This window comes from Streptomyces sp. NPDC044719, assembly GCF_056433405.1.
On sequence record NZ_JBWKHE010000002.1, the window covers coordinates 393513 to 506599 of the forward strand.

Consider the following 113087-nt stretch of genomic DNA (forward strand, 5'->3'; position numbering starts at 1 on the left):
CGTCCAGAGTGCCGGCGCCCAGCGCGAGCAGGGTGCGCGCCCAGTCGATGGTCTCGGCGACCGACGGCACCTTGTGCAGGTCCATCGCCCGCAGCGCACCCACCACCCGGACCACCGAACGGGCCAGCGCCTCGTCGAGCCCCGGCACCTTCAGCCGTACGATCCGGCGCTCCAACTCCTCGTCCGGGAAGCCGATGTGGAGGAAGAGGCAGCGACGGCGCAGCGCCTCGGACAGCTCCCGGCTCGCGTTGGAGGTCAGGACGACGAAGGGGCGGCGCGTCGCCGAGATGGTGCCCAGCTCGGGCACGGTCACCTGGAAGTCGCTGAGCACCTCCAGGAGCAGACCCTCCACCTCGACGTCGGCCTTGTCGGTCTCGTCGATCAGCAGCACCTTCGGGTCGTTTCCCCGGATGGCGGTCAGCAGCGGCCGGGTGAGCAGGAACTCCTCGCCGAAGATGTCCGTGCGCGTCTCGTCCCACGACTCGTCGCGGCCCGCGCTGATGCGCAGGAGCTGCTTGGCGTGGTTCCACTCGTACAGCGCCCGGGACTCGTCGACCCCCTCGTAGCACTGGAGGCGCACGAGCCGCGCGCCCGCGACCTCGGCGACGGCCTTGGCGAGCTCCGTCTTGCCGACCCCGGCCGGGCCCTCGACCAGCAGCGGCTTGCCCAGCCGGTCGGCGAGGAAGACGGTCGTGGCGACGGCGGGCGAGGCGAGATACCCGGTCCCGGCCAGACGTGCGGAGACGTCGTCGACGGATGTGAACAACGGGGCCTCCAGGTCAGCGGCGAGGATCAGAGCACTATCTAAGCGCTTGTTCAGCCAGGATGTCACGGGGTTCCGGGTGCCGGAAGGCGGTAGACCGATCGGTACCGCGAGGGCGTCTCCGTCGGAGTGGAGGCGCTGTGCGAGACCGGCACTCCGCGCGAGCGGGATTCTGGATGTCTTCGAACGACTGGAGAAGGCTGCGGCCGAAGCCGCCTACCAGGATCTGCCCCTGTCTCGTCGCGAGTGCGATCGAGACCCTGGACGGTCTGACCACGGCGACCGTGACCGCGTTGCTGAACGCGTCCGGCACGCGGGTGAGGGGGCGGCCGCCGAAGCACCCGGAAAAGGGGCGGCCGCCGAAGCGACCGCCCCTCTCGGCCGTCCTGTTCGTCACGCCACCGCGACCGCCCCGACGGCCGGTGTGCGCAGCGTCCGCCGGGCCGTGGCCAGGCTCGTGCCCAGCGTCACCACCGCCGCGACCGCGACGACCGCCGTGCCGATGCCGAAGAACTCGCCCGGCACCACCTCGTCGGTGCGCACCACGGTGAAGGGGACGACCCCCGCCAGCGCCGCCAGCGTGCCGAAGAACACGCCCGTGACCATCAGGATCAGCCCCTCAGCCCCCACCAGCCCGAGCACCTGCCCCGGAGTGGCCCCCGCGAGGCGCTGCTGCCCGAACTCCCGGAGCCGGTAACTGGTCGCCGCGTAGAGCGAGTTGACCAGCATGACGCACACGAAGACCACGATGATCCCGACGACCGTGAGGTTGAGCGTCTCGAGGTTCTTCGCGTCGACCGACTTGACCGTTCCCGAAGCCTCGACGGCGTCGCTCTCCACCGCCTGCATGGTCAGCGTCGCGGAGGCGACCGCCGTGAACAGGATCAGCGACATCAGGATCCCGGCGAGCTGCCCGGCCCGCTCGCGCAGATTGCGCACCGCCAGCCAGCCGCTCGCGCCGCCGAGCGGCAGCCGGTCCAGCACGACCGCCAGCAGCCGCGGCGCCCGCAGCGCGCACCCGACGGACAGCAGGATCGCCCCGTACGCCGGCGGCGCCATCAGCGCGGAGTCCGTCGCCGAGAACACGAACGTCGAGGTCGCCGAGACGGCACCGGCCACCAGAGCCGCGTAGGCGAGGACCGTCCGCGCCCGGCCGCCCCGCTGCCGGCTCCCGCCCGTCGCACGCCGCACGGCGAGGAACGCGGCCCCCACGGCGGCGAGCAGCGTGATGCCGACACCCGACGCCGAAGCCACCGGACCGAAGGAGTACTCGACGGACCGCGCGACCTGACCGCTGTCCTGGAACACCTCCAGCAACGCCCGGCCGCCGAGCAGCGCCGGGCCGATCGCCAGCGCCGCGCCCACCAGGGCCACGGCCAGCGCCTCACCCACGACCATCCGCTTGAGCTGCGCCGGAGTCGCCCCCGAGCAGCGCAACAGCTCCATCTCCGCGGCCCGCTGACGCACGTTCACCGTCAGCGTCGAGGCGATCGCGAAGAACACCAGCAGGGTGCCGTAACCGCCGACCACGCCCGCCGCGGTGGACAGGGTCTCCTTGCTCACCGGGTCCACGCCCGGCTGCCCGGCCGTGTCGTGCATCGAGTTGAACGTCATGACGATCGCCGCGCCGAGGAACGCGGACAGCAGGGTCGCGAGAAACCGCCCGGGCCGCTGCCGTATCGACCGCATCGCGAGGACGAACACGGCTCACACCCCCGCCCGCACGTCGTCGCCCAGGTGCGCCAGCCGCTCCGCGACGGCGTCCGCCGTCGGCGCGTCCATCCGGCCCGCGAGCCGGCCGTCCGCCAGGAACAGCACGGAGTCGGCGTAGGAGGCGGCGACCGGGTCGTGCGTCACCATCACCACGGTCCGCCCGTGCACCCGCACCGCCTGCCGGAGCAGTTCCAGCACGTCCCGCGCGCTGCGTGTGTCCAGCGCGCCCGTTGGCTCGTCCGCGAAGATCACCCGCGGTTCGGTGACGAGCGCCCGGGCGATCGCGACCCGCTGGCGCTGACCGCCCGACAACTGATCGGGCCGGTGCCCCAGCCGGTCACCCAGTCCCACCGCCGTCAGCACCTCGCGGACCCGCCGCCGGTCCACCCGCCGCCCGGCCAGCTTCAGCGGCAGCACAGTGTTCTGAGCGACCGTCAGCGTCTCCAGCAGGTTGTACTGCTGGAACACGAACCCGATCCGGCCGCGGCGGAACCTCGTCAGCTCGGCCTCCCCGCCGCCCGTCAGCTCCGTGCCGTCGACCTGCACGATCCCGCTGTCGGGCCGGTCCAGCCCCGCCGCGCACTGCAGCAGCGTCGACTTGCCGGAACCGGACGGCCCCATCACCGCCGTGAACGTGCCACGCCCCAGACCGAGCGTCACACCGTCCAGGGCGGTCACGGCGCTGTCGGCGCTCCCGTACGTCTTGGTGACCTTGACCAGCCGCAGCGCCTCGGCCGCGGGCCTCGGGCCCTGGTCCTGTCGTGGACCGGTACGCACCATCGTCGTCCCCCTTCGTCCGACACGCCCTGTGTCTCGTCCTCGACGCTACGCAGAAGGCGACGTGACCACACTGGCCGCAGAGCCCGTATCGGGGGGTGTACTCAGCGACACCCCGGGGGCACCCGATCACACCAGCACCGAACGTCTGCCTCGCATCCGACCAGGCCTCGGCGACCACGGGTGGCGCCCTGCGCGTCGACGGCGGCTACGTCGACTCGGTCCTGCCCTGACCGACCAGCACCACCTCCAGCGTGCGCGGCCCGTGCACCCCCTCGACCCGGTCCAGCTCGATGTCACTGGTCGCCGACGGCCCTGAGATCCACGTCAACGGGCGTGCCGGGTCGAGGCGTTCGAGGCCCTGCGGCACCGACGACACGACCTGCCCGGGGACGCGGACCACGCAGATGTGGTGGTCCGGGACGAGGGTGATCCGGCGCCGCCCTTGGTCGGGCGAGCCGTCGAGGACGATCGTGCCGGTCTCGGCGATGGCGACGGCACACCCGGTGACGACACTGTCGACCCGGTCGAGTTCGTGCGGCGTGCTCACGGCCCGGTCGTGGACGCGTGTCACGTCGACCGCCTTGAGCCAGTGCGGCGGCAGTTCGGGAGGCACCAGCACGGATCGCGCGCCCCGTTCCGCCAGGAGCCGCATGAGCACGTCCGGCAACTCGTCGTCCGTGCAGCGATGCACGACCGCCCGGTAGTCCGCCAGGTTCTCGGCGAGCAGATCCACCGTCTCCCCGACGGTCCGCTGCCCGTGCTCGCGCAGATAGTCCCGCGCGATCGGCGCCTCGTCGGCCGGCACGTCCGCCAGCGCGCGCCGCACCCGGCCCAGGATCCGCTCCCTGCTGTTCACTTGACCCCGTCCTTCCCACCACGTGTGCGCTGCCACCAGTCCCGGAACGGCTCGGCCGGCACCGGCGGCAGATCCCGGGTCCCGCTCCAGGCCCGGCCGGGCCCCGGCAGCGTACGGGGATGGAAACGGCGGGTCCGGGACGCGGCGCGCTGGCCGCCGCGCAGCACGCCCGGATGCGTGAACGCCCAGCGGGCCGCCCGCATCGCCGCCCGCTCGGCGGCATGCCCCTTCGCGGGCCGCAGCACCACCTTGTTGCCCTCGCGGGTGACCTCCCCGCCCTCCACGACCCGCTCCCGCAGATGCACCAGCACCTCAGGGATGTCGATGGCGACCGGGCACACCTCGTAGCACGCCCCGCACAGCGAGGACGCGTACGGCAGCGAGGCGTCGATCTCGCTGGCCGTACCCCGGAGTTGAGGGCTGAGGATCGCGCCGATCGGACCCGGGTACACCGAGCCGTAGGCGTGGCCGCCGGCTCGCTCGTACACCGGGCAGACGTTGAGGCACGCCGAGCAGCGGATGCAGCGCAGCGCCTGCCGGCCGACCTCGTCGGCGAGGGTGTCGGTGCGGCCGTTGTCCAGCAGCACGAGATGGAACGTGCCGGGCCCGTCCTGGTCCGTCGTGCCGGTCCACGTCGAGGTGTAGGGGTTCATGCGCTCGGCTGTCGACGAGCGGGGGAGAGTCTGGAGGAACACCTCCAGGTCCCGCCACGTGGGCACGATCTTCTCGATGCCGACGACCGAGATCAGCGTCTCCGGCAGGGTCAGGCACATCCGGCCGTTGCCCTCCGACTCCACGACCACCAGGGTGCCCGTCTCGGCGACCATGAAGTTGGCGCCGGAGATGCCGACCTTGGCGCGCAGGAACTTCTCCCGCAGGTGCAGCCGGGCCGCCTCGGCGAGTTCGGCGGGCGTGTCGGTGAGGCCCTCGGGGGCCGGGCGGCCCCACTCGCTCATCTCGGAGCGGAAGATGTCCCGGATCTCGCCCCGGTTGCGGTGGATGGCCGGGACGAGGATGTGCGAGGGCCGGTCCTTGCCCAACTGCACGATCAGCTCGGCGAGATCGGTCTCGTAGGCGTGGATGCCCTCGGCCTCCAGCGCCTCGTTGAGCCCGATCTCCTGCGTGGCCATCGACTTGACCTTGACGACCTCCGACTCGCCGGTCATCTTCACGAGCTGCGTGACGATCTCGTTGGCCTCGTCCGCGTCGGCGGCCCAGTGGACGACGCCGCCCGCCGCCGTGACCGACTCCTCCAACTGCTCCAGGTACCGGTCGAGATGGCGCAGCGTGTGGTCCTTGATCCGCTTGCCCGCCTCGCGCAGCTCGGCCCAGTCGGACACCTCCGTCACGGCCTTCGCCCGCTTGGCGCGGATGGTGTGCGTGGCATGCCGCAGATTGCCGCGCAGGGTCTCGTCGCCCAGGGCCTCCCGCGCGGCCTCGGGAAACGCCGGCATGCCGAGATACGTCCCGCTCATACGGCCGGTTCCTCCTCCGTGCTCGCCAGGATCTCCGCGATGTGCACCGGCCGCATGCCGGTCCGCAGCCGGGTCATCGTGCCGCCGATGTGCATCAGACAGGAGTTGTCGGCCGCGCACAGCACCTCGGCGCCCGTCGACTCGGCGTTGCGCACCTTGTCGGTGCCCATCGCCGCCGAGACATCGGAGTTCTTCAGCGCGAAGGTGCCGCCGAACCCGCAGCACTCGTCGGCCCCCGGTAGCTCGGCGAGCTCCAGTCCCTTCACGGCCTGGAGCAGCCGCCGCGGCCGGTCGCCGAGCCCGAGTCCGCGCAGCCCGTGACAGGTCGGGTGGTACGTCACCTTGTGCGGGTAGTACGCCCCGACGTCCGTCACGCCCAGCACGTCCACCAGGAACTCCGTGAGCTCGTACGTCTTCGGCACCACCGGCGCCAGCGTGGCCGCGAGGGTGTCCCCGCGCCCCTCGGCCCGGGCCCGCTCACCCATCCGCGGATACAGCTCCCGCACCATCGCCCCGCACGACCCGGACGGCGTCACGATCGCCTCGTACTCACCGAAGACATCGGAGAAATGCCGGGCGAGCGGCTCGGCCTCGTGACGGTATCCGGTGTTGTAGTGCGCCTGCCCGCAGCAGGTCTGCGCCATCGGGAAGTCGACGTCGACGCCCAGTCTGGTCAGCAGTTTCACCACGGCGCGACCGGTGTCCGGATACAGCGTGTCGTTGACGCAGGTCAGGAACAGGGCGACACGCATCGCGGCTCCTTGTGGTCGATCATCGGATGAGTGAAGCGTAGTGGGGGGACAAGATCCGGGGGAGACCCCGTCAGTCCCCGGCGAGCCGGTCCTGCGCGGCGCGCCACCGCTCGGTCCCGCCGTGCGGCTCGTACCGGGTGAGCGGCTGCGTACGGACGAGCAGCCGCCGCATCCCTTCGAGGTCACCGACCAGACCGTGCGCCCGCGCCTGCACGAGCACGTTCCCCAGGGCGGCGGCCTCGGTCGGCCCTGCGACCACCGGCAGCCCGCAGGCGTCGGCGGTCAGCTGGCACAGCAGCGCGTTGCGCGTACCCCCGCCCACCACGTGCACCACGTCGACCGGATGCCCGGCGAGCCGCTGCGCGTCCTGGACGGCCTTGCGGTGGGCGAGGGCGAGGGAGTCGAGGATGCAGCGCGTCACCTCGGCCGGTGACTCGGGCACCGGCTGCCCCGAGGCGCGGCACGCCTCGGCGATCCGCCCGGGCATCCGCCCCGGCGCGAGAAACGCGGCGTCACCGGCATCGACGACCGACCGCAGCGCCGGCACCTTGGAGGCGTCCAGCAGCAGCGCGCCCAGATCCGTCTCGCCCCAGGCCCGCACGCACTCCTGGAGCAGCCACAGCCCCATGATGTTGCGCAGGTAGCGGACCGTGCCGTCCAGCCCGAGCTCGTTGGTGAAGTTGGCCGCCCGGCTCTCCTCGGTCAGCACCGGAGCGTCCAGCTCCAGACCGGAGAGGGACCAGGTGCCGGTGCAGATGTACGCGAACCGTTCGCCCGATGCCGGTACGGCGGCGACCGCCGACGCGGTGTCGTGCGACCCGACGGCCGTCACCGGCACGGGACCGGTCAGCCCGGTCTCCTCCAGCACCTCCGGCCGCAGCACACCGGCAGCGTCCCCGGGCTGCCGCAGCGGCGCGAACAGCGCGAGATCGATGCCCAGCCGCTCCGCGACCCCATGCGCCCAGTCCCGGGTGCGCGGATCGATCAGCTGGGTCGTCGAGGCGTTGGTCAGCTCCGTGCCCTGCTCACCGGTCAGCCAGTACGTCAGCAGGTCCGGCATCAGCAACAGCCGCCGGGCCCGGCCGAGCTGGGCCGTGGAACGGGCGGCGGTCAGCTGGTACAGAGTGTTGAAGGGCGCGTACTGGAGCCCCGTCGCCGCGTACAGCTCCTCGGCGGGCACGGTAGCCCACACCTTCTCCGCGACGCCCTCGGTACGGCTGTCGCGGTAGTGCACCGGGTTGCCGAGCAGCGCCCCGTCGGCGTCCAGCAGGCCGTAGTCGACGGCCCAGCTGTCGATGCCGACCGAGTCGACCCGTCCGGCCGCCTTCAGCCCGTCCAGCACCCCCGCGTAGAGCCCCAGCACGTCCCAGCGCAGCCCCTCGGGCACCCGCACCGGCCGGTTGGGGAAGCGGTGGGCCTCGCTGAGCTCCAGCGCGTCCGGGCCGACACGGCCGACCATGACGCGCCCGCTGGACGCGCCGAGGTCGACCGCGGCGTACGACTTCACGGCCGCGCTCATCGCAGGAAGGCGGCCGCGACGCCGGCGTCGACCGGGATGTGCAGTCCGGTGGTGTGGGTCAGGTCGCCGCCGGTGAGGGCGAAGACCGCGTTCGCGACATGCTCGGGGAGCACCTCCCGCTTGAGGATGGTCCGCTGCGCGTAGAACTCACCCAGCTTGTCCTCCTCGACCCCGTACACGGCGGCCCGCTTGGCCCCCCACCCCCCGGCGAAGATCCCGGACCCGCGCACCACACCGTCGGGGTTGATCCCGTTGACCCGGACCCCGTGCTCGCCGAGCTCGGCGGCGAGCAGCCGCACCTGGTGGGCCTGGTCCGCCTTGGTGGCCGAGTAGGCGATGTTGTTGGGCCCGGCGAACACGGCGTTCTTCGAGGCGATGTAGACGATGTCGCCCCCGAGCCCCTGCGCGATCATCACCCGCGCCGCTTCCCGCGACACCAGGAAGGAACCGCGCGCCATGATGTCGTGCTGCAGATCCCAGTCCTTGGCGGAGGTCTCCAGCAGCGGCTTGGAGATCGAGATCCCCGCGTTGTTGACGACGAGATCGACTCCGCCGAAGGCCAGCACGGCCGCCCGGAACGCCTCGGCGATCTGCTCCTCGGACGTGACGTCGACCGTCACCGCGACGGCCTTGTCGGCTCCGCCCAGCTCCTCGGCGACGGCCTGGGCGTTCTCGCCGTTGAGGTCCGCGACGACGACACACGCCCCCTCGGCCACGAGCCGGTGCGCGATGGCCTTCCCGATCCCGCTGCCGGCACCGGTGACGAGCGCGACCCGCGTCGCGAGCGCCTTGGGCTTGGGCATCCGCTGGAGCTTGGCCTCCTCCAGCGCCCAGTACTCGATACGGAACTTCTCCGACTCCTCGATGGGCGCGTATGTGGAGACAGCCTCCGCCCCGCGCATCACATTGATGGCGTTGACGTAGAACTCCCCGGCCACCCGGGCGGTCTGCTTGTCCTTGCCGAAGCTGAACATGCCCACGCCCGGGATCAGCACGATCGCCGGGTCGGCGCCCCGCATGGCGGGGGAGTCGGGCAGGGCGTGCCGCTGGTAGTAGGCGGCGTACTCCTCGCGGTACTCGGCGTGCAGCTCCTTGAGCCGGGCGACGGCCTCGTCGAGCGGGGTGCTCGGCGGCAGGTCCAGTACCAGCGGCCGGACCTTGGTCCGCAGGAAGTGGTCCGGGCAGGAGGTGCCCAGCGCGGCCAGCCGCGGATGCTCGGCGCTCGCGAGGAAGTCGAGGACGGCCTCGGAGTCGTTGAAGTGCCCGACCTGAGGGCGGTCCTGGGAGGCGAGGGCGCGCACGTACGGCGCGAGCGCGGCGGCCCGCTCCCGGCGCTCACCGGCACTCAGCGCGGCATACCCCTCGATCACCGGCCCGAACGGCTCGGCCTTCCCGCGCTCGGCGAGGAACTTCTCGGCGGTCCGGATGATGTGCAGCGAGTTCCGCTCGCACTCCTCGGACGTGTCACCCCAGGCCGTGATCCCGTGCCCGCCGAGAACGCACCCGACGGCCTGCGGATTGGCCTCCTTCACGGCGGCGATGTCCAGCCCCAGCTGGAACCCGGGCCGTCGCCACGGCACCCACACCACACTGTCCCCGAAACACTCGGCGGTCAGCTTTTCGCCGTCGGCGGCACAGGCGAGCGCGATGCCGGAGTCCGGGTGCAGATGATCGACATGAGCGGCCTCGACCAGCCCGTGCATGGCGGTGTCGATGGAGGGAGCCGCCCCGCCCTTCCCGTGCAGGCAGTAGTCGAACGCGGCGACCATCTCGTCCTCGCGCTCCACCCCCGGATACACATCGACGAGCGCCCGCATCCGATCCAGCCGCAGCACGGCCAGCCCTGCCTCGGTGAGTGTCCCGAGGTCTCCGCCGGACCCCTTGACCCACATCAGCTCCACATCACCCCCTGTGACGGGATCGATCTCGGTGCCCTTGGCGGAGGCGTTGCCCCCGGCGTAGTTGGTGTTGCGCGGATCGGCCCCGAGCCGATGCGAACGAGCGAGCAGAGCGGCAGCTTCGGGATGGGTTGCCATGCCAGTTCCTTTTCAGAAGAGAGTGAGGTGATGCCCTCAGGGGCGCGGGGAACTGCGCGACCAGCCACTACCGGCCCGCAGCCCGAGTCAGACAGAACCCGGCAGACGCTCACGCACCCCAGCCGGCCTGCTCCCCCCCAACCCGCTCGGCAACGATCTTCTCGGCCCACCCCGAACGCCGGTACGCCGAAACAGGGTCGGGGTCCAGCCCCAGTTCCTCCCGCACCTCGCGCAGCAACGGCCGCACATCCGTGTTGTACGCGTCCATCACCACGGCATTGGCCTCGAGAACATCCCCGGCCGCCTGCGCCGCACCCAGCGCATCCCCGTCGACCAGCAACGCCTTCGCCGTGGCCTCCTGCACATTCATCACCGACCGAATGATCGCCGGGATCTTCGCCTCGATGTTGTGACACTGATCGAGCATGAACGCGACCTCAGGAGCGAACCCCCCACCCCGAATCACCTCGTACATGATCCGGAACAGCTGGAACGGATCCGCCGCCCCCACCATCAGGTCGTCGTCCGCGTAGAACCGCGAGTTGAAGTCGAACCCTCCGAGCTTCCCCTCACGCAACAGCGTCGCCACGATGAACTCGATATTGGTCCCCGGCGCGTGATGCCCCGTGTCGACCACGACCTGCGCCTTCGGCCCGAGCTTCAGACAGTGGGCGTACGCCGTCCCCCAGTCCGGCACATCCGTCGTGTAGAACGCCGGCTCGAAGAACTTGTACTCCAGCAGCATCCGCTGCCCCTCGCCCAGCCGCTCGTAGACCTCCGCGAGCCCCTCGGCCAGCCGGTCCTGCCGCCCCCGGATGTCGTCCTGCCCGGGATAGTTCGTCCCGTCGGCGAACCACAGCTTCAGGTCCGTCGACCCGGTCGCGTCCATGATGTCGACGCACTCCAGCAGATGATCCACGGCCTTCCGGCGCACCGCCGCGTCCGGATGGCAGATGCTCCCGAGCTTGTAGTCGTCGTCCTGGAAGGTGTTGGAGTTGATCGCGCCGAGCCGCACACCACGCCGCTCCGCGTGCTTCGCCAGTGCCGCGTAGTCGTCGACCTTGTCCCACGGAATGTGCAGGGCCACCGTCGGGGCGACCCCGGTGAACTCGTGCACCTTCGCCGCGTCGTCCAGCTTCTCGTACGGATCACGCGGCACGCCCGCCTGCGCGAACACCTTGAACCGGGTGCCCGAGTTCCCGTACGCCCACGACGGCGTCTCGACGGCCTGGGTCTTGAGAGCGGTCTTCGCCGCGGCGAGCTCGGTCACGTCAGGGCTCCTGTGGCATCGGGTCGTAGCGACCACCGAATGAAACGATTCAGGACGCGAAGCTATGGGCCCCCCGAAGGGGTGTCAACCCCTCTGGCTCACACGGTTTCCCGTGACCGGTGCGTGACCTTCTGTCCTCGAAATATTTTCGACCGGTACCCATTGACGTGACATGCGCGGCCCGCCTAACGTCCCGGCAACCCAGTTGAAACCTTTCACGACGCCGAGAGGGCCTACCGTCGGCGTCGTCGAGGAGCCCTCATGACCCACCCGTCCACCACGGGTCCGGCCCCGGTTCTGGCACTGAGGGACGTGTCCAAGTCCTTCGGCGCGGTCCGCGCGCTGCGGGACGTCTCCCTGGAGCTGTTCCCCGGGGAGGTGCACGCCCTCGCCGGCGAGAACGGCGCCGGCAAGTCCACCCTCATCAAGGCACTCGCCGGAGTGCACCGGCCGGACTCCGGCCAGGTGCTGCTCGACGGTGCGCCCGTCGTCTTCAACGGCCCCGGTGACGCCCGCGACGCCGGCATCGCCGTGATCTACCAGGAGCCCACGCTCTTCCCCGACCTGTCGATCGCCGAGAACATCTACATGGGCCGCAGGCCCAAGCGCGCCTTCGGCCGGATCGACCACAAGGCCACGCACAACGCGACGGCCGCCCTCATGGACCGCCTCGGCGTCGAACTCGACCCCGACCGGCCCGCCCGCGGTCTGTCCATCGCCGACCAGCAGATCGTCGAGATCGCCAAGGCCCTCTCCTTCGACGCCCGCGTCCTCATCATGGACGAGCCGACCGCCGCCCTCACCGGCAGCGAGGTCGCCCGCCTCTTCGGCGTCGTACGCACCCTGCGAGACCAGGGCGCCGCCGTGCTGTTCATCTCCCACCGGCTGGAGGAGATCTTCGAGATCTGCCGGCGGGTCACCACCCTGCGCGACGGCGCCTGGATCGCCAGCGAGCCCCTGGACGGCATGACCGAGGACGACCTCGTGCGCCGCATGGTCGGCCGCGACCTCGAGGAGCTGTACCCCAAGCAGGACGTGACACCGGGCGAAGTCGCCCTGAGCGTGCGCCGCCTGACCCGTGAGGGCGTGTTCACCGACGTCTCCTTCGAGGTGCGGCACGGCGAGATCGTCGGCCTCGCCGGGCTCGTCGGCGCCGGGCGTACGGAGGTCGCCCGGGCCGTGTTCGGCATCGACCGCTGGGACGCGGGCGAGGTCTCCGTACAGGGCAAGGCACTCGTCAACGGCGCCCCCTCCACCGCGATGTCCGCCGGGCTCGCCCTGGTCCCCGAGGACCGGCGCGCCCAGGGCCTGGTGATGGACATGTCCATCGAGCGGAACATCGGCCTCACCGGGCTCCGTACGACCGTCAGGGCGGGTCTGATGGACCGCGGCGCCGAGCGCAGCCGGTCCCTCGACTGGGCCGTCAAACTCCAGGTGAAGTACGCCCGGATCGCCGACACCGTCAACACCCTGTCCGGCGGCAACCAGCAGAAGGTCGTGCTCGCCAAGTGGCTGGCCACCGGCCCCAAGGTGCTGATCGTCGACGAGCCGACCCGGGGCATCGACGTCGGCACCAAGGCCGAGGTGCACCGGCTGCTGTCCCAGCTGGCCGCCGACGGCGTGGCCGTCCTGATGATCTCCTCCGACCTGCCCGAGATCCTCGGTATGGCCGACCGCGTGCTGGTGATGCACGAGGGCCGCCTCACCGCCGAGATCCCGCGCTCCGACGCCACCGAGGAAACCGTGATGGCCGCAGCCACCGGGAGGGCCGCCGCATGACGGTCGTCACTCCACGAGAGGCCCCCGTGGCCGACGTGCCCAAGTCGAGCGGCACGCGGCTGGTCGACCGGGTCTTCAAGATGCGCGAACTCGCCATCCTGGTCGTGTTCCTGGTGATGATCGCCGTCACCCAGGCCGGCAACAGCGAGTTCCTGTCCGAGCAGGGCATCAAGGACCTGCTGCTGAACGCGACGATCCTGGTACTGGTCGCCACGGGCCAGTCCCTGGTGGTCATCACGAGGAACGTCGACCTGTCCGTCGGATCCACGCTCGGCATCAGCGCCTTCGCCGCCGGAACGTATCTCCAGGGCGGCGGCAACCCGGTCGTGGCGATCGCGCTGGCCGTCCTGCTCGGCATCGGCTTCGGACTGCTCAACGGGCTGCTCGTCAGCCTGGGCCAGGTGCCCGCACTCGTCGTCACCCTCGGCACGCTCTACATCATCCGCGGCATCGACTCCATCTGGGTCGGCTCCCGCCAGATCACCGCGGCCGATCTGCCCGGCGGGTTCGTCGACTTCGGCTCCGGCGGCATCTGGGCGGTGCCCTACCTGGCGCTGATCGCCCTGGCGGTGCTGGTGGCGACGGCGTACTACCTCAAGCACTACGGCAGCGGCCGCGAGCTGTACGCCCTCGGCTCCAACCCGGAGGCCGCCCGGCTCGCCGGCATCCCCGTCCGCAAGCGGATCCTCGCCGCGTACACCTTCTGCGGCGCCCTCGCCGGACTCGCCGGCGCGATGTACCTCGCCCGGTTCGGCAACGTCGACTCCGGCACCGGCAACGGCTACGAACTGACCGTCGTCAGCGCGGTCGTGGTCGGCGGCGTCGTCTTCACCGGCGGCTCCGGCAGCGTCTATGGCGCGGCCCTCGGCGCGCTGCTGCTGACCTCCATCAACAGCGTGCTGCCCGCCCTCGGCGTCAGCTCGGTCTGGGTGCTCGCCATCAACGGCATCCTGCTCATCCTCGCGATCGCGGTCGACCGGGTCGTCGCGCTGCGCGTGGCCTCCGCCCTGAAGAAGAGGAACGCCCGCCATGGCTGACATCTCCCTGAGCCGAGCGGTCCGCTGGTCCGCCTTGAAAAGGTGGGATTCCGCCGTAGGCGCCCTGCTGGTGGTCGTCCTGTTGTTCTCCTTCGGGTTCGTCGACGGCTTCGGCAACGCGCTCAACCTGTCGTTCCTGATCGGCAACACGCTTCCCATCGCGCTGATCGCCCTGCCGATGACGCTGCTGGTGGTGTCCGGGGAGATCGACCTCTCGGTGGCGTCCACCGCCGGTCTGTCCGGTGCGGTGATGGGTGCCCTGTGGAACCAGGGCATGGCCATCGAGACGATCATCCCGATCTGCCTGCTGCTGGGTGTGGTGTGCGGGCTGATCAACGGTCTGCTGGTGACCAGGCTCGGCCTGCCGTCCCTCGCCGTCACCATCGGCACGCTCGCCGCCTACCGGGGCATCGCGCAGATCGTGCTCGGGTCCGACGCGGTGACCGACTTCCCCACGCAGTACCTCGACTTCGCGGCCGGGCGTCTCGGTGACACGTTCATCCCGTACGCCTTCCTGCCGTTCCTCGTCCTGCTGGCCATCGCCGTGGTCGCGCTGCACGCCACGCCGTTCGGGCGGTCGTTGTTCGCGATCGGGGCGAGTGAGGAGGCGGCGCGGTTCGCCGGTATCCGCGTCAAGCGACAGAAGCTGCTGCTCTTCACGCTGACCGGGTTGATGGCCTCGCTGACCGGCGTCTTCTGGGCGCTGCACTATGCGAGTGCGCGGTATGACAACGCGACGGGGCTCGAACTGTCCGTTGTCGCCGCGGTGTTGCTCGGCGGGATCGACTTCGACGGTGGCAAGGGCACGTTGGGTGGTGCGATCGCCGGGGTGTTTCTGCTCGGCGCGTTGCAGAACGTGATGAGCCTTCAGGATGTCTCGGCGCAGTCGCAGATCGTCGTGACCGGTGTGTTGCTGGTGCTTTCCGTACTCGGGCCCCGGGTGGCTCGGCAGATCGCCGTTGTGCGTGCTCAATCGTCCGGCTGATCCGCCCATGTGGCTGGTCGCGCAGTTCCCCGCGCCCCCAAGAAAAGCAGGCGCGTCTCACTCAACTTCGTCAAAGGAAACCGTCATGCGTAAGTCAACCCTCCGCCGCAGCTGTGCGGTCCTTGCCATCGCCACCTCTCTCGCGCTCGCGCTCACCGCCTGCGGCGGCGGCACCACCAAGAAGGACGTGGCGAACGAAGGCGGGTCCGCCGCCACCGCCGGCAAGGCCGACCCGAACGCGGCCACCAAGAAGGGCCTCACCGTCGGGTTCCTCCCCAAGCAGGTCAACAACCCGTACTTCACCAGCGCCGACAAGGGCGGCGAGAAGGCGCTCAAGGCGCTTGGCTCCAGCTACAAGGAGGTCGGCCCGTCCAGCGCGACCGACACCGCCGGGCAGGTCTCCTACGTCAACACGCTCACCCAGCAGCAGGTCGACGCCATGGCCGTCTCCGCACAGGACCCCGGTGCGCTGTGCACCGCCCTCAAGCAGGCCATGAAGAACGACATCAAGGTCGTCACCTACGACTCCGACACCACGCCCGACTGCCGCAACGCCTTCGTCTCCCAGGCCTCCGCCGAGGATCTGGGCCGCACCGAGGTGCAGCTGCTCGCCAAGCAGCTCGACTACAAGGGCGAGATCGCGATCCTGTCCGCCGCGCAGACCGCGACGAACCAGAACACCTGGATCGACTTCATGAAGGACGAGCTGAAGAAGCCCGAGTACAAGAACATGAAGCTGGTGAAGACCGCGTACGGCAACGACGACGCCCAGCAGTCCTTCCAGCAGACCCAGGGCCTGCTCCAGGAGTACCCGAACCTGAAGGGGATCATCTCCCCGACCACCGTCGGCATCAAGGCCGCCGCCCAGTACCTCTCGGGCTCCAAGTACAAGGGCAAGGTCAAGCTGACCGGTCTCGGCACCCCCAACGACATGCGCAAGTACGTCAAGAACGGCACCGTCGAGGCGTTCGAGCTGTGGGACCCGGCCAAGCTCGGCGAGCTGGCCGCCCGTACCGCCGTCGCCCTGTCCTCCGGGCAGATCACCGGCAAGGAGGGCGAGACCTTCAAGGCCGGCTCCATGGGCGAGTACACCATCGGCAAGGACGGCGTGATCAGCCTCGGCAAGCCGACCGTGTTCGACGCCGAGAACATCGACCAATTCAACTTCTAGTCCCCGGAGGTCTGTTGATGCAGCGCGTGTGCTTCCTGCTGAAGGTCAGGGCGGACCGTCTCGACGAGTACCGCGAGCGGCACGCCACCGTGTGGCCCGAGATGCGCCAGGCGCTCTCGGACACCGGCTGGCACAACTACTCGTTGTTCCTTCGCGAGGACGGACTGCTCGTCGGCTACCTGGAGACCGAGGACTTCGCGGCCGCCCAGGCCGCCATGGAAGCCACCGACGTCAACGCCCGCTGGCAGGCGGAGATGGCGCCGTTCTTCGAGTCGCTGGACGGCGCCCGGCCCGACGAGGCCATGAAACCGCTCACCGAAGTGTTCCACCTCGCATGACGATGGAGTCCACGAGATGCACAGACGTACGTTGCTGGCCGCCGCCCTCGCGGGAGCAGTGGTGACCCCCGCCCTCGCCTCCGGCACGGCCCGGGCCGCCGACCCCGGCCCCTCGGTCACCCGGACCGGCACCACCACGCTCGACGGCCGGGCCATCTTCTTCGTCTCCTACGACGGGCTGGTCAACAACAACGCGTTCCAGAAGAACGGCCTGCTGACCTACAAGGGCTACCAGTACGCCGTCTGGTACACCGCCGACCGCAACGCCGTCGTCGGCCGCCGCGCCCTCGGTTCGAGCACCTGGTCCACCGTGAAGGTCGGGCACACCCTGCGGTACAACGACTCGCACAACGTCATCTCCATGGGCGTCTCCAAGGTCGACGGCCGCCTGCACCTCAACATGGACTCCCACAGCGACGGCTTCACCTACGTCAAGTCGGTCGCCGGGCTGATGGACAACCCCGGTGGACTGAGCTGGACCGCCGCCCGTTTCGGGGCGCCGCAGTCCACCCTCGACGGGCTGGCGCTGACCTCGCAGTTCACCTACCCGCAGTTCGTCGCCACGCCGGACGGCAAGCTCCAGCTCAGCTACCGCGTCGCCGTCTCCGGCAACGGCCGCAACGCCCTCGCCGAGTACGACGGCACCAAGTGGACCAACCTCGGCGAGTGGTCCAGCTCCACGGGGACCTACACCAGCGAGCACGGCTCCTCGACCGCCCGGAACATGTACCTGCACGGCATCGACTACGACCGGAACGGGCGGCTGCACTCCTTCTTCACCTGGCGCGAGCAGAACGGCGCCGTGATGTGCGACGGCGGCGGCATCAGCAACCACGACACCGGCTACGTCTACTCCGACGACCGGGGCCGCACCTGGCGCAACAACGCCGGCGCCGTCGTCGGCACCACCGGAGGCTTTGACAAGGTGTCCGTGAACGACACCGGCCTGGTCGTCGACCCGCTGAACCCGGACCACTCCCTGATGAACCAGGAGAGCCAGTTCACCGACTCCGCCGGCCGGCCGCACGCGATCATCTCCTACGTCCCCGGCCGCTTCGGGCAGTGCACCACGAACTACGTCGCGAACCGGACGGCCAACGGCCGCGCCTTCCACGTCCGCAAGAACGCCTCCGGCAGCTGGCAGAAGACCGAGATCCCGGTCCCGCTCAACTCCAGCCAGCGCACCAAGCTGATCCTGGACAAGTACGACAACGCCTACGCGGTCTTCCCCTTCGGCCGGATCGCCGGAGCCTCCGCGGCCTCCGGGTACACCGACTGGAGGATCCTGTTCGACGGCAGCGGCCTCAACGCCTTCGGCGAGGTCGTCATCGACGAGACACGCGTCGGGCAGGACGGGGTGCTGTCCTTCATGTACCAGGAGAAATCCAGCGGTACGACGCCCTCGGCGCTGCACGTCACCGACTTCCGTCTGCCCGCCTGACCGGACCCGGTCGCCGGGGCGGCATGCCGGTAATGTGAAGCCGCTCCGGCCCCCGCCCCCTCGTTTTCCTCCTGGAGGTCCCTGTCCGATGTCCCAGTCGGTGGGTATCAAGGACGTCGCCCGCGCCGCCGGAGTCTCCGTCGGCACGGTGTCGAACGTGATCAACCGCCCGGACACGGTCGCGACCGAGACCCGGGCCCGCGTGCAGTCCGCGATAGACCGGCTCGGCTACGTCCGCAGCGAGTCCGCGCGTCAGCTGCGCGCGGGCCGCAGCCGGATCATGGGGCTGCTCGTCCTCGACATGGGCAACCCCTTCTTCGTCGACGTGGCACGCGGCGCCGAGCGTGCCGCCCGTCAGGCCGGACTCGGCGTGATGGTCTGCAACAGCGCCCAGAACCCGGGCGAGGAGGCCGACTATCTGTCGCTCTTCGCCGAGCAGCGGGTGCGCGGCGTGCTGCTCACCCCCGCCGACGCGACCGGGCGCAACATCGAGGCCTTCCGCCGGCACGGCATCCCGTTCGTCCTGGTCGACCGGGTCGCCGAGGGCACCACGGAGTGCTCGGTCTCCGTCGACGACGTCGCGGGCGGCGCCCTGGCCGTACGCCATCTCGTCGACGCCGGGCACCGCTCGATCGCGTACGTCAGCGGCCCGCCCGGCCTCAATCAGGTCCGCGACCGGCGTACGGGCGCCCTCGAAGCGCTCGCCGAGGCGGGGCTCGGCCCCGAGGCGCTGCGCGAGCTGCCAACCGAGCGGCTGGACGTCGCCGCGGGCCGCGACGCCGGGGCCCGGCTGCTCGGCCTCGCCGACCGGCCGACCGCCGTGTTCTGCGCCAACGACCTGCTAGCCCTCGGCGTTCTGCAGGCCATGTACGCGGCGGGCGTGGGCGTCCCCGACGACCTCGCCATCGTCGGCTACGACGACATCGAGTTCGCGGCCGCGGCGGCCGTCCCGCTCACCTCCGTACGGCAGCCCGCCGTCACCATGGGCGCCATGGCGGCCGACCTGCTGCTGGAGGAGACGGAGGAGGAGGGCCCGGCGCGGCCGCACGAGCACCGACGCGTCGTCCTCCAGCCCGAGCTGGTGGTCCGCCGCTCCAGTCTGTCCGCCCGCTGAGCCCTGAACGGCCGTTCAGCAAGGTTTCATGATCGAAGGGCTCACCCGCGGACGTTCCCTGTGATGAACTGGGACGCGGCCCGAATTCCGTCCGTCCCGGGAGCCCTGTTGACCGTCAGCTACCGCCAGCCCGGAGTCGTCCTCACCGACCGCCGCTTCACCGTCCCCCTCGACCACGACCGCCCCGAGGGCGAGACGATCGAGCTGTACGCCCGCGAGGTCGTCGCGAGCGACAAGGCGCATCAGGACCTGCCCTGGCTGCTCTACCTCCAGGGTGGCCCCGGCTTCGGCGCGGACCGCTCCGTCGGCAGGCCCGGCTGGCTGGGCAGGGCCCTCAAGGAGTTCCGCGTCCTGCTCCTCGACCAGCGCGGCACCGGCCACTCCACCCCCGCCAACCGGCAGACGCTCCCGCTGCGCGGCGGCCCCGCCGAGCAGGCCGACTACCTCACCCACTTCCGTGCCGACTCGATCGTCCGCGACTGCGAGGCCATCCGCCCACTGGTCACGGGCGGCGCGCCCTGGACCGTCCTCGGCCAGAGCTTCGGCGGCTTCTGCGCGACCAGCTACCTCTCCCTCGCCCCCGAGGGCCTGGCCACCGCGGTGATCACCGGCGGGCTGCCCGCCCTGGACGCCCACGCCGACGACGTCTACCGGGCCGCCTTCCCGCGCGTGGAACGCAAGGTCGCCGCCCACTACGCCCGCTACCCGCAGGACGCCGAACGCGCCCGCCGGATCGCCGACCACCTGCTGACCCACGACGTGGTCCTGCCGAACGGCTACCGGCTCACCGTGGAGGCGTTCCAGTCCCTCGGCATCCTCCTCGGCACCGGCGACGGCACCCACCGCCTCCACTACCTCCTGGAGGACGCCTTCGTCCGCACCCCGCAGGGCTCCACCCTGTCCGACGCGTTCCAGGAGCAGGCGCAGGGCATGCTGTCCTACGCCCGCCATCCGCTGTACGCGCTCGTCCACGAGTCGATCTACGGCCAGGACGGCCGGCCCACCGCCTGGTCGGCCGAGCGGGTCCGCGCCGAGTTCCCGCAGTTCGACGCCGCCAAGGCACTCGCGGGTGACGAGCCGCTGCTGTTCACCGGCGAGTCGATCCACCCCTGGATGTTCGACTGCGACCCTGCCCTGCGCCCCCTGCGCGAGACCGCCGATCTGCTCGCCGCCCGCACCGACTGGACACCCCTGTACGACGGGGCCCGTCTGGCCGCCAACAAGGTGCCGGTCGCCGCGGCCGTGTACCACGACGACATGTACGTCGACACCGCCCACTCCCTGCGGACCGCCCGCACCATCCGCGGCCTGCGCACCTGGATCACGGACGAGTTCGAGCACGACGGCGTACGCACCGGCGGCACGCGTGTCCTCGACCGGCTGCTGGCCATGGCGCGTGACGAGGCCTGAGACCACAGGCCCGGACTAGTCTGCCGACATGACGACCACTCAACTGCAGCCCATGCCCGGCGACTGGCGGCGTGCCCTCGCGGTCGTGGCCCACCCGGACGACCTCGAGTACGGCTGTTCGGCGGCGATCGCCGCCTGGACCGACGGCGGCCGCGAGGTCGCCTATGTGCTGGCGACCCGGGGCGAGGCGGGCATCGACACCCTGGAGCCGGAGAAGTGCGGCCCCCTGAGGGAGCGCGAGCAGCGGGCGAGCGCGGCGGTGGTCGGTGTCTCGGCCGTGGAGTTCCTCGACCACAAGGACGGCGTCATCGAGTACGGCACCGCCCTGCGCCGTGACATCGCCGCCGCGATCCGCCGGCACCGGCCCGAGCTGGTCATCACGCTCAACCACCGGGACACCTGGGGCGGCGTCGCCTGGAACACCCCGGACCACGTCGCCGTCGGCCGCGCCACGCTCGACGCGGCCGGCGACGCCGGCAACCGGTGGATCTTCCAGGAACTCGTCGAGCAGGGCCTCGAGCCGTGGGACGGAGTGCGCTGGGTCGCCGTCGCCGGTTCCAGCACACCCACGCACGCCGTCGACGCGACGTCCGGCCTGGAGCGCGCGGTGGCCTCGCTGCTCGAACACCGCAGTTACATCGAGGCGCTGACCGACCAGGACCCGGAGACCTACGTCCGCGGCTTCCTGACCCAGCACGCCGAGGCCACGGGCGAGCGCTTCGGGGGCAGGCCCGCCGTGGCGTTCGAACTGTTCAGCAGATGACGCGCCGGACGACCGGCGAGGGACGACGGGGGAGACCATGACGGGCAGCGCGGAACTGGCAGACCGGTTCGAGGAGAACCGCGGGCACCTCAGAGCGGTCGCGTACCGCATGCTGGGGTCGCTGACCGAGGCGGAGGACGCCGTCCAGGAGGCCTGGCTGCGGCTGAGCCGCACCGACCCGGACGACATCCAGAACCTCGGCGGCTGGCTCACCACGGTGACCGGCCGCGTCTGCCTCGACCTCCTGCGCTCGCGCACCGCACGCCGCGAGGAGCCGATGGACGACGTCTTCGTCCCGGACCCGGTGCTCAGGCCCCTGTCGCACATCGACCCGGCGGAGGAGGTGCTCCAGGCCGACTCGGTGGGCCTGGCCCTGCTGGTCGTCCTGGAGAACCTGGAGCCCGCCGAACGGCTCGCGTTCGTGCTGCACGACATGTTCGCCGTGCCGTTCGACGACATCGCGCCGGTCGTGGAGCGCAGCCCGGCCGCGACCCGGCAGCTGGCGAGCCGCGCCCGGCGCCGGGTGCGCGGCGCCACACCCTCGGCCGAGCCGGACCTCGGCCGGCAGAAGGAGGTGCTCGACGCCTTCCTGGCCGCCTCGCGCGGCGGCGACTTCGAGGCGTTGCTCGCGCTGCTGCACCCGGAGGTGGTGCTGCGGGCCGACTCGGGCGCCCTCGTGCGGGGCGCGGCCGCGTCCAAGGTCGTCCAGGGTGCGAAGACGGTGGCGGAGCAGGCGCTCATGTTCGCCCGGTACGCGACGTCCGCGCGGCTGGTGCTGGTCAACGGCTCTGTCGGCCTCGTCGACGCGCTCGAGGGCCGCGTGCGGTCGGTCATGGGGGTCACGATCGCCGACGGCCGGATCACCGGCATGTACATCCTGGCCGACCCGGAGCGTCTGGAACGTCTGGAGGTTCGCGGACTCACGGACTGACCGGCGTTCTTCGTTTTGTACGCTGAACGTCATGCGAGATCACCAAGCCGCGCGAGCGGAACTGCGCGGCGACTGCGAGCGGTGCTTCGGGCTGTGCTGTGTCGCCCTGCCCTTCGCGCGGTCGGCCGACTTCGCGGTCGACAAGGACGCCGGAACGCCCTGCCGCAACCTCCAGGCCGACCACCGTTGCGGCATCCACGCCAGGCTGCGGCAGAAGGGGTTCACCGGCTGCACCGTCTACGACTGCTTCGGCGCCGGACAGCAGGTCTCGCAGATCACCTTCGGCGGCCTGGACTGGAGGTCCGGGCCGCCCGAGGACGCCCGCCGCATGTTCGACGTGTTCCCGGTCGTCCGGCAGTTGCACGAGCTGCTGTGGTACCTGACCGAGGCGCTCGCCCTGCCCGCGGCCCGCCCGGTCCACGCCGAGCTGCGCCAGGCGCTGGAGAAGACCAAGGGACTCACCGACGGGAGCCCCGAGGAACTCGCCGGCCTGGACGTGGCGGCGCACCGTCAGGAGATCAACGTCCTGCTGCTGAGGACGAGCGAACTGGCCAGGGCCGGCACCCGGGGCCGCAAGAAGGACCGCCGGGGCGCGGACCTCATGGGCGCCCGCCTCAAGGGCGCCGACCTGCGCGGGGCCAGCCTCCGCGGCGCCTACCTCATCGCCGCCGACCTGACCGGCGCGGACCTCAGGGGCGCCGACCTGATCGGCGCCGACCTGCGCGACGCGGATCTCACCGACGCCGACCTGACCGGCGCGTTCTTCCTCACCCAGCCGCAACTGAACGCGGCCCGGGGGAGTGCCGGGACCCGGCTGCCGGAGTCAGTCACCCGCCCCGGGCACTGGACAGCGCAGCTCTGACGCCGGTTGGCGCACCGGGGTCCGCCGCTCCGGGTGCAGCCGCAGACCCTCCGGCATCAGCGTCAGCCGTTCCGTGACGCGCAGTCGGTAGGCCGGGTCGGACCGCAGTTCGTAGCGGCGCAGCAGCAGACCGAGGACCAACGTCGCCTCGTGCAGCGCGAACTGGCGCCCGATGCACGCCCGCGCCCCGGTCCCGAACGGCTTGAAGGTGTGCGGCGCGCGGGACCGTACGGCCTGTGCGTCGAAGCGGTCGGGGTCGAACCGCTCGGCGTCCGGGCCCCACACCTCCGGGTCCCGGTGCAGCATCGGCGTCAGCACCAGCGCCCAGGCCCCGGGACGCATGGGATGCTCCCCGGCCAGCACCGTGTCCTGACGTGCCTCCCGGGCGAAGGCGGGCGCGGTGGGCCACAGCCGCAGCGACTCGTCCAGCACCCGGCGGACGTAGCGCAGCCTGGCCACCTGCTCATAGGCCGGCTCCGCCGTGTCGCCCCACACCCGGTCCACCTCGGCGCGGGCCCTGGCCGCCGCCTCGGGGTGCCGGGAGAGGTAGTGCAGGGCGAAGGAGAGCGCGCCCGAGGTGGTCTCGTGGCCCGCGACGAGGAAGGTGATCACCTGACGGCGGACGTTCTCCGGCGAGAGCCGCTCCCCGGTCTCCGGGTGGGCCGTCTCCAGCATTCTGTCCAGCAGGTCGCCCTCGCCGCCGCCGTTCGCGCGCCGGGCCCGGACCAGCGCGTCGACCGTGCTGTCGAGGTGGGCGATGTCGGCCGCGTTGCGGCGGCTCGCGCTCCGCAGCAGCAGCGGGGCCAGCGGGAAGGGCACGGTGTTGAGCCGCTGCGCGTACGTCAGCGTCCCGACCATCGCGGTCACGAAGGGATGCGGCCGGGAGCGCTCGAACGACCCGAAGTCGTGCCCGAAACCGGTGCGGGCGATCGTCTCCAGCGTCAGCTTGGTCATGTCGCCGGGCACGTCCACCGACCGGCCGGTCGCCGCCGCCCGGTCCCAGTGCTCCGTCAGCCGCCGCGCGACATCCAGCATCATGGGGTGGTAGCCGGCCATGGCCTCGCGGCTGAACCCCGGGGCGAGCACGTCGTGCGCCAGCTGCCAGTTCGGCTCGTGGTTGTACGCCGTGAACAGGCCGTCCCCGGCGACCGGCCGGAGGTTGGCGATGCCGAGCCCCACGTGCTTGGCGAACCTCGACTCGTCCGCGAGATCGGCCGTGTGCCGGGCGCCCCACACGAACACGAACTCCTTGCCGAAGGCCTTCCGCCGGAAGACCGGCCCCAGCTGCCGGGCGTACCGCAGCGAGTCCTGCAGGGGAGTGCGCCGGTTCACGCCCACCACGTCACCGAGCAGCGGGATCCGGCGCGGCGGATGCGGAATGCGGTCCAGCTCGGGCCAGCCCAGCTCGGCACTCCGGAATCCCTTGGGCCCTGATGCCCGTATCGGCGCCTCCGTCATGACGCGATCTCCCTTGATCCGGCGGCGGGTTCGCACGTGTTGTATGTGAGTTCAATAGCGCAGCCAGTCTGGTCCGGTTGTTGAACCGGCGTCAAGTAAAGTGCCGGTATGGCCGCGAACCAGAGCGGGCGCACACGCCGCCGGCTCAGCACCGAGGAGCGCCGGGAGCAGCTCCTGTCGGTCGGGGCACGGCTGTTCTCGGAGAGTCCGTACGACGACGTGTGGATCGAGCAGGTCGCCGAGATCGCCGGGGTGTCGCGCGGGCTGCTGTACCACTACTTCCCGACCAAGCGTGACTTCTTCGCGGCGGTCGTGGAGCGCGAGAGCGAGCGGATGCTGCGCATGACGGCGGCGGTTCCGGGCGTCCCGGTGCGCGAACAACTCGCGGCCGGTCTCGACACGTTCCTGGAGTACGTCCGGACCCACGCGCACGGCTATCGCGCCTTCCACCGCGCCGACGCGGCCGGGGACCAGGCGGTGCGGCGGGTCTACCAGCGGGCCCTGGCCGCGCAGGAGCGGCAGATCCTCGCGGCGCTCGCCGCTGACCCCGAGTTCGCCCCGGCCTTCGAGGAGCGGCCGGAGGTGCGGCTCGCCGTGCGCGGCTGGCTGGCGTTCACCACGGCCGTCTGCCTGGAGTGGCTGCGCGACGCGGAGTTGGGCCGGGAGCAGGTGCGCGAGCTGTGCGCTCGTGCCCTGCTGGGTGTGCTCACTCCCTGAAACGTCTCGTAAAGATCACGTGACGTGGTTGGCTCACACCCCGATCTTCGGTAAGTTAGGCAAGGCTTACCTAAGGAGGTTCGGGATGGGTGACGACAGCCAAAGCTGGACGGCGGCCCCTGCCGCGGCGGAGCGGGCGCGCTCGGTGCTCGCCGCCGCCTGGTCTTGCTCGGTGACCGCGGAGGGCACGCGGGAGGAGCTGGTCGGCGCGCACACGGTGACCGAGGACGGCAGGGTGCTCGTGACCGTGCCGGAGGACAGCGCCCTGCTCGCGGCCGCGATCTGCGCGCCCCGCGGCGAGCCGTCCGCGGTGCTGGAGTTCGCCGATGTCGCGCCCGTCCCCGTGCGGGGCCGGATCCGCGCCCGGCTGTGGCTCGCGGGCTGGTTCGCCGTCGAGGAGGGGCAACTGGCCTTCACGCCCACCCGTGTGGTGCTGCGGCAGCCGTCCGGTGCCGTGGTCGTGGACCTCGACGAGTTCACCGCCGCCGTGCCCGACCCGCTCACCACGGCCGAGGCCCGGCTGCTGACGCACCTCGCCGACTGCCACGCCGACGCGGTCGAGCGGCTCACCCGGCTCGTGGAGCACGACAGCCTGCACGGCGCGGTCCGCGTCCAGCCGCTCGCCGTGGACCGGCACGGACTGACGCTGCGCATCGAACGGGCCCGCGCCCACGGCGACGTACGCCTGGCGTTCCACGCGCCCGCCGACGACGTCGCGCAACTCACCGAGCGCATGCACGTCCTGCTCACGCAGGCGAGCGCCGCGTCCTGCCCCAAAGCCCTACAGCGGCAGCGCACAGACGGCGACCGGTGAGGGAAACGGTTCTCCGGCGCGCCGCAGCGCACCGCTCTTCTCGTCCACGTGGAAGACGGTGACGGTGCCGGACTTCTGGTTCGCCGCGAACAGCAGGGTGCCCTCAGGCGAGAGGGCGATCTGGCGGGGGAAGTCCCCGTCCACCGGCACGGTGTCCAGCAGTCTGAGCCGGGCACCGTCCGCCTCGATCGCATAACGCGTGAGGCTGTTGGCGCCGCGGTTGGCGAGAAAGGCGTACCGGCCGTTCGCGGTCACCAGGATCTGCGCCGGATAGTTCGTGCCCGAGCCCGTGCCCGTGGACTGCGCCTCACCGACGGTCACACGGCCGGAGGCCGGATCGTACGAGCAGACGGCCACGGTGTTGTCGACCTCGTCGGCGAGGTAGGCGTACCGGCCGCCGGGGTGGAACGTGAGGTGACGCGGTCCCGCGCCCGGCCGGGTCCGCGCCCGCGACACCTCGGTGAGCGTGCCGGCCTTCTCGTCGAGCCGGTACGTATAGACGGTGTCCGTACCGAGGTCGACGGCGAGCACGTACCGCCCGTCGGGGCTGGTGAAGATCTGGTGGGCGTGCGGCCCGTCCTGGCCCGGACCGGGCGGCGGAGCGGAATGCCGGACGAGGCCGGTGCGCTCGCCGAGGGCTCCCGAGGAGCCGATCGGGTGCACGGCCACGCTGCCCGAGCCGTAGTTCGCGCTGAGCAGCCAGCGCCCGCCCGGATGCACCGACAGATGGCAGGGGGCCGCGCCCCCGGTGCTCCGGCTGCCCAGGACCTTCCGGTCGGCCAGCCGGACGGCGGTCACGGCGCCGTCCTCGCGTTCGTCCACCGCGTACAGCGTGCGGCGGTCCGGGTGGATCGCGAGATACGACGGGTCACCGACGCCGGTGATCGTGCCGGTGCCGGTGATCCGGCCCGTCGCCGCATCGTAGGTGGCCAGGCCGATACCCTTGCCGCCGCCCTCGATGGAGGTGTAGGTGCCGAGGTAGAGGGCGCGGGGGCCAGAAGGCCGCCGGGCCTGTCCGGACGGACTCGACTCGGGGGCCGGCGGGGTTGTCGAGGCCGAGGGCGCGGGCGCCTTGTCACAGGCCGGGAGCGCCGCCGCGGCGGATCCTCCTGCCAGTGCGCCGACGAACCGGCGCCTGCTCCAGCCACCACTGCCCATGTCGCCCCTCAGGTCGTCACTCGTCCCCGTCGCGACAGCCACCTTGGCGTGGATCACCCACCGGGTGCAACAACGGCACCGCGCGTTGCGCGAGATGCAACGCGCCTCGGCCGCCTACCAGTCCCCGTCCTCCACCGGCCGGCCCGGCGCGTCCTTGAGCTGCCGCACCTGCCCGGGCTCCGGCGCGTGCCAGGGCTCGTGGTCGTCCCCGAGCCAGTCGCCGGCCGGCTTGACGGCCCTGAGCGTCTCCGTGGGGGCGAGATCCTCCGCGTCCTGGTCGTAGTAGTCGAACCAGGGCAGGCCCGCCCGGGTGTACGCGGCCCGGTCCACCGGAGAAGGCGGCGCCGCCTCGCCGGTGATGCGGCGCCACTCCGGGGGCGTCACGAGGTGCACGAAGACCCGGCCCGCGGGCTGCTCCGCCCAGTCCGACAGCGGCCGGTCGTCCTGGAAGACCTCCTGCCGCATGGATCCGCCGACCCCGAGCCCCATCGCCGCGGGCGCACGGGAGGGAGCCGGGGGAGCGGCTCCGGGGGCGGGCGCGGGCGCGGGGGCCGCGCCGTACGCGGGAGGCGCCGGGACGGAACCGGGCGCGGCCGGTGCCGGGGGCGCACCGGTCGTGGGCGGCGCCGCCATCGGCAACGCGCCACCGAATCCGCCCGGCCCGTCGGCCCCGAATCCGCCCGGCCCGCCGGCCCCGTAGCCGCCCGGCGGGGCCGACCCCCGGGGCCGCTCCGCCCTCCGGCGCTCTTCGGCACGCCAGAGCGCCAGTTCCCGGTCGTTCAGCGGGAAGGACTGCAGCTGTACGCCGCCCCAGACCTCCTCGCCCGTGACCTGGCCCTCGACCGTGGCGCCCAGACCGAGCGGGACGGCCACGAACTGACGGACCGTGCCCGTGCCGGAGTTGATGCCGTCCAGCCAGGGCTGCCGGGGGAGCACCACGTAGTTCTGCGGGTCGCGTGCCGGGCGGTCGCTCCAGGGCCGGCCCGAGACCGCGCACACCTTGCCGACGCCGACCTGCAGCGCGGCCGGCTCCGAGGTGCCCGCGAAGCTCAGCCACATCGCCTCGCGCAGACACACCGGCAGCATCACGCCGCCGCGCGCCCGCCACGCCTCGGGCACCCGGTCCCCGTAGTCCGCGATCCGCCGCACCGGGAACTCGCCCAGGCCGGGTGGCAACGGATGGGTGCCCGTCTCCGGAAGCCGCAGGGTGCGGATGAACCGCACGGTCACACCGCCCGGCAGCCGCAGGGTGTTCCCGTCGATCCGTACGGTCGTGTCGGCCATCGGCCCGCTCCCTCGCATCGGCATCCCACGCCGGCCCCTTCCCGGCGCTCCCTCAGCGAGAACGCGCGTCGAACCCGGCGCGGTTCCGCCACAGCTCTTCCGTGACGCCCAGCCGCTCACGCAGTCGCGTCAGCCGGGGCATCCGCGCGCGCTGCTCGCGCGACACCCGGTCCAGTTCCTCGAACAGGCGCCGGGAGCGGTGCTCGGTGTCGAGCTCGTCGAGGATGCGGTTGACCTCCGTCAGGACGGCGCCCGGAAGCTGCCAGTGCCCGGGGTCGCGCTCGGCCTCCTCGTGCAGCAGCAGGGCCAGCTTGTCGCGGGTGCCCGAAGCGGTGCGCAGTTCCGCGGCGAGACGTTCCTCGGCCGACTCGGCGCTCGCGCTGAGGTGGGTGGTGACCAGCACCGCGAAGCTCACCACGGCATCGGCGATCTCGGACAGCAACTGCTCCAGGGCGGCCCCCGTCTCGGCCTCGAACAGCGGCTTGGGTTCGCGCACCTTCGCGAGGTCGGTGAGGGAGCGCGCGAGCACGCGCAGGACGACCGTGCAGATCTCCAGCGTGTCCAGGCCGGTGCGCATCACGACCCGGTGCAGCACGCTGTCCTGCACACGCGGGTTGAGGCGCAGGCTGTCCTCGGCCTGCCTCAGGGCGGCATCCACCTCGACGATGTCGTGGTCCAGGCGCCGCGCCTCGTGCAGCTGCTTCTCCGCGCGGTCCACGGGCGTGCCGCCCGCCGCCTCCTCGCCCATGAGCAGCATCAGCTGCCGCAGCCGGCGCGCCAGACCCTCGATCGACTCGCCCGCCTCCTCCACCCACACCGGCGGCGCCAGCAGCAGATTGCAGGCGAGCCCGACCGTCGCGCCGATCAGTGTCTCCACCACCCGGGCCCAGGCGGTGTTCCCGACGGTGGTGACCCCGAGGACCAGCATCGCGCTGATCGCCACCTCGGGGACGTACTCCTCCACCTTGACCAGCCGCCCCACGGCCAGCGCGGCCACGAGGAGCAGTGCCAGGCTCCACCAGGTCAGGCCCACCAGCAGGCTGAACGCGATGGCGACGAGGACTCCCGTGACCACGGCGTTCACCCTGCGGAAGCCGTTGGTGAGCGTGGTATACAGCGTCACCTGGGTGACCAGCAGCGCGGTCAGGGGAGCGGTGAGAGGTGCGGCCGCCGGCTCGGGGCTCAGCCGGAGCGCGATGACGTACGCGATCGTCGCCGCGGTCGCGGACCGGAACGTCTGGACGACCACGGGATCCCGGCGCTTGTGCATGATCCGAGTGGCGTGCGCCGTCCACTCACGTACCTCTCGCATCCTCGGGCTGTTCCCCTTCCCCTGGCGCATCGAACGCATCCATGAAGGACGTTAGCGCCGCGGGAAAACAGGGGCGACCGTGGACGCTCAGGCGTACACCTTGTCGAGGAAGGCGGCCAGCCCGTCCCTGGTCCGGTCGATCTGCTCCGCCAGGGTGAGGCTCTCCTCGAGGCGGGACCCGCTCTCCGGCACCTTCTTCCCGCGTACGTAGAGGGAACAGGCGAGGTCGGTGCACATGTACACACCGACGGAATTCCCCTCACGCCCGGCCGCCCCGGCCTTCCGCGCGGTCATCAGCGAGACCCCGCCCCGCGGGTGCGTCGTCAGGCACAGCGAGCACATGCTGCGCTGCAGGGGCCCGCGCTGCGCGGGCTGGAACCGCATCGTCACCCCGACGAGCCGGCCTTCCCGCTCGGTCACCAGATAGCTCCGATCGGGCGCCCCCGGATCCCGCCACCCGAGAAAGTCGAGATCGTCCCAGGGCCGTTCCCCGAGATCCCGGGGGACGGCCAGACGCTTGGCTTCTCCCTTCGAGCAGTTGATGAACGAGGTGCGGATGTCCTGCTCGGTGAGCGGCTTCATGGAAGGCCTCCTGGTTGTCGTCAGGCCAAACCTAGAGGTCCTAGGTTTTGCGGGCCAGGTCAGGTTAGACAGGCGTGGCGAAGGGGGCGAGCGGTTTTACGGAGGCGTCTCAGTCCGGCTCCGCCGCCGACACCTCCGGCGGCCACACCCCGGGGGCCAGTACCCCCAGTGCGTAGGCGCGGGCCACCAGTTCCGTGCGGTTGGCCGCCTGCCAGCGGGAGGACAGGCGGCGGAGGTGGTACGTCACGCCGTCGGTGGTGAGGCCGGTTTCGCGGGCGGCCCGGGCCGTGGTGGCGCCCGCGGCCAGAAGGGCCAGGATGCGTGCCTCCGCCGGGGTGACCCGTTCGGCCGGCGGGGCGCCGGCCTCGTGCTCGCCGTCCACCCGCAGCATCACCAGCAGGGCGGGCGTCTCCTCCACCGAGTCGCTCACCGGGTCCGCCGTCAGCTCTCCGCACCGCTCCGCCCCGCCGGGCGCCCGCCAGCGCACGGACACCTGGTACCGCGAGCGGTGCCGCAGCCGCAGCGCCTCGGCGATCCGCTCCACCTGCGTCGCCTCCCGCGGGCTGAACAGCTCCAGCACGTCACGGCCGCGCAGCCGCCCCGGAGTCGTACCGCACTCCGCCGCCATCGCCGGGTTCGCGAGCAGCACCGCGCCGTACACGTCGCACACCGCGACCGGCATCGCGACCCGGTCGAAGAGGAGCAGGGCGCGATTGCGCCAGATCACGGCCTCCTGCCGGGCCAGGTCCACGAGCCTCTCCTGCCACGCCGGGTCGCTCCCGCGCAAGAGCGACGCATCTCCTTGTACTACACAATCATGTAGGGGCGGGGTGTTGCCCGCCGGGCCCCGTGGATCACGCTGGATCGCAGTACTTCCGTACCGCGAAAGGCAGTTGCCGCGTCATGCCCCCCACCGGACAGACCTCCCGCCCCGCAGACACCCGCGACGACATCCCCGTCGCCGACATCACCGCCACCGGCCCCGGCCCCGCGCCCATCCAGCAGGCCATGGACCTGATGCGCGCGCACGGGCCCGCGTTCGTCCGGCGGCTCCACGGGCGGGACACCCTGTTCGTGGGCGACCTGGACCTGGTCGCCGACCTCGCGGACGAGCAGCGGTTCGCCAAGCACATCGGGCCCGGTCTGGAGAACGTCCGCGAATTCGCCGCCGACGGCCTGTTCACCGCCTACAACGACGAGCCCAACTGGGCCAAGGCGCACGACATCCTGATGCCCGCCTTCGCGCTCGGCTCGATGCGGACGTACCACCCTGTCATGCTGCGGGTCGCCCAGCGGCTCATCGCGTCCTGGGACCGCGACGCCGGCGGGGGGAAGCCCGTCGACGTGCCCGGCGACATGACCCGCATGACGCTCGACACCATCGGACTCGCCGGCTTCGGATACGACTTCGGCTCTTTCGAACGGGCCGAGCCGCACCCCTTCGTCGAGTCGATGGTCCGCTGCCTGGAATGGAGCATGACCCGCCTCGCCCGCGTCCCGGGCCAGGACTACTCGGCGCAGGACGCGGCCTTCCGCGACGACTCCGCCTACCTCGCCCAGGTCGTCGACGAGGTCATCGCCGCCCGCACCGGCACCGACCAGAGCCAGGCCGACGACCTCCTCGGCCTGATGCTCACCGCCGAGCACCCGGCCGACGGCACCACCCTCGACACGGCCAACATCCGCAACCAGGTCATCACGTTCCTCATCGCCGGCCACGAGACCACCTCCGGCGCCATGTCCTTCGCCCTGTACTACCTCGCCAAGCACCCGACGGCGCTCGAGCTGGTGCAGCGCGAGGTCGACGAGCTGTGGGGCGACACGGCGGACATCGAGCCGGCGTACGACGAGATCGGCCGGCTGACCTACACCCGCCAGGTCCTCAACGAGGCGCTGCGGCTCTGGCCCACGGCCGCCGTGTTCTCCCGGGAGGCCCGCGAGGACACACTCCTCGGAGGCCGCATCCCGATGCGCGCCGGACAGTCCGCCCTGGTCCTCACGCCGATGCTGCACCGGCAGCCCGTCTGGGGCGACAACCCCGAACTGTTCGACCCCTCCCGCTTCACGGCCGAGGCGGAGGCGGAGCGCCCGGTGCACGCCTTCAAGCCGTTCGGCACCGGTGAGCGCGCCTGCATCGGACGCCAGTTCGCGCTGCACGAGGCGACCATGCTGCTGGCCATGCTCGTCCACCGCTACCGGCTGGGCGACCACGCCGACTACCGTCTCGACATCAAGGAGACCCTCACCCTCAAGCCCGAGGGCTTCACCCTCGCGCTCACCCGGCGCACCTCCGCCGACCGCGTCCACACGCCGCTGCCCGGCGCCGCCCCGCTCCAGGACACCGGCTCGGCCGAGCCGCGGGACCTGCCCGCGCGCGTCCGCCCCGGCACCGCCGCCCTCTTCCTGCACGGCAGCAACTACGGCACCTGCCGCGACTTCGCCGCCCAGCTCGCGGACGAGGCCGCCGCCGTCGGCTGCGAGACCCAGGTGGCAGCCCTGGACGCCTACGCCGGTGGCCTGCCCACCGACCGTCCCGTCGTCATCACGGCCGCCTCCTACAACGGCCGCCCCACCGACGACGCCACCACCTTCGCGGCCCGCCTCGAAGAGGACCACGACCTGTCCGGCGTGACGTACGCCGTCCTCGGTGTCGGCGACCGCAACTGGGCCGCCACCTACCAGCACGTCCCCACCCGGATCGATCAGCGGCTCGTGGAGTCCGGCGCCACCCGGCTCCTCGACCGCGCCGCCGCCGACGCCTCCGGCGACCTCACCGGCACCGTCCGGGAGTTCACGACGGCCCTGCGTACCGCCCTCCTGCGGCAGTACGGTGACCCGGACGCCACGGCCCCGGACCCCGAGCCCACGACCGCCTACGAGGTCCGGACCCTGACCGGCGGCCCGCTGGACGCCCTCGCCGAACGGCACGAACTGGTCCCCATGCGGGTCACCGAGGCCTACGACCTCACCGCGCCCGGCTACGCGCGCCGCAAGCGGTTCCTGCGCGTCGCCCTCCCGGACGGCGTCACCTACCGCACGGCCGACCACCTCACCGTGCTGCCCGCCAACGACCCGGAGCTCGTCACCCGCACCGCCACCGCGCTCGGCGTCGACCTCGACACGGTCCTGGACATCCGCGCCATCCGCCCGCGCCGCGACGGCATCGCCGTCGACAGGCCCGTCACGGTACGGCAGCTCCTCACCCACCACGTGGAGCTCCAGGAGCGCCCGAGCGCCGGACAGCTGGCCGCGCTCGCCGCCGCCAACCCGTGCCCGCCGGAGCGCATGGCCCTGGCCGCCCTCACCGACGACCCGCGCACCCTCGTGGAGATCCTCGAGGACCACCCGGCCCTGCGGGGCGCCCTGGACTGGCCGCGGCTCCTCGACCTCCTCACCCCGCTGCGCCCCCGCCACTACTCCATCTCCTCCTCGCCCGCCGTCGACCCCGGCCACGTGGACCTGATGGTGTCGCTGCTGCAGGCACCCGCCCGCTCCGGCAAGGGCGTCTACCGGGGCACCGGGTCCGGCCACCTCAACGCGGTCGAGCCCGGCGACACGCTCTACGCGCGCGTGCAACCGTGCCGGGAGGCCTTCCGCATCGACGCCACCAGCGGATCCGCACCGGTCGTCATGGTCGCGGCGGGCACCGGCCTCGCCCCGTTCCGCGGCGCCGTCGCCGACCGCACGGCCGCTCTCGCCACCGGCGCCGAACTCGCCCCCGCCGTCTGCTACTTCGGCTGTGACGCGCCCGACGCGGACTTCATGCACGCCGACGAGCTGACGGCCGCCGACACCGCCGGGGCCGTCTCGCTGCGCCCCGCCTTCAGCGAGACCCCCGAGGGCGAGGTGCGGTTCGTGCAGCACCGCATCGCCGCCGAGGCCGAGGAGGTCTGGGGCCTGCTGGCCGCCGGAGCGCGGGTGTACGTCTGCGGCGACGGTTCCCGGATGGCGCCCGGGGTGCGGGAGGCGTTCCGTACGCTGTACCGCAAGCACACGCCGGGTGCGGACGAGACGGCCGCCGAGCAGTGGCTCGACGGGCTGGTCGCGGACGGGCGTTACGTCGAGGACGTGTACGCGGCCGGCTGACCGAAGTCGTGGGGGAGAGGTGGGCGCACGGTGGTGGACTCCTGGGAACGGGCCCGGCGCATCCTGGAGGTGGCGGGCCTGGAACCCGGCCGCCTCGCCCACCTCCGCCCGCTGACCGGCGGCACGTACAACACCGTCGAGGAACTCCGCCTCACCGACGGCGACCGCTACGTACTCAAGGTCCCGCCCCCGGCGGCCACCCCCGGTCTGCGCCACGAGCGGCGACTGCTCGTCTCGGAGGCCGAGTTCTACCGCTCGGCCGCCCGTGTCGGCGTCCCCGCGCCGCGGCTGGTCTCCCTGGGCGAGGACTTCCTGCTGATGACGGCTTGCCCGGGCGACTCCTGGAGCGATTCCCTCACGGCGTCGGAACAGACCGCGCTGCGCACGGAGCTGGGGCGCCGGACGGCCCGGCTGCACGGCGTGACGGGCCCCGGCTTCGGCTATCCCTCCGGCGCCCTCGGACCGCTCGCCCCCGACTGGCGGACCGCGTTCGCGACGATGTTCGACGCCGTCCTCGACGACGCCCGGCGCTACGGGGCCCGGTTGCCCCGCCCGGTCGACGCGGTGGCCCGTACCGCCCGTTCCGCGTACGGCGCCCTCGACGAGGTCACCGCCGCATGCCTCGTGCACTTCGACCTGTGGCGGGGCAACATCCTCGTCGACCGCTCGGACGGGGACGTCCGCATCGGCGGCCTCATCGACGGGGAGCGCATGTTCTGGGGCGACCCCCTCGCCGAATTCGTCTCCCTGGCACTGCTGGGGGACATCAAGGAGGACGAGGCGTTGCTATCGGGCTACCGGGAGGCCGGCGGCCGAGCCGACTTCGACGCCCCGGCCCGCCTCCGTCTCGCCCTGTACCGCGCCTATCTTTACCTGATCATGCTCACCGAGACGGTTCCGCGCGAGAGCGGCGAGGAACAGGTGCGCTGGGTGCAGAGCGCGGTCGCCCCGGAACTCGTCGCGGCCCTGGACGAGATCGAGGAACTCCTCGGCAAGAAACCTCACAGCGTGAAATAAGGGGTGGCGGATCGTCGCGCCCAGCCCGCCCCGGCGGTATGTCCCCGGCGGTATGTTGCGGGTCGGACAAGGGGCGGAAGGAGCCACATGGCGGGGCGGAACGGGCGCACGGTGCGCGATCTCAGGCGGGCCAACCGCACGGCCGTGCTGCAACGGCTCTACTTCGACGGTCCGCTCAGCCGCTTCGCCCTCGGCCCGGCGACCGGACTGAGCTCCGGCTCCGTCAGCAACGTCGTCGCCGATCTGGTAGCCGACGGGCTGGTCGAGGAGGCCGGCAGCGTCGACTCCGACGGCGGCCGTCCCCGCACCCTGCTGCGCGTCGCGCCCTGCAGCGGCCACATGATCGGCGTCGACGTCGGCGAGACCCGGGTGCGTGTCGAACTGTTCGACCTCACTCTCACCGAGCTGGCCCGCGTCGAGCGCCCGCTCGCCGGCCGGCGCTACGAGGTCGAGGTCGTCGTCGACCACATCCGCCAGGGCATCGCCGAGGTGCTCGACACCGCCGGCCTCGCGCACGAAAGGCTTCTGGGCGTTGGCATCGGCGTCCCCGGCATCGTCGAGCGCACCCCCGACCGCGGCGCGCTCGTGCACGGGCAGACCATCGGCTGGGACGCCGTCCCGCTGGAGGCCCTGCTCCGCACCGGAACCCCGCTGCCGGACACCGTCCCGTTCTTCATCGACAACGGAGCCAAGACGCTGGGCCAGGCCGAGATGTGGTTCGGCGCGGGACGCGGCGCGGACAACGCCGTGGTGGTCCTCTTCGGCTCCGGCGTCGGCGCTAGCCTCGTCACCCCCGAGGTGGAGCAGGGCCGGGCGGTCGAATGGGGGCACCTGACCGTGCGGGTCCGGGGCCGTCGCTGCCGCTGCGGGGCGCTCGGCTGCCTGGAGGCCTACGCGGGCGCCGAGTCGCTGCTCGCCCGCTGGCGGGAGGAGGGCGGCCGGGTACAGGACGGAGCCGACGAGGAGTCCGCGCTCACCGCGATGCTCGCCGCCGCATACCCGCCCGGGACCGGCGAGGCCGACCCGGCCGCGCTGGCCGTCCTGGAGGAGACCGCCGAGTACCTGGGCGCCGGTCTCTCCGGCCTCATCAACCCCTTCCAGCCCGAGCGCATCCTCATCGGCGGCTGGGCGGGCCTGGCCCTCGGCGCCCGCTTCCTGCCCGCCGTACGCCGCCACGCCATGGCCTACGCGCTGCGCCACCCGGCCGGGAAGGTGGCCGTCGAGCTGGGCCGGCTCGGGCCCGACGCGGTCACGGTCGGCGCCGCGATCCTGCCGCTCGCCGACTTCTTCGCACGTGGCGGGCGGCGTCCCGATCCGGCGCCGGAGAGTCCGCTTCCCGCGTGGCACGCGGCACTTCGCGAGCGGGCACCGCGCTGAGGTTTCGCAGGTCACGGCGGAGGTACTCGCGTGGCGCCCGGACCACGAAGGGAGTACGCCGTGACCGACCACCGCCTCGAAGGACCCGGCGAGAACGGTGAGCCCGTCCCGCGGGACATGCCGGACCAGCAGGCCGACGTCGGCGAGGACCCGTGGGAGGTCGCCCCGCGCTTCACGGGCACCGGCGAGGACGACAAGGACGGGAAGGACCGGGCCGACGAGCCCGCCGACGACGTCCCCGACACGGACGAGGCGGGGACGGGCCGGCAGGGGGCGCCCCAGCAGAGCACGGTGCACCCCGAGCATCCGGTGCCGGACGAACCCGCCGACTGAGCGCCCCCGGGCGCCGATGAACGCCGATGGCCGCAGCCGACCGTGGGGGCCCGCTGCGGCCATCGGTCGTCTGCGGGGGGGGGACTGCGGTCAGCCCACCTTGTGTCCCTGCATCGGTTCCGTCGGCGCGCCCGCACCCTGCTGGAGTCCCTGGAGGAACTGCTCCAGCACCTCCGGCGCCGTGTGCTCCGGCCGCCAGCCGAGTTCCCTGTGCGCGCGTGCGCAGTCCATCAGGGGCAGCCGCAGCACCGCGTCGAACAGATGCGGTGAGGCGGGCAACAGGCGCAGGCCCCAGGCGGCGGCGATCGCGGAACGGGCCGCCGTGCGCGGCAGCCGCACCGGACGGGCGCTGAACATCCTGCCCAGCAGCTCCGCGTCGACCGTCGGCTCGGCCGCGAGGTTGAACGCGCCGCGCGCCTCGGAGTGCACCGCCAGCCGGTACGCCTGCGCCGCGTCGTCCGTGTGCAGTGCCTGCACCCGCAGCCCCGGGATGTCGGGCAGGAAGGGGAGCAGCTCCGGACGGGCCGCCGGGCCCGGCAGGAAACGCCCGCCGAAGATACGGCGTTGCTCGCTCGCGGACTCCCGCTGGAAGAGGAAGGCGGGCCGCATCCGCACCACCCGGGTCTCGGGGTGATCGCGCTCGAACGTGTCCAGCGCACGCTCCAAGTAGGCCTTCTCCCGGCAGTACGCGGCGTCCGGCCAGCCGTGCGTCGGCCATGATTCGTCCACCGTCCGGTCCTTGGGACCCGGCGAGTACGCGCCGACCGACGAGGCGTGCACCAGCGCCGGCACCCCCGCTGCGGCCACCGCCTCGAACACCCGCATGCTGCCGAGCACGTTGGTGCGCCAGGTCTTCGCGGGGTCGTGCGTCGGCTGGAACGCCCAGGCCAGATGGACGACCGCGTCGGCGCCCGCGAACCGCTCCACGAGGTCGGACTCCGCGAAGGCCAGGTCGACCGCGGACCAGTCCGTCTTCGGCGGCGACCACTCGGGGATCCGCCGGGCCAGGCCCAGCACGGAGGCGACCTCCGGATCCTCGGAGAGCAGGCGCACCACGCTGGTGCCCACATTGCCGGTGGCGCCCGTGACTACGATCCTCTTGCCCGTTGTGCTGCTCACCTTCCGCTCCTCTCGGCCGCGTGGTTCCGCGAGCGGTGACCGAGTACCCGGGTGGCAACAGGGGGAAGCCCCGGCCGGACGGGGGAATCGCGGCCGGGGCGGCTCAGGGTGTGGGCGCGTCCCCACACCTTGTTCAACGGGCAACCATCGCTGGGTGTTCCACGCTCGGACGCCCCGTCCGGTGAGGTGGGTCACTGCCCCCGGTCGTCCGGGACGGTCTCGGCCCACAGGTTCTCCGCCTGGAGCAGCAGCGTGCCCAGGACCACCGTGTGCACGGCCCCCTCCCCGGCATGCCGGCGCAGTTTCTCCTGCAGCTCCTGGTGCAGCTCGCCCATCGCCTCCACGGTCTCCTCGTCCGGACGGGGCCGCACGCTGCCGTCGAGAAGGCTGTCGGCCTCGGCGTGGCAGGCGTCCCCGATCAGGTCCAGCAGGCGCGCGTACGCGTCGAGGGCCGGGCCCCCGGGCGGGGCGGGCGTCCGGTTGTCGTCCACGGACACCGCCAGGGCCCGGGTCAGCGCGGTGACGTGCCCGGTGACCCGGCTGAACCGCTCGTCCTCGTCCACCGGCGGCAGGGCACCCCCGTGCGGCACGCGGTGCAGGGCGCGCAGCGGGCCGTAGGTCAGGCGCAGGCTCTCCCGGCTCCACCGGCGTGCCGAGCGCAGCGCCTCCAGACGGTTGTCCAGCCGGGACGACGCACTGAGCCAGCCGGCGGCGGTCTGCGCGTCCCATTCGCCCTCGCGCAGGTCGGCGGCGACGGTGCGCAGAACGTCGCCCGCCTCCCGGGCGAGGGCCGCCAGGTTCTCCCGTACGTCGCGCAGATGGACCGGCGGCAGGACGAGCGCGTTGACCGCGAGGCCGATGACCGCGCCGAGTGCCGCCTGTCCCACCCGGTGCCCGACGCTGGACATGCTCACGGAACCCGCGGTGAGGGTGAACAAGGCCGTGGTCGCCGCGTAGATGCCCTGGTCACCGAAGCGGGGCCAGTTCGCGAGCAGCATCAGCACCGGCACGGACAGGGCGAGCGCGCCCGTCGTGTCGCCGGTGAGCGCCTGTGCGGCCGAGGCCAGCACGGTGCCGACGCAGATCGCCCCGAACTGCCGGGCGCCCTGCACCAGCGAGCCGTAGACGGTGGCCTGCACCAGCACCAGTGCCACCCACGGCGCCATCAGCGCGAGCGGGTCTCCCATCCAGACGCCGCCCACCAGCCAGGCGAGCACCGCCGCCGCGGCGGCCTTCAGCGACTGGACGACCAGATCGCGTTCGCGCCCGGGCCCTGTCCAGGCGGCTCGCAGGGCGTCCCAGGCGGCCCGCGTCTCCCGCCCCACGGCATCCACCGGCCGGGTACCGCGGGCCTCGTGCTCCAAGGCGCGGACCCGTCCCGGCTCCTCACCGGCCGACGTTCCTCTGTCCCGCCCTGGGCGGAAGCCTCGAGCCGTCCGCCGTACCGCCCTCGTCACCCGCGTCATGCGCTGCGAGTATCCGCGTGACCGCGGGTTTCACGCCGCCTCATGCCGGTCTCATGCCAGCGGGCTGCCGCGGAGGGAGGACAGCAGGTGCGCGGGGTCGGCGTAGACCGCGTCCGCGCCGGACTTCTCCAGATCGGCACGCGGGATGCCGCCGCACAGCACACCCACGCATCGCACCCCGGCGCGGCTGCCCGCGAGCATGTCCCACACGGTGTCGCCGACGAAGACCGCCCGCTCGGCCGGTACCCCGGCCAGCTCCAGCGCGTGCTCGACCGGCTCGGGTGCCGGCTTGCCCTCGTCGACGTCGTCGGCGCTCGCCGTGGCGGTGATGGCGTCGTCCGCGTCGATGGCCCGGCGCAGCGCGCCGAGCTCGGCGCCGCCCGCCGAGGTGGCCAGCACCACCGCCCAGCCCTCCCGGTGCAGCCGGCGCAGCAGCGGCCCGGCACCCGGCAGCGCGGGCAGCCGGTCGAAGTACTGCCCGTACAGCGCCTTGTGGGCGGCCCTGATGCCGGCGTCCTGGTCCTTGTTTCGGCTGTCTCCCAGCAGGTGGGCGACGAGGTCTGTGGAAGGCAGGCCCACGGCCCGGTGCACCGCGTGCATCGGCACCTGGTGGCCGGCCTGCCGGAAGGCCTCCCACCAACCCACGACGTGCAGGTGGTTGGTGTCGACCAGCGTGCCGTCGACGTCGAACACGGCCGCCCGTCCGGCACTGTCCATGGGTGTGGTCCCTTCTCTCGAGCCCCCCGGGTACCACCTCAGCCGCCCGCCACGCCGGACGGCACCCGCCGCTCACGGGTCCAGGCCAGCAGTTCCTCGAGGGACCACGTCGTCACCACACGCTCTGGCGCCACCCCGCACTCCTCCGCCCGCGCGCACCCGTTGATCTGCCAGTCCAGCTGCCCCGGCGCATGCGCGTCGGTGTCGACGGAGAACAGCACCCCCGCGTCCACCGCCCGGCGCAGCAGCCGCCGCGGCGGGTCGAGCCGCTCCGGCCTGCTGTTGATCTCCAGGGCCGTGCCGGTCTCCGCGCACGCCGCGAACACCTCGTCCGCGTCGAACTCCGACTCGGGCCGCCCCCGCCCCGTCACCAGCCGCCCCGTGCAGTGCCCGAGCACGTCGGAGTGCGGATCGCGTACGGCGGCCACCATCCGCCGGGTCATCGACCGGGCGTCCATCCGCAGCTTGGAGTGCACCGACACCACCACGACGTCGAGCCGGTCCAGCAGCTCCGGCTCCTGGTCGAGGGAGCCGTCCTCGAGGATGTCGCACTCGATGCCGGTCAGCAGGCGGAACGGCGCCCAGGTCTGGTTCAGCTCCGCCACCACGTCCAACTGCTCCCGCAGCCGCTCGGCCGTGAGGCCACGCGCCACCGTCAGCCTCGGCGAGTGATCGGTCAGCGCCGCCCACTCGTGGCCCAGCGCCGCCGCGGCCCGGCCCATCTCCTCGATCGGGCTGCCGCCGTCCGACCAGTCGGAATGCAGATGGCAGTCGCCGCGCAGCAGCCCCCGCAGCCGCTCGCCGCCCCGTACGGAGGGCGGCTCCGTGGCCTCGCCCTCCAGCTTGCGCAGATAGCCGGGCCCCTCCCCGGCCAGCGCCTCCCGCACCACCTGCGCGGTCTTCGGCCCGACGCCCTTGAGCGACTCCAGCGAACCGTCCGCCGCCCGCCGGCGCACCTCCTCGTCGCCCAGGTCCTTCAGTACCCGGGCCGCCGTACGGAAGGCGCGCACGCGGTACGTCGGTGCCAGGGACCGCTCCAGCAGGAAGGCGATCCGGTCCAGTGCCTCGACGGGATCCATCGCCACCTCCAACCTCAAGGGTTCCCCAGCCCCCGGCGGACCGCACGACGGGCTTGAACCCCGCGCCGGCGCCGGTTGCGCTCTACCCTCGATGCATGACCGAAAGCGCGAGCCCGTACATATCCCATCCGCGGATCATGGTGCTCGGGGTGCAGCCGGGCACACCGCCGTTCCGGATCGTGGAGATCGACGGCCAGGTGGTCGGGGAGGCCAAGGCCGCCACCGACGTACTGGCGGCGGCGGCCGCGTTCGGCATCACGGTCCACGACATGGACGATCCGGACGTGGTCCGCTGGGTGAACGGGGACAAGTACACCTGGACCCTGCACTAAGCCTTTCCGGCCGACGGGTTCCCGGCCGCCCGGCCGCGCCGAGGCCTGCGTGCGTGGACGGCCCGGCTCATGCGGCGGCCCAGGAGCAGGTAGCCGATGAGTGCGCCCGTCGTGTTGAGGATGACATCGTCGATGTCGAAGGCGCGGCCGGTGACCAGGGCGCCCTGGGCGAATTCCACCAGCAGCATCACGATCGCGGTCATCAGCAGGACGCGCAGCATGCCGCGCGTGCGCGGCGCGACGACGGGCACGAGGATGCCGAAGGGGACGCCGAGCAGGATGTTGCCGCCGATCTGGCGCACGGCGTCGCGCAGTTCCGGCTGGTCGAGATAGGCCTTCAGGGAGTCGCCGGGCCGGAGGTTGGTGTGGGTCAGCGCCTCCGAGGCGGGCGAGGGCTGCAGGGTCAGCCGCGCCAGCACCACGGCGAAGGCGACCATGAACGTGAAGGCGCACAGCATCGCCAGCAGCCGGACCGGCAGCGGCAGTGGACGTCGCTCGCTCCCGGACCCGACGGAACGGGGACGTGAGGCTGCACTGGCCATACGCTCCTCCACTCTTCAACTTCCCTGTGTGACAGGGCGGTTACCCACGGGCGTGCCGACGATGCCGCCGGGGGTCGTTCCCAGCCACTGTTGCCCGCGTTGCGCCGGGGCACTCCGCCCTGTCCGGGGATGCTCAGGTCCCGTACGAGACCCTCACCTCCTTGAAGCCCAGGGAGCGCAGCAGGCCTTCGAGCATGCCGGTGGCGTTCTTCTCGGCGCGTGCGGTCAGCTCGCTCTCCTTCGCCGCGTCCGAGATGTGCCGGACCGCGAGTTTCTGCACGGCCTGTTCACCGTTGGGGTTGTCCGAGAAGAGGTCGCCGAGGCGGTCGAAGAGGCCGCGCTGCTTGGAGACGGCGTAGGAGCGGTCGGGGTCGAGGGCCGGCTTGCCCAGTTGCGCGTGGGGCAGCCGGAGCGTGGCGGACGTGCGGTCGCCGTTGACCTTCACGTCGTTCTCGCCGACCTTGCCCAGGTCGACGTAGGCGTCGACGGTCCCCGCGCCGACGTACAGAGTGCGGGTGCCGCGGATCGCGTCGGGCAGGAACCTGGCGTCCTTCTCCAGGTCCACGACGACCTGGAAGTTGCCGGAGGCGGCGTCGTAACGGCTGATGTCCTGGATGGACTTCAGCAGCGCGGGGCCGGACCGGTCATGGGTGTCGGTGCCGAACAGGTCCTTCAGGCCCGGGATCACGCTGAGCCGGATCCCGGCGAAGAACACGACGAGCACCAGCACGAGCGCGGCCACCACCTTGGCCCAGCCGGGCATGCGCCTGGGGAGGCGCTTGACGGGAGTCGTCATGCGACGGCCCTCCTTCCTTACTGTCCGGATGCCCGCCACATTCCTTGCCAGACCGGCCGGTTGAGGGTGGGACGACTTCCGCGGAAGCACGAGAGGGCGCACTCAGGGCGTCACACCGAGCCGGACGTGGCCTCCGGCTGTTCCAGGGCCGCGTCCAGGGTCGGCTGCGGCGGCAGCAGCCGGGACAGGCCGGTGATGCGCAGGACGCGCAGGGTCAGGGGGTGGGCACAGACGAGGAGCACGTAGCCGTCCCGGTCGAGGACCCGGCTCCTGGCCCGGTACAGCAACCGCAGGCCCGAGCAGTCGAAGAACTCGATCCGGCTGAGGTCGATCACGACCCGGGCGGCGCGGCGGTTCGTCTCCCGGTCCAGGTGCGGGGCGATCTCCGTGGCCGCGGCGAGGTCGATCTCGCCGCGGAACTCCAGCACGGTGTGTCCCCGTTCCTGGCGGACGCGCAGATGCCGGGTGAGCGGTGCAGGTTCCTGCCGCACGACGAGATCGCCTCCAGCCTGCTCCGTGCGTGGGGAGTGGTCACGGTCCTCACAACCGGTGCCCGTCCCGCAAGTTACCCTCCAACGAGTGAATTTGAGCATGTTCGATTGACATATGTCTCTGAATTGCAGGCGAGTTGGCCGAGGTTCGCGCGGGGGAGTGCGCGGGCGTGAGCGCGGGCGCGATTCCAGGCGTGCGCTCCGGGCTACGACAGGGCGTGCCAGGCCTTGGTGAGGGCTTGGCGGAACTGCTCGGTCTGGTGCGTCGTGAGGTCGCGCACCATGCGCTCCTCGAGATCGCGGACCGGCCCGGCGTGCCGGGTGAGCAGCTCGCGGCCGTCGTCGGTGAGCAGGATCAGCAGCTCGCGGCGGTTGCGGGGGTTGCGCTCCCGGCGCACCAGGCCGCGGCCCTCCAGTGAGCGGACGAGATCGGCGATGGACTGCGCCGTGACGAAGGAGTCGCGCGCCAGCTGGGCCGCCGACAGTCCGTCGTGTCGCTCCAGGACGGTCAGCGCGGTGTACTGAAGAGCGGTGATCCCGGAGGGTCTGACCAGCTCGTCCAGGTGGGAGCGCACGACGAGCTCCACCTGCTTGACCATGTAGAGCAGGGAAGGGGGTGCCTTGGTCACCTGTGAATCGAGCATGGACGCAGGCTAGAGCATTGACAGGAAACCTGTCTGTAAAGAGACTGCGAACCAACAGGAATCCTGTTTGTTGAAATCTTGGCGACGACGCTGGGGAGCGGCGATGACCACCTTCGAGAGGGAACCCGGACAGCTGTTCATCGGGGGCCGGTGGCGCGAGGCCGCCGACGGGGCGCGCACCGAGGTGGTCGACCCGTCCCGGGGCACGGTCGTCACCACCGTCGCGGAGGCGGGCCCCGCCGATGTCGACGCGGCCGTGCACGCCGCCCGCGAGGCCCACGACGACGGCGCCTGGTCCGGGATGAGCGGCCGCGAGCGCGGTCGGGTGCTGCATCGCGTCGCCCATCTCATCCGCGAGAACGCCGACGAGCTCGCCGCCCTGGAGAGCCTCGACGTCGGCAAGCCGATCACCCTGTGCGGCGCCGTCGACGTGACCAACGCGGCCAACGACTACGAGTACTACGCGAACCTCGCCCAGAGCCAGGACGGCGCCCTGCGCGACACCCCCATGAACGCCCTCGCCTACACCCGGCGCGAGCCGCTCGGCGTGGTCGCCGCGATCACCCCGTTCAACTTCCCGCTGATCCTCGCCGGCTCCAAGCTCGGCCCCGCGCTCGCGGCCGGCAACACCGTCGTCCACAAGCCCGCCGACGAGACCCCGCTCAGCGCCCTGTACATGGCCCGGCTCCTCCAGGAGGCGGGCGTACCGGACGGTGTGGTCAACGTCGTGACCGGCAGCGGCCCGGTGGCCGGCGAGGCGCTGCTGCGCCACCGCGGTGTCGACAAGGTCGCCTTCACCGGCTCCACCGCGATCGGCAGGCACGTGGCGAGCGTCGCCGGCGAGGCGCTCAAGCCCGTCACCATGGAGCTCGGCGGCAACGCCGCCCACATCGTCTTCGAGGACGCCGACCTGGAGAAGGCGGTCGCCGCGGTCATCAAGGGCTTCGTCTTCAACACCGGCCAGTTCTGCATGGGCGGCCCGCGCCTGCTGGTGGCCCGCTCGGTGTACCCGACGCTGCTCGGCATCCTCGCCGAGGCGGTGCCCGGCGTGCCGATCGGCGACCCGCGCGACCCGGCCACCGTCATCGGCCCGATGGCGGCCGAGAAGCACCTGAAGAAGGTCGAGGAGTACGTCGCCCTGGCCCGCAAGGAGGGCGCCCGCATCGTCTGCGGCGGCGAGCGGCTCGACCTCGACGGCGGCTACTACTACAAGCCCACCGTCATCGCCGACCTGTCGAACGACTCCCGCGTGATCCAGGAGGAGATCTTCGGCCCGGTCCTCACCGTGCAGCCCTTCGACGACGAGGACGAAGCCGTCGCCCTCGCCAACTCCACGCCCTACGGCCTGGCCTCGGGCGTCCAGACCAGCCACCTCGCCCGCGCCCACCGGGTCGCCGGCCGGCTCCAGGCCGGGATCGTCTGGATCAACGACTGGGCGATGCTCGACCCCGCCGTGCCCTTCGGCGGTGTGAAGGACTCCGGCTACGGCCGTGAGTACGGGCCCGAGGCCCTCGCCGGTTACACCAAGGTCAAGTCCGTCGTCGTCTCGCTCGACTGAGACACCGTCAAGGAGTCATCGCGATGCCCACCACCACCCGTGCCGCGGTCGTCGAGTCCGGCGGCGCGCCCTTCACCCTCTCCGACGTCGTCCTCGACGAACCCGGCCCCCGCGAGGCGCTGGTCCGCATGGTCGCCACCGGCCTGTGCCACACCGACCTCGGGGTGGCGAGCGGCGGACTGCCCTTCCCGCTGCCCGGGGTCCTCGGCCACGAGGGCGCGGGCGTCGTCGAGGCCGTCGGCCCCGCCGTCACCGGCGTCGCGCCCGGCGACCACGTCCTGCTCTCCTTCACCTCCTGCGGCGACTGCCGCAACTGCCGCGGCGGGCACCCCGCGTACTGCGCCACCTGGCTGCCGCTGAACCTGCTCGGCGGCAGCCGCGCCGACGGCTCGAACACCATCAGCCGGGACGGCGAGGCCCTGGGCGGTCACTTCTTCGGCCAGTCCTCCTTCGCCGAGCGGGCACTGGCCGACGAGCGCAGCCTGGTCAAGGTCGACCCGGACGTGCCGCTGGAGTCGATCGCCCCGCTGGGCTGCGGCGTACAGACCGGTGTGGGCGCCGTCTGGAACGTCCTGAAGCCGGACACGGGCGGCACGGTCGTCGTCCTGGGCGCCGGAGCGGTCGGCCTGTCGGCCGTGATGGCGGCGGCCCTCACCCCGGCCACGAGGATCGTCGCCGTCGACCGGGTCGCCGAACGCCTGTCGCTGGCCACGGAGCTGGGCGCCACGCACACCGTCGACACCAGCCGGGAGGACCTCGCCGAGGCCCTCGCCGGCATCACGGGCGGCCAGGGCGCGGACGGTGTCGTGGAGACCACGGGCAACGTCGGCGTCCTGCGCCAGGGCGTCGACGCGCTCGCCGCCCGCGGCACCCTGGTCGTGGTCGGCGCCCCGCCCTTCGGCACGGAGGTCGCCCTGGACGTCAACGGTCTGCTCGGCGGGAAGCGGATCGTCGGCCTCACCCTGGGCGACAGCGAGACCCAGACCATGATCCCCGCCCTGGTCCGCCTGGTGAAGGAGGGCCGGCTGCCGCTGCATCGCCTGATCAGCACCTATCCCTTCGGGGACATCGACCGGGCGGTCCAGGACATGAGGTCGGGCAAGACGATCAAGCCGGTGCTGACGTTCTGACGCGGGAGGCTGGGCCGGGCGGGTGATCCCGCCCGGCCGCCACCCCGCTCAGTCGTTCACCAGCACCAGCTTCCCCGTCGTCCGGCCCGTGTCGCCCGAGGCGTGCGCCTCCGCGGCGGCGGACAGCGGGAAGGTGCCGGCGATCGTGGCGCGGAGCTTGCCCGTCCCGGCGAGTTCCGCGATCGCCCGCATGTCGCTGCGGTCGGCGTCCACGAGCATGCGGAGCCCCCGGACGCCGAGCCGCTCGGCCTCTGTGTAGAACTCGTCCGAGCCGCCCGGGAGGATCGAGACCACGACGCCGCCGGGGCGCAGGACACGCAGAGAGCGCAGGGCGTTGTCGCCGCCGATGGTGTCCAGGACGACGTCGACGTCCTTCACGGCCTCGGTGAAGTCCGTCTCCCGGTAGTCCACCGTCTCGTCCACGCCGATCCCGCGCAGGAACTCGTGCTTGCCCGCGCTCGCGGTGCCGATCACGTACGCGCCGCGCGCCTTGGCGATCTGCACCGCCACATGCCCGACCCCGCCCGCGGCGGCGTGGATCAGCGCCCGCTGCCCGGGCCGCACGTCCGCGTGCTCGACCAGTGCCTGCCACGCGGTGAGCGAGACCAGCGGCAGCGCCCCCGCCTGGACGTGGTCGAGGCCGGCCGGCTTGTGGGTGAGGGCGCGGACCGGAGCGATGACGTACTCGGCGTGCGAGCCGTGCCCGTACGGATACGGCAGCATGCCGAAGACCTCGTCACCGGGCGCGAAGGCCGCGACGCCGATGCCGACCGCCTCCACCACCCCGGAGACGTCCCAGCCGAGGACGAAGGGCGCATCGCCCAGGAAGCCGCCGGTCGCGCGGTGCTTCCAGTCGGTCGGATTGACCCCGGCGGCCCGCACGCGGACCAGCACCTGGTTCGGCCCCGGCACCGGGCGCTCGACTTCGACTTCCTTGAGTACCTCGGGACCGCCGAGGACGTCCTGGCTGATGGCTCGCATCGTGTTCTGTGTGCTCATGGTGATCAAGCGTGCCGGTTCGCGTACCGCTCGCCAATGGCAAGATTGCCAACCTTCGATAGAATCGTGCCATGCGACGCGAACGAGTGGTGGTCCTGGCCCTCGACGGGGTGTACCCCTTCGAGCTGGGCATCCCCAGCCGGATCCTGGGCGCGGCCGACGGCCGGTACGAGGTGCTGACCTGCTCGGTCGACGGCGGTCCGGTGCGCACCGACGCGGACTTCGGCGTCACCGTGGAGCACGGACCCGAGGTCCTGGCCACGGCCGGCACGGTGGTGATCGCGCCCGTCGCGCCCGCCCACCTCACCGACGAGGTGCCGGACGACGTCCTGGCCGCCCTCGCCCTCATCCGGCCGGGGACCCGCATCGTGTCCATCTGCACCGGCGCCTTCGTCCTCGCCGCCGCCGGGCTCCTCGACGGGCGCAGGGCGACCACCCACTGGCAGGTCGCCGACCGGTTCCGGCGCATGTTCCCGCTCGTCGACCTCGACCCGGACGTGCTGTTCGTCGACGACCACCCCTTCCTCACCTCCGCCGGAGCCGCCTCCGGCGTGGACATCTGCCTGCACCTGGTCCGCAAGGACCACGGCAGCAGGCTGGCCAACACCGTCGCGCGCCGCTGCGTGGTCCCGCCGTTCCGGGACGGCGGCCAGGCCCAGTACATCGAACAGCCCGTGCCCGAGCAGGGCGCCGCGAGCACCGCGGCCACCCGCTCCTGGATCCTGGAGCGCCTGGGCGAACCACTCACCCTGGCCGACCTCGCCGGCCATGCCCGGATGAGTCAGCGCACCTTCGCCCGCCGCTTCCACGACGAGGTGGGTCTCAGCCCCGGCCGCTGGCTCATCCAGCAGCGCGTGGCCCGGGCCCGGCACCTGCTGGAGTCCAGTGACCTCACGGTGGATCAGATCGCGGGCCGGGTCGGCTTCGCGACGGGCGCGTCCCTGCGCCAGCATCTCCACGCCGCGATCGGGGTGTCCCCGCAGGCGTACCGCCGCACCTTCCAGACCGCCCGCTGATCCGCCCGCCGGTCGCGTTCGATCGTTTCACCGGTCAACTGCGCAGTCGGGCATGGACATTTGTCGACCTGTTTCCTTCTGTCGGAGCGTGACGGAACCCTCACGTCCGCAGGCCGACTGGTTTGATCCTTTCGGGTCTAAACCCGATAAGGTTCCGATCGGCGCTGCGAGTTGACGCGATCGCGTCCGGTCGACTCGCGGTGCGTACTCATGAGTGCGATCCACACCCCCCTGTTCGATCATGTTTGTTCGAAGGATGCAGATGGAACTCGCCACTCCGCCACCGGCGGCGCGGGCCCCTGTCGCCTGGTACAGCTGGTGGCTGATGCCGCTGAGCTTGGGAGGCGGGACCGTTGCCGCCACCTTCATGAGCTCTGAGCGAATAACCGCCGCCGTCGCCGGTATCGCGGCGACGGCGGCCGGTGCCGTGTGTGTACGCCTGCTGCTGCGCACCCGGGCACACCTGCACAGGGCGGAGAACTCCTTCCGCACCACGCAGGCCGAGCACAACCAACAGTGGCAGCAGCACGTGGCGGGCCTGGAACGGAAGTTCTCCGCCGAACGCGCCACCCTGGAGTCCCAGCTCACCGAGCAGAACGCGACCTACGAGCGGCGTCTGGCCGACCAGAGCGCCACGTACGAGAAGCAGCTCTCCGACACCTCCCGGGCCTACGAGGAGCGGCTGACCGAGCAGGCCACGTCCTACGAGGCCCAGCTCGCCGACCAGGCCGAGGTCTGGCAGGAGCAGCTCTCCCACCAGCTCGCCGCGGTCGCCCGGCTCGCCGACGAGCAACTGCCCTCCGCCATGGAGGCGCTGCGCTCCGGTGACGCCATCGACGACGTCCTGCCCACCCTCAACCAGTGCGCCAAGGTCAGTGCCGACCTCCAGGCCGAGCTGCGCAAGGTGCTGCGCACCGCCCTGATCGGCCTCGAGTCGGAGTTCGACCGCTCCACCTCCGCCGAGCAGGCCGTCATCAGCATCGGCAACCGCATCCACGTGCTGACCAGTAAGCTCCGCGGCCGTCTGCACGAGATGCAGGGCGAGCACGGCAGGCTGCCGGCCGTCGCCCGGGGCCTGATGGAGCTCGACCAGGAGATCGGCCCCGCCGACTGCCTCGCCGCCAGCATCGGTGTGCTCGGCGGCTCGGACCGGCCCGGCCGGCAGTGGCAGGAGCCGCAGCGGCTGCTCAGCGTGGCGCGCGGCGGCATCGGCCGGATCAAGGACTTCCACCGGATCCAGGTCCGCCACCTGCCCGAACTCGGCGTCGACGGCGGTCTCGTGGACCACCTCACGCTGATCTTCGCGCACCTTCTCGACAACGCGGCCCGCTACTCGCCGCCCACCGAGCCCGTGCTCATCTCCGGCAAGGAGGTGCCCAACGGGGTCGGCATCGAGATCCAGGACTCCGGCAAGGGCCTGAGCGAGGAGAAGAAGCGCGAGGCCGAGCACGCCCTCGCGGGCACCGCTCCCGGAGCGGGCCTCGGCGGCATCACCGAGGACGCGAACATCGGTCTGCGCGTCGTCGGAGCCCTCGCCCGCCGCTACGGCATCCGCGTCACCTTCGCGGACTCCCCGTGGCTCGGCACCTCCGTGGTGGTCGTGGTTCCGCACAAGTACTTCAGCCCGCTGCCCGCTGCCGCCGCACCCGCCGCGCCCGCGCCGGAGGTCCGCACCGCGGCGGCCGCCCCGGCCCGCGAGTCGGTCACCGCCCCGGCACCGGCCGCCCCGGCCGAGGCCGCGGAGACCACGCCCGGCGGACTGCCCCGGCGGCGCAGCAAGCGGAACGAGGCGGCCGAGCCCAGGGAGGCCGAGCGGACGGACCGGAGCACCGTCTCCGCCATTCCGCCGGACGCCTCGTTCTCCGGTCTCGCCGCCTTCGCCACCGCCGGACGCGACGCCGAAGAGGCGTCCGGGGCGCTCGGCGACCGCGACACCGACGCCGGACGCGAGTCCACCGAGCACCGCACCGAAGAGAGCGACTAGTCCTCATGACGCAACAAGGAACAGATGTGAGCTGGGCGCTCCGCGATCTCGTCGAGAGCATCCAGGAGATCCGCTTCGCCCTCGTGGCCTCCAGCGACGGCAAGGCCATCACCTCCTACGGCGCCGAAGACCCCGACGACGTCGACCGCTTCGCCGCGGTGGTGGCCGGCCTGCAGGCCCTCGCCCAGCCGGTCGCCGAGCAGTTCCCCAAGTACGCCGGGCAGCTGCGCCTCGCGATGATCGAAGTCGACGGCGGGCACCTCTTCGTGGTCCGCGCCGGTGTGGAGACGTACCTCGGTGTCCTGGCCAGGGAAGGCCTCGACCAGGGCTTGCTCGGACACCAGATGAGAGACCTGGCCCGCAGGATGGGTGAGCTCCTCGGCACCACTCCGCGCCTGGAGGAGCACTCTGGATGAGTGCTCCCCGCAGGCCGTCGGACCCGTCCGGTCTCGAGCGTTACTACGTCCTCACGGGCGGTCGCAGCGGACCGGGCGGTTCGGCGTCGAGCCTCGACGTGGCGACGCTCGTCGTCGCCCGCGCCGCCCCGTTACCGGGCATGCAGCACGAGCACGAGGAGATTCTCCGCCGGTGCCGCGATCCGCTGTCGGTCGCCGAGCTAGGCGCTCACCTCGGGCTGCCCTTCAACATTCTCGCAGTGCTGCTGTCGGACCTGCTCGTCGCAGGTCGCGTCGAAGCCCGTAACCCCATCCCGGCACACGAAGCCGGCCGCGGGCCCGACCTCGCGCTCCTTGAGGAGGTACTCAGTGGACTTGAAAGGCTTTGACCAACCCGGAGGGCGGGCGGGCGGGGACGCCCGCTCGGTGAAGGTGATGATCGCCGGCGGGTTCGGCACCGGGAAGACCACGATGGTCCGGTCGGTCAGCGACATCAAGCCGCTCACCACCGAGGAGACCCTCACCCAGGCCAGTGCCGACGTCGACCGTCTCATCGGCGTCGCCGACAAGACGCAGACCACCGTCAGCCTGGACTTCGGCAAGATCGGCATCAACGAGAGCCTGGTGCTGTACCTGTTCGGCACGCCGGGTCAGGAACGCTTCTGGTTCCTGTGGAACGGGCTGTTCAAGGGGGCGCTCGGCGCGATCGTCCTGGTGGACACCCGCCGCCTGGAGTCCAGTTTCCGGGCGATCGAGGAGATGGAGCGGCAGGAGGTCCCGTTCGTCGTCGCCCTGAACGTCTTCCCCGACTCCAGCAACTACCCGGTCGAGGAGATCCGGGACGCCCTGGACATCCCCGCGCACACCCCGGTCATAGCCTTCGACGCCCGCGACCGGGCCTCCAGCCGGGACGTCCTCGTCGCCCTGATCCACCACCTGAAGGAACGCTCGGCCGTGGCCCTGGAGCCCCGATGAACGATTCGACCGAAAACGCCGTTCAGATCCCGAGCGGCTGCCCCGTCGCCCATCACGGGTCCGATCCGGCCCGGCTGTACGGGCCGGAGGCGGCGACCGACCCGGTGGGCATCTACGAGCGGCTGCGCAAGGAACACGGCTCGGTCGCGCCCGTCCTGCTCGAAGGCGATGTGCCCGCCTGGCTGGTCCTCGGCTACCGCGACAACCGGCGGGTCCTCGACAATCCCCGCCAGTTCAGCCGGGACGCCCGCATCTGGCGGGACTGGACGGAGGGGCGCGTGGATGAGACCTCGCCTCTCATCCCGATGCTCGGCTGGCGGCCGGACTGCGTGTCCCAGGACGGCGATCCGCACCGCAGGCTGCGCGCCGCCGTCACCGACGGGCTCCAGGCCGCCGCGGTCCGGGGCATCCGGCGCCACGCGACCCGCATCGCGAACAAGCAGATCGACGCGTTCGCGGACGCCGGGCACGCGGACCTGGTGAAGGACTACGCCGACTACCTGCCGATGCTCGTCCTCTCCCGCATCCTCGGGCTCCCCGAGGCGGAGGGCCGGGACCTGGTCGAGTCCTGCGCGCAAGTCTTCAAGGGCGGTGAGGACGCCCTCGCGCACAACGAACGCATCATGGTGATCCTCGGCGAACTGGCGGAGCGCAAGAAGTCCGAACCCGGCGGTGACTTCACCACCGCCCTGCTGGAGCACGCGGCCGGGCTCGACGACGAGGAGGTGGTCAGCCATCTGCGTCTCGTGCTGATCGCCGCGCACACCACCACCAGCAATCTGCTGGCCCGGGTCCTCCAGCTCGTCCTCACCGACACCGCCCGGCTCTCCGGACTGATCAGCGGTCAGCTGAACATCTCCGCCGTGGTGGAGGAGGTCATGTGGAACAGCCCGCCGCTGGCGGTGCTGCCGGGCCGGTTCGCGGCCGGCGACCTGGAACTCGGCGGCCACCAGATCCAGGAGGGCGACCTGCTGCTGCTGGGCCTCGCGGCGGGCAATCTCGACCCCGACGTCCGGCCGGACATCGGTGTCTCCGTGCAGGGCAACCAGGCCCACCTGGCCTTCAGTTCCGGTCCGCACGAGTGCCCTGGGCAGAGCATCGGCCAGTCCATCATCGCGATCGCCGTGGACGTCCTGTTGCACCGCCTGCCGGGCCTGAGCCTGGCCGCACCGCCGGAGGAGCTCACCTCGACGGCCTCCACGTGGGAGTCCCGGCTGGACAGCCTGCCGGTCGAGTTCGCCGTATAGCGCTGGTGCCCGGCCGGTCCTCCGTCCGGGCACCACACCGCCCCGTCACACGGTCAGCAGGCCGTCCACAGATCCCCCCGCCGGGCCTTCTCGGCTCCCTCGTCCTTCACCCGGCGTGTCTCATCCGCCGGGCCTCGCCGGCCTCCTCGCGTCACACTGGACTTCGCCCGTTCGACGACTCCCCAGGAGGCGCACCGACGATGACGTCCGCACCAGTACGCGGCGCTGAGCAGCGCAAGAAGGACACCCTGCACCGTCTGGACCACGACGTGGACGCCTGGGTCGCCACGGCCGGCACCGCGTCGGGGACACCGCACCTCGTCCCGCTGTCCTTCCTCTGGAACGGCTCGTATCTGCTGTTCGCCACTCCCGCGTCGAGCCCCACCGGACGGAACCTGACCGCGACCGGCCGCGCCCGGGTGGGCATCGGGCCGACCCGTGACGTCGTCCTCGTCGAGGGCACCGTCGAGACCGTCCAGCCCGGCGAGCTGACGGAGCAGGACGCCGAACTCTTCGCCGCCAAGACCGGGTTCGATCCCCGCCGGCTGGCCACGCCGTACCTCTACTTCCGCGTCGTACCGCGGCGGGTGCAGGCCTGGCGGGAGGCCGACGAACTGGACGGCCGTGAACTCATGCGCGACGGACGGTGGTTGACGGCCGACTGAATCGGCCGTGCCGGGATAACCGCAAGGTACGAGGCCGCGGGGCAGCACGCCCCGCGGCCGGAATCCTGCGGAGGAGACATGGCCCTGGTGAAAGCGGGTGTCCTGGTGCTCGACTGTGCCGAGCCCGAGAAGCTCGCCGTTTTCTACAAGGAGTTGCTGGAAGGGGAGGAGTCGGACGCGACGGCCAACCGGGTGGAGATCAAGAGCGCCGACGGCTTCCGGATCGCCCTGCGCCGGGACGTCAACGCCACCCCGCCCAGCTGGCCGCGCCCCGAGAACTCCCTCCAGGCCCACCTGGAGTTCGTGGTGGACGACCTCGACGCGGTGGAACGCCGGGTCATCAGCCTGGGCGGACGCCCCCTGGAGGCCAAGGACGCCTCGGGCCCCCTGGAGGAACGCGGCTACGCCGACCCGGCGGGCCACTCCTTCACCCTGCGGCGTACCGCGCCGACGGCACCCAAGCAGGGCTGAGCCCGGCGTTCAGCCGGAGGCCGGCATCGGCCTGACGGTGAGGATCTGCTGGGCACGGCCGACGGGTCCGGTGAGGTCGTGCAGGACGGTGCTGGTGACGCCCTGGCCGGTGGCGCCGAAGGTCACGGTCGTGTCGAGCCCGGTCCAGGGGCCTTCCGGCCGGCGGTGGAGGTGGACGGTGAGGTCGACGTTCGGGAACATCCACCGGTCGGGCGACTGGCGTACGGCGATGCCGTTGGCGGTGTCGACGAGCGCGATGTAGGAGGCGAGCGGGCTCGCGGCCTGCCCGGCCACCAGGTCGAGTGAGGTGGAGATCCAGGCCGTCGTGCGGCCCGGCCGCGGTGGCGCCAGTGGACGGACGTCGAGGGAGGCGATGTATCCGCCGGGCCACACGGAGGTCAGTGGCCAAGGGGCGAGCGCCTCGGGCGGGGTGAGCCGGGCGGCCTCACCGCCGGCGGCCTGCGCCGTGTCGCAGTCGGTGAGGAGCCAGGCCCGGGCCCGTACGACGGGGCGGTCGGCGATGAGGGCGACGGCCTCGACGAGCTCGATGGTGCGGCCGGGCCGGACGGTCTCCACCCGGATCTCGCACTCGTCCAGGGCGAGGCGGCCCAGGATGTCGAAGCTGAGCCGGGACAGGGTCAGGCCGCTGCCCGGCCGTGCGGCCCGATGGCGGTCGATCGCGTGGACCATGAGGCCGCCGAGCGGGCTGAAGTGCTGTTCGCCGGGATTCCAGGCGCCGCTCGCGTGGGCGGTGGGCTTGTAGCGGTGCGTGTCGGTGGGTTCGAAGTAGCTGCCGGTGTTCAACGGATGCGTGCCTTTCGACGACGGGATCAGTGGACGAAGACCGCGCTGGCCAGGGCCACATGGACGGCCGTGCCGGCGAGGATGCTCAGCAGGGCGTTGCGGAGCCACAGGTGCAGGCCGACGGTGACGGCCAGGGCGGCCAGCGGGGCCACGGCGCGTGACTCGGTGACCGCCAGATCGCGCAGGCAGTAGACCACCAGGATCACCATCACCCCGGCGGGCATACGGGCGCTGAGGTATCGCACGGTGGCGCTGGCCCGCAGCGGCGCCAGGGCGGCGAACGGCAGGGCGCGCAGGGACCAGGTGACGACTGCCGTGACGAGGACCGCGACGACGGCGTAGGTGTCAGACATGAGCGGGCTTCCTCCGGTCGGCGAGCCGGCGTGCCAGGAGGCCGGCGGTGAACAGGGCGAAGGCCGCGAGCAGCAACTGACCCGGGAAGAACAGCCGGGCGCCCAGGGCGCAGAGCAGGGCGAGCACGGGGGTCGGCAGGTCGCCCCGCAGGTCACGGACCGCGTCGAGCGCGAGAACGACGAACAGGGCGGTCAGGGCGAAGTCCAGGCCGGTGACACCGTCCGGGATGAGGGAGCCCAGCAGGGCCCCGGCGGTCGCGCCGCCGGCCCAGTACAGGTGCATGAAGAACTGCAGCCACAGGATGCGGGGGCTGGACCAGCCCCGGGCCTGCTCGGTCGCGGTCAGCGCGTATGCCTCGTCGGTGAGGGCGAAGGTGCTGTACGTCCTGGCGAACCGGCCCCGCACGCGGTGCAGGGGAAACGACAGCGCGTAGAAGACGTGCCGCGCCTGCACCAGGAAGGCGGCCAGGGCGATGGAGGCCAGCGGTGCGGCGGCCACGACCATGCCGATCAGCAGGAACTCGAACGAACCGCCGTAGACCAGCGCCGCGGACAGCCCGGCCCACCACCAGTCGAGCCCCGACTGGACCACGAGCGCCCCGAAGGCGAGACCGAGCGGCACCATCCCGAGGCCCACGGAGGCACAGTCCTGGAAAGCGGCCCGCGCCGCAGGGCTTATTCGCATGTTGACATTTTAGGAAAGTTAACGCCTCATATGGTTGCCGATGATGGCCTTATGATCTCCATATGGGCAATGAAATCGGCCTCGATGCCGTCGACCGGGAAATTCTGTTTCACCTGCGCCAGGACGGACGGCTGTCGAACGTCGAGCTCGCCAAGCGGGTGGGGCTGACGCCGCCTCCCTGCCTGCGCCGGGTCAAGCGCCTCGAAGAGCGGGGCGTCATCGCCGGATACCGGGCCGTCATCGACCCCGCAGCGCTGGGCCGCGAGCTGGAAGTACTCATCGACGTCGAGATCTACGCCCAGGACCGCAGGACCGTCGAGGAGTTCGAGACCACCGTGGCCTCCTACGAGGAGGTCGTCGAGTTCCGGCGGATGTACGGACGACCCGACTACTTCCTCCGCGTCGCCGTCGCCGACCACGCCGCCTACGAGGCCTTCATGATGGGCAAGCTCAGCGGACTGCCCGCCGTGCTGCGCCTCGAGTCCCACCTCACCATGAAGACGATCAAGGTGGACGGCTGAGCGGCGCCCGGCACGGACCGGCCCCGCCCGCGGCACAGGCCGGGCGGGGCCGGATGAGGCAGGGGCCTGCTGTCAGTCCCTGCCGCCCTTCTCGTCAGCCGGCCACGTGCCGGTCGAACGCTCGATGGCCTTGGCGCCCGCGCGGTCCACGGCGCTGCGCACCACCGCGAAGATGGCGCCCTGGACCGCTGCGGCCAGCAGGATCTCGCCCCAGCCGCGGTCCCGGTCCAGCGCGTCGGGCGCGTCCTCCTCGTGCCGGATCGCCATCCACGTCTTGCGGAAGGCGAGCCCGGCCAGCCAGCCGCTCGACCAGCCCAGCACGAACCCGAGGGGCTGGTAGGCGAGGGGCATCTTCTTCTTCTTGGCCACGGGGATCTCCTTGGTCGCTCAGGGGGGTGGGTGTGAGTGGTCAGGGGGTGTGCGCGTCCGGGACCCGCTCCTCGGCGCGGACCGGTGCCGGCGGGGTGCCGTCACCGAACGGCCGGCCGCCCAGCTCCTCGCGGTGGTGCGGGGTCAGCCAGCCGGACAGGTCCGGCCCCAGCGGCACGACCTGGGTCGGGTTGATGCCGGTGTGCACCTGGTAGTAGTGGCGCTTGATGTGGTCGAAGTCGACGGTGTCGCCGAACCCGGGCGTCTGGTACAGGTCGCGGACGTACCCCCACAGCACCTGGTTCTCCGTCAGCTTCCAGCGGTTGCACTTGAAGTGGCCGTGGTAGACGGCGTCGAAGCGGACCAGCGTGGTGAACAGCCGGATGTCCGCCTCGGTGATCGTGTCGCCGACGAGGTACCGCTGCCCCTCCAGCCGCGCCGCGAGCAGCTCCAGCCGCCGGAAGACCCTCGCGCAGGCGGCCTCGTACTCCTCCTGCCCGGTGGCGAAACCCGCCCGGTACACGCCGTTGTTGACGTCCTCGTAGACGTCCGCCATCACCGCGTCGATCTCGTCGCGCAGCGCGTCCGGGTACAGGTCGGGCGCGCCCTCCCGGTGCAGGGCCGTCCATTCGGTCGCGAGGTCGAGCGTGAGCCGCTGGTAGTCGTTGGTGACCAGCTTCCCGCTGGGCACGTCCACGATCGCCGGCACACTGACACCGCCCGGGTAGTCGGTCTCCCGCCGGTCGTAGGCCTCGCCGAGATAGCGGATGCCGAGAACCGGGTCGCGGCCGTCCTCGTCCAGCGTGAAGCGCCAGCTGCGGTCGTCCTGGATCGGGTCGGCGACGGCCAGGGACAGGGCGTCCTCCAGGCCGAGCAGCCGCCGGGAGACCAGCGACCGGCTCGCCCATGGGCAGGCGCGGCTGACGACCAGACGGTAGCGGCCGGCCTCCACCGGCCAGCCGTCCCGGCCGTCCGCCGTGATCCGGTCCGCGAAGTGCGCCTTGGACCGTTTGAACGACCTCCTGCCGTAAGCGCTGTTGCCGTCGCCGTCGTCGCGGCTCATGGGGGTGACCTCCTTGCCGTACGTGTGGCCCGTTCGTCGTACGAGTGCCCTGTCTGCCGTGTGTGTGCCCAGGTGAACGCGTTCCCCTTTTTCGGCCGACGGCACGGTGTGAGCACCGCCGACCGGGGCAATCGGCGTGGGTGACTGAACAAGGATCTGATCGGAGGACACGCGTCACCGTGCTGGTGGCGCTCGCGGCCAACCTGGTGATCGCGGTCGCCAAGGCCGTCGGCGGTCTGCTGGCGGGTTCACCCGCCCTGCTGTCGGAGGCGGCGCACTCGGTTGCCGACAGCCTGAACGAGGTGTTTCTGCTGGCGGCTCTGCGCCGCAGCCGCCGCCCCGCCGACCGGCGTCATCCCTTCGGCTACGGCAAGGAGCGGTTCTTCTGGTCGCTCCTCGCGGCGGTCGGGATCTTCGTCATGGGCGGCTGCTTCTCGTTCTTCCAGGGCTTCGAGGCCCTCACGAGCGGATCGGAGGAGAAACTCGGCGGCTATGTCGCCGGCCTGATCGTGCTCGGAATCGCCCTCCTCGCGGAGGGCGCCTCCTTGTTGCGCGCCCTGTACCAGGTGCGCCGGCAGGGCGGCACGCGCGCCGGGCTGCGCGACCCGGCCCTGCGGACGGTCGTCGCCGAGGACGGCACCGCGGTGCTGGGCGTCACGCTGGCCATCGCCGGCATGGCCCTGCACATGGTCACCGGCCAGGTGGTGTGGGAGGCGTCCGCCTCGCTCGCGATCGGCGCGCTGCTCGTCTACGTGGCCTTCCGGCTGGGCCGGGACGCGCGCGACCAGCTGATCGGCGAGGCGGCCGACCCGGAGGCGAGCGGACGGATCCACGCGCTGCTGCGGGCGCAGCCCGAGATCGACAGCGTGGAGGCGCTGTTCACGATGAAGACGGGCCTCGACTCGGCCCTCGTGGCAGCCCGTGTCGACCTGGTGCCCGGTCTGGACAGCGAGCACGTGGAGGACGTCGCCGTGCGCATCAAGCGCTCCATCGCCCGGACGGTGCCCGAGGCGCACCAGATCTTCCTCGACGTCACGGACCGCCGTGCCCGGGAGGCAGCGGAAAGCCCCGCCGCGACGGGGGAACGCGGCGGGGCCTGAACCACGCGTGCCCCGCCGCCGGGGGTTCATGCACACCGGGCGAAAACTTTTCTGCGGTGGATTCCCCGGGGGCCGGGGCGGGCCCGCTCTGTGTCACCCGCCCTCTGCCGGCTCCAGCACGAACACCGGGATCTCCCGGTCCGTCTTCTTCTGGTAGTCCGCGTAGGCCGGATACGCCGCGACGGCCCGGTCCCACCACTCGGACTTCTCCTCGCCCGTGACCTCACGGGCGGTCATGTCCTGCTTCCGGGGCCCGTCCTGGAGCTCCACGTGCGGGTCGGCCTTGAGGTTGAAGTACCAGACCGGGTGCTTGGGCGCACCGCCGAGGGAGGCGACGGCGGCGTAACGACCCTCGTGTTCCACCCGCATCACCGGTGTCTTGCGCAGCTTGCCACTCTTGGCGCCCCGGGAGGTCAGGACGACGACCGGCATCTTGGAGCCCTGCAGCGTCGTCCCCTCCGTACCGCCGGAGCTCTCGTACAGTTCCACCTGCTTGCGCACCCACTGCGTCCTGCTGGGCTCGTACTCGCCTTCGAGAGGCATGGCATTCCGTCCCATCGTCGTGTCAGAGGCCGACTGGTACCTGGTACCTGCCCTCAACACCGGTACGCCCGGGAATCATCCTGGAGAAACCGCCATTCGGACGGCAAGAGCCGTCATCACCCCGCTCGCCACCAGCGCCGTGGCCAGCCTGCCCCGGTGACCGGTCAGCGCCCGGCCCAGCAGGGCACCGCTCCCGGCGAGCAGCACCTGCCAGCTGGCGGATGCGGCGAAGGCGGCCAGGACGAACACGCCCTGCTCGACCGGCCCGGCCGGACCCGTGGCCTGGGAGCCGAGCACGAGCGCCGCGAAGTAGATCACGGTGGTGGGATTGAGCAGCGTGATGCCGAGCAGCCCCGCGTAGGCCCGGGCGGGACTCGGGGGAGCGGCGGCCGTCCGCGTGGCGAGCCGGTGGCCGCGGTACTCGCGCACGGCACCGACCGCGCCCCACACCGCCAGCCCGAGCAGCACCAGGACACAGACCCAGCGCAGCGGCCCGAGCACCGGCCGCAGCGCGGCGGCCAGGGCCGTACCCCCGAGCGTGGCGGCGAGGGCGTACAGCCCGTCGGCCGTGGCGACGCCGAGCGCGGCACAGACACCGGTACGCAGGGACGTGCGGGCGGTGAGCGAGACGAGGTAGGTCCCGACGGCGCCCACGGGGACGGCGATGCCGTACCCGGCGAGCAGCCCCGCGAGGAGCGCGGCCGTCATGACCGCGGCGGCGTCGGCCCTCCACGGCGGCCGGACCGCTGCTGTCGGCGCGCGGCGGAAGCGGCGACGGGCAGCGGCAGCGGCGGAAGGAGCTCGAGCGTAGGCATGGCTGGATCCTGGGGCCTGCCCTGCCGCGGCGACAACCGGTTTTCGAATCGCCGCCATGACTTCCCGGGAGCCCCCGGCTCCCGGCAAGGGCCCTGTTCGCACGCCACAGGCCCCGAGCCCGGCCTTCGAACGTGAAGACGGCACTCCCCGGCCATGTTTGCAGCCGCCACCGATCTGGCCGAACTTCGCGTCGCCCTATAGGTGCCCGGGGCATCTAATGATGATCGGCACGACGCACTACTCGTCTGCGAGGTCTTCATGACGGACACGACCGCACCCGTCGTCTTCCCCCAGAGCCGGACCTGCCCCTACCAGCCGCCCGCCGCCTACGACGCGCTGCGCACCGAGCGCCCCCTCACCCGCATCACCCTCTTCGACGGCCGCGAGGCCTGGCTGGTCAGCGGGCACGCGATCGCCCGCGCGCTGCTGGCCGACCCGCGTCTGTCGTCCAACCGCGACCGGCCCGGCTTCCCCGCCCCGACCAAGCGGTTCGCCGGGATCCGCAACCGCAGAACGGCCCTGCTGGGCGTCGACGACCCCGAGCACCGCACCCAGCGCCGCATGGTCGTCGGGGACTTCACCCTCAAACGGGCCGTCGAACTCCGGCCACGGATCCAGCAGATCGTCGACGAGCGGCTCGACGCGATGATCGCCCAAGGCCCGCCGGCGGACCTGGTGACGGCCTTCGCGCTGCCCGTGCCCTCCATGGTGATCTGCGCCCTGCTCGGCGTCCCGTACTCCGACCACGACTTCTTCGAGACCCAGTCGCGGCGGCTGCTGCGCGGCCCCGAGACCGCCGACGTGCTGGACGCCCGCGACCGGCTGGAGGCCTACTTCGGCGAGTTGATCGACCGCAAGCAGGAGAAGCGAGGCACCGGTCTGCTGGACGACCTGGTCCACCGCCAACTTGACGAGGGCGCACTCGACCGCGAGGGCCTGATCGCCATGGCCCTCATCCTGCTGGTCGCGGGCCACGAGACGACCGCCAACATGATCTCGCTCGGCACCTTCACCCTGCTCCAGCATCCCGAGCGGCTCGCCGAACTGCGCGCCGACCCGGGCCTGCTGCCGACCGCGGTCGAGGAGCTGATGCGGATGCTGTCGATCGCGGACGGCATGCTGCGTCTGGCCGTCGAGGACATCGAGGTGGCCGGGACGACGATCAAGAAGGGCGAGGGCGTGGTCTTCGCGACCTCCGTCATCAACCGAGACGAGACGGTCTACCCGAACCCGGACACGCTCGACTGGCACCGCCCCTCCCGGCACCATGTCGCGTTCGGCTTCGGCATCCACCAGTGCCTCGGGCAGAACCTCGCCCGCGCCGAGCTGGAGATCGCCCTGCACACCCTCTTCGCCCGGCTGCCCGGCCTGCGCCTGGCCGCGCCCGCCGACGAGATCCCCTTCAAGCCGGGCGACACGATCCAGGGGATGCTGGAACTCCCCGTGACCTGGTAAGAGGCTTGCGCACATGCACATCGACATCGAGATCGACACGGACGTCTGCATCGGCGCCGGCCAGTGCGCCCTGACCGCCCCGGAGGTGTTCACCCAGGACGACGACGGCTACAGCGCCCTGCTGCCCGGGAAGGAGGACGGCGGCGGCAGCCCGCTGGTGCGGGAGGCGGCCCGGGCCTGCCCGGTGAGCGCCATCACCGTCTCGGAGAGGGTGAGCTGAAGCCCGGGCTCACACGGTCCCCAGGAGCAGCCGGGCCGCCTCGCGCGCCTCGGCCGCGGGCTCGACGCTCCTGGTGACACCCGCCGTGACCATGGCGCCCTCGGCCAGCAGGAACAGCTGCCCGGCCAGCGCGTGGGGCAGCCCCGCCGCGTCCACGAGCGAGGCGAGGTAGTCCCGGAAGGCCCGCTTGTGCGCGCGCACTTGGCCGGCCACGCGCGCGGACGTGGCGCCGAGCTCGCCGTAGGCGTTGAGCCACGCGCAGCCGCGGAAGCCCGGCTCGCCGAACCACCCGCCGAGCCAGTCGAACACGGCCAGGATCCGCTCCCGGGGTTCCCCGTGCCGCTCGACGTACTCGGCCAGCTGCCCGCGCCAGCGTGTGTCGCGCCGCTCCAGATACGCCTCCACCAGCTGCTCCTTCGCCGGGAAGAGCTGGTAGAGCCGCTTGAGCGAGACCCCGGACGTGCCGCGGACGTCGTCCATCCCGACGGACTGCACACCTCGCCCGTAGAACAGCTCCTCGGCCGCGTCCAGCGCCCGCTCCCGGGCCAGCGCGCTGTCCATGTGCCACCACTCCTTGACGAGAGAACGAGCGTTCTCCTACGGTAGCAGCCATCCGGAGAACGCTCGTTCTCCACTGTGACCGGGGAGCATCGATGACCGACCGCCCGCCCCTGCCGCCCTTCACCCGCGAGAGCGCCACGAGGAAGGTCCAGGCCGCCGAGGACGCCTGGAACACCCGCGACCCCCACAAGGTCGCCCTCGCCTACTCGGAGGACTCCGTCTGGCGCAACCGCGACACCTTCGTCACCGGGCGCGCCGGGATCGTCGAATTCCTGACCCGCAAGTGGGAGCGCGAGCGGGACTACGCGCTGCGCAAGGACCTGTGGGCCTTCGACGGCAACCGCATCGCCGTCCGCTTCCAGTACGAGTGCCGGGACGCCGGGGGCCAGTGGTGGCGCTCCTACGGCAACGAGCTGTGGGAGTTCGACGAGCACGGGCTGATGACCCGCCGCGAGGCGAGCATCAACGACGTTCCCATCGAAGAGAAGGAGCGTCGCGTCTTCGGCCCGCGGCCGGAATCGGAGCGCGGAGGTACCTTCCCGGTCCGGTGAACCCGGGGAGTCATTAGGGTTTCCGGGATGACCGAACAGGCCTCCCGCAAGCCCTTCCTCTACGTCGTCGTCTGCGCCGCCGGCATCGCCGCGGACGTGAGCAAACTGATCACCGCCGCGCAGGAGCGGGACTGGGAGGTGGGCGTCATAGCGACGCCCGTCGCCATGAACGGCTTCTTCGACACCGCCGCAGTCGAAGCCCAGACGGGCCGCCCGATCCGCTTCGCCTGGCGCACCCCCGGCGAGCCCCGCCCGTTCCCGGCGCCCGACGCCCTGGTCCTCGCACCCGCCACCTTCAACACCGTCAACAAGTGGGCGGCCGGCATCGCCGACACCCTCGCGCTGGGCACCCTGTGCGAGGTCGCGGGGCTCGGCGTGCCGATCGCCGTCCTGCCGTGCGTGGCCGACGCCCTGGCAGCCCACCCCGCCTACCGGGACAGCCTCGAACGGCTGCGGGGGATGGGCGTGCGGTTCGGTGAGCCGTACACCGGAGAGCCGGGCGAGGACGGCGGGCGGCCGGATTTCGGCTGGGAGCGAGCGCTGGACCTGGTCGAACAGGGCTGACCGTCAGCCGCAGCCGACCGTGGGCCCCTCCACCATGCCGCCGGTGTAGAGCGCCTGTCCGCGCGGCATCCAGTAGCCCAGCTTCGAGACCACCGTCGAGCAGGCGGTCCCCTGGGTGACCTGGACCCGCACGGTGGCCGGGCGGCCCGGCTGGAGGTCGGTCAGCGCACAGTCCACGGAGTGCGTCAGCCTCGCCTCGGACGGGGCCCGTCCGATCAGCGGGTTGACGCACCGGGCGTCCGCCGTGCTGATCCGCACCCCCGTGCTCTCCTCGCCGATCAGCCCGAAGCGGGCACTGCCGTCACCCTGTTCGCTGTCGCGGTACACCCGGTACGTCAGCGTCGTGGTGGCCCCGCGACGCAGGGTGGTCCGGTCGACCTCGACGCGGTGCGTGGGCCGCTGCTTCGGCGCGCTCAGGGTGAGGGTGGTCCGGACCGTGCCGCGCAGGTCCACACCGCCCGGCGTGGAGCGGACGTGCACGGTGGCCGTGACGTCGTAGGTCCCCGGGCCGGGGTACGGCTGCGAACCGGGGAGCGTCCCGGAGGCGACCGTCCTGCCCTGGCGTTTCGCCGTCCAGGTGCCGGAGGTCAGACAGGCGTACCGGGCGGACGTGCCGGGACGGACGCAGTGCGCGGGGGCCGACACTGCCATCACCGGGGTGCCGCTGCCCGCGCACAGGCTGACAGTGGCCCGCTCGCCCTCCGTTCCGCGCAGGGTGCCCGCGGGTGCGCACAGCGTCGCCGGTCCCTCGGCCGCCGGCACCTGGGCCCGCACCTCGTGCCCGGGCGGGGCCGGCCGGCTCCAGGCGGTCGAGACCAGGGCGAGGGACGCCGCGGCCGCCCCGGTCAGGATCCTGAGTGTCCTCCGTCGTGCCGCCACGCCTTCTCCTCCACGCCGCCGACCGGCCGGGCGCCGGTCACCTGCGCCGAGGATGCGGCAGCGGTCCGGCAGCCTCGCCGCTCCCACGCCGTGCGGTCACCTGGGGGCAGCAACGATGACGGCCCGTCAGCCGGTCCGGCGCACCCTGCCTTCGAGCGCACCCGAGCACGTACGCTCCCCCTGGAACCCCCTCCCGAAGGCAGGAGCAGCAACGATGCAGTACGTGAAGCTCGGTTCGACGGGCCTGGACGTCTCCCGGATCTGTCTGGGGTGCATGACCTACGGCCTGCCCGACCGCGGCCGTCACGAGTGGACCCTCGGCGAAGAGGCCTCGCGCCCGCTGATCCGGCAGGCGGTCGAGGCGGGGATCAACTTCTTCGACACGGCCAACGTCTACTCCGACGGCACCAGCGAGGAGATCACCGGCCGTGCCCTGCGGGACTTCGCCCGCCGCGACGAGATCGTGCTCGCGACGAAGGTGCACGGCCGGATGCGGCCCGGCCCGAACGGCGGCGGACTGTCCCGCAAGGCGATCCTCTCCGAGCTCGACCAGAGCCTGGCCCGCCTCGGCACCGACTACGTCGACCTGTACCAGATCCACCGCTTCGACCCGCACACACCGGTCGAGGAGACGATGGAGGCCCTGCACGACGTCGTCAAGGCCGGCAAGGTCCGCTACATCGGGGCCAGTTCGATGTACGCCTGGCAGTTCTCCAAGGCCCAGTACACGGCCCGCCTGAACGGCTGGACGCGCTTCGTCTCCATGCAGAACCACTACAACCTCATCTACCGCGAGGAGGAGCGCGAGATGCTGCCCCTCTGCGCGGACCAGGGAGTGGGCGTACTGCCCTGGAGCCCGCTCGCCCGCGGCCGCCTCACCCGCGACTGGGACACCACGACCGAGCGCAGCGCCACCGACACCTTCGGCAGCAACCTGTACCAGGAGGGCGACCGCACCATCGTCGAGGCCGTCACCCGCATCGCGGCCGACCGCGACGTCCCCCGCGCCCAGGTGGCCCTGGCCTGGCTGCTCCACCAGAACACGGTGACGGCACCCGTCGTCGGGGCGTCGAAGCCCCGGCACCTGGAGGACGCGGTGGCCGCCGTGGACCTCCACCTCAGCGACAAGGAACTCGAGGAACTGGAACGCCCCTACACCGCACATCCGATCGCCGGCCACTGAAACGCCCATCTTGGGGGCGCGGGGAACTGCGCGACCAGCCCCCACGGCGCAGCAGACGAACCACGGCCTTCCCGCGCAGCGGTCAGTGGGGCCCCTGCGGCGCGAACTCCGTCCCGCAGGGCCCCGCCCCCTCACTCTCGGGCAGTTCCACCCGCGTCCCACTCATCGACAAGGTCCGGTAGAACCTTCCGACCCGCTCGGTCGACCGCCCCACATAGTGCCCGATGAACGACCGCCGGAACCGGTCACCCGACCGGTTCGGCTGCGACCCGTGCACCAGACTGCCGTTGAAGAAAAGAACATCCCCCGGCGCCATGTCCACCGGCACGGCCGCCAGCCCGGGCGGCGGCGGAACGTACTCCCGGGCGAAGGAAACCCCCTCGTCCGCCTCCTCCGGGCAGAACACGTCCATCCGGTGCGTGCCCGGCACGACCTCAAGCCCGCCGTTCTCCCGGTCGATCACGTCACACGCCAGCCACGCCGCGACGCACGTCCCCGGCTCCACCCGCAGATAGAAATTGTCCTGGTGCAGCGCCTGGCCCCGGGCGCCCGGCGGCTTGAAGTAGAACATGCTCTGCGCGGCCAGGACCTCCTCCCCGAGGAGCACCTCCAGGACCGTGCGCAGCCGGGCGTCCAGCAGGACGTCCCGGGCGAGGCCGTTGATCTCGTGCGGGTGCATCACCCGCGGCCAGACGCGCAGCGGATCCGCGTCCGCCCCGGTCGCACGCGGCTCGAAGTGCCCGGGAACCGGGCCGCCCGCGTGCAGCGCCGCGAACTCTGCGCACAGCCGCTCGATCTCGTCGGCCCCGAAGAGCCCGCGCACGACGGTGAAACCGTCCTCCTCGAACCCCTCCCGGTACCGCCGGAGCCCGGCGGGGTCCAGGATGGGAGCGCCGGCGGCGCCGTTGCCCGTGACTGTCATGAGCGCACTCCTCGGTCGGGTGTCCACGGTCCGACACTAGGCCGCCCTGTCGCCGAGGAGGATGCCCGTGCGTGCTGACGGATTGCCCGGCACTGCTGAGAACGGGAACGACGGGGACCCCGCGCCGCCGCCCGGCCTGGTCGTGCTCGGCCACTTCGACCAGCCGCCCGGCTACGCGGTCAGCCGCCCTCGGGGATCCGCGAGCTGGCTGTTCACCTGGACCACGGGAGGCCGGGGCCGGCTGCGGCAGGGCGCCGTGGAGACCTCGGTCGGCGCGGGTGACCTCGTGGTGCTCGCCCCGGGTGTCCCGCACGGCTACGCGGTGGAGCCCGGCGCCCGGCACTGGCGGTTCTGGTGGGCGCACTGCCAGGCCCGCCCGTCGTGGGCCGGGTGGCTGCGGCCGTACGACGCCGGGGACGGGGTGTACGTGGTCACGTCCGCCCCGGCCGGTGTGCACGGCCGCGTCGAGTCGGCGTTCCGGCGGATGCACACCGACGCCCGCTGGACCGGGACCGAGGCACCGCCCGCACCCGCGCCCCCGGACGGGCAGGTCGCCGTCGCACACGGCAGCGCGGCCCGCGAACTGGCCCTGGGCGCGCTCGAGGAGATCGTCCTCCTCACCGCGGCCGGCGCCCGGCCTGCGGCGCCCCGCCCCGGCCTCGACGCACGGATCCGCCGGGCCGAGGAGCTGATCGCCGCCGACCCGGGCGCCCCGCACACCGTCCGCTCGCTCGCCGAGGGTGTCGCGCTGTCGCCGTCCCGCTTCGCCCATCTGTTCAGCCGGCAGCTCGGCCAGTCGCCCATGCGCGCCCTGCGAGAGGCGCGGCTGCGGCACGCCGCGCGGCTGCTGGAGGGCACCGACCTGCCTGTGGAACGGGTGGCAGCGGCCTCGGGCTTCGCCAGCCCGTTCCACTTCAACCGCGTCTTCCGCGAGCGCTACGGGATGCCGCCCGGCGCCTACCGGACAAGGCACGGCGACCCGTCCGGCCCGGCGGTTTCCGGACGGCGCCGGGAAACGGGTGAATACCTGCCATAAAAGCCGAGCAGGCAGCCTGGAAATCCCTTTCGGCCCGCTGATTGACATTTTGTCAAAAAGCCCTGGCCGCCTACGTAATGCACGAAACCGCGAGATCTCTTGTTCCCTGTCGCTGACCTGTGCAAAGGTGTGCCCTGTCGGCGTGCGGACAGCGCGCCGTTCTTTCGTATGCGCGAGGCCGCCGTGCCGGCATACCCCTTGGTATGGACTTTATTCCGCATGTCCTTGAGAGGAATGCAGCCGTGAACGACGCAGGTCCGTCGAATTCCCCGGCCCCGGCCCGCAGGTTCGGCCCGACGGACGAGCAACTGAGCGCCGAGCTCAGGAAGTGGACGGGCGCGACGCCCGCGCTTCATCCCGTCGGCGAGCTGCTGGACCGGCACTGGGAGGCGGCTTTCGCCTACGCCCGGCTGTGCACCGCCGGTCCGCATTTCGCCGGAATGCTCACCACCGCCGCCTTCACCCGGCTCTTCGGCGAAAGCCTGCGCCAGAACGGCCCGACATCAGCCTGGCGGCCCCAGCTGCTCGTCACCGTGCGGCGGATCGCGGCCGAATGGGCCACCGACCACCGGCGCGACATGCTCCACCCGGACCTGGGGTCCGAGGCCGGTGACGGGGAGCGGCCGGCCGCCCGGCTGCTGCCGCAGCAGCACCGGCGCCTGCTGTCCGGGGCCTTTCAGCGGTTGCCCCAGTCGGCCCGCTGCCTGCTGTGGCACGTAGAGGTCGAGGCCGAACCGCTCGCGGCTCCCGCCGGATTGCTCGGCCTGGACGAGGAGGGCGCGCGCGTCGAACTGGGCCGGGCCCGTGACCGGATGCGCGAGGAGTGCCTTCAGCTGCACCGCGAACTCGCCCCCGACGAGGAATGCCGGCGCTATCTGCGCCTGCTCGACGTGACGTACAGACGTGGCGCCCTCGACATCGACCCCGATCTACGCGCGCATATCGGGGGGTGCGGGCACTGCAGCGCCGCCGCGGACCAGCTCGACCGGTTCAACCACGGGCTCGGCGTCGCCCTGGCGGAGGCGGTGCTGGGCTGGGGCGGGCAGGACTACGCGGAGAGCGCCTCGAGCGGCGTCGCGGAGGCCTCCCCGGAGAGCGGCGTTCCCGGGGACGCGGCCGGCGCGGAGCCGGCCGGTGCCGCGCGTGCGGCGTTTCCGGACCCCGTCCTCCTCGCCGGCGCGGTCGGGGAGTCGTTCACCGACCCCGTCGACGCGGTGGCCACGCCACCCGCCGCCGCGGCCGAACGGGGCGCGGGGGCCCCGCCGCGGGTCCCGGTCCCGACGCGGGACCAGACGCAGGACCGGGCACAGGCCCTGGTCCACGGCCAGGAGGCATTCCACCCCACCCCACCCGACGCGTCGGCACCGGCCGGTGGAACGGCCCCCGGCCCGGACGCCGTGGGCCCCCGCACCGCCTCCCGCAGATCCGCCCACAGGGCGGCCCGCCGTGCCGCTCGCCGCCGTAACCTCACCGTGGGCGTCCTGACCGTCAGCGGCCTGGTCGTCCTCCCGCTGGTCCTGTGGTCCATCAACTCCGGCGACACCGCCCCGCCGGCCGGCGGGGGCCGGCCCTCCGAGGCATCCGACCCGGGCGCGGGCAAGCCGACCGGCGACCCGTCCTGGATCGGGGCGGGAGAGGCCCGCAAGGGCGCGCTGCGCGGCCGGCTGCACAACGTCGCCTCGGGCCTGTGCGTCGGCGTCGACGGCAAGAAGGCCGTCGAGAACGCGGAAGCCGAACTCACCACCTGCTCCTCCGCGCCCGCCCAGCAGTGGACGTACGAGACCGACGGGCTGCTGCGCAACGGTGCCGCCCCCGACCTGTGCCTGGACTCGCGGCTCGGCTACTCGGTGCGGCTGGCACCCTGCAGCGGCCCGTCCCGGCCCGACATCAAGGACATCAGCTACGACTTCATCCTGCAGGGCGCCCTGGTGCCCCGCCGGGACCAGGAGCTCGCCCTGGCCCCGGCCGCGACCGACGGCTCGGGTGCCCTGGTCCTCAAGTCCCGGGCGGACGACGAGGTCCAGCGCTGGGTGATCGACACCTCCAAGACCGATCTCCAGATGGAGGCCGTCAACTGGGAAGCCGCCGCCCCGGTGCCACGGCCCACGCCCACCCCGACCCCCAGCCCCACCCCGTCGAGGACACCGGAGCCGACCCCCACCCCGACCGCCACACCGTCGACGTCCAGGCCGGAGCCCACGAGCCCGTCGCCCAGCACCACCTGCCACTACTACGGCTACTACTGCTCCTGGAACGGCGACCACGGCTACCCGGGCTATGGCTACGGCTATGGCTATGGCTACGGGGGCCGAGGGCGCTGACCGGGCGCGGCTCAGCCCCCGACGACCCCCAGGGACAGCCACAGCGCCACCACGGCCGGCACCAGCGCGGCGGGTACCGCGAGCAGCCCGAGCCGGGTGAACTCCCCGAGTTCGACGCGGTGCCCGTGCTGGTGCACGATCCGCCGCCACAGCAGGGTCGCCAGTGAACCGGCGTAGGTGAGGTTGGGGCCGATGTTCACGCCGAGCAGCACCGCCAGCACGGCACCGGGACCGGACCCGGCGGTCAGCGGCAGCAGCACCAGCACCGCGGGCAGGTTGTTGATGAGGTTGGCCAGGACGGCGGCCAGCGCGGCCACGCCCAGCAGCGCGAGCAGGCCCGAGCCGTCGGGCAGGACACGGTGGAGCGCGTCGGCGAGCCCGTTGTCGACGACCGCGCGCACGACGACGCCGAGCGCGAGCACGAACGCCAGGAAGGCCGGGGACGCGGAGCGCACCACCGTCAGCGGGGTGGCCCGTCGCCGCAGCAGCGCCCGGCCCGCCAGCACCAGCGCACCCGCCAGCGCGGCCCACGCCGGTGCGATCCCGAGGGCCGAGGCCACCACGAACCCGGCCAGTGTGCAGCCCACCGTGACCAGGGCGAACAGCGGCAGCTCGGGAGGCCGCGCGGGGTCGGCGGCGGGGAGCGAAGCGGCCAGTTCCCGGTCGAAGAAGCGCCGGAATACCAGGTACTCGGCACCGATCGCGACCAGCCAGGGCAGTGCCATCAGCGCCGTGAACCGGGTGAAGCTCAGCCCGCTCGCCGTGAAGGCGAGGAGGTTGGTCAGGTTGGAGACCGGCAGCAGCAGCGAGGCGGTGTTCGACAGATGCGCGCACGCGTAGAGGTGGGGCCGGGCCTGGACGCCCATCCTGGTGGCGGTGGCGAGCACGACCGGTGTCAGCAGGACGACCGTGGCGTCCAGGCTGAGCACCGCCGTGATGACGGAGGCCAGTGCGAACACCGCGGTCAGCAGCCGCCCGGGACGCCCCGCCGCCCAGCGGGCCATCCACGCCCCGCACGCCGTGAAGAGTCCCTCGACGTCGCAGAAGTGGGCGAGCACCAGCACGGCCGCGAGGAAACCGACCACGGGCCCCAGCCGCTGGATCTCCTCCCACGCGTGTGTGGGCGAGATCACTCCGACGGCGACCGCGAGCCCGGCGGCCGGAACCGCCAGGACCGCCTCGGGCAGCCCCTTGGGACGGACCACGGCCCAGACGAGCACCGCGGACAGCAGTGCCACGGACAGGACTTCGGCGAGCGGGGCGTTCAGGGCGGAGTCCTCCGGGGCGTGTTCAGGCGTGCCCACCCATGAAACCAGGCTCCGGTAAGAGCGCTCACATCGCGTCGAGCGTCGTCAGCTCCGCCCAGATCGTCTTGCCGTCGGGGGTGTGCCTGCTGCCCCAGCGCTGGGTGAGCTGGGCGACCAGGAGCAGGCCGCGGCCCCCCTCGTCCCAGGTCTTGGCCCGGCGCAGGTGCGGGGCCGTGTGGTTGGTGTCGGACACCTCGCAGATCAGCGTGTCCGCGTCGTGGATCAGCCGCAGCCGGATGGGCTTGGCGCCGTAGCGGATGGCGTTGGTGACCAGCTCGCTCACCACCAGCTCCGCGGTGAACGTGGCCTCGATCAGACCCCAGCGGTCGAGCTGTTCGACGACCTGCTTGCGGATGGGGGCCACCAGCGCCGGGTCGGCCGGGATGTCCCACGTCGCGACCTGGGAGGACGGCAGCCCCCGGGTGCGGGCCAGCAGCAGGGCCACGTCGTCGGCGGAGCCGCCCGAGGGGAGCAGCGCCTGCAGCACGCGGTCGCAGACCTCGTCCAGCGAGACGGCGGGAGTCGACAGGGCCTCGCGGAGCATCCGCTGGCTCGTGTCGACGTCCCGCTCGCGGCTCGCGAGCAGCCCGTCGGTGTGGAACGACAGGACGCTGCCCTCCCGCAGCTCCACCTCGGCGCTCTCGAACGGCAGCCCCCCGACACCGAGCGGGGGCCCGGAGGGCAGGTCGAGCTGCCGGGCCGGGCCGCCCGGCGGGACCAGGAAGGGCTGCGGGTGCCCGGCCCGGGCCAGGGTGCAGCGCCGCGACACCGGGTCGTACACCGCGTAGAGGCAGGTCGCGCCCACCTCCCCGGTGCCGGCCGCCTCTTCGCCGCCGGACTCCTGGGACAGCCGGACGACCAGGTCGTCGAGGTGGGTGAGCAGTTCGTCGGGGGCCAGGTCGATGTCGGCGAGGGTGCGGACGGCGGTGCGGAGCCGGCCCATGGTGGCGGAGGCCTGGATGCCGTGGCCGACGACGTCCCCGACGACCATGGCGACCCGCATCCCGGACAGCGGGATCACGTCGAACCAGTCCCCGCCCACACCGGAACGGGTGGCCGGCAGATAGCGGGAGGCCGCCTCCACGGCCGCGGTGCTCGGCAGATGGCGGGGCAGCAGGCTGCGCTGCAACGTGAGGGTCGTCTCCCGCTCGCGGGAGTAGCGGCGCGCGTTGTCGATGCAGACGGCGGCCCTGGCCGTGACCTCCTCGGCCAGCAGCACATCGTCGTCCGTGAAGTCCTCGGGGCGCCGAAAGCGGGTGAACACCGCGACCCCGAGGATGGTGCCCCTGGCCTGGAGTGGGACGGACATCGTGGAGTGGACGCCGTACTCGCGGACCCGACGGTGCCGAACCGGGTCCCAGGCGAGCCACCGTTCGAGATCGTCCTGCGAACCCGAGGCCACCACCGCGTGGCCCGCGACCAGCGAGGCGGCCTGCGGGGAGGACTCCGGGTAGACCTCCACCTGTCCCGGCTTGGCGACGGCCTCGGGGCTGCCCGCGTTGACCGACTGGTGGGCGGCCCGGCGCAGACTCACCGGTGGGACGGGCGGTCCCGCCGACTCGCCGCCGTGCTCCCGGGTGTCGAGCAGGTCGACACTGACGAAGTCGGCGAGCGCCGGGACGCACACGTCCGCCAGCTCCTGCGCCGTTCGGGTGACGTCGAGGGTGGTGCCGATGCGGACGCTCGCTTCGTTGACCAGTTGCAGCCGCTCCCGTGACCGGTACTGGTCGCTGAAGTCGTGGGCGGTCACGCACACGCCCCGCACCTGGCCGGACGTATCGGTGAGCGGTGCGATCCGGGCCAGCCAGGCGTGCGCGCCTCGGGTCTCGCCACTGGCCTTCATGTACGTCTGCATGTCCTGCCGCCGGCCGGTGCTCAGCACCTGGCGCAGATTCTCCTCGAGCTCGGCGTTCTGTGGCCGGCTGCCGATGTCGGTGGGTCTCAGCCCCCGCAGACGGTCGGCGGGCATCCCGAGGAGGTCCGCCATGGCGTCGTTGACGCCGCGCAGCCTCAGCCCCTCGTCGAAGATCATCGTGGCGCAGGGTGACTGGGTGAGGGCCGCGCGCACCAGCGGGTCGTCGGCCAGATCGGCACCGGCGGCCTCCGGCGGGGACACCGCGAACCACTCGGCCGTCTCGCCCTCCGGCGGTCTGCGGTGGGCGAGGACCCACACGGACACCGTACGGCCGTCGCGGTGCCGCAGCGTGAGCACGCCGCTCCAGCGGGCGTCGTCGGGCGCGGGCGGCGCGTCCGCTTCGTCGGCCAGCAGCTCGGCGGCCGGGCGGCCCACGACCTCGGCGGATGTGTGGCCCAGGAGACGGCGGGCGCCTTCGCTCCACCCGGTGAGCGTGCCGTCGGCGGCGATGACGGCACGGGCGGCCATGCCATCGTCCAACGGCTCGTCCGGGATCATCGTCGCCACTCCATACGGACACTCACAGTGATCAGAGAGGTCGCTTGAGTTCCAGCCTAGTCCGTAGGCGCCCGACGTGAACGGGTAACCCCGGCAGCGCCCGGCCGTGCGGGGGCGTGGCGTGATTCCGGCCGATGTGACGCCTGAGGCAGAAGGATGTCGCCGCACCCTTGACGGCCCTGTGTGACACCTCGACAGAATCTGTTTGTTCGCGATCAGTTGTGAGTGCTTCTGGGCCTTAATGAGGGAGAGCCGCCATGTCGGTCACGCGCAGATCGGTCCTGCTCGCCTCCGCGGCCGCGCCCGCGGCCGGAGCGCTGCTCGGTGCCCCGGAGGCGTGGGCCGCCGAGGAGGTGCGCGGCGCGTCCGGCCGCAGCACCGTCGCCCTGCGCGACGGCTGGCGGTTCGCGCTGGTCAACCCGGGTGGCATCACCGATCCGACCGGCGCCTACGCCGACGCCGCCCTGCCCGGCTACGACGACTCCCGGTGGCGCGAGGTCACCGTCCCGCACGACTGGAGCATCGAGCAGGCCCCCACCACCGAGCACGGCACCACCAGCGGCACCGGCTTCCTGCCCGGCGGCCTCGGCTGGTACCGCCTCGCCTTCACCCTGCCGCCCGCCCTCGCCGGCAAGCGGATCTCGGTGGAGTTCGACGGCGTCTACATGGACTCCCACGTCTACTGCAACGGCGAGGAGGCCGGCCGCCACCCCTACGGCTACACCGGCTTCGCCTTCGACCTCACCGACCTGGTGCACACCGACGGCACCACCGAGAACGTGATCGCGGTCAAGGTCCAGAACCGGCTCCCCAGCAGCCGCTGGTACTCGGGCAGCGGCATCTACCGCGAGGCCCGCCTGGTGATCACCGAGCCGGTGCACGTGGCCCGCTGGGGCACCCACGTCCGCACGCCCGAGGTCTCCGCCGAGCGGGCCCTCGTGCGGATCGACACGTCGGTCCGCAACGAGTCGGGCGCGGGCGCGGAGGTCGAGGTCGTCTCCCGCGTCGTCGACGGGAAGGGCCGCACGGTCGCCCGTACCTCCTCCACGGCCGCAGTCACCGACGAGCACACCGAGACCCACGAACTCAGCGTCGAACGGCCCGAGTTCTGGGACATCGAAGCCCCGCACCGGTACACCCTGCACACCGAACTGCGCGTCGGCGGCCGGACCACCGACACCTATCGCACCCCCTTCGGCTTCCGCACCTTCCGCTTCGACCCGGACGAGGGCTTCTTCCTCAACGGCACCCACCACAAGCTCAAGGGCGTCGACCTCCACCACGACCTGGGCGCCCTCGGCGCCGCTGTCAGCAAGGACGCCATCCGCCGACAGATGCTCATCATGAGGTCGATGGGTGTCAACGCCTTCCGCACCTCCCACAACCCGCCCTCCCCGGAGATGATCGGCGTCTGCGAGGAACTCGGCATCGTCATGCTGGTGGAGGCGTTCGACTGCTGGAAGAGCCCCAAGACGCGGTACGACTACGGCCGCTTCTTCGACGAGTGGGCCGACAAGGACATCGCGGAGATGGTCCTGGCCGCCCGCAACTCGCCCGCCGTCCTGATGTGGTCCATCGGCAACGAGGTCAGCGAGTTCACCTCCACCGCCGGTCTCGCCATGGCCGACCGGCTCATCGCCGCCATCAAGGCCTACGACACCACCCGCCCGGTCGTGATCGGCTCCCACCGGCACCGCAGCGTGCCCGCCCCGGGCTCTCCCGGCGATCTGATCCTCGCCAAGATCGACGGCCTCGGCCTCAACTACAACACGGCCAAGTCGGTGGACGCCCTGCACGCCCGCTACCCCAAGCTGTTCCTGTTCGAGTCGGAGTCGTCCTCGGAGACCTCCACCCGCGGCGTCTACCAGGAGCCGGAGCACCTCAACACCGGTGAGGACCACACGCCCGGCCGGCGGGCGACCTCCTCCTACGACAACAACCTCGCCTCCTGGACCATGAGCGGCGAGTACGGCCACAAGAAGGACCGGGACCGCAAGTGGTTCGCCGGGCAGTTCCTCTGGTCGGGCATCGACTACATCGGAGAGCCCACGCCGTACGACGTCTTCCCGGTCAAGGCGTCCTTCTTCGGCGCGGTCGACACCGCCGGCTTCCCGAAGGACATGTACCACCTCTTCCGGAGCCAGTGGACCGAGCGGCCGATGGTCCACCTGCTCCCTATGACCTGGAACCACGCCGAGGGCGACACGGTCGAGGTCTGGGCGTACGCCAACGTCGACACCGTCGAACTGTTCCTCAACGGAAAGTCCCTGGGCGTACGGCGGTTCGACACCAAGAGGACCGTCGACGGCCGCGCGTACCTGGAGACCACCGAGGCGACCGGCGACGACAAGACGTTCACCGACGGCCCCTACCCCGGCAGCTACACCAGCCCGAACGGCAGTGCCGGAAAGCTCCACCTGACCTGGAAGGTGCCCTACGAGCCGGGCGAGCTGAAGGCCGTCGCGCGCAAGGACGGCAGGACGGTCGCGACCGACGTGCTGCGTACCGCCGGCGCCCCGTACGCGATACGCCTGACACCGGACCGCGAGTCGCTCGCCGCGGACGGCCGTTCGCTGGTCTTCGTGACCGCCGAGGTGGTCGACCGGCGCGGCGTGGTGGTGCCCGGCGCGGAACACCTGATCTCCTTCGAGGTGGCGGGCGGCTCCCTCGCCGGGCTCGACAACGGCCGGCAGGAGAGCGCCGAGCGCTACCAGGCGAGCACCCGCACCGCCTACCACGGCAAGGCCCTCGCCATCGTCCGCTCCGGCACGAGGAAGGGCACGCTGAAGGTGATCGCCCGCGCCGACGGCCTGCGCACCGGCACGGCGACCGTACGCGCCACCGGTGCCCGGGACCGGGCCGAGACGACCCCGCCCGCGTTCAGGCCGGAGCACCCGGCGCCGGTGGACTACCCGCACGCGGACGCCAGTTACTCCGGCCGTCCGGACACCCTGCCCGCCGCCATGCTCGACGGCGATCCGGCCACCGGCTGGTCCAACGGCTTCTTCAAGCAGGCCACGGCCCTGCTGCCCGCCTTCGACGGGGCACGCGGCGAGGACTGGGTCTCGGTCGACCACGGGCGCACCCGCGGCTTCGACCGGGTGGACGTCTCCTTCACGGTGGACGCCACGCACAGCCTGCCCGCGGCGATCGAGGCGGCGGTGTGGGACGGCCGGGCGTGGCGGGCCGTGCGGGATGCCACGATCGACTGGGCCACCGCCTCCGACGCCCCCACCGTGATCACCTTCAAAGCCGTCCGCGGCTCCCGGATCCGGCTCACCCTGACCAGCCGCCACCCCGACGAGGCGCGGGGCGCGATGCGTATCAGCCGACTGGACACTGTCTAGGCCACACTGGTCCGGACGGGCGGCGGACAGCCAGTCCCGTCCGGACCGTTGACGGAGTGTCACATGAGCCACAACCATGGCGGGCATCCGTAACTGGGAGCGCTCCCACGACGAGCGCCACCCGCACCTCACCAGAGGAGCCCGGACGTGAAACGACGCAGAACCGCCCTGCTGTCCCTGACGGCCCTCCTGGCGACCGCGCTCACTGCGCTGCCCTCCGCACCGGCCGGGGCCGAAGAGGTCGAACAGGTCGAGAACGGCACCTTCGACACCACCACCGCTCCCTGGTGGACGACCAGCAACGTCACGGGAGGACTGTCCGACGGCCGGCTCTGCGCCGACGTCCCCGGCGGCACCGCCAACCGCTGGGACGCCGCCGTCGGACAGAACGACATCACCCTCGTGAAGGGGGAGTCGTACCGCTTCTCGTTCAGCGCGACCGGCACGCCCGCCGGGCATGTGGTGCGGGCGATCGTGGGCCTGTCGGTGTCCCCGTACGACACCTACTACGAGGTGACACCGCAGCTCAGCGTCTCCGGCGACCGCTACTCCTACACCTTCACCTCGCCCGTCGACACCACCCAGGGGCAGGTCGGCTTCCAGCTCGGCGGCAGCGCGGACGCCTGGCGCTTCTGCATGGACGACGTCTCGCTGCTGGGCGGCGTCGCGCCGGAACCGTGGGAGCCCGACACCGGCCCCCGGGTCCGCGTCAACCAGGTCGCCTACCTGCCCGCCGGGCCGAAGAACGCCACCCTGGTCACCGATGCCACGGCGAAGCTGCCCTGGGAGCTGAGGAACGCCCGCGGCACCGTGGTCGCCCGGGGCACGACCGTGCCGCGCGGTGCCGACGCCTCCTCGGGGCAGAACGTCCACTCGATCGACTTCGGCGCGTACCGCACGAAGGGCACCGGCCTCACCCTGGTCGCCGACGGCGAGACCAGCCGCCCCTTCGACATCGACGCCGGCGTCTGGGAGCGGCTCCGGCTGGACTCGGCGAAGTACTACTACACCCAGCGCAGTGGCGTCGAGATCCGCGAGGACCTGCGGCCCGGGTACGGACGGCGGGCCGGTCACGTGGGCGTGGCACCCAACCAGGGCGACACCGCCGTGCCCTGCCAGCCCGGCGTGTGTGACTACACCCTTGACGTCAGCGGCGGCTGGTACGACGCCGGCGACCACGGCAAGTACGTCGTCAACGGCGGCATCTCCACCTGGGAGCTGCTGAGCACCCACGAACGCGCGCTGCACGCCCGCACCGGCGACGCCGGCAAGCTCGGCGACGGCACGCTCGCCATCCCCGAGAGCGGCAACAAGGTCCCGGACATCCTCGACGAGGCCCGCTGGGAGCTGGAGTTCCTGCTGAAGATGCAGGTGCCCGCCGGGAAGCCGCTGGCCGGCATGGCCCACCACAAGATCCACGACGAGCAGTGGACCGGGCTGCCGCTGCTGCCGAGCGACGACCCGCAGAAGCGCGAACTGCACCCGCCGTCCACCGCGGCCACCCTGAACCTGGCCGCCACGGCGGCGCAGGCGGCCCGCCTGTACCGGTCCCACGACAGGGCGTTCGCCGACAAGACCCTGGCCGCCGCCCGCACGGCCTGGTCGGCGGCGCTCGCGCACCCCGGCCGTCACGCCTCCGAGAGCGACGGCATCGGCGGCGGCGCCTACCCCGACAACGACGTGACCGACGACTTCTACTGGGCGGCGGCCGAGCTGTATCTCAGCACGGGGGAGAAGCAGTTCGAGGAGTACGTCCTGAAGTCCCCGGTCCACACGGCCGACCTCTTCAAGCCGCTCGGCTTCGACTGGGCACGCACCGGGGCGGCGGGCCGGCTCGACCTCGCGACGGTGCCGAACAAGCTGCCGGGCCGGGACAAGGTGCGCGAGTCCGTCGTCAAGGGCGCCGACCGCTACCTGGCGACCCTGAAGGACCACTCCTACGGCATGCCCTACGCGCCCGACGGCAACAAGTACGACTGGGGCTCCAGCCACCAGGTCCTCAACAACGCCGTCGTCCTCGCCACCGCGTACGACATCACCGGCGCCTCGAAGTACCGGGACGGCGCACTGCAGAGCATGGACTACATCCTCGGCCGCAACGCGCTGAACATCTCCTACGTCACCGGCTACGGCGAGGTCAGCTCCCAGAACCAGCACAGCCGCTGGTACGCCCGCCAGCTCGACCCCGGCCTGCCCCACCCGCCGCGGGGCACCCTCGCCGGCGGGCCGAACTCGAGCATCCAGGACCCCTTCGCACAGAGCAAACTCCAGGGCTGCGTAGGACAGTTCTGCTACATCGACGACATCCAGTCCTGGTCGACCAACGAGCACACGATCAACTGGAACGCCGCCCTGACCCGGATGGCCGCCTTCGTGGCGGACCAGGGGTAGGGACGTGTCCGGTGCCGGGGGAGTCCGCCGACAGGACGCCTCCGGCACCCGCGCGTAGCCTGGTCACATGCACGCGGTGCGGGTAGACGGCATCGAGGTCGCCTACGACCGGGTGGGCTCGGGCCCGCCCCTGGTGCTCGTGCACGGCGCCACGGTGGACGCCCGCCTCTGGCGTGGCCAGGTCGCCGACCTGGCCGACGCGTTCACAGTGATCGCCTGGGACGAACCGGGAGCCGGCCGTTCCTCCGACGTACCGCCCTCCTTCACCCTCGCCGGCTACGCCCGCTGTCTGGCGGCCGTCATCAAGGACGTGGGCCTCGGCCCGGCCCATGTGCTCGGCCTGTCCTGGGGCGGGACCATCGTGCTGGAGCTCTACCGGCACCACTCCGATCTCGTCAGGACGCTGCTCCTCGTCGACACCTATGCCGGCTGGAAGGGCTCGCTGCCCGCGGCGGAGGTGCGGGCGCGGGTCGAGGGGGCCGAGCGGCTGCTGGCGGTCCCGGCCGAGGACTTCGCGCCGACCATGCCGGGCCTGTTCGCGGGACAGCCGCCCGCCGAAGCCGTACGCCTGATGTCCGTGATGTCGGCCGACACACGCCCCCAGAGCCTGCGGACCGAGCTCACCGTCATGGCCGAGGCCGACCAGCGCGACCTGCTGCCCACGATCACGGTGCCGACGCTCCTGCTCTGGGGCGAACTCGACGCGCGCTCCCCGGTGGAGCAGGTCGCCCACCCGTTCCTGGCGGCGATCCCGCACGCCACCCTGGTCGTGCTTCCGGGCGTCGGGCACCTCACCAACATCGAAGCCCCGGAGGCCTTCAACCGGACCGTCCGGGAGTTCTGCCGCGCCCGGTCCTGAGCTCACCGGCACCGGCCGCTCACACCTCCCCCCTGGGCACGTGGGCGAGCTTGTCCGGATTGGCCACGACATAGATGCCGCGCACCCGGTCGCCCTCCGGGGTGAGGTCCAGCACCAGGACGGCGAACGGCGCGTCCCCGTCGAACAGCACGGCGGAGTCGTCGCCGTTGACGCGGCGGTAGCGCAGGACGGGGTCGCGCGGACCGCCGCGCCCGGACGTGAGCAGGCGGGCCACCTTGTCCCGGCCGTGCACCGGGCGCAGGCTCGCCGGCTTGCGCTTGCCGCCGGCGTCCGTCCACGCCGTGACGTCCGGCGCGAGGACCTCCATCAGCGCGGCGATGTCCCCGCCGAGCGCCGCCCGCACGAACCGCTCGGTCGCCTCCCGCCGCACCCGCGGATGCGCCTCGTACCGCGGCCGCCGCGCGTGCACATGCTCCCTGGCCCGGTGCGCCAACTGCCGTACGGCGGCGGGGGAGCGGTCGATGACCTCCGCGATCTCGGCGTGCGGGTAGCCGAACACCTCGCCCAGGACGAACACGGCCCGCTCCAGCGGGGTCAGCGACTCCAGGACGACCAGCATCGCCAGCGACACCGATTCGGAGCGCAGGGCGGGCCCGTCGGCGGTGTCGGCCTCGCCGTCGGCGACCAGAGGCTCGGGCAGCCACTGGCCGACGTAGGTCTCCCGCCTGCGGCTGATCGTGGCGCGGCGGCGCAGCGCGTGGTTGACCGCCGCCCGTACGAGATAGGCGCGGGGGTTGTCGACGCCGGTCAGGGGATCGCCACCGCGGCGGGCGGTCCAGGACAGCCAGGTCTCCTGCAGGACGTCCTCGGTGTCGGCGACGCTGCCGAGCATGTTGTAGACGACGCCGAACAGCAGCTCGCGATGGTCGACGAACACCCCGGTCGCCTCGTCGGCCGGGGCGTCGGTGCCGGGTGCGGTGATCTCGGTCATGCGTGGTCCTCCCAGAGACGCGTCACCACTGGGACCCCGGTGGGGCCCCGGAATGTGACATCGCCGGGGCGCCGTGTGACGCGGGTCTCGTCGGCAGACCGGCGGGCACCGCTTCCCGGTACCGTCTGATTCCTCTCTGACCTGGGGATATTTACGAGTCAGTACCCGAGCGGTACCTTGAAGGCATGCCAGCTCTCAACGTGGAGTTCAGCGACCGCGAGCTTGAGGACCTGCGGCAGATCGCCAAGGAACGCGGTACGTCGATGAAGGCGCTCGTGCGGGAGGCGGCCGCGGCCGACATAGCCCGCCACCGGGCGCTGCAGGAGGGCGCGGAGGCCTTCCGCAGGTTCTTCGCGACCCACGCCGACGAGTTCGCCGCGGCCTTCCCGGACGACGAGCCGTCCGCCAAGGGCGAAGGGCGGGCCGCCTGACCGATGGCACCCGTCATTCATATCGACGTGCCCTGGCTGCTGCAGCGCCATGAGGAGGTCCTGCCGGACCAGCCCACCGTCAACGACTTCTCCGCGCTCGTCGCCGCCGTCGCCCGGCACCGGGTCGATCCGCCGCGCCTCGGGGTGAACTCCGACCCGGCCTGGCGGGCCGCCGCGCTGCTGCACACCCTCGCCGTGCTCCGGCCGCTGCCCACGGCCAACGCCCGCTTCGCCTGTGCGACGGCCGTGGCGTACATGTTCGTCAGCGGCGTCGGCATCGACCCGCCCTACGGGGCCCTCGTCGACCTCGCCCGCGATCTGATGTCCAACACGACCGATGTCTACGGCGCGGCGGACCGGCTGCGGTCCTGGCAGATCTGACCCGATTCACACAGGGCGCACGGAAATGTCGAAAACGAGTGCGAGCGATGTGCGCGCGTTCCCCGTTTCTGACTTTCTGTCAATGGGCTGGATGTTGCACGGGCGCCTTGTTGGTCGTGTGGGGGTTGTGGAAGAGTGAAACACACGTGCGGGGGGAATGGCCGGGTGTCGCACGTGATTTGTGGACCGGGTCCGATTCACCGCCGGTGAATTCGCACCTCCCGCGCCGCGCCAGAAAAGGCTCGCACCAACCGGGCTCCTTTTTCGGCGGCAGGACTTCTGTGTGTCACCTGCGCGTGGGAAGGAACCATCTCAGTGCCCACCCCCCACCCCCCTCGTCCCCCGTATCCCCCGCCCGGCGGGGATCCCGGGGAATCCGATGAAGCACTCGCCGCCCCGCTGAGAGGCAGCCCGGAGGGCGAGGTCGCCGCCCATTCCGTCGCGCTGCTGATGGCGCGGCACTGGCAGCCGGTGCACGACTACGCGGTCATCTGTCTGGCCTCGTCGGCGCAGGTCGCCGCCATGGTTACCGGGACCGCCTTCCACCGGACCCTCAACCGCGTGGCCTTCGGCGACTCGGCCGTCGCGCTGCGCCCGGTCCTTCTGGTGACCGTGCGCGACACGATCCGGGAGTGGTCCGGCGACGATCGAATATCCGCCGTACTGCCGGCGCTGCAGAAACCGGCCGGAGGGCGCGGACTGCGCGCGGCGACGTCCATGACGCCCGAAAACCGGGCACTCGCGGAGCGGGCATTCCAGGCACTTCCCGCCGCCGCGCGCTGTTTGCTCTGGCACGTCGAGGTCGAGGCAGATCCTTTAAGCGTCCCCGCCGGCCTGCTGAGCATGGACACCGACATCGCGTCGGCCGCCCTCGAACAGGCGCGTGACAAATTCCGCGAGGGTTGTGTACATGCCCATCGTGAACTCGCGCCGACCCATGACTGCCGGTTCTACAACCGCCTCCTCGACGTCCCGATCCGTCGGGGCGGCGCACTGCTGCCGGACGTCCAGCAGCATCTGGCGGACTGCCGCTACTGCCGGAACGCCGCCGAGCAACTGAGCCATTTCGAGGGCAATCTCGGCCCGTTGATCGCCGAAGCGGTGCTCGGCTGGGGCGCCCGCCGCTACCTCGACTCGCGTCCGGGCCGCGCCTCGCACGGTACGCGCGGCGGTCGCGGCGGCCGGCGCGGCGGCGGGCGGTCCGGGAGCCCACGCCACCGTCTGCTGTCCAGGATCCCCATGCCCGCCCGCCGGGTCCCGGGGGCCCGGATCCCGGACGCGTTGCGGTCCTCCCGGGCGCTGCTCTCGGGCGTCGGCGCGGTGTCGGCCGGGGTGCTGGCGACGGTGCTCATCATCAGCGCGTCGTCGTACGACGGCGGCCAGGCCGACCCGGCCGGTTCCAACAGTGCCGCCGGCGGCAACGGCGGCGGGTCCGTGACACCGCCGGACACGGCCGGACTGCCCACGGCACCGGGCGTGACACGGCTGCGCAACGCGGGCGCCGATCTGTGCCTCGACATCCGGGACCTGCCGAAGGAGGGCTCGGGGGCGAAGCTGGCCTCGTGCTCGACGGCGTGGACCCAGCAGTGGACGTACGAGAACGACGGGCTGCTGCGCAGCGTCGCCGATCCCGGGCTGTGCCTGGACTCGCACAAGGACGCCGGCGTCGTCGTGCTCGGCACCTGCGCAGAGGAGGACGCGGAGCGGGGCGAGGACGTGCGCTACGACCTCACCGTGCGAGGGGAGTTGCTGCCCCGCTGGGACGAGCAGCTCGCCCTCACCTCCACCAACGACGACCCGGGCGCCGACATCGTCGTCAAGGTCCGCGACCGGTCCGACGAGCAGCGCTGGCAGCCGGAGCCCGTGCCCACGGCGGCGGGGTCCCTGTCGATCGCGGAGGAGGACGTCCCGACCGCACGGCAGGTGACAGCGCCGAACCGCTGAACGGCCGAGCGGTGAACTCGGCCTCGCCCCCGCCCACGCCTCAGCCCGGCTCCTCCGTCAGGTCGGCCGGGCCGACCGTCGCAGGCGTGGCGTGGCCCGACAGGGCCAGGGTGAGGTCGAGTTCGGCCAGGAGGCAGCGGATGACGTGTTCGACGCCGGACTGTCCGTCGAGGCCGAGACCGTAGACGTACGGGCGTCCGACGAGCACCGCCCGCGCGCCCAGGGCAAGGGCCTTGAAGATGTCGTCGCCGGTGCGCACACCGCTGTCGAAGAGGACGGTGAGCCGGTCGCCGACGGCGTCCACGACACGGGGCAGCGCGTCGGCGGCGGCCACGGAACCCGCCACCTGGCGGCCGCCGTGGTTGGAGACGACGACGCCGTCCATGCCCGCCTGAGCGGCCAGCCGCGCGTCGTCCGGGTGCAGGACGCCCTTGAGGACGATCGGGCCGTCCCAGTTCTCCCGCAGGAACGCCAGGTCCGGCCAGGACTTGGCCGGGTCGGAGAACATTCCGACGAAACGCATCACGGCCGCGTTCGGGTCCTCGTGCACCGGCTTGGCCAGACCCGCCTGGAAGGCCGGGTCCGAGAAGTAGTTGGCTGTGCCGACGCCGTGGAGGAAGGGCAGATACGCCTGGTCGAGATCCCGGGGCCGCCACGACAGCAGCGGTGTGTCCAGGGTGACCACGAGCACGCTGAACCCGGCCGCCTTCGCCCGGCTCAGGAAGCTGCGGGCCACCTCCGGATCCTTGGGCCAGTACAGCTGGAACCACCGCTCGGCGTCGCCCATCGCCTCGGCGACCTGCTCCATGGGCGTGCTCGAGGCGGACGACAGGATGTACGGCAAGCCCTGCGCGGCGGCGGCCCGGGCGGCGGCGGGTTCGGCGTCCGGGTGCATGATCGACAGTACGCCGACCGGGGCCAGCGCCAGCGGGGCGGGCAGGGCGCGGCCCAGCACCTCGACCGACAGATCCCGTGAGTGCACGTCCCGCAGCATGCGCGGCACGATCCGGCGACGCTCCAGGGCCGCTCGGTTGGCGCGGGCGGTGCTGCCGCTTCCGGCGCTGCCCGCCACATAGCCGACCGGGCCGGGCCCGAGCCGCTGTTCGGTCAGTTCCTCAAGCCGGGTCAGATCGGTGGGCAGCCGCGGTACGGCCCCCGTCATCCCGTTGAGATAGATCTCGTACTGGAAGTCCGCCCAGTGCTTCGCCATGCCGGCCGTCCCGCCTCTCGTCGCTGAGAACGCGCAGTACGCCGACCATACCGACCGGTAGGCAGGAGGGGAGCGATCAGGGCCGGGCCGCCGACTCGTGCGGGACGCGCGCCAGTTCGTGCGGCCGGGACAAGACTTGAGCGGACGGCCGCCCGCCGGCGCCGGGGTGTGCGGCGGCGCGCGGATGCCGTCCTCATGGGGTCTGCCGACCGTAAACGATCAAGCGTCGGCGACGCCAGAGGACGGATCATCCATTCTCGGCGTTGCTGGGGGACGATTCCTCCACTCTTCGGTCACTCCTCGCCGTCAGCGGACGGCGCGCGGTCCGTGTCGGCGTCCGGCCCCTGGGCCCGCACCCGCTGCACGTGTTCCAGAGAATCGCGCAACTCCGCGAGCCAGTCGTCCGTATGACGCTGGACCAGACGCACGCACCAGGCCAGCGCGTCGCTGCGGCTGCGTGCGACACCGCCGGCGATCAGGGTGTCGAGGACCTGGCGCTCCGGCTGGCGCAGCCGCGTCATCACGGGCGCGGCCACGTGCGTGAAGAGCGCGCGCCGCCCGGCGCACTCCACGCCCCAGGAGACCTTCCGGCCGAACCGGTGCTCGGCCTCCCGGGCCACGGCCATCCGGTCCTCGCGGGTGCGCTCCCGGAACTCCTGCACCCGGCTTTCCAGGGCCGCTTCCCGTTCGGCGTCCGGAGCGTCCTGAGCCAGCCGTGGTTCGGGGATGCGGCCGATCACGGTGATCTCCTCGCGGTCGACCGTGAGCTCGGTCAGTTCCTCGAAGAGGTCGTCGGGGAGGCGGCCGGCGAACCAGCCGCGCAGCTTCTCTTTCTGCTCTTTCGTAATCATGTAATGACGATTACTCGACCCGAGCATGAACACAAGGGGTAGCGAAGCGGTCGGCTGAGAGCGGAATCGGAATGTTTCAGGCCTATTAACGAGCAGCCGGAAATCGGCCATCTGGCCGCATCGTGCCCCCGAAAGCCGTGCGGTTACGGGCTTCACTCGGGCAGATTCCGTAACTTCACGCCACTGATTCAACACGCAATGTTACTGAAACCGGTGGGGTCGATGTGTGTTTCCGCGGCGGACTCGGCAGACTCGCGCTCGCCGCTCCGGGCACCGACCGAGCACGGACCGGCACACCCTGTAATCGAGCGGAAGGATGCACACAATGCGGAGCACCGCGCGCTGGGCCATGACCCTCGGCCTGACGGCCAGCGCCGTCTGCGGACCCCTCACCGGGTCCGCGCTCGCCAGTCCGGGTCAGGCCCCCACCGCGCTCTACGCCCCCTCGGCCCTCGTTCTGACGGTGGGCCACGGTGAGAGCGCGATCGCCGTGACCCCGGAACGCGCGGTCACCCTGACCTGTGCCCCGAGGCCCGGCGGCACGCACCCGGCCGCCGGCTCGGCCTGTACGGAACTCCTGGGCGTCGGCGGGAACATCGACGCCCTGACCGCCAGGGACGGAGTGATGTGCACCAAGCAGTACGACCCCGTGGTCGTCACCGTCGACGGCGTCTGGCAGGGCAAGCGCGTCTCGTATGAGCGCACCTTCTCCAATGACTGCGTGAAGAACGCCCACGGTTCGGGCCTCTTCGCGTTCTGAGACCGGGATCGCACCGTTCCCGTGAAGTAGGCGGCCCGTTGCTGGGGAGCCGGGTTGCCGACGCGGGGAACCGCGATCCCGTACAGGGGGCCGGCGGGCGGAGTGGGGCCGCCCGTCGGCCCCCGGGTCATGCCCGGTCGCGGTGGCTCGTGTCGCACCACGGGTAGCGGCGGCTGCGGCGGCAGGTGCACAGGGCCACGCGGAAGCGGTCGGAGCGGACGACCGATCCGTCCTCCAGCTCCACCTCCACCGGGCCCTCCACCAGGAGCGGGCCCTTGCGCTGGACGGTGACGCGCCGCGGCGGCGCGGAACGGTCAGACGGGGAGTTCGGCACGGACGACCACCAGCTCTTCCTCGTTCTCGGTGGCGGGCAGCAGTCCCCGCTGCCGCAGCCAGCGTTCCCGGCCGCGCAGCACCGGCCCGAACGCGATCCGGTGCCGACGGATCACCGCGGCCTTCAGGCCGGACGCGCGCAACTGCCCGACGGTCAGGTCCGGGTCGCTCAGCGCCGACTGCACGAGCAGGAGCACCCCGCCCGGACGCAGCAGGGCGGGCGCCTCCCGGCAGATCCGGTCGACGACCAGCCGCCCGTCCCCGCCGGCGTCCCAGGCGCGGGCCGAGCCGCGCGGCTCCCCGCCGCCCTCCGGCGCCGGCACGTACGGCGGATTGGCCAGGATCAGATCGAACGACTCCCCGCGCACGGGATCGAAGAGGTTGCCGTGCCGGATGCGGAGGGGGAGTCCCGCCAGCCGGGCGTTCAGCCGCGCGGCCCACACGGCGCCCCGGGACACGTCCACGGCGGTCACACGAAGACCGCGGCGCGCGGCCGCCAACGCCAGGGCGCCGGTCCCGGTGCCCACGTCGAGGACCTCCGCGCCCGTGGGCAGCGGCTCGTCGGACAGGACACCGGCCAGCAGCTCGGTGTCCTCCTGTGGGGCGTAGACGCCCGGGGGTACCAGTAGATTCACGCTGCTCGGGTACCCCGGCGGTCAGGATATATGGGTTATCTCCTGGGTAAGCGGTGCATACAGTGACGAACGTGACGCGCGCCAGTCGGTGAGCAGCCGGGTGCCGAAGCGGTCCTCGACGAACTCGGTGGCGTCGATCCCGAAGGCGACATCGGGGGCGAGATGCGGCTCCCGTTCCAGCAGACCGCCGATGACGTCGTGGCGCACCACCTGCTCGTGGACCGCGTCGGCCTCGACGTGCTCGTCGTAGAAGTGCTCGGCCGCCGGCCCGGCGCCCGTGCGGCGCATCGCCTCGGCGAGTCGCCTAGACCCCGGTGACGAGGTGATCTCGACGGCCGCGAAGTGGCCGACCAGGGCGCCCCGGAGGGCCCGGTGCAGACCGAAGAGGGACATGAGGTTCACCGTCACCAGGGCCTCGGCCGTCGCCGCGTCGAGGTAGCGGCCGTAGGTGGTGTCCAGGCCCAGATCCGTCATCAGGTCGGCGAACAGCCGCGCGTGGACGCGGTCGGCGCGGCCGCCGCCCCACTCGTCGAACTCCACCGCCGCCATCCCCGCCTTCGCCCGGCCCGACAGCCGCGGCAGCACCCAGGCGTGCGGGTCGGCCTCCTTGAGGTGGTACAGCGAGCGCTGGGCCGCGTACTCGCGCACCTGCCACAGCTCGCCCTCGTCACGCAGGAAGTGCGTGACGCCCGTGCCGTGGACGGGCTCCACCAGCAAACCCCGCAGCGCCTCGTCGACGCTGTCGTGGACCTTGGCGTCGGTGCGCAGCGCGGACAGGAAGCGGTGCTCCAGGCCCGCTCGAACGCGCAGCAGATCAGGATCCCACTCCAGCTCCGGGGCCACGCCCGCGAAACCGCGGTAGTGCAGCTCGTAGCACAGGTACAGGGCGAGCTGGAGATCGTCGCCGTACACCTCGGCCCGGGCGGCTTCCTCGAGGCGGGGCAGTTGGCCCGCACCCCGCAGATACGCCTCGACACCCCTGCTCAGCGCGCCGCGCGGGGTGGGCAGGGGCGGTTCGTCGCGGTCGTGTTCCATGCGCGCCGGGTACCCGGGCGAGGGCCGGTCACCCGCCCGCGTCACCCGCCCGCGTCACTCTCCCTCGGACTCCTCCTGCGCGCGCTCGTTCGGCGTGACGGCGTCCCCGGCCTCACCCCGGTGGCGTCGCTCCCCGGGGGAGTCCTCGGTGCGGTTCTCGGCGTCCTCGATCTCGCGCAGGACCTCGTCGAGGGCCGTCTCGGGCTGCTCGCCGGAGGGGTCCTGATTCTTGTCGTGGGACATGGGGGGTCTCCCTTCCGTGTTCGTTACGTCGGTTCCGTCCGCGTGATCAGTTGCCCGCGGCGGCCGCGATGCGCAGCGGCACCGGGTCAGGAGGGGCGGCCTCCTCGTTGCGGCGGGTCACCTCCGCCCACCAGGACGGGCCGTCCTCGATGTGGCGCAGCAGCACGCCCTCGCGGATCGCCCAGGGGCAGACCGTGACGGACCTGATGCCGGCCAGCTTCATCGCGGTGTGCGCGACCACCGCGCCGGCCAGGCTCTGTGCGGCCCGCGGCGCGGAGATGCCGGGCAGGCGCGCGCGTTCGGCGGCGGGCAGGGCGGTCAGTGTCGTGATCGCCTCCCGCAGCCCCACGCGGTGCAGTTCCCGGTCCACGAACGGGCCGTGGCGTCCGGGTGCGGCGCCGCACAGCCGGCCCAGCTGCTGGAACGTGCGGGAGGTGGCGACCGCGGTGCGCGGGCCCTCCCAGCGGATCCGCGCCGCGACGTCCCGCAGCTGATGGCGGACCCGGCGGCGCATCGCGCGCACCCGCTCCGGCGACGGCGGGTCCTCGTCCTCGAAGAACTCATGGGTAAGCCGCCCCGCGCCCAGCGGCAACGACGCCACGAAGTCGGGCAACCGGCCGCGCCCGAAGGCGACTTCCAGTGAGCCGCCGCCGATGTCGAGCAGGGCGAGCGGCCCCGACCGCCAGCCCATCCAGCGCCGTGCCCCGAGAAACGTCAGCTCGGCCTCGACCTCACCCGGCAGGGTGCACAGGTCCACGCCGGTACGGGCCCGGACGGTGTGCAGCACCTCGTGCCGGTTCGGCGCGTTGCGCACCACGGCGGTCGCGAAGGCGAGCGGGCCCGCAGCGCCCCACCGGGTGGCCGTCCGGCTCGCCTCGGCGACCGCGTCGACGAGTTGCCCGATGGCCTGCTCAGGGATGGGTCCCCCCGGTGTGACCTGTTCGGACAGCCTGAGTCGCCACTTCGCGGTGTGCACCGGCAGCGGTACGCCGTCCTCCGCGTCCGAGACGACGAGTCTGACCGTGTTCGATCCCACATCCATCACGCTGATTCGCATTGGACGTGAGTACCCGAAATCGCGCTGGAGCAACGGAAGCCCGGCGGCGTACGGCGAAGTCACGCCATCGGCCACAAGCACTCGTAGGGCATATTCCTTGACAGGCATATAACGGCAGGGGCATATTGAAGGCATGTCCGACGCAGCCCTCTGGACCGCCCTCGCCGATCCCCACCGGCGGGCCATCGTCGCCCTGCTCCTGGAGCGGCCCCGGGCCGTCGGTGAGATCGTCGAGGCGTGCGGACTGAGCCAGCCGAGCACGTCGAAGCACCTGAAAGTGCTGCGCGAGGCAGGCCTGGTCCGGGTACGGCAGGACGCGCAGCGCCGCGTCTACGCCCTGGACCCCGGCCCGATCGCCGCACTCGACGCCTGGCTCGCCCCCTACCGCAAGCTCTGGAACGAGAGCCTCGACGCGCTGGGCCGCCGCCTCGACGAGACGCCGGACACCACGAAACCACCCGCACCGAAGGACTGATCCCTCATGGCAGCCGAACTCACCGGCACCTATCTGACCCTGGACGACGGCCGCCCCGCGGTCCGCTTCAGCCGCACCTACGACCATCCCGTCGACCGCGTCTGGCAGTTCGTGACCGACCCCGACGAACTGGAGCGCTGGTTCCCCTCCCGCGCCGAGATCGAACTGCGCCCCGGCGGCGCGGTCAGGTTCAGCGGCGACCCGCACATGGCGGACTCCACGGGCCGGGTCATCGCCGTCGACCCGCCCCGGCACCTGTCGTTCGAGTGGGGCGGGGACGAACTGCGCTTCGACCTGGAGGAGACCGAGGACGAGCGCACCCGCCTCACGCTCACCAACGTCCTCCAGGCCGAGGACTCCGCCGCCCGCAACGGCGCCGGCTGGGAGGTGTGCCTGACCGCGCTGGACGCCAGGGCGCGCGGCGAGCAGGTCGCCGGTCCGCACGCCGGGGCCGACGCGCCCTGGCAGGAGCTCTACGCCGCCTATCGAGCGGCCGGTGTCCCCTCCGGCGCCCCGGTCCCCGGACCGGAGTGATTCCTCACGCCATCTGACGTCGCACCAGCTCGTGCAGCCGGCCGCTGGTGTCGGCGAGCAGCTCGGCGGGCGGGCCCTGCTGGATGACCTTGCCGTCCTCCATCACCACGACCCGGTCGGCGTCCATCACGGTGGACAGCCGGTGCGCGATGACGACCCGGCTCGCGTTGAGCGCCTTGGTGCTCTCGATGACCGTGCGCTGGGTCTCGTTGTCGAGGGCGCTGGTCGCCTCGTCGAAGAAGAGGATGCGCGGCCGGCGGATCAGCGCCTGCGCGATCATCAGCCGCTGGCGCTGGCCGCCGGATACGGCGCCGCTGCCCGAGACGATGGTGTGCAGACCCATCGGCATCCGCTTGATGTCCTCGGCGAGGCCCGCCATCTCGGCCGCCGCCATCGCCTCCTCCGGCGTGTACGGCTCGGTGCCGCAGATGACGTCCAGGATCGAACCGGTGAACGGCTGCGCGTGCTGGAGCACCACACCGCACTGCCGGCGCACCGCCGACTGGTCGAGGGCCCCCAGGTCCTGACCGTCGTACAGCACGCTGCCCGACAGCGGCCGGTCGAAGCCGATCAGCAGACGCAGCAGCGTCGACTTGCCGCAGCCGCTCGGGCCCACGACCGCGACGAACTCGCCCGGCTTCACCTCGAACGACACCTCGTCCAGGATCAGCGGACCGTCGTCCGAGTACCGGAAGGACACCCGCCGTGCCTCGATCGCGCCGGACAGCGGACCCGGCCGCGTGCTCGCCGTCCGCACCTCAGGCGTCGCGTCCAGCACCGGCCTGATCTCCTCGAACAACGGCAGCGCGGCCACCGCGGAGACGAACGACCCGGTCAGCTGCGTGACCGCGGTCAGCACCATCGTCACCGAGGTGTTGAAGGTGAGGAACGCGGCCGCCGACATCGATCCCCGGGCCGGACCGGCCAGCAGCATGAACATCAGCAGCGTGCACAGCGGCAGATACACCGCGCCCAGCACCGCCGAGAGGTTCTTGATGCGGCCGACCTTCTGCTGGAGCTCACGGCTGCGCGCGAACTCCGACGCCCACGCGGCGTACGCGTAGTTCTCGGCGGCGGCCACCCGCAGCTTGGGCAGACCGCGCAGGGTCTGGAAGGCCTGGTTGTTCAGCTTGTTGGAGAGCACGACCAGCCGCCGCTGCCAGCGCACCTGCCACAGCCCCAGCCCCAGGAACACGGCCGCGATGACGACGAGCATGCCGATCGCGGCCATCGCCATCGGCACGCTGAACCACAGCAGCAGCCCCAGGTTCATCGCCCCGATGGTCACCGACTGGGCGACCGTCGGGCCGACTCCCGCCAGCAGCCGGCGGATCGAGCTGATGCCCATGGCCGCGCTGGCCAGTTCGCCGGTGGAGCGCTCGGTGAAGAACCGCGTCGGCAGTCTGAGCAGCCGGTCCCACACGGCCGGCTGGAGCGTGGCCTCGATCCGGCCCTCGATCCGCAGGATGGTGAGGTTCTGCAACAGCATGAAGGCCGCCGCCACCACGCTGCTGAGCATCACCGCCAGGCACACCTGCACGATCAGGTTCGTCTGTGCCTTCGGCACGAACTCGCCGAGCACCTTGCCGGTCGCGATGGGCACCAGCGCGCCGATCGCCACCGTGACCAGGCCGCTGAGCAGCAGACCGGTCAGGTCGCCGCGCATGCCCTGCATACAGAACCGCAGCAGCCCGAGCGGGCTGAGACCGCGCTCCGGCAGCGGGCGGTAGAACATCACCGCACGCGGCTCGAACTCGTCGGCGTTGGCCTTCTCGATCGGCGTCTCACGGCCGGTGGACGGATGGACGGCGACATATCCGCCGCGCCGCCACAGCAGCGCCACCGGCGCACCGGACAGGGCCCGGTGCCCGACCAGCGGCCCCACGTTGTCCCGCCACCAGCGGCCGTCCAGGCGCACGGCCCGGGTACGGACGCGGGAGGCCAGGGCGACCTGCTCGACCGGGTCGAGACGGTCGCCCCCGGTGCCCTTCTGGGTGGGCTCGGTGAGGCTGATCCCGGCCGCCTGGCCGACCAGCTTGCAGGCCGCGTACGAGGCGTCGGCATCGGCCGCGGTGGTCCGCTTCGACGACCGCTTGCCGATGGAGGCGAGCAGCGTCTGATCGGCCTGGGCACGGACCGCCTCACCGGCCTTGATGCCCTCGGCCGTCCGCGTCTCGTGGGTGCTCTCCAGTTCCTCGATCCAGCGGTCCAGCGTGGTCAGCAGCCGGTACTGCTGGTCGACCATGCTCTGCCACAGCGCCGGGTCCATCAGCAGGTCGGCCGCGGCCTCAGCGCCGTACAGCGAGCCGTACTGCACGCTGCCCGGCGGCACCTGCATCCAGAACACGTCGTCGTCCGTGGGCGCCGCGGCCCGCTCGGTCGCCATCGGCGCCTGGAAGAGGATGGACAGACTGCGGCCGACGCCCAGGGCGAGCGCGTACTCCAGCGGACTCGTCGTCGGAGGCACGTACTGCGGATTGCCGTACTCGTCGTACGACCACGTCGCGGTGTTGGCCGGCTGGTACAGCTCGCGCAAACCGATGCGGTGCACCACGCAGTCCCGCAGCGGGCGGGCGACCAGGGTGTGCTGGGGGCCCGGCACCGGGCCGAGCACCAGCGAGCCCGCCTCCAGACGGCCGAGGTGGTGCCAGTGGCCCTGCTGGCCGGCGTCCACCGCGAACAGGTCGACGGCACCCGCCGCGACCAGCCACAGCACCTGCGGGCCCTCCAGGTCGAGACGGTTGAACCCGGCGCAGTCGATGCGCGAGCCCATCTGCCCGAACGCGTTGAGGACGAGGTCGCCCTCATGTCCCTGAACGGTCGTCACCTCACCGCTCCCTGACCAGCGTGGCGTACGCGCCGCCGCGCGCCACCAGCTCCTCGTGCCGTCCCCGCTCCACGACCGAGCCGTGCTCGAGGACGACGATCTCGTCGCTGTCGCGCACGGTGCTCAGCCGGTGCGCGATCACCACACAGGCACAGCCGCGCCGGCGCAGGTTGTCCATCACGACCAGCTCGGTCTCCGCGTCCAGCGCGCTCGTCACCTCGTCCAGCACCAGGATGCTCGGCCGGCGCACCAGCGCCCGCGCGATCTCCAGTCGCTGGCGCTGCCCGCCGGAGAAGTTGCGGCCGTCCTGCTCGACCTTGCTGTGGATGCCGCCGGGGCGGCGCGTGATCACGTCGTGCAGGGCGGCGTCCCGCAGCGCGTCCTCCACCGCGTCGTCCGGGATCGACGGGTCCCACAGCGCCACGTTGTCGCGGACGGTGCCCTCGAAGAGGAACACGTCCTGGTCGACGAAGGAGACGGAGGCGGCCAGCGCCCCGCGCGGAATGTCGTCGATGCGCTGCCCGTCGATGCGGATCACGCCCTCCCACGGCGCGTACAGGCCGGAGATCAGCCTCGACACCGTGGATTTGCCGCTGCCGGAACCGCCGACCAGCGCGACCTGCCGGCCCGGGCCGACCGTCAGGTCGAAGCCGGTCAGCAGCGGCTTGTCGAGGGGGCTGTAGCCGAAGGTGATGTTCTCCAGCTCGACGTGTCCCTGGAGGCGGCGTGTCGACTCGGCCGAGTCGGGCCGGCCGTAGAGCGGGTCGGCCTTGAAGTTCTCCACGTCCTTCAGCCGGGCCACGTCGGCCGCGAAGTCCTGGATGCGGCCCGCGACGCCGTTGAGCCGCGTCAGCGGGGCGGTGAACCGGGCGACCAGGGCCTGGAAGGCGACCAGCAGGCCGACCGAGATGTGGCCCTCGACCGCCCGCATACCGCCGATCCAGAGGATGAGCCCGCTGTTGAGAGTGGCCAGGGTCGGCGCGACCACGCCCAGCCAGGCGCTCGGCACGCCGAGCCGCTGCTGCTCCTCCAGCGTGGTGGCGTGCTGCCCGGCCCACTTGCGGAAGTAGCCGTCCTCGCCGCCGGTCGCCTTCATCGTCTCGATCAGCTGAAGACCGGTGTAGGCGGTGTTGGTGAGCCGGGCGGTGTCGGCGCGCAGCTTCGCCGTGCGGGTCGCGCGCAGTCGTACGACCACCCGCATGGCCACGATGTTCAGCAGCGCCACGCCGATGCCGACGAACGTCAGCTGCGGGTCGTAGGTGTACAGCAGCACCGCGTACAGGACGACCACGACGGCGTCCACGCCCGCCGCCGCGAGGTCGCGGGACAGGGTCTCGGCGACCGCGTCGTTGGACTGCAGGCGCTGTACGAGGTCGGCCGGGCTGCGCTGGGAGAAGAACGTCACCGGCAGCCGCAGCAGATGCCGCAGGAAGCGGGCGCTGGACAGCGTGGAGGAGATGATGCGGCCGTGCAGCAGGTTGGCCTGCTGGAGCCAGGTCAGCACGACGGTGAGCAGCACGCACGCCGCCATCGACGCGAACAGCACACTCAGCAGCGAGGTCTGGTTGCCGATCAGGAACTCGTCGATGTAGGTGCGGCTGAGCGCGGGCACCGACGCGCCGACCGCCACCAGCAGCAGGCTCGACAGCACAGCGGCGGGCATCGTGCCCGCGGTGCCGCGCAGCCGGGCGGGCATCGCGCCCAGGACGCCGGGCTTGCGGCCGCCCCGGCTGAAGTCCTCGCCGGGCTCCATGACCAGCACGACACCGGTGAAGCTGCCGTCGAAGTCCTCCATCGGGACGAAACGGCGGCCCTTGCCGGGGTCGTTGATGTAGACGCCGCGGCGCCCGAAGCGGCGGCCCATGCCGTCGTAGACGACGTAGTGGTTGAACTCCCAGAACAGGACGGCCGGCGACTTCACGTCGGCGAGGGCGGCCAGGTCCATCTGCATGCCCTTGGCCGTCAGGCCGTAACTGCGGGCCGCCTTGAGGAGGTTGCTGGCGCGCGAGCCGTCGCGGGAGACACCGCAGGCGATGCGCAGCTCCTCCAGCGGCACATGCTTGCCGTAGTGACCGAGCACCATCGCCAGGGAGGCGGCGCCGCACTCGACGGCCTCCATCTGGAGCACGGTGGGCGTACGGACGGTCTTCGCGGCGGCCTTGGGCACCTTGCGCTTGGGCGGGGCCGCGCGGCGCCTGCTCCGCGGCTCCTGTGCGGTGGCGCTCATGGCAGCAGCCAGTCGACGGGACGCTGGTCGCTGAGCCGGATCGAACCCGAGGCCATCGTCATCGAGGACAGCTTGTACGGCGGCCCGTCCGCGGACGACCACTTGTATCCGCTCTTCGTGCCGGACGACTTGTCCAGCCGGACCGTCACGGCCACGGGCCTGCCCTTCTTGGTGAACTGCTCGCCCAGCTGGCTGTCCCCGAGGAACGCGGAGATCTGCTGCGGAGACTGGGCCGCGCGGTCCACCGACTTCACATGGCCGCGCAGCACGCCGTACTCCTGGGTCGGCACCGACTGCACGGTCAGGTCGACGGAGGCGTCGTCGGGGATCGAGGCGGCGTTCTCGGCGGGGACGTAGACGGTCGCGTACAACGGGTCCCCGGACCGGGCGACCTTCTCGACGGCGGCCACGTTCGCGCCGGTCTGGATGATCTGCCCGACGGTCGCGGCGAGCCCGGAGACCCGGCCCGCGTCGAGCGCGCGGACGACGACCTCGCCTTTGGCCGTACGGACCTTGAGCACGGGGGAGTTCGCTCTCACCTGCTCGCCCTGCTTCGCGAGTACCGCGGTGACCTGGCCCGCGACGGGGCTCTGGAGGAGGTAACTGCCCTGCCCGTGCGTGAGGATGGCGGGTGCGCTGACGGTGGAGGCCACCGAGCCGGTCACCGCCCACACCGAGGCGGCCGCCATCGCGACCACGGTCACGGAGAGCACGAGCCAGCCCTGCGGGCGGGCGAAACGCACCGGGAGGTCGAGTTCCTCCGGTGACTGGAGCTTGGCGAGGGCCTGTTGGCGGAACTGCAAGGAACTTCCCTCACCCGTAGAAGAGGTTCTTACAGCCGTGACGTAAAGGGTCACGGCACCCGAAGATCCCGGAACCGCCGGCTGCGGTTCCGGGAGTCAACGGCACAAGGGCTCGATCAGAGACCGGAGACCAGGCCGGTGACCGGGGCCGTGTTCAGGCCGGTGACACCCTCGACGGTGCCGACAGCGGTGTCGACGACGCCGGAGACCGGGGCAATGCCGTCGACCGTGTCGGTGACGGTGTTGACGGCGTTCACGGACAGGCCGCCGGAGATGGCGTCGAGCTGGGCGTCAGCGATCTCGACGGTCTCAACCTGGGGGGTGGAGTTCATGATGGAACTTCCCTTCATATGGATATCTCACAAGGGGGGAGCGGCCCCCTCTGGGGACAGATGACGGCCGCGACCGCGAGCGCCGGGCACCCGTTTCCGGAGCACCCTCCGCGGCTCCCGCGATGCGATGGATCAAAGCACGCTGCGGGTCCGCGCTTCCAATCAACCAGCCGCCTCACCAGGGAACTTGCGCCCCAGCGGTACCGATTGGTGCAGGAGTGCGCACGTCTCGGTGGCGAGTTCTTCACATGCGCCACAGCATCGGCTCATCCGACGCCTTGCATCCGGAGGCGGCGAATCCGGCACTCCCGCCCCAAAGGCGTGACAGGCACCTCCCGCTTGTGGATAACCCTCCGCTTGGTGACTGGGTTGAGCATTCGATGTGCAGATTCGCTGAAGTCGAGATTCGACTCGGTGTTCGCAACAGATCGTTTCCGGCCGGATACGGATCGTGTCGGTTCGGCGGGCCGGGACGAGGGTCGCAGCCGAAAGGCCGTCATCAAGCCAGGCACTGTCCTGGGCCGACAGAACTTCTCCCTCCGGCCGCCTCGCCGTGACCAGGGAAGTCGTGGACCGGGAGGGTCGGCGTACGGGCGGCGGGAGTTGGCTGATTCCGCGATGCGAAGGGATCACTTGCAAACGCGATTGAACGCCCCACGTGGCACGTGCGTACCAACAGCCATCCAGGCGCCCCCCAAAGCTGCCGAACGGCGGCACAGGCTCCGTCCCCCCAGGAGGAGAGAAGTTTGAGTCACAAGCGAATTCCGAAGCGCAAGGCCGCGATAGCGGTGGGCGGCGTGGTGGCGCTCGGCGCGGCCGCGATCCTGCTCCCCAACGCCAACGCGTCACAGGACGGTTCGTCCGACGACGCGGCCGCCGCGCCGAAGACACTGAAGGCGGGCGACGCCTCGGATCTCGCCTCGCAGCTCTCCGGGCTCCTCGGTGAGGCGTTCGGCGGCTCCTACTACGACGGCGACAGCCAGCAGCTCGTCGTCAACGTCGTACCGGGCGACAACAACAACGTGATCGTGCAGGCGAAGGCGGCCGGCGCGAAGGTCCGCGAGGTCGACAACAGCTGGTCGGAGCTGCAGAGCGGCGCGCAGACCCTGAAGTCCGACGCGACCATCGCGGGCACCTCGTGGTCGATCGACCCGCAGACGAACAAGCTGCGTGTCACCGCCGACAGCACCGTGACCGGTGCCAAGTGGGACAGACTGGAATCGACGGTCAAGAGCCTCGGTACCGGCATGGCGACCCTCTCGAAGTCCGCGGGCACCTTCAAGCCGTTCGTCTCCGGCGGCGACGCCATCTTCGCGGGCGGCTCGCGCTGTTCCCTCGGCTTCAACGTCACCGCGGGCGACGGCTCGCCCGCCTTCCTGACCGCCGGCCACTGCACCCTCGGGGGCAACGAGTGGTCGGACGCGGAGGGCGGCCAGCCGATCGCCACGGTCGACCAGTCCACCTTCCCGGGCGACGGCGACTTCGCGCTCGTGAAGTACGACGACCCGGCGACCGAGGCGCCCAGCGAGGTCAACACCGGCGACCAGACCGTCCAGATCACCGAGGCCGCGGAGGCGACCGTCGGCCAGGAGGTCTTCCGGATGGGCAGCACCACCGGGCTCAACGACGGCCAGGTCCTCGGACTCGAGGCCACGGTGAACTACCCGGAGGGCACGGTCACCGGCCTCATCCAGACCAATGTGTGCGCCGAGCCCGGCGACAGCGGCGGCTCGCTGTTCACCCAGGACGGTCTGGCGATCGGCCTGACCTCGGGCGGCAGCGGCGACTGCACGGCCGGCGGCGAGACGTTCTTCCAGCCGGTGACCACCGCCCTGGAGGCGGTCGGCGCGACGCTTGGCGCCGGCGGCGGTGCCGGTGCGGGTGCCGGTGAAGAGGCCGGTGCGGGCGAGGAAGCCGGTGCGGGCGAGGAGGCCGGCGCTGGTGCGGGTGCCGGTGCGGGCGAGGAAGCCGGTGCTGGTGAAGAGGCCGGTGCCGGTGCGGGCGCCGGTGAGGAGGCCGGTACTGGTGAAGAGGCCGGTGCCGGTGCCGGTGCTGGTGCCGGCGAGCAGGCCGGAGGCGAGGAAGCGGGAGCCGGTGCTGGTGCCGGTCAGGACGCCGGGCAGGGCGTCCAGGACAACTCGGGTCTGACCGAGTCCCGCTGACCTGAAGGCGTCGGAGCCGGTCCGACGATGCCGGCCCGCTTCCGCCCCCTTCCTGGCGGGACCGGGCCGGCCCACCGGCGTGACGGGCACCGTCCAGCGGTGCACAGGGCCGGCCCTCCCTCGGGGGCCGGCCCTGCCGCGTACCGTGCCCGGCCTGTCCTATCCGACGGCCCTGAGCAGCAACAGCGCGATGTCGTCGAGCCGTTCCTCCCCGTCCCGGTGGTGGCGTTCCTGATGAAGGAGACTGTCGGCCAGCTCGTCCAGCGGCTGGTCCCCGGCGTCGGCCAGGCGCCGGCCCAGGTCCGCGAGGGCCTCCTCGAAGTCCGTGCCGGGGGACTCGACCAGCCCGTCGGTGTAGAGGACGAGCAGCGAGCCGGGGGCGAGGTCGACCTCCGTCGTCGGATACACCGCCGAGGCGTCGATGCCCAGCAGCGGGCCCCCGGCCAGATCCAGGACGCGCACCCGCCCGTCCGGCCGTCGCAGCAGCGGCGGGGGATGACCCGCCCGGGACATCACGGCCCGGCCGTGCGCCGGATCGAGCCGCAGATACAGGCAGCTGGCGAACAGTTCGGCCCCCAGGTCGAGCAGCAGCCGGTTGGTGCTGCGCATGACCTCCTCGGGCGCCTGGCCCACGGCCGTGTACGCGCGCACCGCGGTGCGGACCTGCCCCATCAGCCCGGCCGCCGTGACGTTGTGCCCCTGCACGTCCCCGATCACCGCCGCCGCCTTCCCCTGTGTGCGCACCAGGTCGTAGAAGTCGCCGCCGATGTCCATGCCCTGAGTGGCCGGCACATAGCGGCCGGCTGCCTCGATCCCGGGCAGCGACGGCAGCGAGTGCGGCAGCAGCGCCTCCTGGAGGCCGTGCGCGAGCCGGTGCTTGGCGTCGTAGAGCAGGGCCCGCTCCAGCGCCTGGGCGATCAGTCCGGCGAGGCTGGTCAGCACCGCACGCTCCTCCGTCGGGAAGGGGTGCGGCTCCGTGAAGGAGAGCACGCACGTCCCCACCGGCCGTCCCTGGGCGATCAGCGGCAGATAGGCCCAGGCCGCGAACCCGTCCGGAGTGGCGAGCCGCGCCGGGTACAGGCGCTCCAGCTGTTCCCGCGACTCGAAGAACGCGGGCACGCCCGTCCGCAGCACCTTCGTGCCGGGCGTCGCCTCGGTGAGCGGCATCCCGTCGAACCGCTCCACCACGTGCGCGTCCCGGTACCCGCGATGCCCGAGCACGCGCAGCCGGTTCGCCCGCGACCCCAGGACGACCAGGGCCTGGCTGCCCACGGCCGGGGCGATCTCGTCCGCGACCAGCTGCACCACGTCCTGGACCCCCACCGCCTCGGTGAGCGCGCTGGCCAGGTCGAGCACCTGCGACATGGTGACCAGCCGGGACGGCTGCCCGTCGGGTGGCGGTGCGGCCCGGTTCATCTCCGACACCGCTCGCGACTTGGTGATCCGGACGCTGAGGCCGGTCGTGCTCGGATACAGCCGGAACGACAGCCACTCGCCCGGCGGGCGCAGCGCCACGAACGACGTGGTGTGCTGGCTCATCAGCGCGGCCCGGTAACGGTCCTCGTACACCGGGTCGTTGAGCCACGGCACCGACGCCCACAACTGGGTGCCGAGCAGCCGGCTGACCGGGACGTTCAGCAGCTCGGCCGCCGCCGCGTTGACGAAGCCGACCCGCCCGTGCAGATCCAGCGAGACCAGCCCGTACGGCAGCCGGCTCACCATCCGGGCCGCCTCGACCGTGCCGAGCGTGCCGGCGATCCCGCCCACCAGGGGCGAGGCCAGCATGTCGGTCTCGGGGTGCGGCGGGATGCTGTGCTCGGCCGCCCGCTCCAGCCGCACCGCGAGCCGGCCGCAGGCCGCGGTCAGATGCTCGCGCTCATGGTCGGACAGCTCCGGCGGATGGGCGCCGGGCCATGTCACGAAGACCGCGCCGTAGACGGTGGACTCGGTGGCCACCGGCACCGCGGCCAGCGCGAACGGGTAGGGCAGCACCACGGCGATCCGCGGATAGTGGCGGGCCATCGCCTCCTCGCCGCCGACCCAGACCAGCCGTCGCTCGCGCGCCGCGTCGGCGACCGGGATCGGCGCGCTCAGCCCCACCCGCTCCCAGGGCGCCGCGAACGCCCGGGGCAGCCCGGCCATCACCGCCATCTCCAGCACCGGCTGGTCCGGCGCCATCAGGTACACCGCGCCGGAGTGGGCGTGCACCTCGTCCATCATCGAGGCCAGCGCCAGGGACAGCAGCGGACGGCCGACCGGCGTCCTGGCGGCTGCCGGCGCCTGTGCGGACGACTGCCCGTCGGACACGCCGACCACCTCCTCGCACGGCCGAGCGACCGGGCTCAGGAACAAATCTCCACCCTGGCGGCCCGTCGCGCACGACGAGCGGTGCCGGGACGCTCCACAGTTACCGTCGGTTACAGTCTTCCGGCTCCATCGAGGGCGCTCGCGTACCCCGACGTCCGTTTCTCATGCCGCCGAAGTCGAAGCGCGGCCGGGCGTACGGGCGCCGCGCGTGCGCCCCCACGCACCTTGATGGCTGGATCTTCGCGCCCACGCAGGGTCACCATCACGAACAATGGGGCAGACGCTCAACACGACGAGGGGGGCGTACGGCGAGCCGAGGGGGTGGCAGTGATCCGGGTGCTGTTGGTGCATGACGAGTGTCTGGTCAGATCGGTACTGGCGGAGTGGCTGACGGGGGAGTCCGATCTCGCGGTGCACGACACGCCGTGGCGCGGCGCCCCGGGCCTGGTGCGCTCCGTGCGCCCGGACGTCTGTGCGGCGGACCTGGAGTGCGCGGACTCCTACGGCATCCCTCCGCTGGGCGAGCTGTGCCGGCCGGGCCCGGACCGGTCGCGCCCGCGATTACTCGTGCTCGCCACCGCGAACAGGCCCGGACTGCTGAAACGGGCGGTCGAGGCGGGGGCGCTCGGCTACGTCGACAAGGAGAGCTCGCCGCAGAACCTGCTGCGCGGAATCCGCCGCGTTGCTGAGGGGGAACGTTTCGTCAGCGACTCGCTCGGCTTCGGTTTCCTCAGGGCGGCCGAGATGCCACTGACCCGCAGAGAGCTGAGCGTGCTAACCCTCGCCGCCGAGGGAGCCTCCATAGCGGAGATCGCCGGGAGCCTGCACCTGTCCCATGGGACCGTGCGCAACTACATGGCGGCCATCACCCGCAAGACCGGGGCACGCAACCGCATCGACGCGATCCGCATCTCGCAGGGACAGGGCTGGCTCTGACCGCCGCCGGGACGGGCCGGGCGCCCAGCTGCCGACGAGGTCCCGGTAGAGCGCCGAGGTCCGCAGCAGTTCCTCGTGGCCGCCGTACGCCGTGCTCCTGCCGTCCATGACCAGCACCCGGCCGGCGCGGCGGGCCGAGCTGATGCGGTGGGCGACGACCACCAGCGTCCCGCCCGGCCGCGCGGCGAAGGCCCGCTCCGCGCGCTCCTCCGTCTCCGGGTCCAGATGACAGGTCGCCTCGTCGAGCAGGGCGAGCGGGGCGTACGACAGATAGGCCCTGGTCAGTGCCACCAGCTGCCGTTCGCCGGCCGACAGGGCTGCCGGGTCGACCCGCGCGCCGAGACCGCCGAGGCGGTCGGCCAGCGGCGCGAGACCGACCGTCTCCGCCGCGGCGAGCAGTTCCTCCTCGGGCACCTGGTCCGGACGCAGGTACGCGAGGTTCTCGGCCAGGGTGGCGTCGAAGACGTACGCCTCCTGCGGGATGAGCACGCGGGCGGCGGCCGCCTCCGGCCCGGGCACGGCGTGTCCGCCCACCGTGATCGTCCCCCGGTCCGGCGTGAGGAGCCCGGCGACGAGGGCCGTGAGTGTGGACTTGCCGGTGCCGCTCGGGCCGACCACGGCCAGGTGGGAGCCGACCGGGAGGGTGAGGTCGAGGTCCTGGACCACGGGCGTGCCGGCGGGGCCGTAGGCGAAGGTGGCGCCGGTGAGGGAGAGGGCCGGGGGTGTGCCCTCGCCGGGTTCCGGCGCGGGGCGTGCGGGGCCCGGCTTCGCCGTGGGCGTGCCGGTGTCCGCCCGGGCCAGCCTGCGCAGCACCACCGTCAGGCGGGAGCCGCTGGTGCCCAGGCCGTGGACCAGGTTGCGCAGGGCGGGCAGCAGGGACTGGGTGACGTAGGAGAGGGCGCCGACCAGGGCGCCCGTGGTGACGCCGTGGGCCAGGAGCCACGGGGCGGCCGCGAGCAGCAGCACGATCGGCAACTGGCCACCGACCGCCAGGGACGCCACACGCAGTACGCCCCAGTGCGCCAGCGCACGCGCTGCCCGCAGCTCCGCCTCGACCCGTTCGCCGGTACCGGCGGCGATCTGTGCCTCCGCGCCGGTCGCCGTGATGTCCCGCAGGCCCGGGCAGACGGTGCCCAGCTCACCGGCCAGCGCCTCGTCGGCGACGAGGAAGGTCTCCTGCCGCCGGGCCAGCGGCCGCAGTGTCACCGCGAACAGTGCCACTCCGGCGGCGAGGGGCGGCCCGACGACGAGCAGCAGCGGCGGGGCGAGGGCGAAGAGGCCGGCCAGGGCCCCGGCGGCGGTGAACACGAAGGAGCGGGAGACCATGACCAGTCCGGCGAAGGTGTCCCGAGCGATCTCCACCTGCTGCGTGAGTCCCGACAGCGAGCCCTTGTCACCGGTCCGCACCCCGCGCGAGACGACCCGCTCCACGAGCCGGTCCCGGAGGGGCTCGACCAGCGCCGCTACGGCCGCGTACACCCGCGCGGTCCCGTACGCGCCGACGAGCACTCCGCCCCCGGTCACCGCAAGCCAGATCAGCCCGACGTCCGCCCGCCCGCGCAGGAACCCCTCGTCCAGGGCGCGGGCCGGACCGTAGCCGATGAGGAAGGTCTGCCCGGTCTCGAGCACGGACCAGGCGACCAGGCGGAGCAGCACCCCGCGGCGGGCCAGCAGGAAGCGCAGGCCCCGGGCGGGGAGGCCGGCGCCGGCGGGTGTTCCGTCCTGCCCGGGGGCTTCCCGCCCGCGACGGCCGCGTGCACGGATCCGGCCCTTCATGCCGGCACACCCCCCTGCGCACTCGCACTCGCCGCTTGCGCACCCTCCCCGAACGCCGCCCGGTACTCCGCGAGCCCCCACAGCTCCTCGTGCCGCCCCACCGCCCGCACCCGCCCCCCGTCCAGCCAGGCCACCGCGTCGGCGCACGCCGCCGTGGCGCTGCGATGGGCGACCAGCAGCCGGGTGCTGCCCGGGCCGTCGCCGAGGAGGGCGTCGGTGATGTGGCGTTCCGTCACCGTGTCCAGGCTGGAGAGGGCGTCGTCCAGGATCAGCAGTCGGCCACCGTGGGCGAACGCCCGGGCGAGCCCGAGCCGTTGGGACTCGCCGCCGGAACGCGGGGCGTCGGCGACGGCCGTGTCGTAGCCGTCGGGAAGGCGGCTGACGAAATCGTGCGCGAGGGCCGTGCGGGCCGCCTCACGGACGCGGGCGGGGGAGGGGTCCGGCAGGCCGAGGCCGATCGCCTGCCCGACCGTGCCGCCCAGGAGAGCCGGGCGGGCGAAGGCGTAGCCGACGGCACCGCGCAGGTCGGCGTGCGGCAGGTCGCGCAGCGGCACCCCGTCGAGGAGCACCTCGCCCTCGTCCGGGTCGGCCAGCCTTCCGGCGAGCGCCGCCAGCAGCGACTTGCCCGCACCGGACGGGCCGACCACGGCCAGGGTCGTTCCGCCCGGCACGACGAGGTCCACTCCGTCGAGCACGGCCCGTCCGTCGCGCCGCGCCGTCACGCCGCGCAGCTCCAGCCGCCCGGGCCCGTCGGGCAGCCGGCGCACGCCGAACCCGGTCGCGGGCTCGGCCCGGACCTCCCCGAGACGCCGGGCCGCCGCCCGGGCCCGGGCGAGGCCCGCGAGCCGGCCGACCAGGACACCGACGCCCGTCGCGAGCACCGCGTACCGGGAAGCCGCGAGGACGTCCCCCACCGACAGCCGGTCCCGGGTGAGCAGCACACCGGCCACGGCGACGACCCCGAGGTGCAGCAGCGGCGCCACGGCCACCGCCTGCGCGGCGGCCCGCCCCTGCACCCGCCACATGCGGTGTCCGGCCCGGGACAGATCGGGCAGCGGCCGCAGCACACGGGCGGTCTCCTTGTCCTCCGTACCCGCCGCCCGGACGGTACGGACACCCTCGACGGCCTCCGCCAGCGCGGCCGCGATCCGGCCCTGGGCCTGCTGATACCGGGCCGCGCTCGCCGAGGTGTCACGGGAGACGGCGCGCAGCAGAAGAGTGAGGACGGGGGCTCCGGCGAGGAAGACGGCCGCGAGCCACCAGTCGATCAGGCCGAGCGCGACCACGCCGCCGATCGGGCCGGCGAGTGCCGCGAGGAGTGCGGCCCGGGCCGCGGGCGTGGTCCCCGCCTCGGCCGCGTTGCCGACCAGACGTGCGACGAGGTCACCTGAGCCGAAGCGGTCGGCCGCCCGGGGGCCGACGCCCAGGACGTGCCCGGTCAGGGTGCGGCGCAGCCACGCGGTGGTACGGGCGTCGACGGTGCCGGTGAGGACGGTCTGTCCCGCGTCGAGCAGGGCGAGCAGCAGCACGAGGCCGGCGCAGTAGAGCACCCAGCGGGTCGCCGGAGCCTGCGCCAGCAGAAGATCGAGGGCCCGGCCGAGCGCGGCCGGCAGCAGCAGTCCGGCACCGGTCGCGGCGATGCTCACCAGGCACAGGGCCACACAGCGGGCGCCGCTGTACCGGGTGGCCGTACGCAGCAGCGTGCGGGCGTGTCCGGCCGCCGGGTCGTCGTCACCACGCGTGCTCATAGGGGCCTTTCGTGGGACGGGAGGGACCCCGGGCGGCCCCGTCCCCGAAGGGAGAAGGCCGCCCGGTGCCGTACCGCAGACGCGGTCAGAGACAGAGCAGGACGCTCGCCGCGCTGATGCAGGACAGCAGGCTCACCGTGCTGTTGCCGCCGCCGTCCGTCCGCTCTTCGGACTCGATCGTCTGCAGGTCGAGAAGTGCCATGATGTGTCCTTCCGTTGGGTGTCCGTCCGTGGTCATCCGTGGGGACGGGGTTGGGTCACGACGCCGCGGGATCGCGGAGCCGCGTCAGTGGGGCCGCCTGTTCGGCGGCGGGAGGAACGGCAGGTGGGCGTCGGTCGCCGGGTCGAGGGCAGCGCCGAGCGCCAGCAGGCACCCTGCCGTTCCGGTGGCGAGATCCATGGACAGCCGCATCATCTGGTGGCCGGGGAAGGCCAGTTGGCCCTGGTACGCCATCGCGAACCAGCCGAGCCCGGCGATCTGCCCGGCCAGCCGGTCCGCGGTCGCGCCCGGCGTGGTCGTGCGGCTGAGGTGCAGGATCATTCCGGCGCGGCCCTGGAAGAGCCCGGGCTGCGCGTAGAAGCGTGAGGTGGCCGCGGTGAGCACACCGGAGCGGGCCGGGTCGAACTCCCCGGCGAGGTCCGGGGCGTGGGCCACGAGGTCGTCGAGGACCATGCCGAGTCCCGCGCTGCCGTCGCCGAGGTAGGGCAGGGTCCGCCAGCCCTCGTCGACCTCCAGCGCCCCGCCCTCGCGGGTCTTGCAGGACTCCAGGTCCCGGCGCAGGGCGATGGCCGCGGCGTCCAGCCATCCCGCCTTGCCGGTCCACTCGTACTGCCGCAGCATGAGCAGCGCGGGACCGCTCGCGCCCCGCAGCAGTCCGGCGCGCCGCTTGGGCGTGGCCGGGGGCGGCTCGGTGAGCCGCTGCACCAGGATCCGCGCGGCCTCGTCGGCCCGCTCCCGCAGCTCCGTCTCGCCGGTCGTCTCGGCCAGCCGGCCCAGGACCAGTCCCAGTCCGGCCAGTCCGCCGTGCAGGTCGGAGGAGAGGTTCTGCCACCGTTCGGCGAGGATGCCCTCGACCAGGTCCAGTGCCCGCTGCCGGTGCCCGAGCCGGTCCAGGACCAGGGCGACGCCCGCGAGCCCGTCGTACAGGCCGAGCGGTGTACCGACCGGTGCCGGTGCCGTCCGGGTGAGCAGCCAGCGCTCGCCCTCCTCGTACCGCTCGGCGCCGGTCGCGTCCAGCGCGTACAGCACCCCGGCGGCGCCGTGGGCGAGCCCGAGCCCGCCGCCGTCGGAGAACTGGGCGACATCGCCCGGGAAGAGCCGGTCGTCGCGCTCCGGGGTGGCCGAGGCGAGGATCGCCTTGACCATCGAGTCGCGGCTGTACGGCCAGTCGCCGGGGTCCACCGGTGCGGAGGGAGCGGCCACCGTAGCGCCGGACACCTCCCGCGTGATCTCCGCGACCGCCTCGTCGAGGAACTCCCGGGGCACGTCCGGGAACTCCTGCGAGATCACCTCGGCCAGATGTGCCGCCTTGCCGCGGTCGACCACGAACAGGGTGGTCACGGGCAGGAACAGGGCCAGCCGCAGACAGGCCAGCGCATAGCGGTCGACATCGGCGCCCCGGCGGTCCGGCGGCGCGAAGAAGCCCGGGTGCGCGACGACCTGGCGGCCGTTCTCCTCGGCCGGGGCCGCCGCTTCGAAGTCGAGCAGGAAGACGGACTCCTCGTCCGGCGCGACCATGATGTTGAAGACGTGCAGGTCGTTGAAGACGATGCCGCGCGCGTGCACCGCCGCCACGGCCTCCTCCACCTCGCGGTGGATACGCAGCGCCCACGCCGTGTAGGAGGCGACGGCCCCCGTGTCGGGATCCTGGGCCAGCAGCGGATGCCGCTCGGCGAAGAACGAGTTGAGCGGACGGCCCTCCAGGAAGTCCATCACCAGGAACCGGTGGCCGCCGAGCTCGAACCAGTCGCGCACCTCCGGGACCACGCCCGTGCCCGCCACCTGTTCCAGCGCCCGCTTCTCCCGCTCCAGCCGGGCGACCGCGTCGGCCCCGTCCGAGGCGAGTCCCGCGTGCGGCCGGCCCTCCTTGAGGACGACCTTGCGACCGTCGCGGGTGTCGGTGCCCACGTACACACCGCCGCCGTTGGAGAAGTGCAGCGCCTTCTCGATGCGGTAGGGCAACTCGCCCGTCGTCGTGTTGTTCCGCGCGTCGAGATGCGGCTGGAGGAACGCCGGCAGCGTCACCCATTCGGGCACCTGGAAGGAGGGCGTCCGCCGGTCCGGCACCAGCCGGCCCGCGCCGTCGCGCACCGCCGGCACCAGCGAGCCCCGCTCGTCCACGACGAACGAGCGCGCGAAGGCGCCGTAGCGGACGTACAGCGGACCCTCGCCCCAGCGCAGATCGGTGAGGATGTACGGCCCCTCGAACCCCGCCAGCAGCGCGCCCAGCTCGCGCAGCACCTCGTGCAGCTGCTCCTCGTCGGCCGGATAGACGGTGACGAACTTGCCGCTGCCGTCGCGGGGCGCGTACTTGGTGTTGCGCAGGTGCAGCAGGTGCGGGCCGGGCACGAACTTGAAGGGGACGCGCCGCTCGACGCAGTAGTCCCAGACGATCCCGGCGATCTTCTCCGCGTTCGCACGGGTCGCCGAGGCGTGGATCTTCCAGCCCTGCGCCGGACCCTGGAGCGGCTCGCCGTCCGCACCGGGCGGCGTCATCGTCAGCCAGTCCCCGATCCGCGCCGTCTGCCAGCCCTCGGGCACGGGCCGGCGGGCCGTCTCGTAGAGGTGCGCGGCCGCCCCCTGTGAGGCCTCCTGCCCGCCTCGCGCCAGCCGGTCCGGTGTCTCGTAGAAGTGCCGGTCGGCCAGCGCGTACACCTCGTACCGCTTGTCCATGCGTCCCCCTCCGTGATCAGCACCGAGCCTCCCAGTCACCCGCCGGGCCCGGACAGTCACGGCTGTCACGAGAACAGCGTGCGGAACGCATAGGTAAAGAGATGTTCGGTTCCGTTCGAGCGCCCGCGTCGGTGCTGGTCCACGGAACGCTCACAGGGGCTGCGCGGGTGTCGCATAAGCGCTGTAATGGCCAACGTGGTCAGTGAGGGCGCACGAGAACGCGAAACGCGAACGCTGCGTGCCGAAGGTGCCCTCAAAGCGATCGCCGCCGATCAGGAGTCGCCCGCACGGGTGCACCGTGTCCTCGAACAAGCACTCGTCTTCGCCGGTGCCGCGTTCGCCGCCCTGTACACACCCAGCCAGGACGGCGAGCTGCTGCGCCTGGTGGAGTCGGCCGGGGTGCCGAGGACGCTGTACGGACTGCGCGACAGCTATCCGCGCGCCGGGCGGTCCCCGGTCGCCGAGGCCCACCGCGGCGGACGCCCCGTCTCGCTGGGCCCCGCGGAACTCGCCGAGCACGTCCAGGCCCGGCGCGTGCCGTCCCGGGACTTCTTCCTGACGGCCCTGCCCGTCCACGGGGACGGCGGTGGCTGTCTGCTCGCCGTGTGCGAGCGCCCCGACGGCTTCGACACCGACGACCGCGAGTGCCTGCACCTCATCTCCGAGGCGGTCGCCTTCCCCGCGCCGGCCGCGCCCGCCGAGGGCGCCGAACTGCCGCCCGGAGCGTTCAGCCTCGCCATGGACACCGGCCGCGTCCGGGCCGGCGACGACCTGCTGGACCTGTTCGGCCTGGACCCCGTGGAGTTCGACGGCCGGGTCGAGACCCTGCTCGGCCTGACCGTGCCGGAGGACCTGCCCTCGCTGATGTCCGTGGTGGAGGCCGACCACATGTCCATCGGCGACCGGGAGCTGGAGTTCCGGGTGCTCCAGCCCACCGGACCGCCGAAGTGGCTCCGGCTGCGCGGGCGCATCCTGCCCGGCGGCGTGGGCCACTCCGCACGACTCGTGGGCACCGTCGACGACGCCTCCGCACTGCGCGCCGACGTCACCGACGTGGCTCGCGTCCAGCGCCTGGCCACCGCGCTGGCCACCGCCGTCACCGTCCGCGACGTCGGCGAGGCCGTGGTCGCCGCCCTGCGCCGGCCGCTCAGGGCCGACCGCATCGCGCTCGCCGAACTGGAGAGCGACAGGCTCGTCGTCACCGTCCTCGACCCGCCCGAACCGGAGGCCTGGCCCGAGCTGTGGCGCCGGGAGTGGCGCACCGAGTGGCCCGACGCGCCCGTGCGCGCCATGCCCACCCTCGCCGCCGCCCTGCGCGAGGGCCGCGCCCGGATCTGGCCCGCAGGCAGCGCCCTGGAACGCGGCCTGTCCGAGGTCGGCCCCGGCGGCCTCGCCGTCCTTCCGCTGCCCGCCGGCAACCGCATGGCCGGGGCCTGCCTGATCGGCTGGGACACACCGCACGACTTCGGCTCCGACGAACGCGCCCTGCTCACCGCCTGCGCGGGCCTCGCCGGACAGGCACTGACGCGGGCCCGCGCCTTCGACGCCGAACACGAACTCGTCGGCATGCTCCAGCGCCAGCTGCTGCCCCGCCGCCTGCCCCGCCTGCCGGGCGCCGAGGCCGTCACCCGCTATCTGCCCAGCACGGCGGGGCTGGAGCTCGGCGGCGACTGGTACGACGTCATCCCGCTGCCCGACCACCACGTCGCCCTCGTCATCGGCGACGTCCAGGGCCACAGCGCCGGCGCCGCCACCCTCATGGGCCAGATGCGCACCGCCCTGCGCGCCTACGCCGTCGAAGGTCACACGCCGGACGTGGTGGTCTCCCACGCCAACCGTCTGCTCATGGACATGGAGAGCGACCTCTTCGCCACCTGCGCCTACGTCGACATCGACCTGGAGGAGGGCTCCGCCTGGTGTGTGCGCGCCGGGCACCTGCCGCCGGTGCTGCGCTACCCGGACGGCACGACCGAGATCGCGGAGGCCGAGGGCGGCCCGCCCCTCGGGGTGATCACCCAGGCCGACTTCCCGATGAGCCCGCTCCGGCTCCCGCCCGGCACCCTGATCGCCCTGGTCACGGACGGACTCGTCGAGACGCCCGACTCCGACATCGACGAGGGCATGGACCGCCTCGCCGACCAGCTGGCCGCCTCCGCCCCCGTCGACCTGGGGCTCGTCGCCGACGCCCTCCTCGGCAGCGCCCAGCGCAGCGACGACGTCGCCGTGCTCCTCCTGCGCTACGACGGCATGGACCTGCGCCCGCTGCGGGAGAGCTGGACGGTCTGGCGCGTACCGCAGGCGGTCGGGCACGCCCGCCGCTTCGCCCGGCGCACCCTGCGGTCCTGGGGCGTCACCGAGGAGTACGACGCCGCCCTCCTCGTCGTCTCCGAACTCGTCACCAACGCCCTGGTCCACACCGACGGCCAGGTCCGCATGGACCTCACCCTCGTCAGCAACCGCCTGCGCGTCGCCGTCGCCGACGCCTCACCCCGCTCCCCGGTCAGACCGACCAGCATCGGCTGGGAGGCCACCGGCGGCCGGGGCGTCCTCCTCGTCGAAGCACTCTCGGCGACATGGGGCACCCTGCCGGTCAGCGGCGGCAAGCAGGTGTGGGCGGAACTGGAGCTGGGGCGCTGAGAACCCGCGAGAGTGCCTGGTGACCGGGCGGGTGCTCCGGGTACCCGGAGCGACGTCGGACGGGGGAACCGCGAAGAGTCGAGGAAAGAGGCACGTCATGGCTCAGCATGTCCGCGACATCATGACCAGCGACCCGGCGACGGTCGAACCGCAGACCTCTGTCGCCCAGGTGGCCCGCATCATGCGCGACGAGGACCTCGGCGTCGTCCTGGTGACGGACGGCGACGATCTGCGCGGGTTGGTCACCGACCGTGACCTGGTGATCCGGTCGGTGAGCGAGGGCACCGATCCGGAGCGGACCACCGTGGCCGGCGCGTGCAGCGACGACCTGGTCACCATCGGCCCCGACGAGGACCTGGTCCATGCGGTGGAGCTGATGCGCGAGCACTCCGTGCGCCGTATCCCGGTCGTCGAGCACGGCCACCCCGTGGGCATCGTCTCCCTGGGCGACATGGCCATGGAGCGCGACCCGGAGTCCGCGCTGGGCGACATCAGCGCCGCGCGCCCCAATACGTGACGGGTGTGAACGGCCCTGCCCCGCAGGCGCGTTGACAGCCTCGGTCCGGGCGTCACGAC

Annotated in this window: 102 protein-coding genes and 2 pseudogenes (1 of these 104 only partly in view); 51 read left to right on the top strand and 53 right to left on the bottom strand. The window is 72.2% G+C overall.

Going from position 1 to position 113087, the window contains the following annotated elements:
- The 3 genes from AC07DF_RS08525 to AC07DF_RS08535 form a co-directional block, all read right to left on the bottom strand.
- Window positions 1-766, bottom strand: partial view of an AAA family ATPase gene (locus tag AC07DF_RS08525; RefSeq protein ID WP_478969460.1) — the 5' portion only. 92 nt of this gene lie to the left of the window's left edge; the window shows 766 of its 858 coding nt (coding positions 1-766); the start codon lies at window positions 764-766; its stop codon lies off the left edge, out of view.
- Window positions 767-1156: 390 nt separating this feature from the next.
- Window positions 1157-2467, bottom strand: coding sequence for an FtsX-like permease family protein (locus AC07DF_RS08530; protein ID WP_478968256.1), 1311 nt, complete (start codon window positions 2465-2467; stop codon window positions 1157-1159).
- 3 nt (window positions 2468-2470) lie between these two features.
- The gene (locus AC07DF_RS08535) at window positions 2471-3256 is read right to left on the bottom strand and encodes an ABC transporter ATP-binding protein (protein ID WP_478968258.1); all 786 of its coding nucleotides are present in this window, start codon (window positions 3254-3256) and stop codon (window positions 2471-2473) included.
- A gap of 143 nt (window positions 3257-3399) precedes the next feature.
- Between AC07DF_RS08535 and AC07DF_RS08540 the strand changes: the two are divergent.
- Window positions 3400-3486, top strand: a pseudogene (locus AC07DF_RS08540) (oxidoreductase); the annotation flags it as partial.
- Here AC07DF_RS08540 and AC07DF_RS08545 read toward each other — a convergent pair.
- The 6 genes from AC07DF_RS08545 to rhaI all read right to left on the bottom strand — a co-directional run bounded on the left by AC07DF_RS08545 (window position 3462) and on the right by rhaI (window position 11164).
- Entirely contained in the window at window positions 3462-4112 is a 651-nt protein-coding gene (locus AC07DF_RS08545) for a LutC/YkgG family protein (RefSeq protein WP_478968260.1), read from the bottom strand. The pseudogene AC07DF_RS08540 and the gene AC07DF_RS08545 overlap by 25 nt on opposite strands.
- A complete protein-coding gene (locus tag AC07DF_RS08550) occupies window positions 4109-5587 on the bottom strand; it encodes a LutB/LldF family L-lactate oxidation iron-sulfur protein (protein ID WP_478968262.1) in 1479 nt (492 codons plus the stop codon). Before AC07DF_RS08550 ends, AC07DF_RS08545 begins: the two co-directional genes overlap by 4 nt.
- On the bottom strand, window positions 5584-6339 hold the full coding sequence (locus tag AC07DF_RS08555; RefSeq protein WP_478968264.1) for a (Fe-S)-binding protein: 756 nt from the start codon (window positions 6337-6339) through the stop codon (window positions 5584-5586). Before AC07DF_RS08555 ends, AC07DF_RS08550 begins: the two co-directional genes overlap by 4 nt.
- 70 nt (window positions 6340-6409) lie before the next feature.
- Window positions 6410-7858 carry a rhamnulokinase gene (locus AC07DF_RS08560; RefSeq protein ID WP_478968266.1) on the bottom strand — a complete coding sequence of 483 codons (1449 nt, stop codon included), beginning with the start codon at window positions 7856-7858 and terminating at the stop codon, window positions 6410-6412.
- A complete protein-coding gene (locus tag AC07DF_RS08565; protein ID WP_478968268.1) occupies window positions 7855-9894 on the bottom strand; it encodes a bifunctional aldolase/short-chain dehydrogenase in 2040 nt (679 codons plus the stop codon). The genes AC07DF_RS08560 and AC07DF_RS08565 overlap by 4 nt, the downstream gene beginning before the upstream one ends.
- A gap of 109 nt (window positions 9895-10003) precedes the next feature.
- Window positions 10004-11164, bottom strand: coding sequence for an L-rhamnose isomerase (rhaI, locus tag AC07DF_RS08570; RefSeq protein ID WP_478968270.1), 1161 nt, complete (start codon window positions 11162-11164; stop codon window positions 10004-10006).
- Between the two features lie 261 nt (window positions 11165-11425).
- Here rhaI and AC07DF_RS08575 point away from each other — a divergent pair, with 261 nt between their 5' ends.
- The 11 genes from AC07DF_RS08575 to AC07DF_RS08625 all read left to right on the top strand — a co-directional run bounded on the left by AC07DF_RS08575 (window position 11426) and on the right by AC07DF_RS08625 (window position 22995).
- Window positions 11426-12943, top strand: a complete 1518-nt coding sequence (locus tag AC07DF_RS08575) for a sugar ABC transporter ATP-binding protein (RefSeq protein WP_478968272.1) — start codon at window positions 11426-11428, stop codon at window positions 12941-12943.
- Window positions 12940-13980, top strand: coding sequence for an ABC transporter permease (locus tag AC07DF_RS08580; protein ID WP_382577205.1), 1041 nt, complete (start codon window positions 12940-12942; stop codon window positions 13978-13980). Before AC07DF_RS08575 ends, AC07DF_RS08580 begins: the two co-directional genes overlap by 4 nt.
- Window positions 13973-14965, top strand: a complete 993-nt coding sequence (locus AC07DF_RS08585) for an ABC transporter permease (protein WP_478968274.1) — start codon at window positions 13973-13975, stop codon at window positions 14963-14965. Before AC07DF_RS08580 ends, AC07DF_RS08585 begins: the two co-directional genes overlap by 8 nt.
- Window positions 14966-15050: 85 nt before the next feature.
- On the top strand, window positions 15051-16136 hold the full coding sequence (rhaS, locus tag AC07DF_RS08590) for a rhamnose ABC transporter substrate-binding protein (protein ID WP_478968276.1): 1086 nt from the start codon (window positions 15051-15053) through the stop codon (window positions 16134-16136).
- Window positions 16137-16153: 17 nt separating this feature from the next.
- Window positions 16154-16474 carry an L-rhamnose mutarotase gene (locus AC07DF_RS08595; protein WP_478968278.1) on the top strand — a complete coding sequence of 107 codons (321 nt, stop codon included), beginning with the start codon at window positions 16154-16156 and terminating at the stop codon, window positions 16472-16474.
- 16 nt (window positions 16475-16490) lie between these two features.
- A complete protein-coding gene (locus tag AC07DF_RS08600) occupies window positions 16491-17915 on the top strand; it encodes a BNR repeat-containing protein (protein WP_478968280.1) in 1425 nt (474 codons plus the stop codon).
- 88 nt (window positions 17916-18003) lie between these two features.
- Window positions 18004-19029, top strand: a complete 1026-nt coding sequence (locus AC07DF_RS08605) for a LacI family DNA-binding transcriptional regulator (RefSeq protein ID WP_478968282.1) — start codon at window positions 18004-18006, stop codon at window positions 19027-19029.
- A 108-nt stretch (window positions 19030-19137) separates the two neighbouring features.
- Window positions 19138-20439 carry an alpha/beta fold hydrolase gene (locus AC07DF_RS08610; RefSeq protein ID WP_478969462.1) on the top strand — a complete coding sequence of 434 codons (1302 nt, stop codon included), beginning with the start codon at window positions 19138-19140 and terminating at the stop codon, window positions 20437-20439.
- Window positions 20440-20467: 28 nt separating this feature from the next.
- Window positions 20468-21202: a PIG-L deacetylase family protein gene (locus AC07DF_RS08615; RefSeq protein WP_478968284.1), complete on the top strand. Its 735-nt coding sequence runs from the start codon at window positions 20468-20470 to the stop codon at window positions 21200-21202.
- Window positions 21203-21239: 37 nt separating this feature from the next.
- Window positions 21240-22133: an RNA polymerase sigma factor SigJ gene (sigJ, locus tag AC07DF_RS08620; RefSeq protein ID WP_478968286.1), complete on the top strand. Its 894-nt coding sequence runs from the start codon at window positions 21240-21242 to the stop codon at window positions 22131-22133.
- Between the two features lie 31 nt (window positions 22134-22164).
- Window positions 22165-22995, top strand: coding sequence for a pentapeptide repeat-containing protein (locus AC07DF_RS08625; RefSeq protein WP_478968288.1), 831 nt, complete (start codon window positions 22165-22167; stop codon window positions 22993-22995).
- On the opposite strand, the gene AC07DF_RS08630 is transcribed toward AC07DF_RS08625, so the two are convergent.
- Window positions 22957-24453 carry a cytochrome P450 gene (locus AC07DF_RS08630; protein WP_478968290.1) on the bottom strand — a complete coding sequence of 499 codons (1497 nt, stop codon included), beginning with the start codon at window positions 24451-24453 and terminating at the stop codon, window positions 22957-22959. The genes AC07DF_RS08625 and AC07DF_RS08630 overlap by 39 nt on opposite strands.
- Before the next feature lie 108 nt (window positions 24454-24561).
- Here AC07DF_RS08630 and AC07DF_RS08635 point away from each other — a divergent pair, with 108 nt between their 5' ends.
- Window positions 24562-25170 (top strand): TetR/AcrR family transcriptional regulator, encoded by a 609-nt coding sequence (locus AC07DF_RS08635; RefSeq protein WP_478968292.1) that lies wholly within the window; start codon window positions 24562-24564, stop codon window positions 25168-25170.
- Between the two features lie 85 nt (window positions 25171-25255).
- Window positions 25256-25984, top strand: a complete 729-nt coding sequence (locus AC07DF_RS08640; RefSeq protein WP_478968294.1) for a DUF2470 domain-containing protein — start codon at window positions 25256-25258, stop codon at window positions 25982-25984.
- On the opposite strand, the gene AC07DF_RS08645 is transcribed toward AC07DF_RS08640, so the two are convergent.
- The 5 genes from AC07DF_RS08645 to AC07DF_RS08665 all read right to left on the bottom strand — a co-directional run bounded on the left by AC07DF_RS08645 (window position 25952) and on the right by AC07DF_RS08665 (window position 31071).
- Window positions 25952-27142, bottom strand: a complete 1191-nt coding sequence (locus tag AC07DF_RS08645) for a lactonase family protein (protein ID WP_478969464.1) — start codon at window positions 27140-27142, stop codon at window positions 25952-25954. The two genes, AC07DF_RS08640 and AC07DF_RS08645, sit on opposite strands and share 33 nt — an antisense overlap.
- Window positions 27143-27256: 114 nt before the next feature.
- The gene (locus tag AC07DF_RS08650; protein WP_478968296.1) at window positions 27257-28426 is read right to left on the bottom strand and encodes a hypothetical protein; all 1170 of its coding nucleotides are present in this window, start codon (window positions 28424-28426) and stop codon (window positions 27257-27259) included.
- Window positions 28427-28478: 52 nt separating this feature from the next.
- Window positions 28479-29738 carry an FUSC family protein gene (locus AC07DF_RS08655; RefSeq protein ID WP_478968298.1) on the bottom strand — a complete coding sequence of 420 codons (1260 nt, stop codon included), beginning with the start codon at window positions 29736-29738 and terminating at the stop codon, window positions 28479-28481.
- Between the two features lie 87 nt (window positions 29739-29825).
- Window positions 29826-30320 carry an FBP domain-containing protein gene (locus AC07DF_RS08660; protein WP_478968300.1) on the bottom strand — a complete coding sequence of 165 codons (495 nt, stop codon included), beginning with the start codon at window positions 30318-30320 and terminating at the stop codon, window positions 29826-29828.
- A 109-nt stretch (window positions 30321-30429) separates the two neighbouring features.
- Window positions 30430-31071, bottom strand: a complete 642-nt coding sequence (locus AC07DF_RS08665; RefSeq protein WP_478969466.1) for a PAS domain S-box protein — start codon at window positions 31069-31071, stop codon at window positions 30430-30432.
- Window positions 31072-31223: 152 nt separating this feature from the next.
- On the opposite strand from AC07DF_RS08665, the gene AC07DF_RS08670 reads away from it, so the two are divergent.
- From AC07DF_RS08670 to AC07DF_RS08685, 4 genes are all read left to right on the top strand, one after another.
- Window positions 31224-34406, top strand: a complete 3183-nt coding sequence (locus AC07DF_RS08670) for a bifunctional cytochrome P450/NADPH--P450 reductase (protein WP_478968302.1) — start codon at window positions 31224-31226, stop codon at window positions 34404-34406.
- A 30-nt stretch (window positions 34407-34436) separates the two neighbouring features.
- Entirely contained in the window at window positions 34437-35423 is a 987-nt protein-coding gene (locus AC07DF_RS08675) for a phosphotransferase family protein (protein WP_478968304.1), read from the top strand.
- 87 nt (window positions 35424-35510) lie between these two features.
- Window positions 35511-36800 (top strand): ROK family protein, encoded by a 1290-nt coding sequence (locus tag AC07DF_RS08680; RefSeq protein ID WP_478968306.1) that lies wholly within the window; start codon window positions 35511-35513, stop codon window positions 36798-36800.
- Between the two features lie 60 nt (window positions 36801-36860).
- Complete coding sequence (locus AC07DF_RS08685; RefSeq protein WP_478968308.1) at window positions 36861-37133, top strand: hypothetical protein; 273 nt, start codon at window positions 36861-36863, stop codon at window positions 37131-37133.
- 90 nt (window positions 37134-37223) lie between these two features.
- Here AC07DF_RS08685 and AC07DF_RS08690 read toward each other — a convergent pair whose 3' ends face one another.
- The 4 genes from AC07DF_RS08690 to AC07DF_RS08705 form a co-directional block, all read right to left on the bottom strand.
- Window positions 37224-38252, bottom strand: coding sequence for an SDR family oxidoreductase (locus AC07DF_RS08690; protein WP_478968310.1), 1029 nt, complete (start codon window positions 38250-38252; stop codon window positions 37224-37226).
- A 191-nt stretch (window positions 38253-38443) separates the two neighbouring features.
- A complete protein-coding gene (locus AC07DF_RS08695; RefSeq protein ID WP_478968312.1) occupies window positions 38444-39616 on the bottom strand; it encodes an FUSC family protein in 1173 nt (390 codons plus the stop codon).
- Window positions 39617-39769: 153 nt separating this feature from the next.
- Entirely contained in the window at window positions 39770-40435 is a 666-nt protein-coding gene (locus AC07DF_RS08700) for an HAD family hydrolase (protein WP_478968314.1), read from the bottom strand.
- A gap of 38 nt (window positions 40436-40473) precedes the next feature.
- Complete coding sequence (locus AC07DF_RS08705) at window positions 40474-41514, bottom strand: PHP domain-containing protein (RefSeq protein ID WP_478968316.1); 1041 nt, start codon at window positions 41512-41514, stop codon at window positions 40474-40476.
- A gap of 95 nt (window positions 41515-41609) precedes the next feature.
- On the opposite strand from AC07DF_RS08705, the gene AC07DF_RS08710 reads away from it, so the two are divergent.
- Complete coding sequence (locus AC07DF_RS08710) at window positions 41610-41846, top strand: hypothetical protein (protein ID WP_478968318.1); 237 nt, start codon at window positions 41610-41612, stop codon at window positions 41844-41846.
- Here AC07DF_RS08710 and AC07DF_RS08715 read toward each other — a convergent pair.
- The 4 genes from AC07DF_RS08715 to AC07DF_RS08730 all read right to left on the bottom strand — a co-directional run bounded on the left by AC07DF_RS08715 (window position 41843) and on the right by AC07DF_RS08730 (window position 44319).
- Window positions 41843-42388: a VanZ family protein gene (locus AC07DF_RS08715; RefSeq protein ID WP_478968320.1), complete on the bottom strand. Its 546-nt coding sequence runs from the start codon at window positions 42386-42388 to the stop codon at window positions 41843-41845. The genes AC07DF_RS08710 and AC07DF_RS08715 overlap by 4 nt on opposite strands.
- 133 nt (window positions 42389-42521) lie before the next feature.
- The gene (locus AC07DF_RS08720; protein ID WP_478968322.1) at window positions 42522-43184 is read right to left on the bottom strand and encodes a DUF4230 domain-containing protein; all 663 of its coding nucleotides are present in this window, start codon (window positions 43182-43184) and stop codon (window positions 42522-42524) included.
- Window positions 43185-43294: 110 nt separating this feature from the next.
- Window positions 43295-43675, bottom strand: a complete 381-nt coding sequence (locus tag AC07DF_RS08725) for an anti-sigma factor antagonist (RefSeq protein ID WP_478968324.1) — start codon at window positions 43673-43675, stop codon at window positions 43295-43297.
- 206 nt (window positions 43676-43881) lie between these two features.
- Window positions 43882-44319, bottom strand: coding sequence for a MarR family winged helix-turn-helix transcriptional regulator (locus AC07DF_RS08730; RefSeq protein WP_478968326.1), 438 nt, complete (start codon window positions 44317-44319; stop codon window positions 43882-43884).
- Between the two features lie 103 nt (window positions 44320-44422).
- Between AC07DF_RS08730 and AC07DF_RS08735 the strand changes: the two genes are divergently transcribed.
- Together AC07DF_RS08735 and AC07DF_RS08740 are read left to right on the top strand one after the other, a co-directional pair.
- A complete protein-coding gene (locus AC07DF_RS08735; protein ID WP_478968327.1) occupies window positions 44423-45877 on the top strand; it encodes an aldehyde dehydrogenase family protein in 1455 nt (484 codons plus the stop codon).
- 23 nt (window positions 45878-45900) lie between these two features.
- The gene (locus AC07DF_RS08740) at window positions 45901-47007 is read left to right on the top strand and encodes an NAD(P)-dependent alcohol dehydrogenase (RefSeq protein ID WP_478968329.1); all 1107 of its coding nucleotides are present in this window, start codon (window positions 45901-45903) and stop codon (window positions 47005-47007) included.
- 48 nt (window positions 47008-47055) lie between these two features.
- Here AC07DF_RS08740 and AC07DF_RS08745 read toward each other — a convergent pair whose 3' ends face one another.
- Window positions 47056-48006 carry an NADP-dependent oxidoreductase gene (locus AC07DF_RS08745; RefSeq protein WP_478968331.1) on the bottom strand — a complete coding sequence of 317 codons (951 nt, stop codon included), beginning with the start codon at window positions 48004-48006 and terminating at the stop codon, window positions 47056-47058.
- 71 nt (window positions 48007-48077) lie between these two features.
- Here AC07DF_RS08745 and AC07DF_RS08750 point away from each other — a divergent pair, with 71 nt between their 5' ends.
- The 8 genes from AC07DF_RS08750 to AC07DF_RS08785 all read left to right on the top strand — a co-directional run bounded on the left by AC07DF_RS08750 (window position 48078) and on the right by AC07DF_RS08785 (window position 54759).
- On the top strand, window positions 48078-49022 hold the full coding sequence (locus AC07DF_RS08750; protein WP_478968334.1) for a GlxA family transcriptional regulator: 945 nt from the start codon (window positions 48078-48080) through the stop codon (window positions 49020-49022).
- 262 nt (window positions 49023-49284) lie between these two features.
- A complete protein-coding gene (locus AC07DF_RS08755; protein ID WP_478968335.1) occupies window positions 49285-51006 on the top strand; it encodes a sensor histidine kinase in 1722 nt (573 codons plus the stop codon).
- A 5-nt stretch (window positions 51007-51011) separates the two neighbouring features.
- Window positions 51012-51422 (top strand): roadblock/LC7 domain-containing protein, encoded by a 411-nt coding sequence (locus tag AC07DF_RS08760; protein WP_003994857.1) that lies wholly within the window; start codon window positions 51012-51014, stop codon window positions 51420-51422.
- Window positions 51419-51790 (top strand): DUF742 domain-containing protein, encoded by a 372-nt coding sequence (locus AC07DF_RS08765; protein ID WP_193481280.1) that lies wholly within the window; start codon window positions 51419-51421, stop codon window positions 51788-51790. The genes AC07DF_RS08760 and AC07DF_RS08765 overlap by 4 nt, the downstream gene beginning before the upstream one ends.
- Window positions 51771-52376 (top strand): GTP-binding protein, encoded by a 606-nt coding sequence (locus tag AC07DF_RS08770; protein ID WP_478968338.1) that lies wholly within the window; start codon window positions 51771-51773, stop codon window positions 52374-52376. Before AC07DF_RS08765 ends, AC07DF_RS08770 begins: the two co-directional genes overlap by 20 nt.
- Window positions 52373-53623: a cytochrome P450 gene (locus AC07DF_RS08775; protein ID WP_478968340.1), complete on the top strand. Its 1251-nt coding sequence runs from the start codon at window positions 52373-52375 to the stop codon at window positions 53621-53623. Before AC07DF_RS08770 ends, AC07DF_RS08775 begins: the two co-directional genes overlap by 4 nt.
- A 200-nt stretch (window positions 53624-53823) precedes the next feature.
- Window positions 53824-54288 carry a pyridoxamine 5'-phosphate oxidase family protein gene (locus tag AC07DF_RS08780; RefSeq protein ID WP_454358212.1) on the top strand — a complete coding sequence of 155 codons (465 nt, stop codon included), beginning with the start codon at window positions 53824-53826 and terminating at the stop codon, window positions 54286-54288.
- A gap of 78 nt (window positions 54289-54366) precedes the next feature.
- The gene (locus AC07DF_RS08785) at window positions 54367-54759 is read left to right on the top strand and encodes a VOC family protein (RefSeq protein WP_184587117.1); all 393 of its coding nucleotides are present in this window, start codon (window positions 54367-54369) and stop codon (window positions 54757-54759) included.
- 9 nt (window positions 54760-54768) lie between these two features.
- Here AC07DF_RS08785 and AC07DF_RS08790 read toward each other — a convergent pair whose 3' ends face one another.
- Genes AC07DF_RS08790 through AC07DF_RS08800 form a run of 3 tightly spaced genes read right to left on the bottom strand, consistent with a single transcriptional unit; the run spans window position 54769 to window position 56601 of the window.
- Window positions 54769-55563, bottom strand: a complete 795-nt coding sequence (locus tag AC07DF_RS08790; protein ID WP_478968343.1) for a thioesterase family protein — start codon at window positions 55561-55563, stop codon at window positions 54769-54771.
- 26 nt (window positions 55564-55589) lie between these two features.
- Window positions 55590-55916, bottom strand: coding sequence for a branched-chain amino acid transporter permease (locus AC07DF_RS08795; RefSeq protein WP_478968345.1), 327 nt, complete (start codon window positions 55914-55916; stop codon window positions 55590-55592).
- A complete protein-coding gene (locus AC07DF_RS08800) occupies window positions 55909-56601 on the bottom strand; it encodes an AzlC family ABC transporter permease (protein WP_478968347.1) in 693 nt (230 codons plus the stop codon). Before AC07DF_RS08800 ends, AC07DF_RS08795 begins: the two co-directional genes overlap by 8 nt.
- 62 nt (window positions 56602-56663) lie before the next feature.
- Between AC07DF_RS08800 and AC07DF_RS08805 the strand changes: the two genes are divergently transcribed.
- Complete coding sequence (locus AC07DF_RS08805; protein ID WP_478968349.1) at window positions 56664-57122, top strand: Lrp/AsnC family transcriptional regulator; 459 nt, start codon at window positions 56664-56666, stop codon at window positions 57120-57122.
- A gap of 72 nt (window positions 57123-57194) precedes the next feature.
- On the opposite strand, the gene AC07DF_RS08810 is transcribed toward AC07DF_RS08805, so the two are convergent.
- On the bottom strand, window positions 57195-57491 hold the full coding sequence (locus AC07DF_RS08810) for a DUF4235 domain-containing protein (RefSeq protein WP_432971341.1): 297 nt from the start codon (window positions 57489-57491) through the stop codon (window positions 57195-57197).
- Between the two features lie 40 nt (window positions 57492-57531).
- Complete coding sequence (locus AC07DF_RS08815; protein ID WP_478968351.1) at window positions 57532-58554, bottom strand: glutathione S-transferase family protein; 1023 nt, start codon at window positions 58552-58554, stop codon at window positions 57532-57534.
- A 179-nt stretch (window positions 58555-58733) separates the two neighbouring features.
- Here AC07DF_RS08815 and AC07DF_RS08820 point away from each other — a divergent pair, with 179 nt between their 5' ends.
- The gene (locus AC07DF_RS08820; RefSeq protein WP_478968353.1) at window positions 58734-59654 is read left to right on the top strand and encodes a cation diffusion facilitator family transporter; all 921 of its coding nucleotides are present in this window, start codon (window positions 58734-58736) and stop codon (window positions 59652-59654) included.
- A gap of 93 nt (window positions 59655-59747) precedes the next feature.
- On the opposite strand, the gene AC07DF_RS08825 is transcribed toward AC07DF_RS08820, so the two are convergent.
- Window positions 59748-60197, bottom strand: a complete 450-nt coding sequence (locus AC07DF_RS08825) for a nitroreductase family deazaflavin-dependent oxidoreductase (RefSeq protein WP_478968355.1) — start codon at window positions 60195-60197, stop codon at window positions 59748-59750.
- Window positions 60198-60272: 75 nt separating this feature from the next.
- Window positions 60273-60905: a LysE family transporter gene (locus tag AC07DF_RS08830; RefSeq protein ID WP_478968359.1), complete on the bottom strand. Its 633-nt coding sequence runs from the start codon at window positions 60903-60905 to the stop codon at window positions 60273-60275.
- A gap of 366 nt (window positions 60906-61271) precedes the next feature.
- Here AC07DF_RS08830 and AC07DF_RS08835 point away from each other — a divergent pair, with 366 nt between their 5' ends.
- Together AC07DF_RS08835 and AC07DF_RS08840 are read left to right on the top strand one after the other, a co-directional pair.
- Window positions 61272-62468, top strand: a complete 1197-nt coding sequence (locus AC07DF_RS08835) for a cytochrome P450 (protein ID WP_478968361.1) — start codon at window positions 61272-61274, stop codon at window positions 62466-62468.
- A gap of 19 nt (window positions 62469-62487) precedes the next feature.
- Window positions 62488-62688, top strand: a complete 201-nt coding sequence (locus tag AC07DF_RS08840; RefSeq protein ID WP_478969468.1) for a ferredoxin — start codon at window positions 62488-62490, stop codon at window positions 62686-62688.
- Between the two features lie 9 nt (window positions 62689-62697).
- Here AC07DF_RS08840 and AC07DF_RS08845 read toward each other — a convergent pair whose 3' ends face one another.
- Window positions 62698-63249: a TetR/AcrR family transcriptional regulator gene (locus AC07DF_RS08845; protein WP_478968363.1), complete on the bottom strand. Its 552-nt coding sequence runs from the start codon at window positions 63247-63249 to the stop codon at window positions 62698-62700.
- Window positions 63250-63341: 92 nt separating this feature from the next.
- Here AC07DF_RS08845 and AC07DF_RS08850 point away from each other — a divergent pair, with 92 nt between their 5' ends.
- The gene (locus AC07DF_RS08850) at window positions 63342-63800 is read left to right on the top strand and encodes a nuclear transport factor 2 family protein (RefSeq protein WP_478968366.1); all 459 of its coding nucleotides are present in this window, start codon (window positions 63342-63344) and stop codon (window positions 63798-63800) included.
- Window positions 63801-63827: 27 nt separating this feature from the next.
- Window positions 63828-64364: a flavoprotein gene (locus tag AC07DF_RS08855; protein ID WP_478968370.1), complete on the top strand. Its 537-nt coding sequence runs from the start codon at window positions 63828-63830 to the stop codon at window positions 64362-64364.
- A 3-nt stretch (window positions 64365-64367) separates the two neighbouring features.
- On the opposite strand, the gene AC07DF_RS08860 is transcribed toward AC07DF_RS08855, so the two are convergent.
- A complete protein-coding gene (locus AC07DF_RS08860) occupies window positions 64368-65243 on the bottom strand; it encodes a hypothetical protein (protein WP_478968372.1) in 876 nt (291 codons plus the stop codon).
- A 214-nt stretch (window positions 65244-65457) separates the two neighbouring features.
- On the opposite strand from AC07DF_RS08860, the gene AC07DF_RS08865 reads away from it, so the two are divergent.
- On the top strand, window positions 65458-66426 hold the full coding sequence (locus tag AC07DF_RS08865) for an aldo/keto reductase (protein WP_478968375.1): 969 nt from the start codon (window positions 65458-65460) through the stop codon (window positions 66424-66426).
- A gap of 82 nt (window positions 66427-66508) precedes the next feature.
- Here AC07DF_RS08865 and AC07DF_RS08870 read toward each other — a convergent pair whose 3' ends face one another.
- A complete protein-coding gene (locus tag AC07DF_RS08870) occupies window positions 66509-67348 on the bottom strand; it encodes a phytanoyl-CoA dioxygenase family protein (protein WP_478968377.1) in 840 nt (279 codons plus the stop codon).
- Between the two features lie 61 nt (window positions 67349-67409).
- Here AC07DF_RS08870 and AC07DF_RS08875 point away from each other — a divergent pair, with 61 nt between their 5' ends.
- Both AC07DF_RS08875 and AC07DF_RS08880 read left to right on the top strand, forming a co-directional pair.
- Window positions 67410-68384, top strand: coding sequence for a helix-turn-helix domain-containing protein (locus AC07DF_RS08875; RefSeq protein WP_478968379.1), 975 nt, complete (start codon window positions 67410-67412; stop codon window positions 68382-68384).
- Between the two features lie 242 nt (window positions 68385-68626).
- Window positions 68627-70705: a ricin-type beta-trefoil lectin domain protein gene (locus tag AC07DF_RS08880; protein ID WP_478968380.1), complete on the top strand. Its 2079-nt coding sequence runs from the start codon at window positions 68627-68629 to the stop codon at window positions 70703-70705.
- Window positions 70706-70716: 11 nt separating this feature from the next.
- On the opposite strand, the gene AC07DF_RS08885 is transcribed toward AC07DF_RS08880, so the two are convergent.
- On the bottom strand, window positions 70717-71973 hold the full coding sequence (locus AC07DF_RS08885; protein ID WP_478969470.1) for an arsenic transporter: 1257 nt from the start codon (window positions 71971-71973) through the stop codon (window positions 70717-70719).
- 64 nt (window positions 71974-72037) lie between these two features.
- Window positions 72038-74425, bottom strand: a complete 2388-nt coding sequence (locus AC07DF_RS08890) for a SpoIIE family protein phosphatase (protein ID WP_478968382.1) — start codon at window positions 74423-74425, stop codon at window positions 72038-72040.
- A 257-nt stretch (window positions 74426-74682) separates the two neighbouring features.
- Here AC07DF_RS08890 and AC07DF_RS08895 point away from each other — a divergent pair, with 257 nt between their 5' ends.
- The 3 genes from AC07DF_RS08895 (at window position 74683) to AC07DF_RS08905 (ending at window position 81022) form a co-directional block, all read left to right on the top strand.
- Window positions 74683-77772, top strand: coding sequence for a glycoside hydrolase family 2 TIM barrel-domain containing protein (locus AC07DF_RS08895; RefSeq protein ID WP_478968384.1), 3090 nt, complete (start codon window positions 74683-74685; stop codon window positions 77770-77772).
- Between the two features lie 147 nt (window positions 77773-77919).
- On the top strand, window positions 77920-80163 hold the full coding sequence (locus AC07DF_RS08900; protein WP_478968386.1) for a glycoside hydrolase family 9 protein: 2244 nt from the start codon (window positions 77920-77922) through the stop codon (window positions 80161-80163).
- A 67-nt stretch (window positions 80164-80230) separates the two neighbouring features.
- A complete protein-coding gene (locus AC07DF_RS08905; RefSeq protein WP_478968388.1) occupies window positions 80231-81022 on the top strand; it encodes an alpha/beta fold hydrolase in 792 nt (263 codons plus the stop codon).
- Window positions 81023-81041: 19 nt separating this feature from the next.
- On the opposite strand, the gene AC07DF_RS08910 is transcribed toward AC07DF_RS08905, so the two are convergent.
- On the bottom strand, window positions 81042-81974 hold the full coding sequence (locus AC07DF_RS08910) for a sigma-70 family RNA polymerase sigma factor (protein WP_478968390.1): 933 nt from the start codon (window positions 81972-81974) through the stop codon (window positions 81042-81044).
- Between the two features lie 185 nt (window positions 81975-82159).
- Between AC07DF_RS08910 and AC07DF_RS08915 the strand changes: the two genes are divergently transcribed.
- From AC07DF_RS08915 to AC07DF_RS08925, 3 genes are all read left to right on the top strand, one after another.
- Window positions 82160-82405, top strand: a complete 246-nt coding sequence (locus AC07DF_RS08915) for a hypothetical protein (protein WP_234845748.1) — start codon at window positions 82160-82162, stop codon at window positions 82403-82405.
- Window positions 82406-82408: 3 nt separating this feature from the next.
- Complete coding sequence (locus AC07DF_RS08920) at window positions 82409-82786, top strand: toxin Doc (protein ID WP_193481257.1); 378 nt, start codon at window positions 82409-82411, stop codon at window positions 82784-82786.
- Window positions 82787-83101: 315 nt separating this feature from the next.
- Window positions 83102-84730 carry an RICIN domain-containing protein gene (locus tag AC07DF_RS08925; protein ID WP_478968394.1) on the top strand — a complete coding sequence of 543 codons (1629 nt, stop codon included), beginning with the start codon at window positions 83102-83104 and terminating at the stop codon, window positions 84728-84730.
- 40 nt (window positions 84731-84770) lie between these two features.
- On the opposite strand, the gene AC07DF_RS08930 is transcribed toward AC07DF_RS08925, so the two are convergent.
- A complete protein-coding gene (locus AC07DF_RS08930) occupies window positions 84771-85940 on the bottom strand; it encodes a lactate 2-monooxygenase (protein ID WP_478968396.1) in 1170 nt (389 codons plus the stop codon).
- Between the two features lie 293 nt (window positions 85941-86233).
- Window positions 86234-86791: a hypothetical protein gene (locus AC07DF_RS08935; protein WP_478968399.1), complete on the bottom strand. Its 558-nt coding sequence runs from the start codon at window positions 86789-86791 to the stop codon at window positions 86234-86236.
- Between the two features lie 325 nt (window positions 86792-87116).
- On the opposite strand from AC07DF_RS08935, the gene AC07DF_RS08940 reads away from it, so the two are divergent.
- Window positions 87117-87551 (top strand): protease inhibitor, encoded by a 435-nt coding sequence (locus AC07DF_RS08940; RefSeq protein ID WP_478968401.1) that lies wholly within the window; start codon window positions 87117-87119, stop codon window positions 87549-87551.
- 127 nt (window positions 87552-87678) lie between these two features.
- On the opposite strand, the gene AC07DF_RS08945 is transcribed toward AC07DF_RS08940, so the two are convergent.
- Genes AC07DF_RS08945 through AC07DF_RS08965 form a run of 5 tightly spaced genes read right to left on the bottom strand, consistent with a single transcriptional unit; the run spans window position 87679 to window position 90854 of the window.
- The gene (locus tag AC07DF_RS08945) at window positions 87679-87885 is read right to left on the bottom strand and encodes a CDGSH iron-sulfur domain-containing protein (RefSeq protein WP_184587059.1); all 207 of its coding nucleotides are present in this window, start codon (window positions 87883-87885) and stop codon (window positions 87679-87681) included.
- Window positions 87866-88519: a HemK2/MTQ2 family protein methyltransferase gene (locus tag AC07DF_RS08950; RefSeq protein WP_478968403.1), complete on the bottom strand. Its 654-nt coding sequence runs from the start codon at window positions 88517-88519 to the stop codon at window positions 87866-87868. Before AC07DF_RS08950 ends, AC07DF_RS08945 begins: the two co-directional genes overlap by 20 nt.
- Before the next feature lie 21 nt (window positions 88520-88540).
- Complete coding sequence (locus tag AC07DF_RS08955) at window positions 88541-89554, bottom strand: iron-containing redox enzyme family protein (RefSeq protein WP_478968406.1); 1014 nt, start codon at window positions 89552-89554, stop codon at window positions 88541-88543.
- Between the two features lie 54 nt (window positions 89555-89608).
- Window positions 89609-89797: a hypothetical protein gene (locus AC07DF_RS08960; RefSeq protein WP_478968408.1), complete on the bottom strand. Its 189-nt coding sequence runs from the start codon at window positions 89795-89797 to the stop codon at window positions 89609-89611.
- Window positions 89798-89843: 46 nt separating this feature from the next.
- Window positions 89844-90854 carry a Ppx/GppA family phosphatase gene (locus AC07DF_RS08965; RefSeq protein ID WP_478968411.1) on the bottom strand — a complete coding sequence of 337 codons (1011 nt, stop codon included), beginning with the start codon at window positions 90852-90854 and terminating at the stop codon, window positions 89844-89846.
- 133 nt (window positions 90855-90987) lie between these two features.
- On the opposite strand from AC07DF_RS08965, the gene AC07DF_RS08970 reads away from it, so the two are divergent.
- Together AC07DF_RS08970 and AC07DF_RS08975 are read left to right on the top strand one after the other, a co-directional pair.
- Window positions 90988-91329 carry an ArsR/SmtB family transcription factor gene (locus tag AC07DF_RS08970; RefSeq protein ID WP_391112516.1) on the top strand — a complete coding sequence of 114 codons (342 nt, stop codon included), beginning with the start codon at window positions 90988-90990 and terminating at the stop codon, window positions 91327-91329.
- Window positions 91330-91335: 6 nt separating this feature from the next.
- A complete protein-coding gene (locus tag AC07DF_RS08975; RefSeq protein ID WP_478968414.1) occupies window positions 91336-91863 on the top strand; it encodes an SRPBCC family protein in 528 nt (175 codons plus the stop codon).
- Window positions 91864-91867: 4 nt separating this feature from the next.
- On the opposite strand, the gene AC07DF_RS08980 is transcribed toward AC07DF_RS08975, so the two are convergent.
- The 4 genes from AC07DF_RS08980 to AC07DF_RS08995 all read right to left on the bottom strand — a co-directional run bounded on the left by AC07DF_RS08980 (window position 91868) and on the right by AC07DF_RS08995 (window position 98052).
- Window positions 91868-94690: an NHLP bacteriocin export ABC transporter permease/ATPase subunit gene (locus AC07DF_RS08980; RefSeq protein WP_478968416.1), complete on the bottom strand. Its 2823-nt coding sequence runs from the start codon at window positions 94688-94690 to the stop codon at window positions 91868-91870.
- A gap of 1 nt (window position 94691) precedes the next feature.
- On the bottom strand, window positions 94692-96917 hold the full coding sequence (locus AC07DF_RS08985) for an NHLP family bacteriocin export ABC transporter peptidase/permease/ATPase subunit (protein ID WP_478968418.1): 2226 nt from the start codon (window positions 96915-96917) through the stop codon (window positions 94692-94694).
- Window positions 96914-97720, bottom strand: a complete 807-nt coding sequence (locus tag AC07DF_RS08990) for a biotin/lipoyl-containing protein (protein ID WP_478968421.1) — start codon at window positions 97718-97720, stop codon at window positions 96914-96916. Before AC07DF_RS08990 ends, AC07DF_RS08985 begins: the two co-directional genes overlap by 4 nt.
- Before the next feature lie 116 nt (window positions 97721-97836).
- Window positions 97837-98052, bottom strand: a complete 216-nt coding sequence (locus AC07DF_RS08995; RefSeq protein WP_184587045.1) for a type A2 lantipeptide — start codon at window positions 98050-98052, stop codon at window positions 97837-97839.
- Between the two features lie 746 nt (window positions 98053-98798).
- Here AC07DF_RS08995 and AC07DF_RS09000 point away from each other — a divergent pair.
- Window positions 98799-100214 carry a S1 family peptidase gene (locus AC07DF_RS09000; protein ID WP_478968423.1) on the top strand — a complete coding sequence of 472 codons (1416 nt, stop codon included), beginning with the start codon at window positions 98799-98801 and terminating at the stop codon, window positions 100212-100214.
- Window positions 100215-100373: 159 nt separating this feature from the next.
- Here the strand turns inward: AC07DF_RS09000 and AC07DF_RS09005 are convergent, their stop codons facing one another.
- Complete coding sequence (locus tag AC07DF_RS09005; protein ID WP_478968425.1) at window positions 100374-102530, bottom strand: PP2C family protein-serine/threonine phosphatase; 2157 nt, start codon at window positions 102528-102530, stop codon at window positions 100374-100376.
- Window positions 102531-102749: 219 nt separating this feature from the next.
- On the opposite strand from AC07DF_RS09005, the pseudogene AC07DF_RS09010 reads away from it, so the two are divergent.
- Window positions 102750-103373 (top strand): annotated as a pseudogene (locus AC07DF_RS09010) (LuxR C-terminal-related transcriptional regulator); the annotation flags it as partial.
- On the opposite strand, the gene AC07DF_RS09015 reads toward AC07DF_RS09010, so the two are convergent.
- The 4 genes from AC07DF_RS09015 to lanKC all read right to left on the bottom strand — a co-directional run bounded on the left by AC07DF_RS09015 (window position 103296) and on the right by lanKC (window position 109874).
- Window positions 103296-105233 (bottom strand): ATP-binding cassette domain-containing protein, encoded by a 1938-nt coding sequence (locus AC07DF_RS09015; RefSeq protein ID WP_478968428.1) that lies wholly within the window; start codon window positions 105231-105233, stop codon window positions 103296-103298. The pseudogene AC07DF_RS09010 and the gene AC07DF_RS09015 overlap by 78 nt on opposite strands.
- Complete coding sequence (locus AC07DF_RS09020) at window positions 105230-106981, bottom strand: ABC transporter ATP-binding protein (RefSeq protein WP_478968431.1); 1752 nt, start codon at window positions 106979-106981, stop codon at window positions 105230-105232. Before AC07DF_RS09020 ends, AC07DF_RS09015 begins: the two co-directional genes overlap by 4 nt.
- Before the next feature lie 85 nt (window positions 106982-107066).
- The gene (locus AC07DF_RS09025) at window positions 107067-107183 is read right to left on the bottom strand and encodes a SapB/AmfS family lanthipeptide (RefSeq protein ID WP_184587041.1); all 117 of its coding nucleotides are present in this window, start codon (window positions 107181-107183) and stop codon (window positions 107067-107069) included.
- Between the two features lie 84 nt (window positions 107184-107267).
- On the bottom strand, window positions 107268-109874 hold the full coding sequence (gene lanKC / locus AC07DF_RS09030; RefSeq protein WP_478968433.1) for a class III lanthionine synthetase LanKC: 2607 nt from the start codon (window positions 109872-109874) through the stop codon (window positions 107268-107270).
- A gap of 186 nt (window positions 109875-110060) precedes the next feature.
- On the opposite strand from lanKC, the gene AC07DF_RS09035 reads away from it, so the two are divergent.
- Both AC07DF_RS09035 and AC07DF_RS09040 read left to right on the top strand, forming a co-directional pair.
- Window positions 110061-112511 carry a SpoIIE family protein phosphatase gene (locus AC07DF_RS09035; protein ID WP_478968435.1) on the top strand — a complete coding sequence of 817 codons (2451 nt, stop codon included), beginning with the start codon at window positions 110061-110063 and terminating at the stop codon, window positions 112509-112511.
- Window positions 112512-112608: 97 nt separating this feature from the next.
- Window positions 112609-113028 carry a CBS domain-containing protein gene (locus AC07DF_RS09040; protein ID WP_478968437.1) on the top strand — a complete coding sequence of 140 codons (420 nt, stop codon included), beginning with the start codon at window positions 112609-112611 and terminating at the stop codon, window positions 113026-113028.
- Window positions 113029-113087: the final 59 nt, after the last annotated feature.

Bases quoted from the DNA above. Each gene is read 5' to 3' on its own strand.
- AC07DF_RS08600 (WP_478968280.1), top strand. From the start codon at position 16,491: ATGCACAGACGTACGTTGCTGGCCGCCGCCCTCGCGGGAGCAGTGGTG.
- AC07DF_RS08645 (WP_478969464.1), bottom strand. From the start codon at position 27,142: ATGGGCAGTGGTGGCTGGAGCAGGCGCCGGTTCGTCGGCGCACTGGCA.
- AC07DF_RS08595 (WP_478968278.1), top strand. From the start codon at position 16,154: ATGCAGCGCGTGTGCTTCCTGCTGAAGGTCAGGGCGGACCGTCTCGAC.
- AC07DF_RS08565 (WP_478968268.1), bottom strand. From the start codon at position 9,894: ATGGCAACCCATCCCGAAGCTGCCGCTCTGCTCGCTCGTTCGCATCGG.
- rhaS (WP_478968276.1), top strand. From the start codon at position 15,051: ATGCGTAAGTCAACCCTCCGCCGCAGCTGTGCGGTCCTTGCCATCGCC.
- AC07DF_RS08895 (WP_478968384.1), top strand. From the start codon at position 74,683: ATGTCGGTCACGCGCAGATCGGTCCTGCTCGCCTCCGCGGCCGCGCCC.
- AC07DF_RS08740 (WP_478968329.1), top strand. From the start codon at position 45,901: ATGCCCACCACCACCCGTGCCGCGGTCGTCGAGTCCGGCGGCGCGCCC.
- AC07DF_RS08805 (WP_478968349.1), top strand. From the start codon at position 56,664: ATGGGCAATGAAATCGGCCTCGATGCCGTCGACCGGGAAATTCTGTTT.
- AC07DF_RS08650 (WP_478968296.1), bottom strand. From the start codon at position 28,426: ATGGCCGACACGACCGTACGGATCGACGGGAACACCCTGCGGCTGCCG.
- AC07DF_RS08635 (WP_478968292.1), top strand. From the start codon at position 24,562: ATGGCCGCGAACCAGAGCGGGCGCACACGCCGCCGGCTCAGCACCGAG.
- AC07DF_RS08735 (WP_478968327.1), top strand. From the start codon at position 44,423: ATGACCACCTTCGAGAGGGAACCCGGACAGCTGTTCATCGGGGGCCGG.
- AC07DF_RS08870 (WP_478968377.1), bottom strand. From the start codon at position 67,348: ATGACAGTCACGGGCAACGGCGCCGCCGGCGCTCCCATCCTGGACCCC.
- AC07DF_RS08955 (WP_478968406.1), bottom strand. From the start codon at position 89,554: ATGGAACACGACCGCGACGAACCGCCCCTGCCCACCCCGCGCGGCGCG.
- AC07DF_RS08920 (WP_193481257.1), top strand. From the start codon at position 82,409: ATGGCACCCGTCATTCATATCGACGTGCCCTGGCTGCTGCAGCGCCAT.
- AC07DF_RS08850 (WP_478968366.1), top strand. From the start codon at position 63,342: ATGACCGACCGCCCGCCCCTGCCGCCCTTCACCCGCGAGAGCGCCACG.
- AC07DF_RS08755 (WP_478968335.1), top strand. From the start codon at position 49,285: ATGGAACTCGCCACTCCGCCACCGGCGGCGCGGGCCCCTGTCGCCTGG.
- AC07DF_RS08655 (WP_478968298.1), bottom strand. From the start codon at position 29,738: ATGCGAGAGGTACGTGAGTGGACGGCGCACGCCACTCGGATCATGCAC.
- AC07DF_RS08930 (WP_478968396.1), bottom strand. From the start codon at position 85,940: ATGGCGAAGCACTGGGCGGACTTCCAGTACGAGATCTATCTCAACGGG.
- AC07DF_RS08640 (WP_478968294.1), top strand. From the start codon at position 25,256: ATGGGTGACGACAGCCAAAGCTGGACGGCGGCCCCTGCCGCGGCGGAG.
- AC07DF_RS08940 (WP_478968401.1), top strand. From the start codon at position 87,117: ATGCGGAGCACCGCGCGCTGGGCCATGACCCTCGGCCTGACGGCCAGC.
- AC07DF_RS09040 (WP_478968437.1), top strand. From the start codon at position 112,609: ATGGCTCAGCATGTCCGCGACATCATGACCAGCGACCCGGCGACGGTC.
- AC07DF_RS08670 (WP_478968302.1), top strand. From the start codon at position 31,224: ATGCCCCCCACCGGACAGACCTCCCGCCCCGCAGACACCCGCGACGAC.
- AC07DF_RS08660 (WP_478968300.1), bottom strand. From the start codon at position 30,320: ATGAAGCCGCTCACCGAGCAGGACATCCGCACCTCGTTCATCAACTGC.
- AC07DF_RS09020 (WP_478968431.1), bottom strand. From the start codon at position 106,981: ATGAGCACGCGTGGTGACGACGACCCGGCGGCCGGACACGCCCGCACG.
- AC07DF_RS08780 (WP_454358212.1), top strand. From the start codon at position 53,824: ATGACGTCCGCACCAGTACGCGGCGCTGAGCAGCGCAAGAAGGACACC.
- AC07DF_RS08705 (WP_478968316.1), bottom strand. From the start codon at position 41,514: ATGGATCCCGTCGAGGCACTGGACCGGATCGCCTTCCTGCTGGAGCGG.
- AC07DF_RS08760 (WP_003994857.1), top strand. From the start codon at position 51,012: ATGACGCAACAAGGAACAGATGTGAGCTGGGCGCTCCGCGATCTCGTC.
- AC07DF_RS08630 (WP_478968290.1), bottom strand. From the start codon at position 24,453: ATGACGGAGGCGCCGATACGGGCATCAGGGCCCAAGGGATTCCGGAGT.
- AC07DF_RS08585 (WP_478968274.1), top strand. From the start codon at position 13,973: ATGGCTGACATCTCCCTGAGCCGAGCGGTCCGCTGGTCCGCCTTGAAA.
- AC07DF_RS09015 (WP_478968428.1), bottom strand. From the start codon at position 105,233: ATGAAGGGCCGGATCCGTGCACGCGGCCGTCGCGGGCGGGAAGCCCCC.
- AC07DF_RS08560 (WP_478968266.1), bottom strand. From the start codon at position 7,858: ATGAGCGCGGCCGTGAAGTCGTACGCCGCGGTCGACCTCGGCGCGTCC.
- AC07DF_RS08775 (WP_478968340.1), top strand. From the start codon at position 52,373: ATGAACGATTCGACCGAAAACGCCGTTCAGATCCCGAGCGGCTGCCCC.
- AC07DF_RS08960 (WP_478968408.1), bottom strand. From the start codon at position 89,797: ATGTCCCACGACAAGAATCAGGACCCCTCCGGCGAGCAGCCCGAGACG.
- AC07DF_RS08715 (WP_478968320.1), bottom strand. From the start codon at position 42,388: ATGGCCAGTGCAGCCTCACGTCCCCGTTCCGTCGGGTCCGGGAGCGAG.
- AC07DF_RS08970 (WP_391112516.1), top strand. From the start codon at position 90,988: ATGTCCGACGCAGCCCTCTGGACCGCCCTCGCCGATCCCCACCGGCGG.
- AC07DF_RS08550 (WP_478968262.1), bottom strand. From the start codon at position 5,587: ATGAGCGGGACGTATCTCGGCATGCCGGCGTTTCCCGAGGCCGCGCGG.
- AC07DF_RS08825 (WP_478968355.1), bottom strand. From the start codon at position 60,197: ATGCCTCTCGAAGGCGAGTACGAGCCCAGCAGGACGCAGTGGGTGCGC.
- AC07DF_RS08765 (WP_193481280.1), top strand. From the start codon at position 51,419: ATGAGTGCTCCCCGCAGGCCGTCGGACCCGTCCGGTCTCGAGCGTTAC.
- AC07DF_RS08965 (WP_478968411.1), bottom strand. From the start codon at position 90,854: ATGCGAATCAGCGTGATGGATGTGGGATCGAACACGGTCAGACTCGTC.
- AC07DF_RS08745 (WP_478968331.1), bottom strand. From the start codon at position 48,006: ATGAGCACACAGAACACGATGCGAGCCATCAGCCAGGACGTCCTCGGC.
- AC07DF_RS08555 (WP_478968264.1), bottom strand. From the start codon at position 6,339: ATGCGTGTCGCCCTGTTCCTGACCTGCGTCAACGACACGCTGTATCCG.
- AC07DF_RS08890 (WP_478968382.1), bottom strand. From the start codon at position 74,425: ATGATCCCGGACGAGCCGTTGGACGATGGCATGGCCGCCCGTGCCGTC.
- lanKC (WP_478968433.1), bottom strand. From the start codon at position 109,874: ATGGACAAGCGGTACGAGGTGTACGCGCTGGCCGACCGGCACTTCTAC.
- sigJ (WP_478968286.1), top strand. From the start codon at position 21,240: ATGACGGGCAGCGCGGAACTGGCAGACCGGTTCGAGGAGAACCGCGGG.
- AC07DF_RS08625 (WP_478968288.1), top strand. From the start codon at position 22,165: ATGCGAGATCACCAAGCCGCGCGAGCGGAACTGCGCGGCGACTGCGAG.
- AC07DF_RS08830 (WP_478968359.1), bottom strand. From the start codon at position 60,905: ATGACGGCCGCGCTCCTCGCGGGGCTGCTCGCCGGGTACGGCATCGCC.
- AC07DF_RS08985 (WP_478968418.1), bottom strand. From the start codon at position 96,917: ATGAGCGCCACCGCACAGGAGCCGCGGAGCAGGCGCCGCGCGGCCCCG.
- AC07DF_RS08700 (WP_478968314.1), bottom strand. From the start codon at position 40,435: ATGGACAGTGCCGGACGGGCGGCCGTGTTCGACGTCGACGGCACGCTG.
- AC07DF_RS09035 (WP_478968435.1), top strand. From the start codon at position 110,061: ATGGCCAACGTGGTCAGTGAGGGCGCACGAGAACGCGAAACGCGAACG.
- AC07DF_RS09025 (WP_184587041.1), bottom strand. From the start codon at position 107,183: ATGGCACTTCTCGACCTGCAGACGATCGAGTCCGAAGAGCGGACGGAC.
- AC07DF_RS08795 (WP_478968345.1), bottom strand. From the start codon at position 55,916: ATGTCTGACACCTACGCCGTCGTCGCGGTCCTCGTCACGGCAGTCGTC.
- AC07DF_RS08710 (WP_478968318.1), top strand. From the start codon at position 41,610: ATGACCGAAAGCGCGAGCCCGTACATATCCCATCCGCGGATCATGGTG.
- AC07DF_RS08835 (WP_478968361.1), top strand. From the start codon at position 61,272: ATGACGGACACGACCGCACCCGTCGTCTTCCCCCAGAGCCGGACCTGC.
- AC07DF_RS08720 (WP_478968322.1), bottom strand. From the start codon at position 43,184: ATGACGACTCCCGTCAAGCGCCTCCCCAGGCGCATGCCCGGCTGGGCC.
- AC07DF_RS08935 (WP_478968399.1), bottom strand. From the start codon at position 86,791: ATGATTACGAAAGAGCAGAAAGAGAAGCTGCGCGGCTGGTTCGCCGGC.
- AC07DF_RS08975 (WP_478968414.1), top strand. From the start codon at position 91,336: ATGGCAGCCGAACTCACCGGCACCTATCTGACCCTGGACGACGGCCGC.
- AC07DF_RS08855 (WP_478968370.1), top strand. From the start codon at position 63,828: ATGACCGAACAGGCCTCCCGCAAGCCCTTCCTCTACGTCGTCGTCTGC.
- AC07DF_RS08750 (WP_478968334.1), top strand. From the start codon at position 48,078: ATGCGACGCGAACGAGTGGTGGTCCTGGCCCTCGACGGGGTGTACCCC.
- AC07DF_RS08535 (WP_478968258.1), bottom strand. From the start codon at position 3,256: ATGGTGCGTACCGGTCCACGACAGGACCAGGGCCCGAGGCCCGCGGCC.
- AC07DF_RS08580 (WP_382577205.1), top strand. From the start codon at position 12,940: ATGACGGTCGTCACTCCACGAGAGGCCCCCGTGGCCGACGTGCCCAAG.
- AC07DF_RS08845 (WP_478968363.1), bottom strand. From the start codon at position 63,249: ATGGACAGCGCGCTGGCCCGGGAGCGGGCGCTGGACGCGGCCGAGGAG.
- AC07DF_RS08865 (WP_478968375.1), top strand. From the start codon at position 65,458: ATGCAGTACGTGAAGCTCGGTTCGACGGGCCTGGACGTCTCCCGGATC.
- AC07DF_RS08615 (WP_478968284.1), top strand. From the start codon at position 20,468: ATGACGACCACTCAACTGCAGCCCATGCCCGGCGACTGGCGGCGTGCC.
- AC07DF_RS08875 (WP_478968379.1), top strand. From the start codon at position 67,410: ATGCCCGTGCGTGCTGACGGATTGCCCGGCACTGCTGAGAACGGGAAC.
- AC07DF_RS08905 (WP_478968388.1), top strand. From the start codon at position 80,231: ATGCACGCGGTGCGGGTAGACGGCATCGAGGTCGCCTACGACCGGGTG.
- AC07DF_RS08730 (WP_478968326.1), bottom strand. From the start codon at position 44,319: ATGCTCGATTCACAGGTGACCAAGGCACCCCCTTCCCTGCTCTACATG.
- AC07DF_RS08910 (WP_478968390.1), bottom strand. From the start codon at position 81,974: ATGACCGAGATCACCGCACCCGGCACCGACGCCCCGGCCGACGAGGCG.
- AC07DF_RS08605 (WP_478968282.1), top strand. From the start codon at position 18,004: ATGTCCCAGTCGGTGGGTATCAAGGACGTCGCCCGCGCCGCCGGAGTC.
- AC07DF_RS08785 (WP_184587117.1), top strand. From the start codon at position 54,367: ATGGCCCTGGTGAAAGCGGGTGTCCTGGTGCTCGACTGTGCCGAGCCC.
- AC07DF_RS08575 (WP_478968272.1), top strand. From the start codon at position 11,426: ATGACCCACCCGTCCACCACGGGTCCGGCCCCGGTTCTGGCACTGAGG.
- AC07DF_RS08800 (WP_478968347.1), bottom strand. From the start codon at position 56,601: ATGCGAATAAGCCCTGCGGCGCGGGCCGCTTTCCAGGACTGTGCCTCC.
- AC07DF_RS08915 (WP_234845748.1), top strand. From the start codon at position 82,160: ATGCCAGCTCTCAACGTGGAGTTCAGCGACCGCGAGCTTGAGGACCTG.
- AC07DF_RS08995 (WP_184587045.1), bottom strand. From the start codon at position 98,052: ATGAACTCCACCCCCCAGGTTGAGACCGTCGAGATCGCTGACGCCCAG.
- AC07DF_RS08680 (WP_478968306.1), top strand. From the start codon at position 35,511: ATGGCGGGGCGGAACGGGCGCACGGTGCGCGATCTCAGGCGGGCCAAC.
- AC07DF_RS08815 (WP_478968351.1), bottom strand. From the start codon at position 58,554: ATGAGCCGCGACGACGGCGACGGCAACAGCGCTTACGGCAGGAGGTCG.